The following is a 115,343-nucleotide window of genomic DNA, read 5'->3' on the forward strand; positions in this document are numbered from 1 at the left end:
GTCCCTTCGCATCCACGGCGTATTCAATCTGGCTGATCGTGCCGTCCGGAGCAACCACGGCGGTGGAGCGCAGCGTGCCGACAAAGGTCTTTTCTCCGAAGCTCTTCTCGCCGAAGGAGCCGTAGGCCTTGGCCACAAGGTTCTCCGGGTCCGAAAGCAGCGGGAAATTCAGCGACTCGTCGGTGGCGAACTTTGCGATCTCCGCCGGCTCGTCCGGGGAGATGCCCAGAACTGAGTAGCCGGCGCTCTTCAGCGAGTTGAGATTGTCGCGGAAATCGCAGGCCTCGGTGGTGCAGCCTGGGGTCGCTGCCTTGGGGTAGAAGTAGACGATGACGTTCTGGCCTGCGAAGTCGGACAGCGAAACCTCTTCGGACTGTGCATCGCGCAGGGTAAATTCTGGTGCCGGCTGACCCGCAACCAATTTAACTGCTTGTTCTGACATCATTCCTACTTTCGTATAACGATAATTAGTTTTCATTCTACGACTAGTTTGGGTAGATCTCTAGGGCTTTCGGCCCCGGTATCCTGAGGTGCTCAATGATGCTCCTGTACATAGAACTAGTACATCGTGACTGTTCCGTCCGAGAAGTTGAATGACCTCGAACATACCAAGCGCGATGGGATCGCGCCGCCGACTTTCGGCAGCTAGCGGTTGGCAGGGCTTGGCTGGGCAACTGGGTTGCCCAGGGTTCAAGAACCTTGGGTCGCCGGGCCGATGCAATCCGGTTTCCGCGCCGTGGGTTCAGCGACTTCGACCTGGATGCAGCAAACTCCCCAGCGAACTTTTGGGTCCGCTGGGGAGTTTGTCAGTTAGGAGGCCGGTGATTCGGTGCCGGCCGGCCTAAACGCGCTAGGCAACCAAGACGTAGAGCAACCAGCACAGGGCGAAGCTCATCACTCCGACGGCGGTGGCGATGACCGTCCAGGTTGACAGGGCGGTCTTCGTTGACAGACCCAGGAAGCGGCTGACCAGCCAGAATCCGGAATCGTTCACGTGGGAGAGGGTGATCGCACCGGCGACGATCGCCACCACGATGCAGGCCAGCGCCAGCGGTGATTGGTCACCGGATGCGGCGACCGCCGGGGCCATGAGTCCCGCCGCCGTGGTTCCAGCGACGGTGGCCGACCCCTGGGCAACGCGCATGATCACGGCGATCAGGAATCCAGCCAGAATCAGCGGCATGCCGACGGCTTGGAGACTGGATGCCATGGCGCCTCCAATGCCCGTCGCCGTGAGGACGCCGCCGAAGATTCCGCCGGCGCCGGTGATCAGGATGATCGAGCAGACCGGGGCGAGGGAGTCATCGACGACCTTCTCCAGCGCCGAACCGATCGGGCCTTCGTGTGGCCGGACCAACAGCAGGTACATCGCCAGCAAGGCGGAGATCAGCAGGGCAATCGGGGTGTTGCCGAGGAAGACGAGAATCTGCGCCCAGAGGGCGTCCTCCGGGACCACGCCGGTGGCTTGCAGGGTCTTGATGGCGGTATTCATGAAAATCAGCACCAGCGGCAAAAGCAGCAGGCTCAGCACCAGTGCGAAGCGTGGCAGGACCGCCTGGTCCGCTTCCTGCCTGGTCCCGAGCAGTTCGGGTACGGAGATCCGCTGCGTCCGCGCCGCGAGGAGCAAGGAGAGCCGGTAGCCTGCCACGTACCAGGTGGGCAGGCCGACCAGCAGGCCCACCATGAGCACCAGTCCGACGTCGGCGCCGACGATGCCGGCCGCCGCGACCGGTCCCGGGTGCGGTGGCACGAGTGCGTGCATGACGAGGAATGCTCCGGCCGCCGGCAACGCGTACTTCAGCAGGCCGCCGCCGACCCGCCGAGCCACCGTATAGATGATGGGCAGCATGACGATGAATCCGGCGTCCAGGAAGATCGGGAAGCCGAAGAGCAGCGATGCCACCGACAGCGCCAGGGGCGCACGCTTCTCGCCGAAGAGCCCGATCAGCTTCTCGGAGATGACCTGGGCGCCCCCGGAGGTTTCCACGATCCGTCCCAGCACGGCACCGAAACCGACCAGCATGGCAACGTTTCCCAGTGTTTTACCGAACGGCCCGACGATGGTTTCCAGCAGGTCGGCGGCACTCACGCCGGCGGCGATGGCCGTGAGCAGGCTGACGATGATCAGCGAGAAGAACGCGTGCAGGCGGACCTTCATGATCAGGAACAGCAGCACGGCGATCGCCAGGACCGCGATCAGCAGCAGGACGGGCACGGGCAGCGTGGCCTCGGGTGCCGCGGCTGCGGCCAGCACGAGCGTGGACGGTGATGTCATGGGGTCTCCAGGTGAAGTTGGCGGGCGCGCGCCTCGTCGAGCACGGCGCCGAAGTTGGCCGGGGCATGGGCGAAGCGGCCCAGGAAGAGGCCGTCGGCCTCCGGCAAGCGCGGCAGCAGGCCGGGGCCGGCGCTGCCGCCGTAGATGAGCACCACGGGGGAGCCCGGCACGGTCAGCTGCCCCCGGATGATTTCCAGCACCGAGTTGACGTGGCCGGGGGAGGCCGGCGCGGCGGCGCCGATCGCCCAGACAGGTTCGTAGGCGAGCAGCACGGCGGACGGGTCGATGCTGGATTCCGTCCCCGTGCCCAGGGCCGCGGCGATTTGCCGCAGGCACTGCGCGGCGGCGGCTTGCGCAGCACCGCGCTCCAGCTCGCCGACGCACAGCAGCGGGGTCAGCCCGGCGGCGGCTGCCGCGCGCACCTTGGCGGCCACCACACCGTCGTCTTCGCCGAAGCCGGAGCGGCGTTCGGCATGCCCGATCTCCACGATCCGCACCCCGACCTCGGCAAGCATGCCGGCGCTGACCTCGCCGGTCAGGGCGCCGTCCGCCGCTGAGCAGTTCTGCGCGGCCAGCTGGCAACCGGTGCCCTCAAGGATCCGCGCCGCGGATTCCAGCACGGGGAAGGACGGCGCCGCAAAGGGAATCACGTCCCGCCCGCCGAAATCCTGGGCGCCCGCGCTGCGGGCGAGCAGCTCGCGGCGCACCCCCTCCAGCCAGGTGAGCGACTGCCGGTAGCCGAGGTACATTTTTGTGCTCACGCCGATGTAGAGGGAGCGCGGACGATCGATGACGGCCATGGGACGCTACTTGGCGGTGACCGAGGCCAGCGGCGCCGGACCGAGTTCCTTGAGCAGCTGGCCCATCTTGACGTAGGCCTCGTTGCGGTAGGCGATGAGGCTTTCGAGCTGATCGGCCGGGACGTCCAGGAATCCCCCGCCCGACTTGGTGCCGAGCTGGCCGGCCTCGATCTTCTCGGTGAGGATCGCCGGGGTGGCGAACCGTTCGGGGAAATCGGTTTGCAAGGACGTGTAGCAGAAGTTGTAGACGTCCAGCCCGGCCATGTCGGCAATTGCGAAGGGACCGAAGAACGGCAAACGGAATCCGAAAGTGGTGCGCACCAGGGTGTCAATGGCCTCGGCGGAGGCGACGCCGTCTTCCACCAGCTGGGTGGCCTCGTGGAAGAGCGCATACTGCAAGCGGTTAAGGACGAACCCGGTAACATCCTTGACCACGGCGGTTTCCTTGCCGGTGGCTTCGACATAGCCGACGGCCGTGTCGATCGCATCCTGCGAAGTGCCTTCGTGGGGAATGATTTCCACGCCGGGAATGAACGGGGAAGGATTGGAGAAGTGCACGCCCAGGAAGCGCTCCGGATTGGCCACTGCGGTCGCCATGTCGCCAATGGAGATGGTCGAGGTGTTTGAACCGATCACCGCGGTTGCCGAGGCGGCCGCGCTGATCCGGCGCAGGGTCTCGTGCTTGATATCCAGAACTTCGGGGACGGCTTCTTCGATGAAGTCGGCACCGGCGACAGCTTCTTCCAAGGAGGCCGCGGCAGAAAGGTTCCGTTTCAGGGTCTCGGTGGCACCTTCTGGGAACAGTCCGCGGGATTCGAAATCAACTGATTCGGCCAACAGGCGTTCCAGATTCTTCTGTGCGATTTCTGCCGAGGTGTCGGCCAAGGCTACGCGTGCACCGGCCAAGGCCAGCACCTGGCCAATGCCGCCGCCCATGTAACCGGAACCGATAATTGCTACTTTGATGTCCATGATGAGTCTTTCGTAGAAGGGGATTCGCTGACCCTATGGTGGGTTCAGTTGGTTTCGGGCTCGTAGGAGCAGATCGCATCGACCTTGGCCGCTGAGCCGCTGGAGGCATCAAACTGGTGGCCGAGCCATTCGGAGGCCAGCTTCTTGGCCAGCTCCAAGCCGATGACCCGTTGCCCGAAGGTCAGCACCTGTGCATTATTGCTGAGCACTGATCGTTCTACGGAATAGGAGTCATGAGCCGTAACGGCGCGGATGCCTGGAACCTTGTTGGCGGCGATGGCCACGCCCAATCCGGTGCCGCAGATCAGCAACGCGCGGTCAGCTTCGCCAGCAGCCACCCGCCTTGCAGCCGCGACCGCGACGTGCGGGTAGGCGGTGGAATCATCGGGACCAACCCCGGCATCCACTACGGATTCCACGCGGTCATCGGCTTCCAAGAAGGCCTTCAGTGCTACCTTGTAGTCCACTCCGGCTTCGTCATTGCCGATGATGATCTTCAGTGTCTTTTCCATGTTGTCCTTTTCTGTTGTGCTCGGTTGGGCTAGGCCAAGGTGCTGTTGGCATGCTGCGCGGAGAGACCGGCAACGATCAGCGCAAAGGAATACGCTCCGGGGTCTTGATGGCCAAGCGACTTCTCCGACAGCGGACGGGCACGACCCTTCTTCGGACGCAGATTCGAGGTTGCCAGGGCCGCTTCCCGGGCGGTGCTGGCGCTGCGTTCCAAGATTTGGCCCAGGGGCTGGCCGGCTTCGATGCCTTCCCGGATGGCTGCCGTGTAGGGGTGCAGGGCATCAACCATGGTCTTATCACCCAGATCCGTTTTGCCCAAGGTGATGACCGCATCGCTAAAGGCCTCGACGGCTTGGGCCAGGTCTGCAGGGCCGTACTGTTCACGGTTGCCCAGAGACTCACCGAAAGCGGTGATTCCCGCGCCCCACAGGGCGCCGGAGGTTCCGCCGGCCTTCTCGCTCCATGCTTCACCGGCGGCCGCCAGGACCTCGCGCACGCTCTGCGCCCCGGCGGCGGCTTGGGCGGCGCCGAGTGCTGCTTCGATGCCGCGGCGCATGCCGATCCCGTGGTCGCCGTCCCCGGCGATGGCATCGAGATCTCCCAGTTCCGCTTCGTGGCGCACGATGATTTCACGCGTAGTTTCCAGCAGGCTGGCCGCTTGCTGGCCGAGCTGCGCGGAGAACTCGGTGGCTGCTTCGTGGGCGAGCTCCGCAGTGTCGGCCACCGCGAAGGTGCGTCGAGCCGCGGTAGCGACGTTGCCGCGCCGGAATGCAGGTGTATCGGCAGGGGCGCGCCATAGCCGTTCAAGCTCCTCGTCCACCCAGAAGAGGGTCAGCGAGGCACCGGACATGTCCAGGCTGGTGACCAGTTCACCGCATTCGGGCTCAACGACCTGCAATCCGGCGGCGGTCAGCAGGCGTTCTACGTGTCCGAAGAGCACAAAGAGTTCCTCGTATTTCACCGTGCCCAGGCCATTGACAATAGGTACTACCCGGGTCCCGGCAGCGGAAGGACGCTCCTCAAGCAGCTGGGAGACCAGCAATTCCGCCAGCTCTCGGGAGGTAGGCAACTGATGGTCGGAGATTCCTGGTTCACCGTGGATGCCCAGACCCAGCGACATGCTCTGTTCTGGCACGTGGAACAACGGGGCTTCGGCGCCGGGCAGGGTGCAACCATCAAAGGCTACGCCCAGGCTGCGGGTCCGCTCATTGGCTTTCTCGGCCAGTCGGACTGCTTCATCGAGGTCTGCACCTTCTTCCGAGGCAGCCCCGGCGATCTTGAAGACGGTGAGGTCTCCGGCGATTCCGCGGCGTTCATGCCGGCGCTCCACAGGGGCGCTGGCAATATCGTCGGTGACCACCACGGTGCGAGTTTGGATTCCCTCGGCGTTCAATCGGTCTTGAGCCTGGCCGAAATGCAGCACGTCGCCGGCGTAGTTGCCGTAGCTGAGCAGCACCCCGCCTCCGGTGGAGGCGGCCTTGGCTACACGGTAAATCTGACCGGCCGAAGGCGAGGCGAAGAGGTTTCCGCAGGCGGAACCGGCGGCCAGGCCAGGGCCTACCAGCCCGGCGAAGGCCGGGTAGTGTCCCGAACCGCCACCGATGACCACGGCGACCTGGTTCCGCTTCATTTCGCTGGCACGAACCACGCCGCCGTCCACCCGTTCGAGGCGGTTGCGGTGGGCTGCGACCAAACCGTCGATGGCCGCATCGGCGAATCCGGTGGGATCGTCAAAGATTTTTGTCATGTCTTCTGGAACCTGCTTGTGCTTGAAGGGAAACGAGTTAGGAGGTTTGGAGTTGCTGCCGGCCCTGGGCTACGAGCGGGGTGCCGAGCTGGTAGCCGGTGGTTTTGGGCAGGATCTGCTCGCGCAGGTAGCGCTGGTTGGTGGCGCTGACGCTCAGTCCGTCTCCGCCGTAATGCTCGGTGCAGATGATGCCTTGGAAGCCGTTTTCGAGGGCTACCTTGAAGGCTTCGCGGTAGTTGATCACGCCGGTTTCCAGCGGGGTTGGCATGGCTGAGAAATGGCCTCGGGCCAAATTTTCATCGCGCTGGTAGTTCTTTACATGCCAGTAGTTGGCATAGGGCATGGTCTTGGCGATGAGCTCATGGATGTCCTCGATGGGGCGGTGCACCCGAACCAGATTGCCCAAGTCCGGGTTGAGCCCGACGTTGGGAAGATCGATGTCCTGCAGCAGGCGCACGGCCGAGTCTCCGGTGCCGATGTAGGTATCTTCGTACATTTCCAAGGAGATCAAGAGGCCAAGTTCTGCCGCATGGGTGCCGAGTTCGCGGATTCGGGAGACCGCTTTATCCCAGGTTTCACTATCGCCCACCGGATCTTGATGTCCTTCAACGGTCCAGAACCACAGTTGTTCGCGCTGGGCGGGCGTCAGGGCCTGATGCAATCCGAAGGAGACGACTTCGCAACCCAAATGGGCGGCGGCTTCGAGGGTGCGATGGCTGTAGGCGAGGTTGCCTTCCCAGCTTTTTTCATCGATCACGCTGCGTCGGATGGCCGAAATGGCTGGTGCGCCGACGCCGGCGGCTTGCGCGGTGGCCTTGAGCTCATCGAGGCGTTGTGCACTGAGGTCTCCGGGGCGGACCCAACCATCAAAGAGATCAACGTTGGTGAATCCGGCTTCGCGAACTTCGGTGAAAACGTCCAACCACACCGATGCGTCGGCTTCTTGGACTGTGCCACCAGCGGGCAGTTCGTGGGGGAACTGCAGTAGGGCTGCGGTGATCGGCCAGTCGGCTGCTGTATAGGGCATTCTGCCTCCAATATTTGAATCCTATTTCCTATAGGATCTAGGAAAGTGTGATCCGTGTCAATAGTTCGACCTGAAAGTAGCGCCAATGAATGCCGACGAATATATGATGGTTTGATGGCCTCCGTCTTTTCCCAAACCTCGCTGCCCTCACGCCAGGTTCTGGCCGATCGCGTGTATGAGGAGCTCCTCGCTGCCCTGATTGATGGGCGGTTTGAGGCTAATGCCGCGCTGAGCATCGACGGAATTGCCCGTGATCTAGGTGTCTCGCCGACACCGGTGAGAGAAGCCTTGGCGCGGCTGGAACATACCGGGATGGTGCGCCGTGCTGCGCTCAAGGGCTATCGGGTGGCTCCTTTGATGACGGCAGAGGAACATGGCCAGCTGGTAGCCGTTCGAAAACTTATCGAAGCTGAGAATGCGGAATTGGCCTGCGCCCGGGCTGACGGGGAAATGGTGGAGCAGCTCGCCGACACCATCGAGCGGTTGCGAACCGCGCCGACCGGCGGGTCCTACAGCGAATTCCGGGATTACTGGAAAGCCGATGAGGACTTTCACCGACTCATCGCAGAATTTACCGGCAACCCCTTTTTGCTCACTGCCTTCCAGGCCCTGGGTGGACAGGTGCAGCGCTTCCGGCTCTTCGCCGGACGCGGCGTCACGGATGCTGACTGCGCCATCTCCGAACACACCAAGATCCTGCTGGCCTTCCAGGCCGGGGATCCGCAAGCCGCCCGAGCAGCCATGGAAAAGCATCTTGAAGGTGTCGGGCGGCGAGCGGTGGAAGACAGCAGCGAATAGCTATTCGCCGGCGAAGCTAGGCCCCGCTGGGTGCAGCTTCCTGGAAATGGGGTGAATCCACGGCGTTCACCTGCACCGGCGTATCCATGACTCTTCCTTCGGGCACTTCGCGTACCTCTCCAGCAATCGTGAAGGAACCGGTCAACGGCAATTCCTCGCTGCTGTTGCCAACTTCCACGGCAAAGCTGCCGGGCTCCACAATGCGTTGGTTCTCCAGCCCGGTGAACGAGGTGCGATCCGCATGCACCGTGAAGCTCACGCGCTTGGACTCGCCAGCCTTCAGCGCCACCTTCGCAAAGCCGGTCAGCCAGCGACGGGGCCGAACTACCGAGGCGACCTCATCTCGCAGGTAGAGCTGGATGACCTCCGCTCCCGAACGATCGCCGGTGTTGGTGAGCGTCACCGAGATGTCCACGGTACCGTCATTGGCGATTTCCGCATCCGAAATCTGCAGATCGCGCAGCTCGAAATCGGTATAGGACAGCCCGTGCCCGAAGGGATACAGCGGCCGTGGATCAAGGTTGGAGACACCATCGGAGTACCAACCCAACGGGGGTTGGAGATAGGTGCCCGGCTGTCCGCCAATATGATCGGGAATCTGCACCGGCAGCTTGCCCGAAGGATTGACATCTCCGGTCAGTACCGAAGCGAGAGCCGGTCCGCCTTCCTCACCTGGCATGAATGCCTGCACAATTCCGGCCGCCCGCTGCGCGAAGGCACCGAGGGAGTACGGGCGTCCGGTCACCAAGACCAAAATGGTCGGAGTGCCGGTAGCCAGAACGGCTTCCACCAGGTCAGCCTGCCGGCCCGGCAACGAAAGATCCACCACATCGCAACCCTCGCCGGAGGTGCCACGGCCAAAGAGGCCCGCGAGGTCACCCACGGTCACAATGGCCACCTGGGCCGCGCGAGCCGCCGCTACCGCGGCGGCAATGCCGCTGTCATCCATATCGGTGAAATCGACACCGCGCTTGTAGCTGATCTCGGCTCCGGCCAGCGCCGGAGCCGAGATCAGCGAATCAAGGATCGTAGGCAATTCGATGCCATGCACATCTTCGCCGAAGAAGCGCGAGAGCACATGGTTGGTGAAGGAGTAGCATCCCAGATGGGCTCGCGGTTGGGTGGCCGAAGGGCCCACCACGGCGATGGATTCCGGGGCCGATGGCCCACCAAGCGGCAGCAGCCCGGTGTTCTTAAGCAGGATGATGGATTCTTCGGCCATCTTGCCTGCATGGGCGCGGTTGGCTGCCGAGTCGAAATCAACCTGATCGCCTTCCCAATCCGCTTCCGGCGACCAATCCGCATTGAGCAGCCCGAGCTCGGCTTTTTGCACCAGCACGCGGCGCACCGCGGTGTCCAGTATTTCGGCGTTGAGCCGGCCGTCGGCCACGGCTTGGGCCAGATTGCGGAAGGCATTGGTTTCGGGAAGTTCCACGTCCATGCCGGCGGCTAGTGAAACAATGCCCGCTTCATCCTGGTCCTTGGCAATCCGGTGCATGGTCTCGAGGAAGCTGATGGCCCAATAGTCCGAGACCACGGTGCCGGTAAAGCCCCAGCGTTCACGCAGCACTTCGGTCAGCAGCCGGTGGCTAGCCGCGGGGGTTTCGCCATCGATATCGGAATAGGAGTTCATCACCGATTTCACACCGGCTTCGCGCACCGCACGCTCGAAGGGAGGAAGGATGACATCCTCGAATTCACGATGCCCAATGGTCACCGGGGCGTGGTTGCGTCCGGCACGGGAGGCGGAGTATCCGGCGAAGTGCTTCAACGTGGCGTGGACACCGGAGTTCTGGATGCCGCGCACATAGGCGGTGGACAGCTCAGAGACCAGATGCGGATCTTCGCCCAGTGTTTCTTCTACCCGGCCCCAGCGGTAATCGCGCACCACATCAAGCACCGGGGACAGCCCGAGGTGCACTCCGGCCTTCTTCATATCCGCGCCGATGCGCGTGGCCATCTCATTGACCAATTGCGGATCCCAGCTGGCACCCCACGCAATCGAGGCGGGGTAACAGGTGGCACCCAAGGTGGTGAAGCCGGTCAGGCATTCTTCATGAGCCAATGCCGGAATGCCAAAGCGGTTTGCCGCCACGACCTTGCGCTGCAGCTCGGCCAGACGTGCCCGGCCCGCGGCCGGATCACGCGGGGCTGAACCGAAAGCGCGGGTGATCTGTCCCAATCCATCGACAATCTCGGTGTCGAAACTGGCTTGGTCCTTGGAGAAGGTGTTCTCCATTGGGGCCACATTGCCTTCACCATTGCTATTGCGCTCTGCCGGTCGAATCCAGAAGGAACCGAGCTGGGAGACCTTTTCTTCGATTGTCATCTCGGCCATCAATGCCTCGACGCGGGTGGAAATAGGCTGGCCGGTGTCACGCCAGATCGAATTCTCGTAGTTCACAAGGTTCCTTTACAGAAGTTTTTTTGGGGGTTACTTGCTGAAGCCAGCAGTCAGGCCTGCCACCAGCTGGCGGCGGCCGACAATATAGGCAGCGAGGAGAGGGACGCAGGAGAGGACCACTGCGGCAAGCACCGCTGGGATGTCTACCGCGAATTCGCCCTGGTAGGTCCACAGGGACAGTGGCAACACGCGCACTTCCGAGCTCTGGGTCAGGACCAGCGGGAAGAGGAAGCCATTCCACACCTGCAATGCGTTGTAGATACCTACGGCCATGATGGCCGGCTTGGACAAGGGCAGTACCAGCAACTGGAACATCTGCCAGTGGCTGGCACCGTCCAGCGTCATTGCCTCGTAGAGCGAGGAAGGCACATCGCGCAGGAAGTTGGTCAGGATCAAGACGCTGATCGGAATGGCGAAGGCGATGCTCGGCAGGATCAATGCCAGCAACGAGTCATACAGACCCATTTTCACGATCATGTAATAGACCGGGATGATGGTCGCCTGGATGGGGATCGCAATGCCCAACAGGAACAGCCGGTGGCTGAATTTCGCGAAAGCGCCGCGGTTGCGCACAATCACGTAGCTGGCCAGCAGCGAAATGATCAGCACCACGCCCACTGACACGACGGTGACCAGCGCAGAGTTGAAGAAATACAGTGCGAAGTCGTTTTCCAGGACCCTGCCGTACGCTTCGAAGGTGAGATTCTGGGGCCACGCCAGCGGGTTGGACCCGAAGTACTCTTGGCGCGGCTTCAGGCTGGTGACCACGATGTAGTAGATCGGCACTACGGTGACCAGCAACCAGAAGGTCGCCGCGAGGCCGCCGGGAACGTTCGGCGCGTACCCGGTTTTGATTTGCGATTTCATTAGGCGCCCTCCTGCTGGCTTTCCATCTGGTCGGTGCCGCTGAATCTGTTCAGCAACAGTGAGACCGCCAAGCCCACCACCACCAGGATCACCGCGATGGCGCTGGCCGCACCCATTTGGTAGCTGCGGAAACCGGTGAGGTACATATCCAGCGGCAGGATGCGCGTGGCATTGCCCGGGCCGCCGTTGGTCATGACGAACACCAAATCGAAGTAGGTCAGGGACCCGACAATCATCAGGGTGGAGCTGGTGATGACCGTGTACTTGATCTGTGGGAGCGTGACCGAGAAGAAGGTGCGCACACGTCCGGCCCCGTCGAGCATGGCCGCCTCATTCATGGAGGTGGGAATCTGCTTAACGGCTGCTTGGTACAGCAACGAGTGGAAAGGAACGAAACACCACGAGATCACGAAAATCAGTACGTAGAAGACCAGGTCGGTGCTGCCGAGCCAGTCCTGGCTCAGCAGCGCAATGTTGAAGGCCTTGGACAACCCGAAATTCGGGTCCAGCAGTGCCTTGAAGGCGATGCCCACGGCGGCTGCAGAGAACAGCAGCGGAAGGAAGTAGAGCACCGAGTACACGGCACGGTACTTCTGCTCGCCGGCCATGAACACGCCAACCAGAATGGAGATCGGTGCCTGGGTGAGGTAGCACAGCACGGTCATGGCAAAGGTGAGCCACATGGCGTTCAGGGTGACCGGGTTGGTGAAGGTTTGCTGCCAGTTGGACAGGCCTGCGAAGGATGGGGTGCCAAGCCCATCCCAGTGCATGAACGAGAGCACGGCCACGCCCAACAGCGGAACCAGGGCAAAGATGGCAAAGAAGATGAGCGCGGGCGCCAGCAGCCATGTGCTCGGGCCGATGTTGGTGCCGAGCCGTCGGCGCGAACGCACGGGTGCGGTATGGGATTTCATCAGCATGGGGGCTACTTAATGGTTGCGTTCATTGCTTCTACAAACTGCTCCGGGGTGATGGAACCCTGGAAAATCTGCGACAGGTTGGTCAGCAGGACCTGGGCCTGGTCGGGGGCCAGAGCCTGGTCCCAGGAGAGCTGGAAATTGGGTGCGCTTTGTACCGACTGGTAGGCGTAGCCCAGGAAGCCTGCGTCCTCACTGGCGGCAATGGCCTCTTCGGCGCCGTCAACCGAAGGCACCAGGCCCAGGCCGATGAAGCTCTTAACCGATTCTTCGTTCAGCGTGTAGTCGTTGAGGTATTCGAAGGCCGCCTGCTGGGCTTCTTCGGAGGCATCGGCCGAAACCGACCAGAAGTTGGCTGGGTTGCCCACGATATTTGATGGATCGCCCTTGCCACCATCGATGGTTGGGAATGGTGCGAAGCCCAGATTCTCTTCCTCATACCACTGCGGGGCATCGGCCTTGAATCCGGCGTATAGCCAGGAACCCTGCAGCAGCATGGCGGCCTTGTCGGTGTGGACCAGGGCGGCGTCGGCGTTGGCGTCGGCGACCACCGAGCCGTAGGAGTCGCCGAAGCCGCCGGCCTCGACCAGCTCCTGGATCTTGGTCAATGCTTCGGTGACCGCCGGGTGGCTCCAGGCATTGGGTTCATTGTTTTGGATGGCCTGGAAGACCTCCGGGCCGCCGATGCGGTCGGTCAGGTAGGCGATCCACATCAGGTAGGGCCACTGGCTCTGTCCGGCGACAGCGAAGGGGATGATGCCCTCGGCCTTGAATGCCTTGACCACGTCGAGGGTTTCCTGCCAGGTGGCGGGGGCCTCGACGCCTACCTGTTCGAAGAGCTTCTTGTTGGTGTAGAGCACCACTGGCTGGGTGCTGTTATTTGGGACGGCGTACTGCACGCCGTCAACTTCACCGGTCTTCTCGATGGCCTCGATGGCACGTTCTTCCAGCGCATCGACCTTGCCGGTCAGATCCACCACATTGCCGTTGGCCACATAGTCAGCCAGGGTGCCACCGGACCAATTGAAAATCAGGGTCGGGGCGTTGCCGGCACCGACGGCGGTGCGGACCTTTTCCTTATAGGCATCGTTGGCGAAGAAATCGGCGGCGATGGGCTGTTCCTGATTCCTTTCATTCCACTGGGCGAAGGAATCCTTGAATGCGTTCTGCTGGGTGCCGGTCAGTGCCCAAGCGGAGAATTCGCCGTTGGCTTCTCCGCCCGGCTGTGCGCCCCCGCAGGCGGCCAAGGCCAGCGGGGCAATCATGGCAGCAGAAACCAGCAGCCGTCGAGGGGTGCTGAATTTCCGCGAGGAAGAGGAGGGCAAGTTCTTGGCGTTGCGCATTGCGGGATTCCTTTGCTTGGCAGGGGAGAGACAACGTTCAACCGACACGTATGAACGAAAGTTTCGGAAAGTTAGCGACGGTGGAGAAAGGTTATAGTGTGGCCTAGGTCTCGTCAAGGGGAATTGGCCGAAACGTCGGGTTCCCAAATTTTCGGCCGGGATAGGTGGGGAGGGTGCGTGGAATTCTCATTTTCGTTCATTTGTTCCGTAGACTCATGGCGAAAGTTTCGTAGATTTTCTTGACAGATTTGCGATATATTATGTCGTGCATCACAGATGATGTCAGTCGGGTGCTGAGCGTTCGGCGGAACGCATGATTAGGAGGTGGCTCTGTGGGTATTCGCCTTCAGGACGTTGCTGCAGCCGCAGGTGTGTCAATGTCTACGGCTTCAAAGGCACTTAATGATCGCGGGGACGTCAGTGAATCCGTGCGTCGAAAAATTGCGGCAATTGCCGAAGATCTGGAATATGCGCCCCGCCCTCGTTCGAAAGCGAACAATGGAAGCAAGCGAGTGGTTATCGTGTTCGATCACTTCGACAGCCCTTATGCGGCAACGGTGCTGAATGGGGCGATCCGCGCTGCGAAGCGTGCTGGGGTGGACCTGGTGAATACCTGTATCGAGGGGGAGGCTCGGGGGCACGATGTGCTGTCGATGGCTTGGCTTCGCGAGCAGGTGAAGAGCGGTGTGGCCGGGTTGATTCTTGTTACGACCTTCCTGGAGGACAGCAAGGTCCGCTGGTGCCGGAGTCATGAACTGCCGGTGATCGTCATTGACCCCTCCGCCCCCAACGCGGAGCATATGGTCTCCATCGGAGCCACCAACTGGCAAGGTGGAAAGCAGGCAACCGAGCATCTGCTTGCTCTGGGCCACCGAAGAATCGGATTCGCTAGCGGCCCTCGTCATTCCGTGCCGGCAGGCGAGCGACTGCAAGGCTTCCGCACCGCAATGCAAGAAGCCGCCGTTCCTGTTGATGAATCCCTTATTGCCGGCGGTAGCTTCAGGCCTGAATCTGGACGTGCCGCAGCGTTGAAAATGCTGCATGCAAAGAACCCTCCGACTGCGATCTTTGCGGTTTCGGATGATGTGGCACTGGGTGTGCTGCGTGCGGCGGAGGAACTGGGCGTTGGAATTCCCCAGAAGCTCAGTGTGGTTGGCTTTGACGATGTAGCTGCTGCGTTGTGGATGTCTCCGCCGTTGACCACGGTGCGCCAGCCATTGGATTCGATGGGGCAAATTGCCGTGGAGCGGCTGCTGGCGTTAGTCGATGATCCGGGCAGGTTTGCCCACCCTTTTCAGCTGGAGACCAAGCTCGTTGTTCGCGAGTCAACAACCTCTTTGAAATAGCGGCGCAAGGTATCGAGCGGGGGTTTTAATGGGTGTTGTTCGACCGCGTTGATTCAGCGAGCTCGCCGGGCAGGCCGAGGGCCTCATTCGGGCGCATTCCGCTGTTAGGTGCACACGCTACGATCAACGCCACCATGCGCAGATATTCACCGGGAATTCGGAAAAATTTAATGATTGGCAAAAATCAATCGCAAGGATGATATTCACTGTCGGTAGCACGGGTTAGACTGACAATCGCGCTCGAAACACCCTGCCTTTAATCCGAAGGTGCAGGATGTTTTCGGTGCAGATGGAGTAAGGACAATACCTCATGCTTCTGAAGATCATCCTCAGACACAGCAAACCCTACGCCGGTTGGATAACCGCCGTAGTCATCTTGCAGCTGGCCACCACGATAGCCACGCTGTACCTACCAAGCCTGAACGCCAAGATCATCGACACCGGTGTGGTCAACGCCGACGTCGACTACATCTGGCGAACCGGTGGAATCATGCTCGTAGTCGCCTTCATACAGGTTGCCACGGCGATCGGCGCCGTGTACTTCGGGGCCAAGACCTCGATGAGCGTTGGCCGGGACATCCGTCAGTCGGTCTTTGAGAAGGTCTCCACCTTCTCCGCTCAAGACGTGAACAAATTCGGTGCCGCCACGCTGATCACGCGCGGCACCAACGACGTGCAGCAAGTCCAGATGCTCACCTTGATGGCGTTGAACTTCATGATCACCGCACCGATCATGTCCATCGGTGGCGTGGTCATGGCCATCCGCGAGGATCCGGGGTTGTCCTGGCTCGTCTGGGTTGCAGTTCCCCTGGTGCTAGTTGTTGTAGGCATCCTGGTGATCAAGCTGATGCCGCTGTTCCGCGATATGCAGAAGCGCATCGACGGGATCAACGGCGTGCTGCGCGAGCAGATCACCGGCATCCGCGTGGTGCGTGCCTTCGTGCGCGAGCAGCACGAAACCGAACGCTATGCCGATGCCAACCAGAAGCTGACCATCCTCGGGGTTAAGGTCGGCAATCTCTTTGTGTTGATGTTCCCCGCCATTTCGATGATCCTGCACCTGTCCACCGCGGCCGTGCTGTGGTTCGGAGGGCATCGCGTGGACAACGGCCAGGTCGAGGTCGGTGCGCTGACCGCATTCCTGCAGTACCTGCTGCAGATCCTGATGGCGGTCATGATGGGTACCTTCATGGCCATGATGGTCCCGCGTGCAATGGTTTCGGCCGATCGCATCGGCGAGGTGCTCGACAGCGATCCGAGCATGGTCGACGCGGCGAACAATGGCGTCGCACTGCCCACCCCGGGCACCGTTGAATTCCGCAACGTCAGTTTCGGCTACCCCGGTGCGGACGCCCCGGTGCTCTCCGACGTATCATTTCTCGCCAAGCCCGGTGAGACTACCGCGATCATCGGGTCCACCGGCTCGGGCAAGACCACCTTGCTGAACCTGATCCCGCGGCTCTACGACGCCACCGAGGGAGAGGTGCTCATCGGCGGCATTCCGGTGCGCGACCTTGGCCGCGAGCTGCTCTCGGAGAATATTTCGGCAGTTCCGCAGCGCCCCTACCTGTTCTCCGGAACCGTGGCAAGCAACCTGCGCTTCGGCGCGCAGCAAGCCACCGAGGAAGAACTCTGGGAAGCGCTGCGCATCGCCCAGGCAGATGATTTTGTCGCCGCCCGCGATGAGAAGCTCGACTCGAGGATCTCCCAGGGCGGCACCAACGTCTCCGGCGGCCAGCGCCAGCGCTTGTGCATCGCCCGCGCGTTGGCCGCGAAACCCAATACCTACCTCTTCGACGATTCGTTCTCCGCCTTGGATGTGAGCACCGACGCCAAGCTGCGTGCGGCGCTGGACGAACCGACCAAGGACGCCGCGGTAATCATCGTTGCCCAGCGCGTGTCAACCATTACCGGGGCAGACCAGATCCTGGTGCTGGAGCATGGGGCGATCGTTGCCCGAGGCACTCACGAAGAACTTCTTCAGTCCTCGGAAACCTACCAAGAAATTGTTTCATCCCAGCTCAGTGCGGAGGAGGTGGCCTAAATGGCAGCGAAGAAAAAAGGCGGCGAGAAGCTCGCCGAAGTCGATGCGGACCTCGCCGAGGTAGACGAGTTCGAGGTGGCCGCGGCCTCCGGAGGCTGGGAGGAAACCCCGGTGCGCAAGGCCGAGCACTTCTGGCCTTCGGCCAAGCGGCTCATCGGCCTGATGGGCCCCTACAAGGTGGGCATGAGCGTGGTCTTCGCGCTGATCACCGTGTATGTGGTGCTCTCGGTGATTGCACCGCGGATCCTGGGCCGCGCCATGGACGTGATCTTCGCCGGGCTGATCGGCAAGGACATGCAACTGCCCGCGGGAACCACCGCCGAGCAGGTCATTCAGGGGATGCGCGATGCCGGGCAGGACTCCCAGGCGGACATGCTCTCCCGGGTGGAATTTGTCCCCGGGCAGGGCATCGATTTCGCCCAGCTCTCGCAGTACATCCTGATCGTGCTGGCCATGTACTTCGTGGCCTCGATCTTCTCCTGGGTCTCGGGCTGGCTGTTGAACAAGCTAGTCATGAAGGTGGTCTACAACCTGCGCAAGGATGTGGAAGACAAGATCAACAGGCTTCCGCTGAACTACTTCGACAGCCGGCAGCGCGGGGACATCCTCTCCCGCGTGACCAACGACGTGGACAACATCCAGAATGCCTTGCAGCAGGCGCTGAGCCAGCTGGTCCAGGCGCTGATGACCGTCATCGGCATCGTGATCATGATGTTCGTGGTCTCCTGGCAGCTGGCGCTCATTGCCCTGGTGGCGCTGCCGCTGTCCGGCGTGGGCGCAGGCATTATCGGCTCCAAGGCGCAGAAGCTGTTCACCGCGCAGTGGAAGAACACCGGTGCGCTCAACGGGCAGATCGAAGAGTCCTTCTCCGGCCATGAGCTGATGAAGGTCTTCGGCCGCGAGGACGACATGGTGGAGCGCTTCACCACGCGCAACGAAGAGTTGTACAAGGCGAGCTTCGGCGCGCAGTTCGTCTCCGGCATGATCATGCCGGTGATGAACTTCGTGTCCTACCTGTCCTACGTGGGCATCGCGGTAGTCGGCGGGTTGCGCGTGGCTTCCGGGTCGATGTCCCTGGGCGATGCCACCGCATTCATCCAGTACTCGCGAGAGTTCACCCAGCCGCTGGGCCAGATTGCCGGCGTCGCGAATATGCTGCAGTCCGGCGTCGCCTCGGCCGAGCGCACCTTCGAACTGCTGGACGCCGACGAGCAGGATCCAGAAGATGCCCAGCGCCAGCTTCCGGAACGCACCGACGGGCACGTCTCCTTCGAAAATGTGAGCTTCTCCTACAATCGGGAGCAGCCGCTGATCGAGGACCTGTCCTTCGAGGCGGACCCGGGGCACACCGTGGCCATCGTCGGTCCTACCGGCGCGGGCAAGACCACGCTGGTGAACCTGGTGATGCGGTTCTACGAGCTGAACTCGGGCCGGATCATGCTGGACAACGTCAACGTCACCCAGCTGTCCCGCGCGGATCTTCGCTCGAAGGTTGGCATGGTGCTGCAGGATGCGTGGCTGTTCGGCGGATCCATTATGGAAAACATCCGCTATGGCCGGCTGGACGCCACGGATGAGGAAGTCATCGAGGCCGCGAAGGCGACCTTCGTGGACCGCTTCGTGCGTGCCCTGCCGGACGGTTATGACACGCTCATCGACGAAGAGGGCACCAACGTGTCCGCCGGTGAGAAGCAGCTGATCACTATCGCCCGCGCGTTCGTGGCGAACCCTTCGCTGCTGATCCTGGACGAGGCTACTTCGTCGGTGGATACGCGTACGGAGGTGCTGGTGCAGCGGGCCATGGCGGCGCTGCGCAGCGACCGAACCAGCTTCGTGATTGCCCACCGCCTGTCCACCATCCGTGACGCGGACACCATCTTGGTGATGGAAGCGGGCAAGATTGTGGAGCAGGGCAACCATGAGGAACTGCTGGCTACCCAGGGTGCTTACTACAACCTGTACCAGTCGCAGTTTGCCGGGCCGGCCGAGGATGTGGATGCGAATCCGGATACCGCCGCGGTTCCGGTCACCGGTGGCGTACCTGTTGCGGGCGCCGTGACGCCGGAAGCTACCGGCAAGGACGAGAAAAACTAGGTCGTCGCACGGAGCAGGTGGCCCATTTCCTCGAAGGAATTCTTCGGAGAAATGGGCCACTTTTCTTATGGGAAAATCCGCTAACAGGGCCTGATGGTCGGGGCTTGCGTGTGGGTCTGGCGTCCCATCGTTGGGTGTGCCGCGCGTTGGGCCGTCTCACAACGCAGCGCGCCCCCGGCCTGCAGCGGCTCGCCGCTGGTACTGATGCCCCAGCCGCAGCCCAGCGCCGTGAGCAGGGTTGCGACTGAGTCATCGGCAAAGGAGCTTACCTGCTATCGCTTACTGCTTCGCCGGTATCCAGGCAGCGCCGGTTGCCAGCTCGAAACCCATATCCGTTCAGGCTGCTCGCCATCCCTTTCCGCACCGAAGCAAGCCGAACTGCTCAGTGGCCAAGCCGAACGCTTGTGTGCCGAATCGATTCGGGAATTAGGACCAAAGCTGGCCAACGATAAAACTCTGGATGCGGTGATCGTGGCAGCCCAAGGCAATAAGCGCCAGTGGGTTTCCCCGCCCGGCGACGAGTTCGCGGATCAAAAGACCGAAGGGTTTACCGCCCTCTGGAGTTCATGGACCGACAAGGGCAAGATAGTTGCGGTTTTGCAGGAAGTTCCTCGACTTGGCAACAAGAATGTGCCCACATGCGTGGCCGCGAATCCCAATGACCCGCAGTCTTGCTCCGTTGCTCGCGTCCAGGGGGGCTATCCATTCGGCACAACCTGAAGAAGGCATTGGACAGCGAAACCGTTCCGGAAGGTATCGTTCATGCTGACCTGACGAACGGTATCTGCACCGCGGAGCGTTGCTTTGCGGTCATTGGCTCTTTGCTTACCTACTTCGACCAGTCGAATCTGACTCAAGATTTTGCTCGTTCGCTCGCTCCCGAGCTCGGCAAAGAACTAGCCAAGGATCCGCTCATCGCCGCAGCCAAGTAGGTTCTCGTTCATTTGGCTAGGCCAGTAAAGGAAGAATCAACGAGTTGAAAACGCTTCTCGCGTAAATTCCGAAAGCTAGCGGACTTGCTGCGGTGCTCAGCGATTACCGAGACGCAGCTGCACAGGTCATTGGCTAAACCGCCGGAATTCTAGGCGTGGCAGGATTCAGCAGACAACACCGGGCTGAGACCGGCGGATTCATGTCAGCTTGGTTGGTTCCTCACCGGTAAAGACCGAAAGCTGCGTATCTGCTCCGCGAATTCGGATTTCTGTCCGAGCTTTGCTTCGAGTGAAAGCTCGCGCTGCGGCCCTTCGACTTCCCGGCGTGCTCCAGGGCTTTGGAGAGAATGAGTTCATTAAGTGGCGTTTGGGTTTGTAGCTTTGCCATCCAGCCACAATGTATTACTGGCATCTGCGTGTACTCCGCCGCTAGCAACATGCTTGTCGCTGATTTGTGTACCTTTGGTGATCACATGAACCATGGCCATGGCATGGCCGCGCCCCAATCCATGTTCTTCCTTGAGCCACTGGATAATCGGAGTCGCTTTGGTGGCGGAACCGAATCCACGATCTGTTGCCTGTGCTAACAGCTGCCGTGGGGTGAGCCCTGTCTTGGTTTCAATCGTATCGAGGTAGGCCTGAAATGACATGTGGTTGCCTTCGCAGTGAAGAGGAACGTGGGTTATCAACCTATACCGAGGAAATATGGACGACAAGGGCTAAGCCAACAGTTCGCAGTCGTTCCTCAGAACATTGTGCGCGCTTTTTGATCGGTTCATAGCATTTCCTCTTGGCATCGTCCTCCGCAACTGTTGCGCCCAGGCCAAGGGGCCGCGCCACCGTATCAACGAATTCTGCTGGTGCACCAGAACGATTCGTAGATTTTTTGCCAATTGTTTCTATAATTTGTGCAGACCAACGCATAGACTGTGGCTATCTGGCGGCAATTCCTCCTAGAAAGAGACAAACATGTCACAGTCATCATCACCCACCATGGGCTCGCGGTTGACCGCAGAGTTCCTGGGCACTTTCGTTCTGGTCTTCGGCGGATGCGGTTCGGCGATCTTCGCCGCCCAGGTCCTCGACGGCGACACCATCAATATGGGGATCGGTTTCCTCGGTGTAGCCCTTGCCTTTGGTCTGACCGTGCTGGTCATGGTCTACGCCGTAGGCCATATCTCCGGTGGGCACTTCAACCCAGCGGTCACCCTGGGCGCTGCACTGGCCAAGCGGGTGGAGTGGAAGGCGGTTCCTGCATACATGATCACCCAGGTCATCGCCGCTTCGGTGGCCGGCGCCGTGCTCTTGGCCATTGCCTCCGGAAAAGACGGATTCAACGCCGCCGAGTCGGGGTTTGCCTCAAACGGCTATGCCGACCGCTCGCCGGACGGCTACTCGCTGGTCTCCGCGCTGGTTGCCGAGATCGTGTTGACCGCGATCTTCCTGTACGTGATTCTCGGATCAACCGACCGGCGTGCGCCGGCAGGTTTCGCCGGGGTTTCCATCGGCCTGTCGCTGACCCTGATTCACCTGATCTCCATCCCGATCACCAATACCTCGGTCAACCCGGCTCGGTCCTTGGGTGTTGCCTGGTTTGCCGGGCCGGAAGCACTCGGCCAGGTTTGGCTGTTCATCGTGGCCCCGCTGATCGGCGCGGCCATTGCCGGGGTGAGCTACTCGAAGATCTTCTCCGATCTGGTGACCGCCGAGGCAGCGAAGTAACTCCTCGAATTACACCGGCCGGCCACACCAAAGTTTGGTGTGGCCGGCCGGTGGCGTTTGCGGGTAGATTGAGTCGCTTTTCATAGGAATCAACGGCGAACCCAGGCCGTGAATGCAAGGGGCGGTGCGCTCACTGGATAGGCTAGGAACATGCAGCAGCCCCCGCCCTACCCACAGCAGTATTTCCTGCCACGCCGCAAGCAACGGGTATTCGACCCCGGAGCGATGACCCGCGGTGACTGGTGGACGGTGGGTTCCTACATCGTGTTCTTCGTCTTCGGCGGAGCGGCACTCATTGGGCTGATCCCGGGCTACTTCACGGCCTTCGAAACCGAAGAGCAAGCCCTCTTCGGAATCAATCTGATTCTCTACACCAGCTTCTTCATCCTGGCGATGGTCCAGTGCGGAGCGCACTTCTTCGACTCCTTTAAAACCATGAAGTACTACCCGTGGGCCAAATGGCTGATGCTTCCCGGTGGTTGGCTGCTGACGATCATCTTCTCCGCCATCGTGACAACGATCTTTGGCGGACCGCAGATCAGCGAAAATCAGGAAGCCTTGCAGGGCATGACCACCGCCGTCCCGCTCCCGGTGATGTTCGTAGTCACCGCGGTTTTCGGGCCCTTTGTCGAAGAGTACCTCTTCCGCCACCTGCTGATCGGCAAGCTTTCGCGCAAGCTCAATATCTGGGTGTGCGCGCTCATTTCCACCCTGGTTTTCGCCGGAATCCACTTCCTCAATGGAGGCGGAATCTCCTCGATCGTCCAGGTTCTGCCCTACCTGATGCTCGGCATTCTGATGTCCCTGGCCTACATCCTTTCGGGCAAGTCGCTGGCCTACGCTTACCTGCTGCATTTCATCAACAACGCCATGGCCCTGCTCATGCTGTACTTGGTCTACCCGCTGCTTCCGACCGGCGTCTAGGTTGAGTTTTACCGGGCACGAACCGCATTCGGTTCCCTACCGCGGCATGCTGCTGGCCCTGTTCGCCAGCGGCGTTGCCACCTTCTCCCAGCTCTACTCGGTGCAGGGCCTGCTGCCGAGCATCGCCGGTGAGCTGAACATCAGTTCATCCCAGGCGGCCTTGACCGTCTCCGCGGCCACCCTTGGCCTGGCGCTCGCCGTCACTCCGTGGGCCATCATCTCGGACCGTATTGGCAGGAGGCGGGTCATCGCGATTGCGTTGCTCGCCTCGGTGGTCCTCGGCCTAACCAGCTCCATGATGAGCGGTTTCGAACCGCTGCTCGTGGTCCGCTTCCTCGAAGGCATTGCGCTGGCCGGTGTTCCGGGCAGCGCCCTGGCCTACCTTGCCGACGAGCTGACCCCACGCGCGGTTGCCCTGGCCAGCGGTACCTACATTTCCGGCACCACCCTTGGCGGGTTGGCCGGACGCTTGGTGGCCAGCTGGGTGGGGGAACCAGCCGGATGGCGTTGGGGCGTCGCAGCGGTCAGCCTTATGGCGGCCGTGGGCACGCTGTTCTTTCTGCTCAAGGCCCCTGCAGCGCTCGGATTCATCCCGACCGAGCAACGCGGGCTGCGACCGATCCTCGGCAAATTCAAGCGGGCGCTCGGCGGAGGCATGCCGCTGCTCTACCTGCAGGGCTTCTTGCTGATGGGCGGATTTGTCGCCGTCTACAATTTCCTGGCCTTCCGGTTGGAGGCACCTCCATTCATGGTGCCGGTGTCGCTGGCCTCCCTGGTCTTCATCGCCTACCTGTCCGGGACCTGGTCTGCGGTGGCCAGTGGCCGACTGGTCACCAAAATAGGCCGGCGCGGGGCGCTGCTGCTGAGCATTGTGCTGAGCATGGCTGGACTGCTGCTGACCCTGCCCGGAAACCTGGTGGTGATCATCGTGGGGATGGTGATCTTCACCGCTGGTTTCTTTGCCGCGCATGCGGTGGCCAGCGGTTGGGTGCCGTTGCTTGCACCCGCCACCCGGGCCCAAGCCGCGAGCCTCTACAACCTCTTCTACTATGTGGGTTCTTCGCTGCTCGGCTGGCTGATCGGGGTTCCCTTCATGCACTACGGCTGGACCACGTTAGTGCTGTGCGTGGTGCTGTTGCAGATTCTGGCCGTCATCTTCGCCTTGGCGCTGAAACACAAGAAGTAATCCGGAGTATCAAACCTCCGTTTATCGCGTTTAATCTACCGTTCACCGCTTGGGGTTACCATGATTTTGTGAGCTGTGGAATGCGCGCCTGTGATGGGCCGGACAATGGCTAACGATCCTTACTTCGTTCCATCAACACGGAAGTGCAACATGAGCAGAAATACCGCCGACTCATCGGCATCGCCAACCACCCTGGCGAAGACCTTAGGCAACTGGGACGCGCTGGCCCTGGGCTTTGGCGCCATGATTGGTTTCGGCTGGGTAGTGCTCACCGGAGGCTGGCTTGATAACGCCGGCACCATGGGCGCCATCTGCGCGATGCTCGCCGGTGGCGCCATCATGGCCATCGTGGGCCTGACCTACGCCGAACTCACCGCGGCTATGCCCAAGGCCGGTGGAGAGCACAACTTCATCCTCCGCGCCTTAGGCGCGCGCACCTCGTTCATTGGCTCGTGGGGGATCATCGGCGGTTACGTGACCATCGTGGCCTTCGAAGCGGTCGCCTTCCCGCGGACCGTGGAATACATTTTCCCCGGCATGAGCCAGATCCCGCTGTGGACCGTGGCGGGGTTCGAAGTGAACCTCACCTGGGCGCTGGTAGGTGTGGCCGCCGGCGTGCTCGTCACCTGGATCAATATCCGTGGCGTGAAGCAGGCCGGCATTGTGCAGACCTTCATCGTGCTCTTCCTGCTAGCCATCGGCGTGCTGATGATCTTCGGTTCGGCCACCAACGGTTCGGCGGAGAATATGGAGCCGTTCTTCACCCCGGGCATGAGCGGCTTCTTCGCGGTGCTGGTGGCCGTGCCGTTCCTGTTCATCGGCTTCGACGTGATCCCGCAGTCGGCCGAAGAGGTGAAGATCCCGGCCAAGCAGATCGGCAAGCTGGTGGTGATCTCCGTGGTGCTGGCGACCCTGTGGTACGTGATGGTCGTGTTGACCACCGCCTCGGCCATGCCTGCGGACCAGCTGGCCGGCGCAGACATTGCCACCGCAGATGCCTTCGGCGCGCTATTCAATTCGGAGATCATGGCCAAGGTGCTGATCGCTGGTGGCCTTGCCGGAATCCTGACCTCGTGGAACTCATTGCTCCTGGGCGCCTCGCGGCTGGTCTACTCGATGGCGCGCGGCGGCATGCTTCCGGCCTGGTTCGGCGAGCTGCACCCGAAGTACCAGACCCCGGCCAATGCGCTGATGTTCATCGGCGGGATCTCCTTGCTCGCTCCGTTCTTCGGAGCCGAGATGCTCGGCTGGCTGGTGGATTCCGGCGCCCCGAGCATCATCATCGCTTACTTCCTGGTCTCGGTGACCTTCTTGATCCTGCGCCGCCGCGAGCCGAAAATGGATCGCCCGCTGCGCGTGGCGGGCAAGGGGCGCGGAGGAGAAATCATCGGCTACGCCTCGGTGCTGTTGACCGCGGCCTTGTTCATGCTCTACATGCCGGGCATGCCCGCCTCGCTGAGCTGGGAACCGTGGGTGATCTTCGGTGCCTGGTGGGTGCTGGGCGCGGTGTTCTTCGTCAAGGTTCCGGGCGGCATCAAGCCGGGCCCGCAGGCCGAAGAGGAAATCCTGGCACGAGTTGCGGCGCGCAGGCGCTAGAAATCACCACAATGCCAATGGCCCAGGGCGCACCCAGCGGGGTGCGCCCTGGGCCATTTCTCTGCAGCCTCCGGCTTTGCCCGCAAAGTCTGGGGTCTCGGACAGTTGGTGAGCTGCGGGTCACATTTTCGAAGCTGAATCGGGTGTTATTGATACTTGACCCGAGGCAGCCGCGTGCTTCCCTCCAGCCAACGAGAAACAGGTCTGCCATGGCATCCGAATCAGTGACTACGCAACCCGCGCGGTTCTCCCACGTCACCAAGTTCATCGTCTTCAGCCTCATCGGCATCGCCATGTTTTTTGTGCCGATTACGCTCAACGGCACAAGCACGATTCCCCTTGACCATCTGGTGACCTTCATCCGCAATTCGCTGGGGCCCGCGGTGCCGTTCTACATCCTGGCGCTGCTGCTGGCGGGAACCATCCTGCCGTTCAGCAACGGCGGGTGGAAGGCCTCGAAGCTGCGCATGGTTTTCGCCTTCGCCAACGTGGTGGGGCTCGCGGTGGGCGCGGTGCTGATCTTCGGCGGGGGACCGGGGTGGCTGACCGAGGAGAGCATGGGCCCGTTCCTGCTCAATAAGCTGGTCATCCCCGTGGGGCTTATCGTTCCCATCGGCGCGATCTTCTTGGCGCTGCTGGTGGGCTACGGGCTGATGGAATTCCTAGGGATCTTCTGCCAGCCGGTGATGCGCCCGCTGTGGCGCACCCCGGGACGCTCCGCGGTGGACGCGGTCGCCTCCTTCGTGGGCAGCTACTCGCTGGGATTGCTGATTACCGACCGGATGTACCGTGGCGGACGCTATACCGGGCGCGAGGCGGCCATTATCGCCACCGGCTTCTCCACGGTCTCCGCCAGCTTCATGATCATCGTGGCCAAGGCGCTGGACCTGATGGAGCATTGGAGCCTGTACTTCTGGCTCGCGCTGGCGGTCACCTTCACCGTCACCGCGATCACCGTGCGCATTCCGCCGCTGAGCAGAATCAAGGATGAGACCTATCTGGGCGTCGAGCACCTTGCGGAGCAGAAGATCTCCGGGCGGCGCGCGGCCACCGCGTGGAAGGAAGCGCTCGCCGCGGTGGGCCGCGCCCCGAACTTCGGCAAGAATATGCGGGACAACATCTGGGACGGGCTGAAGATGGCCATGGCCATCCTGCCTTCGATTCTCTCCGTCGGGCTCGCCGGGCTGCTGCTGGCCCGCTACACCCCGATTTTCGACTGGCTGGGCTACCTGTTCGTGCCGTTCGCCTGGGTGGTCGGCCTGGAGGATCCGCTGCTGGTCGGCAAAGCCTCGGCGACGGGCATCGCGGAGATGTTCCTGCCCGCCACGCTGGCCGCCGGGCATGAGTCCATCGAGCTGCGCATGGTGGTCGCGATCGTCTGCGTCTCGGCGATCATCTTCTTCTCCGCGCTGGTTCCCTGCCTGCTGGCCACCAGCATTCCACTGCGCCTGCGCGACATGGTCATCATCTGGTTCATCCGCGTCGCACTGACCATCCTGATCGCGACCCCGCTGGTGCGTCTGCTGCTGTAGCTCAGCCAACCAGTTGTGATTCCGTGACGAGTTGGACGGCTATCAGCCCGGTGAATCTCCATCTGCTAGCCCCATCTTTTCAGCGTTGGCCATGGGTGGCTAGTCAATCTGTCTTTTCTGCTCGGACTGAGAGGTCAGTTTGCAATCCGAGGCGGCAGAGGGAGCACGGTTGCGGGACCGCGGACGCTCAGCATGAAGACCTGAGCATCTGGTGACTTAGGCAGGAACTCGGCTCGGTGTTTCCTACCGGTCGCAACCGGTTTTCGCTAGCTCGCCTGTTCCCGTATCGATATCGAAGAACATGTACGGGTCGGCATTGCGGTAGGCGAAGCTTTTGAATGGTGTAAGGAACGGACCCCACACGTCCGGAATGTATGCATAGTTTCTCGGACAGCGTGCCGTCGTCTGCGTTTTGGAATGCGCGAGTTTGAACGAATCGGGTAGCTCTCGCGCGGTTATTGGACTGTTTGGGAGCCCAGGCGGTGGGAGTCGCGTGGAGGGGGTGCCTCATTGATCTTGACATTCAAAAGGCAGCTGCAGCGTCTGGTGGATCGATCAGGTCTTGTTGATAACTGCGGAAATACGTCCGACTGAAGAAGGCACTGGCGGTCCGATTTGCTTTTGCCTACGCGTTCCAAAAGCTAACCTGACTGTCCACTCAAACGCACATGGCTTCTGTGGAAAAAGAAATAAATCTACGGATCGGGATTATGGAGATTCGGGGTACTGTCATGCAAACTATGGTGCATCCAGGCAATGACCCTTCAGTCGTCAATGGAAAATACACTAGTCAATCCCCCTTTAGTGTGCTGTATCAGCCAAAAGGAGTACAGTCATGAAATTTTATAGAAATACTTAGCTTATTCTCAGAAACCCCTTGTTTTGGCATGAACCACCGAGTTGAATGTATGAGGGGGCCTTGGGGGTGTAATGCAGTATCGCCAATATACAAGGAGGGCTTTCCATGCGACGTACAGTTCGCAAGAGGAACGTACCTGCAGGAAACGCGGCGTGGTGGCGTAGACCGTTAGCCTTAGGGGTTGCTTCAACCCTTGTGGTGTCGAGTTACGGATTACCGGCCATGGCAGATGTCAACACACAACCGGACGAACTAACCGAATCCGCTGCGAGTATCGTCGACCTGAGTCTCTTGGGTACCGAACTCGCGGGTGGAGGGCAAACCCGGGCACTGTATCCAAGTGGCCCAGGAACCGATGAAGGCGGACTTGACGTCTCCCTGCTGCAGAATGAACTTCTGGATCTCGGGCAATTCCCGATCCCAGTAGATCAGTTCATTAACTTTGGCGAACTAGGTGCGCTGGTATCTAGCGCAACCGCTACAGATGCCAAGAACGGTGAAGCGATCTCCGGCGTAGCGGGAGCTGACGGAGCGATCACCCTCGACGGGGCTCAAGGAGATTTTGGCGTAGCCCGAATCAACTTGCTTGCACTCTTTGAGGAAGCTGGGATCGATGGATTGACCAGCCTCGCCTTGAGCAAGGCAGAACTCACTGCAGGCGCCGGTGGCGCCTGGGTCGAGGCAGTCGACGGAGTATTCCAAGACCCAGATGGATTCGGCGGCAAGGGCCAGTATCGGGTGGCGGAAGCCAACCTGGAACTGCAGTCGCCAGCGGTCGAAGAGATGGCCTCTCAGTTGTACGATGCCATCGGCACGGTCGATACCACGCTGGAAGACACCATCAATGGGTTGTCGCAAATCACCGACCTGCTTGACGTGCTTAGTGCACTCCCAGTGGGAGCGACTTTTGATCTCACGGTCGATTCCAACATTCAGGACGAAGTGTTCAATGAGCTGCTAGCGCAGCCAATCACCTCGAAAAACGAGGTGCTGAGCATCGATCTGAGCACCGGAACCGTTTACGTGGATCTGGATAAGGCCTATTCGGGCGAACGCCCAGTGGGTATGGACCTGCCTGATGGCATTAACAACCAGGCTCCGAACACGGAACTGATCACCACTGACCTCTACCCGATCATCGCGGAAACCATCCACGACTTGATCGAAGAGGTCGTTGCGGTAGCAACCAACGCGATCGAAGGCGCGATCTCCAGTATCACGCTGACCGTTGATGCTTCGCTTGACACACCATTGGGTGGCGCCGAGGCGTCCTGGACCGTTAACCTCGGTGGCGAAGAAGTTGCTCCGGTAACTTGTACCCCATCGGGTGCTGGCGGAGCGGTTGCTTGTGCCACCCTGGAAGCGGCGATGAACACGGCAGTGATCCCGGCGGTCAACACCGCGATCATTCCGATTCGCGACTTCTTGGTGGGCGATGGCGGGCATGCGATCTATGATCTGTTGATCACGGATATCAAAACCAATGCGATGACCGTGCCAATCCGTACGGTATTGGAACCAGTGTTCACCTTGGCGCAGCAAGCAGTTTCGCTGCAGCTGAATCGACAGGTAGAAACTACCTGTGAAGCGCCAGACGGCACGTTAGTCGACAGTCTCGAAGTTTCGGCTTTGAGCTTGGGCGTTGTGCAGGCAGTTGACGCAGGTCGGTTGAACTTGGGCTCGGCCGGTGTGCGTATGGGCGCTTGCGCCGCGGACATCAACCCGGCGATTACCGTCAACCCGGGAGAGGTTCCAGCAGGAACCTCGACCAACGTTGAAGGAACCGGCTTCACTCCTAGCGGCGATGTCGAGCTTCAGCTGGTTGATGCTGAGGGCAACCCAGTGGGCGACCCGATCATCGTTCCTGCAGATGCCAATGGCGATTTCCCGTCCACCGAGCTACCGGTTGACGCCACTGTTCCTCCCGGAACTTACGATGTGCGTGCCACCGATGTCATCACCGGCACTCCGATCACTCAGCCACTTGTGGTTATTGAACCGGATGCGCAGGCGTTGAACCTCGGTCTGGATCCGCCAACCGTTCCAGCAGGTGACCCAACCAACGCAACCGGTTCCGGATACACCCCCGAGGGTCCGGTAACCGTTCAGCTGATCGATCCGGCCGGTAACCCGGTTGGCGATCCGATCATCACCACCGCAGACGTCGACGGAAACTTCACCGTTCCCGTCCCGACCCAGGCTGACGCTCAGCCAGGCGACTACACCGTTCGCGGTACCGACGACACCACCACCAACTCTGCTGATGCAACGTTGACCGTGGTTGAAGCGGGCACTCCGATCCTCACCGCGGATCCGGTCTCTGTTGAGTCGGGTCAGGCGACCGATGTGACCGGTACCGATTTTGCACCGAATGACACCGTGACTGTTCAGTTGGAAGATGCTGCTGGTGCACCTGTTGGTGACCCGGTAGAGGTTCCTACTGATGAGAATGGTGCATTCACCACTCCGTTGACCGTTCCTGAAGGAACGACTCCGGGTGACTACACCGTCAAGGGCACTGATACTCAGGGCGGCGAGGCTACGACTCCGCTGGCCGTGACTGAGCCTACTGGTGGTAATGAACCATCGATCACCGCGGATCCGGTCTCTGTTGAGTCGGGTCAGGCGACCGATGTGACCGGTGCTGATTTTGCACCGAATGACACCGTGACTGTTCAGTTGGAAGATGCTGCTGGTGCACCTGTTGGTGACCCGGTAGAGGTTCCTACTGATGAGAATGGTGCATTCACCACTCCGTTGACCGTTCCTGAAGGAACGACTCCGGGTGACTACACCGTCAAGGGCACCGACGCAGATGGTGGCGAAGCCACTACTCCGCTGACCGTGACCGATGGCAGCACCGGTGGCAGCGACGGTTCGATCTCGGGTCGTACCTGGGTTGACACCAACGAAGATGGTTTGCAGGATGCAGGCGAGTCCGCCTTAGGTGGCATCACCGTCAACCTGCTGGATGCCGAGGGCAACCCGGTCAATGGTGCAGATGGCAACGCCACTAGCACCCTGACCGATGACAACGGCAACTACACCTTTACCGACCTGTCGTACGGCGAGTACATCGTCGAGGTCATCAAGCCCGATGGCACCGGGTTCTCCCCGGTCAACGTGGGCGACGATGCAACTCTCGACTCCAATGTGAACCCGGATAACGGCCGCACCGTTGCACTGGCATTGACCTCGGAGGCTCCGGCCGCTGAGAACATCGATGCCGGCATCACCGGTGTTGTGTTCACCACCCCGACCGTGACCGTGGATCCGTCCGAGGTTGCGCCAGGTGAGGACACTCAGGTCACCGGTGACGGCTTCAAGCCGAACTCACCGGTTGAGGTTCAGCTGCAAGACGCCGATGGCAACCCTGTGGGCGAGCCGATCATCGTCGAAACCGACGAGAATGGCCACTTCACCACGCCGCTGACCGTCCCCGAGGGCACCACTCCAGGTGAGCTCGAGGTAGTGGCAACCGATGAAGATGGCGGCAGCGACACCGCTCCGCTGAATGTCATCGCCGGTAACGGTGGCGACAACAACGGTGTGTTGGGCGACCGTGTCTGGCGCGATCTGAATGCCGACGGCATCCAGGATGATGGCGAGGCCGGCCTGGCCGGTGTCACTGTGAACCTGCTGGACGCCGAGGGCAACGCGATCGAGGGTGCAGACGGCAATGCCGTGAGCACCGTAACCGATGAGAATGGCAACTACCTCTTCGAGGCCCTGGCCCACGGCGACTATGTCGTCGGGTTCGTGGCTCCGGAAGGTGCCTCCTTCTCGCCAGCCTTGGTTGGGGATGACCGTGCGGTTGATTCGGACGCCCAGGAAGATGGCCGCACCGCGGTTGTCACCCTGACCGCCGAGGCTGCTGCGGATCTGACCATCGACGCCGGTGTGGTTGACGCTCCGGCAGTGACCGAACCGACCGTGACCGTGGATCCGTCCGAGGTTGCGCCAGGTGAGGAAACTCAGGTCACCGGTGACGGATTCGATCCGAACACCGAAGTTGAGGTCACCATCGTTGATGAGAACGGCGATGTTATCGCCGGTCCGATCACCGTTGAGACCGACGAGAATGGCCACTTCACCACCCCGATCACCGTTCCGGAAGGCACCACCCCGGGCGAGTACGAGGTAGTGGCCGAGGACGAGAACGGCAACACGGATTCCACTCCGCTGACCGTCATCGATGGCAACATCGGTGGTGGCGACGGTTCGATCTCCGGCCGCACTTGGGTCGATGCGAACAAGGATGGTTTGCAGGATGAAGGCGAGTCCGCCCTGGGCGGCATCACCATCAACCTGCTGGACGCCGAGGGCAACCCGGTCAATGACGCAGATGGCAACGCCATCAGCACCGTAACCGATTCCAACGGCATCTACGCCTTCTCGGATCTGGTCGATGGCGAGTACATCGTCGAGGTCATCAAGCCCGATGGCACCGGGTTCTCCCCGGTCAACGTGGGAGACGATGCAACTCGCGACTCCGACGTGAATCCGGATAACGGCCGCACCGTTGCACTGGCAGTGACCTCGGAGGCTCCGGCCGCTGAGAACATCGATGCCGGTATCACCGATGTTGAGTTCACTTCCCCGACCGTGACCGTGGATCCGTCCGAGGTTGCGCCAGGTGAGGACACTCAGGTCACCGGTGACGGGTTCGATCCGAACACCGAAGTCGAGGTGACTCTGGTCGACGAGAACGGTGACGTGATTGCCGGCCCGATCACCGTTGAGACGGATGAGAATGGCCACTTCACCACTCCGCTGACCGTTCCCGAGGGTATCGAACTTGGTGAATACGAGGTAGTGGCCGAGGACGAGAACGGCAACACGGATTCCACTCCGCTGACCGTCATCGATGGCAACATCGGCGGGGGAAACAACGGAAAGATCGGTGACTTCGTCTTCAACGACGCCAACGGCAACGGACTGCAGGACGAAGGCGAAGCCGGCGTTTCCGGCATCACCGTCAACCTGCTGGACGCCGAGGGCAACCCGGCCAATGATGCAGATGGCAACGCCATCAGCACCAAGACCGCAGAAGACGGCAGCTACTGGCTGCAGATGCTGCCGCATGGTGAGTACATCGTTGAGTTCGTGGCTCCGGAAGGTGCCTCGTTCTCCCCAGCATTGGTCGGCGATGACCGTGGTATTGACTCGGATGCTCAGGAGAATGGCCGCACCGCGGTTATTGCACTGACCGCCGAAGCTTCCACGATCAACACCGTAGATGCCGGTCTGACCGGTTTGGGTGGCGATGGACAGCATGATCCAAACATCACCGTTGATCCGAAGGACGTCGCCCCGGGTGACGAACTGGACGTTCACGGCGAGGGATTCCCTCCGAACACCGATATCATCGTCGAGATCCGCGACAAGGACGGCAACGTCATTGAAACCGTGGAAACCGAAACCGATGATCAGGGCGAGTTCGATGTGAAGATCACCGTGCCGGAAGGAATCGAGAACGGCGAATATGACGTTCACGCCTACGACCAGGACGGCAACGAGGACAGCGAGCGCATCAACGTCCAGCAGAAGCCGGTCGACACCTGCGAAGCCGAACAGTCCCTGACCGTTCAGCCTAACAAGGTCAAGGGCGGCGAGTCGATCAAGGTCATCGGCAAGGGCTTCACCAAGGGTGAAACCCTGACCCTGATGATCAACTCAATCGACGGCAAGGTCGAGGTAGCGGCGAAGGATTCAATCCCCGGCGCCCTGACCATCACCGTGGATGAGAACTGCTCCTTCGAAATTGACATCACCATCCCGGAGAACACTCCGGAAGGTGATTACGAGGTCATCGTGAATGACGAAGACGGGAAGAAGCAGGATTCTGCTCCATTCACCGTCATCGGCGACAACGACGGCAGCGGCAATGGAGATGGCAACGGCAACGGAGACGGCAACGGAAACAACAACGGGGACAACGATAACGACGGACTGGCTAACACCGGTGCACAGGTTATCGCCTACTCGCTGCTGGGTCTGCTGCTGCTCGGTGCAGGTGTCTTGCTGACCCTGAACCGCCGCCGCGCACACAAGAGCTAGCAACTGGTAGCGGAACACGCCTGGTCATCTAGGGGTGTTCCGCCCACCGGCTAGTAACATCACATAGATGGGGGATCTCTTTATAGAGGTTCCCCATTTATGTGTCTGAACTACAAGGACCAAGGATTTCATGCGACGCAGCGTATCGGCCCGAATCGTATCACTTGCGGCTGCGGCCGTCCTATTGGCTTCGTGCACCGCCGCTGGCGGGACGAGTGATTCAGGCGACCCGGCCACGGCTTCTCAGGTGGCCGGTAACTCATGCGCCGCAGCGTCGGAGCAGCCACTGAGCCAGGAAATGACCAGCGGAGCCACCTGGAATATGTGCTGGTCCGTAGATCCCGCCCTGGGCATGATTCTCTCGGATATCAGCTTCACCCCGCCCGGTGCGGATCCGATTCCGGTTGTCACCCAGATGTCGCTGGCACAGCTTGAAGTGCCTTACGATGATGGGCAGCGCAACACCTCGGATATCACGACCGCTGGGTTCGGCGGGCCAAATATGCATTCGCTGACCGAAACCGAATGCGTGGGGCAGCTACATAGCGCAGCAATTCCCAACATCGGCGACGGCAGCAAGTACGGGACGTCGCCCGAACGGCCGGTGCTCTGCAGCGACGTGGTGGATGCCGGCCTGTCCTACCGTTCGGCGGAGGCCGGCGATCTTCTCGCTAAACGCAAGAATGACTGGCAGCTATCCACGGTCTCCAAGGTCGGCTGGTACGAATACATCAATCAGGTGACCTTCGGCGCCGACGGTTCGATTCGTCCTTCGCTGGGCGCCACCGGGGACCTGTCTCCGGCGAACTATTCCGATGAACAGCATGGCTCCGCCGTGGGCGAAGGCGATAGCGACCATGCCTCCAGCCATTCGCATAATGCGGTGTGGAAAATCGATTGGGCCCTGGGCGGTGAAGCTGGGCAAGTTGCCCAGCAGTTTGACGCTAAAGATACAGGTAAGAAAGGCCCGCAGTCGCCCATCATTGAAGGCACATATACCGACATCACGGCGCCGGCAACGGCTCGGTGGACCGATCGACGCTGGTGGAAGGTTATGGCTCCGGGCACGCTGAATGCGGACGGACACCCAATTTCTTATCAAATCGAGCTGGGTAAGACCGACAGCTTTACCTTCGGCGATGACGAGGACCATCACGAGGGAGACATCGGCTACGACGTTGCGTTCACGAACGTCGATGAATGTCAGATCTTCGCGACTTACAACAGCGGGGACTGTGGGCGAGGCGTGGTGGACTTTGTCGCCAAGCAAGAAAGCCAGCAGCTTGATGACGTGGTCTCCTGGGTGGCGGTTGGCTATCATCATGTGCCGCGCGATGAGGAGCAGTCGCCAATGGAAGTGCATTGGCAGGGATTCACCTTGCTGCCGCGGGATCTGACGGCCACTCGTATTGATCCCCCTGAAGAACGTAAGGATCTTAATGGCCGACCCGAAAATTGGGGCGGGGAGCCAGTTCCCGAATCGCCATAGCCGGTCCTTTACCAGGGCGGACCGCTGCGTCCAGAGAAGCCCGGTAGGATTTTACCCCGGTTGGCCAGATAAATCCGGAGAACACCGCGGATCTTGGGAAACGGGGCTTGCCCGTTCCTGCCTGGCTGGCGACGGCCGGCTCCTTGAAATGCCACGGGCTCGCCGGAAACAAGACTCCGCTGAGCAGCCACAGTAGGTTGAACTCTTCCTGCCGCCTGCCGCCTGCCGCCTGGCGCCAATCCGGCCAGATACATTGCGAGCAATGGAGGCGCCGAGCGTGAGAAATCAGGGCCCTTGGTTTTCACGTTCTTCCGCCGGCAGCTACTTGTAGTTCAGGTCATCGAATCGTTGCTGCCGCTGGCCCAGGCCGCGTAGCGTGCGGCCGAGAACGCCACGATCTCCCCGGCCCGCGCGGGCACGACGCTGGCGAAGTTGTTGTAGAGCCGCTCGAATTCCAAGGCGGCCAGCTGGGTGGCGATGCGGAGCACCACCGGACCGGAGAGCGGGATCCGATTGGGGTAGCTGCGCAGGAAGGTGACATTCCCATCCGCCACCGGGAAGACCCCGTCCCCGGCCAGCAGCACCCCCTGGCCTGCGGCGCCCGCTGCCCAGAGGGCCACGGTGCTCCCGGGGAAGTGCCCGCCGATCTGCTCGAGCCGGATCCCGGGAATCGGTTCGAAGGGTTCGGACCAGATCTTCACGTTCGGGCTCGCGCGTTGGACCCAGTTCTGGTCGGGGGCCGCGATATAGATGGGCGCGTTCTCGAAAGCGCTGCTGTAAGCGGTCTGCACGCCATACATGTGCGGGTGGCTGGCCACGATTCCCTGTACGCCGCCGCGCTCGCCGATCGCTTCGAAGGTCCGCTGGTCGAGCAACCCCGGCACCTCGAAGAGCAGGTTTCCGTTCCTGGTTTGCACGAGCAGGGCGCTTTGCCCGATGCCGATATCCGGGGAAGTAAACGAGGTCAGCCCGGGTTCCAGCTCATTGATTTGGACCTGGTGCCCGGTCTCCAGAAGCTCGGCGCGGTGCGTCCAGCGTTGCATGCCGTCCGGTACATACTGGCGTTCGTCGACGCAGATGGGGCAGAATTCCGGCGGCTCGGCCGCCGGCTCGAATTCAACGGCGCAGGCGGCGCACTGCCAATCGATCAGTTGCATAGTTCTACTTCCGGTCCAGGGCGTAGGAATGTCTCAGCCTAACCCGGTTATCCGCTGCTGCACAGGGTCAGAATAAAACCCAACCGATCACGGCGCTAAAAATCACGAGCATCCACGGCGGGGTTTTCCACCAGTGCAGCGCCACGAATCCGGCCGTCGCGAGGACCAGCGTGGGCACAGTGGAAGCACCTTGCAGGAACACCGGGGAGTAGAGCGCCGCGGCCAGAAGCCCCACCACCGCGGCGTTGATCCCGGACAAGGCCCGCCGGGCCGTGCTCGACCGGCGCAGGCGCTGCCAGAACGGGAGCGCGGCCGCGACCAGCAGGGCCGAGGGCAGGAAGATCGCAAGCAATGCGATACCCGCTCCGAGTACCCCGCTCGGTCCTGTTTGGAAGACCGTACCCAGATACGCGGCGAAGGTGAAAAGCGGTCCCGGCACGGCTTGGGCTGCTGCGTAGCCGGCGAGGAATGCATCATGCTCCACCAGCCCGGCGCCCACCGTTTGAGTTTCGAGCATGGGCAGCACCACGTGGCCACCGCCGAAGACCAGCGCGCCGGTGCTGTAGAAGATCTCGATCAGGCGCAGCACCCCGTGATCGAAAATCGCGGCGGCCACCGGCAAGCCGATCAACAGCAGGGCAAAGACGGCTAGGCAGATCACCGCGCTGCGCCGCGAGTGCCGGGCGAAGCTAAAATCGCTCTGCTCCGAATCGTCGGCCCCTTGGCGCAGCCAGAGCAGGCCGATCAACCCCGCGGCGAGGATCACCGCGACCTGGATGAAAGGGGAAGGGAACAGCAGCACTACGCCCATCGCCGCCACCGCCAGCGTTGCGCGCGGCGCATCCGGAGCCAGCGTCTTTGCCATCCCCAACACGGCGTGCGCCACCACCGCAACGGTCGCCGCCTTGAGCCCGGTGATCCACCCGTCCCCGATCAGCGAATCCAGGCTATTGGCCGCCAGCGCGAAGAGCACCAGCAAGATCGCCGAGGGCAGGGTAAAGGCGGCCCACGCGGCGAGCAGTCCCCAGGTGCCCGAGCGTTGCAAGCCCAGAGCCATGCCGACCTGGCTCGAGGCAGGCCCAGGCAAAAACTGGCAGAGCGCCACAACATCCGCGTAGGCGCTTTCGCTCAACCATTTTCTTTTGACCACAAACTCTTCACGAAAGAAGCCCAGATGCGCGGTGGGGCCGCCGAAGGAGGTGAGCCCCAGCTTGAGGAAGGCGGCGAAGACCTCGCCGACCGGCGCCGCCGGGGGCGGGCCGGCGGGAGTCGCACCGGAGGAAGAAGTCATAGCAGAAGTATTTCATCTCGGGAATACGACTGCTTAGTTGCGCCGCAAAGCGCAGGTAAACGAGGGGTGAACCCTTTGGGCGCCGGCGGAGGAATCGCCGTTAGTGCCGCTCAGTTCGTAGAGTAGGACTCGTGAACGCAGAAAAGCCTCGGACAACTTCCCCCACCCTAGCCAAGCAGATCCTCGTGCTGGCCATTCCCGCCTTGGGGGCGTTGATCGCCGAGCCACTTTTCCTGATGGCGGATTCGGCCATCGTGGGGCACCTCGGTGTTTCGGAACTGGCTGGCGCGGCCCTGGGGACCACCGTGCTGCATACCGCGGTCGGCCTGATGATCTTCCTCGCCTACGCCACCACCCCGGCGGTGGCTCGCGCTCTCGGCGCAGGGCAGCAGGCGCGCGCCATGGCGGCCGGACGCGACGGCATGTGGTTTGCGGTGGTTTTGGGCATCGTGTTGTCGGTGGCAGGCTTCATCTTTGCCGAGCCGCTGGTGCGGCTGATGGGTGGTGAAGGACAGACCCTCGAATTTGCGGTGGACTACATCCTGTATTCAATGCCCGGTCTCACCGCCATGCTGCTGGTCCTCGCGGCAACCGGCGTGCTGCGCGGAATGCAGGACACCAAAACACCGCTGGTGGTAGCCACCGCGGGTTTCGGGCTGAATATCGTGCTGAACTTTGGTTTGGTCTACGGGCTGCAGATGTCCGTGGCCGGTGCCGCCTTGGGGACCTCGATCGCGCAGTGGCTGATGGCGCTGGTGTATTTGTGGATGCTCGTGCCGCGCATCCGGGCCGCTGAAATCCATCTGCGTCCTAGCTGGGCGGGATTCATTTCCACCGGCCAGGTTGGTTCATGGCTGATGCTGCGAAATCTGACCATGCGTGTGGCATTGCTGTTGACGGTGGTGGTGGCAACCAACGCAGGAGAGCTGACGCTGGCGGCCCACCAGCTGGTCTTCACCATCTTTTCCTTCCTTGCCTTTGCGCTGGATGCCTTGGCCATTGCGGCCCAAGCGCTCATTGGCAAAGAACTCGGAGCAGGAGACGCATCCCAGGTTCGCCAGCTCACCGGGATCATGAGCCGGTGGGGGATCTATTTCGGAATATTCACCGGGCTATTGCTGCTCGCCACCTCGTGGGTGTTCCCGATGATGTTCACCCCGGACACCGAGGTCCACCGGCTGACCACCCTGGGATTGTGGATCTTGGCGCTCTCCCAGCCGCTCTGCGGATTGGTCTTTGTCCTTGATGGCGTGTTGATCGGTGCCGGGGATGCGAAGTATCTGGGCATTGCTGGAACCATCAACCTGCTCGCCTATCTGCCCATGTTGTGGGCGGTGCAGCACTTTGCGATTGACCCGCAGTCGGCGATCCTGTGGATCTGGGTGGTCTTCGCCATCGGCTACATGCTGGCGCGTGCCATCACCCTGGGGCTGCGCGCCCGAGGTGACGCGTGGATGCGCCTAGGGCAGTGAGAGCCGGACTAGCCGGCTAGTCCCATAGCGAGTCTGGGTCTTGACGTTGTCCGAGCATGGCCCGGTGAATGGACTGCAGATGCGTGCGCATCGCGTTCTCCGCAGCTTCAGTATCCGCTGCGCTAATGGCCGCCAAAATGGCTCGATGCTCGGCGAGCTCAGCGGACTGGGACATATAGGGCTGCATGGCCGGCAAGACGTAGTGTGCCCTGGCGGTCTCGGCGAAACACTTGGTCAGCGTGGCGGTGATCCGCGAATTGCGATTGGCCGCCGCGAGGTCCTCGTGGAAGCGGCGGGCGGCGAGCATTGAGGCAATGGGGTCTGCCTCGGCCTGGCGCTCCTGCTCGGCGAGGTGCCCGCGCAGCACGGCGAGCGTTTGCGCCGAATGGAAGCGGGCGACATTCCGCGCCGCCCGCGGTTCGAGCAAGATGCGCAGTTCCAGGACTTCATGGATATCCTCCATGCCGATCGCCCGCACCAGGTAGCCCTTTTTCGGCAAAAGCTGCAGCAGGCCTTCGCTGGTCAGCTGGCGCAGAGATTCACGGACGGGAGTTTTGGACACCTGGAACTCCTCGGCCAACGCCGGTTCGATCACCATGGTGCCCGGGGCGAGCAGCCCGGTAGCGATCCGTTCGCGCAGCTCCAGCGTGAGCCGCTCCGACAGTGAACTAGCCATGGATCCTCATTTCTCTGCTTAGCCCTGTGGAAGCGCGCGTAACTTTTGGCGCGAGACTTTCCCGGAATCAAGGAACAGTCTAGTCTTGGCTGAAATATATTTCAGGTATCTTACGTTGGTTAACCGCGAACCAACAAGGATTTTTCGCTTCCAGGCGGAGGAGAACGAACCGATGGAAAAGACAATAACAGTAGGTTCCGACCCGCTGCGCGTGCAGCGCCGCCGGGCCATTTCGGCCTCCCTGATCGGAACCGCCATCGAGTGGTACGACTATGCGCTCTATGGGGCGGCGGCCAGCGTGGTGATCGGCCCGCTGTTCTTCTCCGGAGCCGGAAGCTCGGCGGCCTCCATCGCCGCCTTCGCGACCTTCGCCGTGGGATTCGTCGCCCGCCCGGTGGGCGGGGCGGTCATTGGGCATCTCGGGGATAGATTCGGGCGCCGTCCGGCAATGCTGCTCTCGGTCGTACTGATGGGCACCGCCACGGTCGGCATCGGTTTGCTGCCCACCGCGCAGACCTGGGGCGCCTGGTCCATCGGCTTGCTTGTGCTCTTCCGCCTGATTCAGGGCTTCGGCGCCGGTGCGGAACTCACCGGAGCGATGACACTCGTGGCCGAATATGTCGAGCCGAAAAAACGCGGCATGTACACCTCGCTGATTCTCTCCACCCCGCCGCTGGGCATTGCATTGGCGACCATCTGCTTCTTTTCGGTTTCCCTGCTCGGGGACGAAGCGCTGCTTAGCTGGGCTTGGCGCATCCCGTTCCTCGTTTCTGCCTTGCTCTTCCTGGTGGCCCTCTACATCCGCAACAAGTTGGAAGAAACTCCCGAGTACACGCAGGCCATGGGCAAAGCCCAGCAGATGGCAAAAAAGCTGCCGCTGCGCGAGGTCTTCGAATCCCACTGGCGCCGGGTATTGCTGGGATTCTTCGCAATTACCGGGCATAACGCCACGAACTACATCTTGGCGGTCTTCTCCATCAGCCTGATGGTTGGCTCCGGCATGGCGCGCAGCCAGGCGCTGCTTGCGGTGACGCTCGGCTCGCTAGTCTCGGTAGTGCTCACGCCGGTGGGCGGCTGGCTGGCCGACAGGTTCGGCTCGGCGCGCATCCTCGCGGCCGGAAACATCGCCGGACTGCTGCTGGCCTTCCCGATCTTCTGGATGCTGGCCACCGACCAATTCATCTTCGGCTTCTTGGCCATCGCCTTGGGCTACGGACTGGTCATTCCCTGCACCTCCGGTGCACAGGGAGCCTTCCTGACCGAACTATTCCCGGTATCGGTGCGCTTCAGCGGCATCGCGATTGCCCGCGAAATGAATGGCGCCATCGTGGCGGGACTCTCGCCGCTGATCGCCGCCGCGCTTTTGGAGCTCGGCAACGGCTCGGTTGGCCTGCCGGCAGGATTCCTCGCATTGTGCTGCCTGAGCTCGGCTATTGCCATCTACCTCGGTGCCCACGCGAAGCACCGAATCCGCTACTAAAAACCGCTATTCAATTGACACGAAAGCAAAGGACAACTCTTGGGTAATCTCAAGCGTCAATTCCCAGACGTCGGCGAACTAGTCAACCTGATGAAGTTCAAATTGCCATCCACCGATCGCCGTGCCGCGCGTCTGGCCCAGGCTGCAGATCTATGGGACCTGCGCCGCATTGCCAAACGGCGCACCCCCACCGCAGCCTTCGACTACGTGGACGGCGCCGCCGGAAATGAAATTACCGCAACCCGCGCCCGCGAGGTCTTCGACTCGGTCGAACTGCTGCCGCGCATCCTGCACGGAACCGCAGAAGCGGACCTGTCCACGCAGATCGCAGGTGCTCCATCCGCGCTTCCCTTCGGTATCGCGCCCACCGGGTTCACTCGGTTCATGCAGTCCGAAGGAGAAATCGGCGGCTCCCGCGCCGCCGCACGGGCGGGCATCCCCTTCAGCCTCTCCACCATGGGCACCCGCTCCATCGAGGAGGTCGCCCAAGCTGCACCCGAGGGGCGCAGGTGGTTCCAGCTGTACTTGTGGAAGGACCGCGAAAAGTCCGCGGCCCTGGTTAGCCGGGCCCAGGCGGCGGGTTTTGACACCCTTCTGGTCACCGTGGACACTCCCGTGGCGGGCCAACGCCACCGTGATACCCGCAACGGCATGAAGATTCCGCCGGAGCTGACCTTGAAGACGGTCCTCGACGCGTCTTACCGTCCGGAGTGGTGGTTCAACTTCCTGACCACCGATTCGCTGAAATTCGCTTCCCTCTCGGAATCGTCCGCGGACCTGCCCAGCATCATCAACTCCATGTTCGACCCTTCGCTGGACTTCGAAGATCTCAAATGGATCCGCGAATTGTGGAAGGGGAAACTCTTCGTCAAGGGCGTGCTCACCGCGGAAGATGCGGCGAAGGCCAAGGACGCAGGCGCCGACGGGTTGGTGGTTTCAAATCACGGGGGACGTCAGCTGGACCGGGCGCCGATCGCCTTCGAAGCGTTGAGCGAAGTCCGTGCCGAGGTTGGGGAGGAACTGGAGATCATCATGGACTCGGGCATCATGTCCGGTTCGGATATCGTCGCGGCGCTATGCGCCGGGGCGGACTTCGTATTGATAGGCCGCGCGTATCTCTACGGGCTGATGGCCGGCGGGGAGGAAGGCGTGAGCCGTGCCATCGAATTGCTGGCCCAGGAAGTAGAAGTCGCCATGCAGTTGATGGGCGCGGCAACGATTGGCGAGCTCAACGAGAGCCTGATTCGCCGTCGTGGCTAGCTCGCGGGCGCACCGGTAAATGTGACTTAGCTTGGACTCGGCTGATTCTTTGTTCTATCGCCGGTAGAATGGGGTTGTGCCTGCACCAAAAACCACCCCAGCCCAAGCCCAAGACGTCTTCCGCCCGGTATTCCTGCGCGGACTCGGCGCCCTGGTCTATTCGCTCATCTCGATATTCTGGATCAACGCGGATCAGACCGTGCTGTCTTACGCGACCGGTGCGCTGCTGGTGGTGACAGGTGTCTTCATGTGGCAGTACGTCACCGTGCCGAGCGCTCCGGAGAAGTCCCGGGGGGCCTACGCGCTAGGTGCCGGACTCATGCTGCTGGCAGGCATTGCCAGCCTGTTCGCCACCACCCCCATGTGGGTCGCATATCTCGCAGCCTTCGCGTTCTTCGTCACCGGTGTGGTTGAGCTCTACGTCTTTGTGAAAATGCGCGCGCAGTTCCCGCCATTCCGTAACCAGCTGATCACCGCCGCGGTATCGATGATCCTGGCCATTGCCCTGCTCTTCGGCACGTCGCTGGATGCTCACGGCATGTTCGGCCTGATCGGCGGCGGCACCATAATTTTCGCGGTCTTTGAACTGATCGCCGCGTTCGGCCATCGCCATGACGCCAAGGCGGCGGCATCGACCGAAATCGAAAACAACTAATACTTTTAGGTCAACAGGAAAAGTAGAAACGGAGTTCCTGGTGGGAAACAACTCGCAGAAGAAGCAACCGTGGAGCCATTCAATTAAAGGCCCGCTGAGCTTCTCGCTGTTGCTGGCTGTCGTTGCTGGTGTGGTCGGCATGATCTCCTCGACCGGAGGCTCGCAGAACCCGATTCGTTTTGATATCGGACTGGTCTGCTTTGGGGTGGCCTTTGTCGCCAGTTTGCTGATCATCTCGGTGCTCACCATGGCAGGCAAGGAAAACGATTCCGAGCTGGGCAAGGGCACGGGTGTGAACCGTTCCTCGGCCGACCCGAACAAAAAGTTCGAAGACTAAAACATCGCGTCGACAACGCGCTGGGCCCGCCGTCAAGGCGGACCCAGCGCGTTGTCGTTAGCTTTGCGGTCAGCGCACCGCACCGAACAAGAACGCCATTTTCAAGGATTGACACGTGAACAACACGAAGCAGACGTCGAGAAGTAGCCGCACCCCACTGGGCGAGCAGCTGATTCGACGTAAATCAATCCACTCTATGACCACCGAGGCCGCAACTAACGCCGGTCTCGGACAGCTCAAGCGCAGCTTCGGGGTGCTGCAGCTGACCATGATTTCCGTCGGAGCCACGCTGGGAACCGGCATCTTGGTGATCCTTGGCGATTCGGTGCCCGTTGCCGGTCCGGCCATCTGGATCGCGTTCGTGCTCGCCGGCGTGACAGCGCTGCTTTCGGCGGTGTCCTACGCTGAAATGGCCGGCATGGTCCCGGTGTCCGGTTCCAGCTATTCCTATTCCTACGCCACTATGGGCGAAGGGGTGGCATGGATCTGCGGTTGGTGCCTGATCCTTGAGTACGCGGTATCCGCGGCCGCCGTGGCCGTAGGAGCTGGTTCCTATGTGAACCAAACGCTTGAAATCTTCGGCATGCAGCTGCCCGCGTCGCTGGCCAGCGGTCCGGTAGACGGCGGCGTCATCAACCTGCCTGCACTGATCACGGTGATCCTAGCGACCCTGCTCTTGGCACGGGGTGCCCGTGAATCGGCCCTGGCCAACACCGCCATGGTGATAGTCAAGATCGCGATCCTGGTGTTCTTCTCCATCGTCGCGTTCACCGCCTTCGACGCGGGGAACTTCGCTCCGCTGCTACCTATGGGGGCAGCCGGTGTGAGCGCTGCCGCCTCGATGGTGTTCTTCTCCTACATCGGCTTTGACGCCGCATCCACCGCCGGTGAAGAAGCGAAGAACCCGCAACGCGATATGCCACGCTCAATCATCATCTCCATGATTCTGGTGACCACCGTGTACGTATTGGTGGCGGTGGCCGCGGTAGGTGCACGCAACTGGCGGTGGTTTGAAGGCGCCCAAGCGGCACTGGTGATGATCGTATCCGAGGTGACCGGGCAGCGCTGGCTGGTGCTGCTCTTCGCTCTGGCCTCGGTGGTCGCGATCATCTCGGTGGTGCTAACCACCCTGTACGGGCAGACCCGCATCCTGCTGACCATGGGGCGCGACGGACTGGTGCCGAAGGCCTTTGCCAAGGTTTCCCCTAGGACCCACACCCCGGTGATCGGTACGCTCATCGTCGGCAGCGCGGTGGCACTTACCGCCTCGCTGATCCCGTTGGGTGAACTGGCCGAAGCCACCAGCATCGGAACCCTCTTCGCGTTCGCGCTGGTGGGAGTCGCGGTCATCTTCCTGCGGCGGACCCAACCGGACGCGCCACGAACCTTCAAGGTGCCGTTCTACCCGGTGACCCCCATCCTCGGAATCGCCGCGTGCTTGTTCCTGATGTTCAACCTCGGCACGAACACCTGGGCGGTCTTTGGTATTTGGATGATTGTCGGTTTTATCGTGTACCTCAGCTACGGCCGCAAGCATTCGCGCTTGGGGGCGCTGCACACCGATTCATATCGCGAGACACTAAAGTCGAAATAATTCTGCGGCGAGTTAGGCTGTGAGTTGAACCAGACTCTAGCCCTCACCGACCAGGAGCAACCATGCAGCAAGAAGCGATCAGCACCGCGGATCTCTACGACGAATTCGAAGAGCAGATCCAGTCGATTTCACTGCAGTTCCAGTCGTTCGGCGCCCGCGAAAGCTTCTCGGGCCCTGCAAAAACGATCAAATGCTTTGAAGACAATGTGCTGATCAAATCCACGTTGAATACCCCTGGTGAAGGCCAGGTGCTGGTAGTAGACGGCGGCGGGTCGCTGCGCTTCGCACTTATGGGAGACATGATCGCCCAAGCGGCGGTGGATAACGGCTGGGCCGGGGTTATCATCAACGGTGCGGTGCGGGACCGCGTTGAACTGGCAAAGATGGACCTTGGCATCAAGGCGTTGGGGAGCAACCCGCGCAAAACCGTGAAACGCGGTGGCGGTTTCAGCGATCTGAGCCTTGAAATTGACGCGGTCACCATCCGCCCCGGCGCCATGGTGTACGCCGACGCGGATGGTGTGCTGGTCGAGCGCTAGGCACCCACCCTATTCCGAGAGGTGTTTTCCGCCTCCAGTATTTCCTTGGCCCCACTCTTCAACGAACTCAGCGGTGCTCAACTCCTCTAGATCCTTGCGAATCTGAACGATCAAGCGTTCGGCTTCTTCAAGGTTGGAGGTTTGCATGCGCAGCAGAATTGCATCGTTTTTCAAGGAATGAACGACTACCTCGGCTCCGCGTGCTTCAAATTCTGCGTCGCCGAGCGTTGCGGAGGCGATAGCTGCGGCCCACCGGCCGGCTGCCTTCAGCGGGGAATCCGCGCTGGCTTCAAGGCGTGCCTCATATTCTTCGGATGCGTGTGCTTCACCGGTCATGATCTGGCCTTTCGACTGCGAGGACAGGATGCTCCTGTTATCCAATCATCTTAGGGTCGAAGCGATGGATAACGCGACTTATTTAGGCGTCAGTCTTTCGCTTTTCGTGCCCGGTAGGCGCGAACATGCTCGCGGTTGGCACAGTTGCCGGTGTCGCAATACAATTTCGAGCGGTTACGCGACAGGTCAAGCAGGGCCGCGCCGCAGTCGGTGGAGGCGCAGATGCGCAAACGTTTGCGCCCGCCGGAGCGGATCACCTCGGCCAAGGCCATGGCTGCATCCACCGCCATGCGGTCGTAGAGCGGGGCTCTGGTGGTGGTCGCGTGCAGGTGGTAACCCCATTTTTCGTTCTTGATTAGCTGCGGCTGGGCGTTGACGTTGCGCAGTATTTGATTAACTTTGAACACCGCGTCATCCTCATCGGTGGTCCAGATGCCTTTGAGCTGGGCACGCAGCTGGCGGATGGAACGCAGCTCGGACTGGTCTTGGGCATGGGGGCCGCTGAAGTTCTCGGTGCGCAGGAACTGATCCAAATCCGGCACCGTGGAAAGCAAGTCGACGAACGAAACCTCGGTGTTCAACAAGTTCACGATAGTGTGCAGCGACGCTTCAATATCTGGCGCAAAGGTCATAAATCATTCCCGGGATGTTCGTGGATTGACGCGAGTTCAAGCGGATCCGTATTGTCATGATCATATAATCTTTTGCTCCTGAATCACCTGCGTGTTCCTGTACCGCATGTCGCTTGGGAGCATTCGTAGCAAAGGCCTACCAGCTCATGTCACAGCCCCAAAAGTCACCAAATTCTCCGCCGTCAACGCTGAGCTCAGTCCGCACTCACGGACAGCTGGCGGGAATTTGGATTGCGTTGGCTTCTTCGGCCGCTTTCGGCCTGTCCGGCTCATTCGCCAAGGGGCTGTTCGAGGCCGGTTGGACCCCGGCAGCCGCGGTGGCGGTGCGCATGGCCGGCGCCGCTTTGGTGCTCGCAATTCCTGCGCTTCTGGCGATGCGCGGACGCTGGACCTTGCTGCGCACCAACTGGGTTTCGATCCTGCTGTTCGGGTTCTTCGGGGTCGGCGCCTGCCAGCTGTGCTATTTCCTGGCGGTTGAACGCCTCGATGTGGGTGTGGCACTGCTCCTTGAATACTTGGCGCCGGTGCTGATTGTGCTGGTGCTCTGGATGCGTCATAAGAAGCGCCCTTCGGTCGCGACGATCGGCGGCACCTTGCTCGCTCTCGCCGGTTTGGTTGCGGTGCTGGACCTGAACGGAGCCTCTGCCTTGGACCCGATTGGAATTTTGTGGGGGCTCGGGGCTGCGGTCGGCTTGACCGTGTATTTCTTTGTCAGCGCCCGCGTTGACGGTGCGTTGCCGCCGATTATCCTGTCGGCCGGGGGCATGCTCGTCGGTGCGCTCTCGCTGGCACTGGTGGGCTTGTTCGGGATCCTGCCGATGCGTGCCGAATTTGGCAGTGGTTCCTTCGCCGGGATGCAGGTTCCGTGGTGGGTTGCCCTGCTGGGATTGATCTTGATAGCCACCGTGTTCTCGTACACCACCGGAGTGATGGCCGCCCGTGCTCTGGGCTCCAAGGTAGCCTCCTTCATTTCCTTGACCGAGGTGCTCTTCGCGGTGCTCTGGGCCTGGCTCTTGCTCTCCGAGCTGCCCGGATCGATCCAGCTTTTCGGCGGACTGCTGATCGTGCTGGGAGTGGTGCTGGTGCGTATCGACGAGTTGCGCTCCGCGCGAATCCGCCGCTAAGCTCCAGCGGCGCAGCGCGGAATCACGGCAAAATTTCTTTCTCGCAAACCTCTTGAGTCGCCTGTGGCCACTCCGTACAGTATGAGATGTGAATCACGTTCGTTTAAATGTGAGTCTCTAACTTTCGGCTTATCGGTTTGGGAGAAGCATGTCTGCACCACGGCGTACCACCTTGTTCGTGAACGGCACCATCTGGCGGGGTGAAGGCACCGAACCTGCCACCTCGCTGCTCGTCGAGGACGGGGTGATCGCCGCCGTTGGAAATGACCTCGGCGGCCCTGACACGGGCACGGTCGTTGACCTGCAAGGTGGCTTCTTGATGCCGGGCTTCGGCGAAGGCCATGCTCATCCGATCTTTGGCGGTCTGGAAGACGCCGGCCCGGCAATTACCGGTGAGCACTCCATTGAAGCAATAGTTCGTCGAGTCCGCGACTACGCCGCGGCTCATCCTCAGAAGCAATGGATCCTCGGCGCCTCCTACGATGGCTCGCTCGCCGAAGGCGGACTCTTCCGCGCCGAATGGCTGGATGAAGCTGTCGCGGATCGACCGGTAGTTCTCCGCGCTTGGGACTATCACACCGTCTGGTGCAATTCGAAGGCCCTGGAACTTGCCGGCGTCGACGCGTCCACCGCCGAACCTGAGCTCGGTGAAATCCCGCGAAACCCCGACGGGACGCCGGTCGGAATCCTGCGTGAGTGGGGCGCGGTAGACCTGCTCATGAGCGTCAACCCCGGTTATGACTTCGAAGACCGTGTCGAGGCCTTGGGCCGAGCCAGCGAAAAGTACGCCAGGCTCGGCGTGACCTGGGTGCAGGACGCCTGGGTGGAACCTGCGGATGTCGAGGTCTACTTCGAAGCAGCCCGCCGCGGACTGCTGCGCAACAGATACAATTTGGCGCTGCTCGCCGACCCGCGCGATTTCCCCGACTCGCTGCCGGCGCTGCTGCAAGCCCGGGAGTCGGTCGCAGCGTTCAACCACCGGCTGCTGAGCGCGCAGAGCATCAAATTCTTCGCCGACGGGGTGGTGGAAAACGAAACCGGCGCACTGCTGGAACCCTACTGCGGCTCGCTGCACAATCACGGGCTCTCGGTTTGGGAACCGGAACCGCTGGCCGAGGCCGTAGCCGCTGTGGTGGAGCAGGGCTTCCAGCCACACATCCACGCGATCGGTGACGCCGCGGTGCGCATGGCCCTGGACGCTATCGAAGGTGCGGTGAAGCTGACCGATCGCCAGCACGTCCGCCCGGCCATAGCGCATGTGCAGTTGGCCAAGGAGAGCGACCTGGAACGCTTCGCCCAGCTGGGCGTCATCGCGGTCATGCAGCCTTTGTGGGCGCAACTGGACCCGCTGATGAATGTGCTCACGGTGCCACGGCTAGGCGCAGAGCGCAGCGGCAACCAATACCGGATGCGCACGCTGCATGATTCCGGAGCAAAACTCGCTTTCGGCTCGGATTGGCCATGTTCTTCGGCCAACCCCCTGGAGGGGATTTCCATCGCGATCAGCCGGATGACCGAAGAACAGCATCCGGTCGGTGGCTGGATGCCAGAGGAAATCTTGGATATTGAAGCGGCGCTTGGCGCCTATACCGCGGGGGTGGCCTATCAGGCGGCTGCCGACCGGCTGGAAATGCCATGGGGTGTTCTCGAGGTGGGATGCAGCGCGGATATGGTCTGGCTGGAACGCGATCCACGCCTGCTGGACGCCGTCGAGCTGCGCGGGTTGCCGGTGCTTGGCACCTGGCTTGCGGGGGAAGAAATGTATCGTCAATGCAGCGCCGCCAGCGGGCGGGTGTAGCCTCATGCGCTCCACTTCTTCGCAAGTCGGCAACGAAGCAGGGCAGGGCCCCGGGGAGCTGAAACGAGTCCTGCGGCTGCCGCAGCTGGTGCTTTTCGGTCTGGTCTACATGGTTCCGCTGACCGTATTCACCACCTACGGCATCGTCACCCAAATTACCGGCGGCCGGTTGCCGCTGGCATATCTAATCACGCTGGCCGCCATGCTGTTCACCGCGCGCTCCTATGGCTTGATGTCCCGCGCCTTCCCGGTGGCCGGTTCGGCCTATACCTACACGCAGCGTACCTTTGGCGCGGGAGTTGGATTCGTCAGCGGATGGGCGCTGCTTCTGGATTACCTGTTTTTGCCGATGATCAATTATCTGGTGATCGGCATCTACCTGCATGAGGCGATCCCGGGGATACCCGCAACGGTTTTTGTCGTGGCCGCCATTGCGTTGGTTACGGTCCTCAACGTGATCGGAGTGGTCTCCATTGCACGGACCAACATAGTGATTATCGCCGTGCAAGCAATCTTTATCGTGGTGTTCCTAGCTCTTGGGTTTTCCGTGGCGTTCGGCGCCGGCGAAGTGGACATGCTGGCGCCATTCGCCGGCGACGGTTCGGCCCCCGGTTTCGCTCCGGTCATGGCGGGCGCCGCAATCCTCTGCCTGTCCTTCCTCGGCTTTGATGCCATCTCAACCTTCGCGGAGGAGACCCGCAATCCGCGCAAGACGCTGCCGACGGCCATCATGATCACCACCTTGCTATGCGGTGCGCTGTTCATAGTTGTTTCTTTCACCGGCCATGTGGCGATGCCAAGCAACGATTTCGGCAACGTCGATTCGGCGGCCGTGGATGTCATGCTGCATGTGGGAGGCAGTGTGCTCGCGGTGTTCTTCACCGCTGCCTATGTGGCTGGCGCAACCGGTTCGGCGCTGGTATCCCAAGGTTCGGTGGCGCGCATCCTCTATGCGATGGGTCGGGACGGGGTCCTTCCACGCAAGTTCTTCGGGAAGCTCAGCGCCAGATTCAGTACCCCGGTGCCGGCGATCATGCTGGTTTCCGTCATTTCGCTGTCTTCCGCGTTGATCTCGTTGGAAGTACTAGCCGAAATGGTGAGCTTCGGGGCGCTGGTCGCCTTCTCCATGGTGAACCTCGCGGTCATTGGACATTACTTCGTTGGGGAAGGACAACGTCGGGGCATCGAATTCTTCCACCACCTGCTGGTCCCGGCCTTGGGGTTTGCGCTGACCATCTGGTTGTGGACGAGCCTGACCGGCCGCACCTTGTTGATCGGGGTGCTCTGGCTCCTGATCGGGTTGGTTTATCTGGCGGTGCTCACCCGTGGATTTACCCGTCCGGTGCCGAAACTAGATCTCACCGAATGACTCCAAGGCTCAGGCTCAGGCTTCGCACGCAAAGACAAGGTCGTTGCACGCGATGACAAGAACCTGGCAGGACCGCGACGCAGACTGGAAGAAAGTAGCGCTCGCGAGTGATCCTGATCACCGAAAATCGGTGCTACGTCTCAATTAGGAGAGCTCATGAACAGTAAATCCGTCATCGTGGTTGGAGCAGGTTCTGCAGGATCCGTAGTCGCTCGTCGGTTGGTGGACGCCGGCGCCAAGGTGACGCTGTTTGAAGCCGGGGGAGAAGACACCAACCCTGCGATTCATGACCTGTCCCGCTTGGGCGAACTGTGGCACAGCCCAGACGACTGGGATTACCACACGGCTCCCATGCAAGGCGCAGCAAATAAACCAATGCACCTACCGCGCGGGAAGGTGCTGGGCGGATCCCACGCACTCAACGCGACCATCTGGGTGCGCTGCGCGCCGCAGGACTTTGACGGTTGGGCCGAAGAATCCGGGGAACGGTGGTCTTGGCGCAATGTCCTGCCCATCTATAAGTCCATTGAAAACTACTCCGAAGGCCCCAGTGAATTTCACGGCACAGACGGCTTGCTCCCGGTAGTCAACGACTACGAATTGGACCCGATCCAGCAGTCGATTGTCGACGCTGCCGTGCAGTCGGGGGTTAAATTCAATCCCGACTACAACGGGGAAAGCCTCGAAGGTGTCTCCAAAGAGCAGGTCAATATCGTAGACGGGGAACGGATCAATACCTGGAAGGCGTACCTGAAACCGGTGCGCGAGCAGCTGGAGATCATCACCAACGCCGAGGTGCACTCGGTAATAGTCCGGGACGGTGCTGCCGTTGGCCTTCGATACCAGCAAGATGGCGAGCTCAAAGAACTTCTGGCAGATGAGGTGGTACTGAGTGCAGGGGCTCTCGGTTCTCCGCAGATCCTGCTGCGTTCGGGTATCGGCCCGGGTGAAGAGCTTGAAGCGGTAGGAGTGAGACCGGTGCTGGAATCGCCGCAGGTGGGAAAGAACCTGCACGATCATCTGCTTGCACCGGTCATTGCCCAAACCACTACCCGAGATATTGACCCGCCACGGACCGGGGTCTCGGTGTCGCAGAGTCATCTGTTCGCCAAGTCGCGCGCGGAACTCGAAGTGCCGGACACCCAGCCGATTTTCTTCTCGGTTCCCATGTACTCCCCGGGGATGGACATGATCGAAGGAACCGCGTTTACCCTGCATTCGGGGATCGTCACGCCTGCAAGCCGAGGCGCGGTGACGCTGAGCGGGCCGAATCTCGATGACCCGGTAACCATAGACTTAAATGCCCTAGACGATCCGCAGGATATGAAGTCCTTCTTGTTCTCCATCAAGCAGTGCCGGGATATTGTGAAGCAGCGGGCACTCGCCGAGGACTGGGGCGCAGTGGAGGTTTACCCAGGTCCCACGGTGCAAAGTGATGCGGAGCTTGAAACTTACATTCGCAATAACGTGGTCACCTACCATCATCAGGTGGGTACTTGCCGGATGGGCAGCGATGACCAGGCCGTGGTTGACCCCCGGCTCAAGCTCAACGGGCTGAGCGGATTGCGGGTGATCGATGCGTCGATCATGCCGAAAATTACTACCGGCAACACCAATGCGCCGGCGATTCTGATCGGCGAGCTCGGTGCGCAGTTCCTCATCGAGGATCTGGAGCTCTAAGTACCTTAAACCGCCTTGCGGGGCTGTTGCAGGGCGGACCGAGGGTAGGCGCCGCACACCAAGTGGGGTGCGGCGCCGATCTCAGTTAATCTATGGACACGGCTTGTTTCTCGGATTCGCCGACCGCTTCGGTCGCAGCCGGGCCGTGGATGCGGAAGGCCCCGGCATCTTCCTTCTCCACCGCGACCTTTGCCACATGCGCGGCACGAAGTGCAACGTGCCCCGGCTTGCTGCGCACCACGCGGTATCCGATAGCCAGACCGATGAACCACAGCGGGGTGATTAGCAGTGCCGACAGCGTATCGCTCTGCGTGGTCAACGCCCAGAGGATGAATCCGAAGAAGGCCAGCACCACATAGGGCATGAAGGTGCCACCGGGCATCTTGAACTTGCTCTGCGCATGCAGGTGCGGACGGCGCTTGCGGTACACGAGGTAACTGACCAAGATGATCGACCAAACAAACATGAAGCAAAGGGCCGCTACGGTGGTGACCAAGGTGAAAGCTACCATCACCGAATCGCCGCTGTAGAGCAGCACCACTCCGGCCAGCAGGAACATGCAGGAGAACATCAGCGCGTTGCGCGGCACCTTGTTTTCGGACAATTGGGCGAAGGCCTTCGGCGCATCGCCCTCAAGGGCCAAGCCGCGGATCATGCGGGAGGTCGAGTAGATGCCCGAGTTCGCGCTGGACGTCGCGCTGGTGAGCACCACGAAATTGATAATGCCCGCCGCACCGGCCAGCCCGGCCAAGGCGAACATGCCCACGAAGGGGGATTCTCCGGCGGAGAACAAGCGCCATGGCTGAACCGCCATGAGGATGATGAGCGCACCCACATAGAAGATCAGAATGCGGATAGGAATGGAGCTGATGGCCTTGGGGAGGGTCTTCTCGGGGTCCTTTGTTTCGGCAGCGGTGGTGCCTACCAACTCAATTCCCACGAATGCGAATACTGCAATCTGGAAACCTGCAACAAAGCCCATGAAGCCGGTCGGGAACATTCCGCCGTCGGTCCAGAGATTGTTGAAGGACGCGGTAGCACCGTTGTGCCCGAAGCTGGTGATGACCATGACCAGGCCAACAACAATCAGCGCGCAGATGGCCACGATCTTGATCATGGAGAACCAGAACTCGGTTTCGCCGAAGGCCTTCACCGTGGCCAGATTCAGTACCAGCAACAACGCGATACATGCGAGTGCCGGGATCCAGAGCGGAAGGTTCCCCCACCAGAAAGCGACGTAGTGCGCGATGGCCACCACATCTGCGATGCCGGTGACTACCCAACAGAACCAGTAGGTCCAGCCGGTAAAGAACGCGGCCCACGGGCCGAGCAGGTCACCTGCGAAGTCCGCGAAAGTCTTGTAGTTCAGGTTCGAAAGCAGCAGTTCGCCCATGGCACGCATGACGAAGAACAGCATGAAGCCGATAACCATGTAAACGAAGATGACAGATGGCCCGGCAACCGAAATGGTTTTACCCGAGCCCATGAACAATCCGGTGCCAATGGCACCGCCGATTGCGATGAGTTGGATATGACGATTTGAGAGCCCGCGTTCGAGTTTGGGCGAAGAGCTGGTATCGCTCATGCTGCTGCCTTCCAGGAGTGGTGAGGTGCTTCGATGAGGTGCCATGGCGAATCACTAATGGTTTCGTCACGTTGTGGCAGATCTACGTTCGCACTCGAACCGTCAGACTCCGGGACAAATTTCTCTGCGCCGCAACGTAGCGGGCGAGGTCCAGCCAGGGACCGCCCGAAGCGAACGCGGAGATAGTTTGCCAAAGGGAGGACTTTCGAATCGGGTGCGTACGGTGCGGCACGGTTCTTAGTTCCTCCCCAATCTGTTTGAAGACCTGAGAGTTTTCGCCTCGACCCGGTGAGGGGTCAGAGAGTTGCTCCGTCGGTGAGTATGGACTAGTCCATACTGCTTTCCAGATTCGCCTCGTCGTGGCGGTACGGGTGCCTGAGAGTTTCCCGGGGAGGAATTGCTCCTACGGCGCCCGCCCTTGGCTTGGGCGGGACTCTCCCGCCACGCGTCAACGGCGTACTGCTTGTGATTGCAGTCACAGTATGCCCGGCTCTTTTCTGCTTGCGCAAACCGGCATGGAGTTTATTGCGTGAGCAATCTATGGCTTGCTCAGGCCTGAGCCCGGCATTGGGCGGTTTTGGGGGAGGGGCTCGTTTTAAATATGAAGCGTTTTGTTGCCAAGTACGCACGGTGCCGCCGGATAATAATTTGCACATACTTTGAACAGAGTGAAATTTACTGGTCAGAAAGAGGGGAGCATATTCGCGGATCAGCTTTAGGACGAAATAAGTATGAAAATTTTGCAGCGGCTTCCTGAAAAATTGTTCTGGATGTTGGCTGCGTACGCCGAAGGTGTTTCGTTTTCTCCCGATGCTGCGCGCAACGCGGCGGCCTCGGTGTAGTTCTACCTGTCGCAAGTGCCGGGCATCGTACCTAGATTGGAATCGCCGGCCCGAACTATCCGCCGGTAATTAAAAACTAGAGCCCAGCCAATGGGCTGGGCTCTGGTTCATCACTCGCACCTTTGAGGAAGGTAGTTACCACTCTAGGGGCGGCAACTGTTTGGCTACTGTGTGCGCGGTGCTTATTCGCTTTGCACGCTGAGCGGATGCGCTAGGGCGGCGCCTCCTCGACGAAATTAGTTGGTGAAGGGAACGCGCTCCCAGCTGAGAATTTCTGCACCCTGTGCTGAGTTGGGCGCGACGCTCACGCGCAGCCACTCTCTTGATGTTGCGGCGCCCTCGACGGTGACCCGCTGCAAGTTCGGAACCGGGTCAACGCCGTAGACCTCTAGCCACGGTGAACCGGCGGCCAGCGGCGCATCTTCGTTGAACACGTGGCTGTCGCCATTGACCAGATACACCGGTCCGCCGAAGGCTGCTGATTCGTTGGCCAGGGCCTCGACGAACGACTTGAAGCCTGAAACGGATTCGGGGTTTGCCAGGGAATCATCCTCGAACCCGGGGGTGAACATATCTGCCTGGGTCATCACCACTACGGCGCGCGCCTGGGATCGTTTCGCATTGGCGAATGTTTCGGCCAGTTGGTCGAGGTTGGCTTCGGTGCGCAGCGCGACTTCTTCCAGCTGTTCGGAGGTTGGTTCGGTCAGTCCGAGCCCAGTCCACGGAGCCAAGGAGTTATTGGAACCTTGGACGTTCACCACGGAGAAGGCGATACGGTTCTTCGTGAATTGAACGTTTTCCGGTAAACCGATGTCAGCCTGGGAATCTACCCGCATGGTGCCGCCCAAGGTCTTGTTTTCGACCGGGAAGAACATCTCACGCAGGGTATCCAATCGCTCCAACGGGTTGTAGGCACCGTTATTGGCACGGTGGCAGTCAACCCATTCGTTGTCGCCCGGGGTGAATACCAGCGGAGTTTGAAGTCTGTCCAGTTCCTTCCTGACTAGGCCCAGGCGTTCGTCGGTGCACCGCTCGGAACCTGCCTTGATATCTCCAACGTGGGCAATGAAGCGAAGCTCGTCTTGCTCGTTGAGTTCACTGACCATGCTGGGGAATTCGGCCAGCTGGGCTGCGCCGTAAGGGATGTCTCCAATGACACCAAAAGTGTAAGCAGACTCTGCGGAGCCCGCGGAATTCGCAATTGCTGGGGCCGCCGGGGCGACGAGAATTGCGCAGGCTAGAGCGGCGAGACCGGGTAGGAATCGATTACGCATGGTTCACTCCTAATTTTCGATGCGAGGCGAAGCTGAAAAGACCTCTGCCACGCTACGCGGCAGGGGTTAAGCGCCGGCAACAGGAGCATGGCACGAGGGCGAAAACGAGCCTGCTCGAGCCATCTTCTCGGAGGCCTGAAACAACAACGGCTACCGGAGCCTATGAAACATAGGTAGCGGTAGCCGTGTGACGGTTGAAGAAGGGGTTGCGCTGGATCTACTTCTTTTCCTGCGGGTCGGTTGCCAACACCGCTTCGGTGTAGCGGCGTTCAAATTCCTCGGCGGAAACCAGCTCGCGCTCCACGCGGAAGGACGATTCCGGGATGCCGAGAACTGCCGAGATGAGGGTGCGGGTGTATCCGGCAATCTTGCGGGACTTCCGAGTGGAGGTGACATGGTCCAGTTCCGGGACCCAGATGTTCCACCAACCTGCTTGTTTGCCCACCACCGCGTGGAATACTCGTTGTTCGTTCATCTGTTGTCCTACTTTCATGGATGCACCAACCGTGAGTCCAGCTAGAGGTAATTGCTTAGAACAGGCAGTCAATTGCTCACTGCCTGTTCTAATGTTCTATCATCGGTGGCATCTGCGCCAAGACAACTTGCGCCACCTAGCAGCAATTGGCCTGTGGCTACTTCGCCAAAGGCGCGCCGTCCTGGCCGACCGGGAAGGTCACCACATCGTCGTATACGCGTCGTTCGGTGTGTTCAAGCTGGTATTCCGAATCCAACTTCGGGAAGACGTATACCGGGGTCAAAGTGAGCTCTGCTCCTTTGGCCTTCTTCGCGATGTCGATTTGCAGGTGTCCGTAGTGCAGACCGCCGGATACGAGCTGTGCTACGCCGTTTTCATCCTCTTTCCAGGTCTCTGGCTGATCTGCCGGGGCTGACCACTGTGAATGCGAGTTGAAGCGGAGCGGTTCGTACTCGCCCTGAGCATTCTGCACCAACTTTTCGCCACGCAGGCCGTCGGCGGCCACCCCCACATCATAGGAGTGGAAGCCTCGTCCGTCGCCGTCCGCATCTACCCAAGAGCGCTCGAACATTTCATCATGGCCGGAGATGACTGCGGCGACACCATGATCCTCGAACATTGGCGAGTAGGCACGCATTGCGGTGCCGGACTGGTTATCGGGGTGCTCATGGTTCGGTGGGGTGCCGTGCACACCGTTGGAATAAGCCGAATGGTGGAATTGGACGAGCACAATCTGGCCGTCGGCGCGGGCTTCGGCCAATTGCTTCTCGGTCCAGTCCCATTGGGCGGACTGCGCATCCATATTCGGCAGGTCAACCTCTTGCTCGGTTGAGCCGGGGAAAAGATCCTTGAAGCCCTGAACGTAGGATTCAAAGGTGAATTGCCCCTGGGTGTCGGTGGACTGGTTCTCGGCGGTCAGGTTGGTGTCGTCCCCGGAGAATTTTTCGCCGGACAAGGTGCCGGTGTCGGTGTTCTCATCGGGTCGGCCATTGGTGGAGTCCAAGGTCAGGACGGTGACCGGCCCATGATCCACCCGGTAGTAGGAGCCCTTGTGTTCGGGGTGCTCCGGGTCCTGCGGCAAGGAGAAATAATCCAGGAAGCGGTTGCGTGAAATTACCGCGGGGGTGCGGTCTGCGTCCGAACCGTAGCCACCGTTCAGGGCCGCATAGGTTTCCCAGTTGCCCAATGCCGGAAGCAACGGAACATTGGAGGCTAGATCGGAGTGTTCCCCGGCGACATGTCCGAAGAACTCATCCCATGCCGGTTGGTATCCCGAGCCCTGTGTCAGGTCCCCGGCCATCATGACCAGATCCGGGTTGGCAGCCTGAACATGCTTGAGGTTTTCGTTGAAAGCGGTGGACTGGTCCAGCGGATAGCGCAAGGTCGGCTGGCCATACCGGGTGGTCATTCCAAAAGTCTCGGCCCATTGCGATCCGTCGCCTGGGCGCTGCAAGGACTCGGAGGTATATCCGTTGACCGGGGAAAGCTCCCATTCACGGTGCTCGGTGCGTCCGCGCGGTTCGGTCTCCGAGTCGGAGAAGGCGACAATGCGGATGTTCTTCCAGGATTTTCCATCTGGCGCTGTTTCGAAAGCGGCAGTATGCGTCTGTCCTGATTGGGTCACGGTGTAGTTGTATTTCTTACCTGGTTTGAGGCCCTCAAGGGTCACCGAATGCTTGTAATTGGAGTTCGACTTCAGCCAGGAGCCCTGTTCAAGTCCGGGGATGTGCTGCTCCAGTTCTGCCTGGGTGTACTCCATCAAGTCCAGGTATTCAGGCTCGCTGCGTTGGACGCTGCTATTTCCTTTGCCAGGCTGATTGCCGAGACCCGGCCCCTGGACTGAGAGGGTTCCTGGGTGGTCGGTTTCGCTGATCCAGTTGATGGTCATCGAGGTCGAGCCTGGTGCCTGCAGGTAGGGCAGAACACGAAATCCGGGTTCTGGAGATTTGGCGGTGGACGCCGGGAAGGACATGGGGGCGCTGGCTGGCAGGGCTGCCGCCGGTGTAGCAGGCGCGATGGCCAGCGGGAGCAGAACGGCGGCCGCGAGCGCGACGGCGGTGGGCTTGTGCATGAGCAATTCTCCTGTGCGAGTGTGATCGCCCGGGTTGGCGGGCAATACCTCGAGGATGCACAGCGCGAATGGACGAAAAGTGCACGGAAGGAGTCGAAGAGGTGAACCTGCCCGGTGATCCTAATCTCCGTTTCGTGGGAAATTCTGGTTTGCCAGGTGCGGGATCGGGTTTTCGCGGTCCATGACGTTGGTCGCGCGTGCTTCCAGCCTTCCCGAATGTTGACTGCGTCACGTTTGAGATATACCTTTAATCACATTTTGATATATGAGGTTCGATATCGAACGTGCGGTGTCGAGCGAACCTTCTGAGAGGGAATCTACATGTCAGATAAGGTCGTTACCCGAGCGCATTTAGCAACGGTTGAAAAAGGCAGCTTCTTCCGGGTCTTGACCTACGCGGGGGCAATAATGGCGTTTTTGATCGGCTCAGGTTTTGCTACAGGCCAAGAGATTTTGCAGTACTTCACCTCGTACGGCTACTGGGGAGTCTTTGGCACCGGGCTGCTGGTTCTCGTGCTCATGACGTATGTAGCAGTGGAGTTCTTCGTTGTCGGGCAGGCAAAGAAATATGATCGCCCGTCGCACATCTTCCGCTATTACTGCGGAAAGCACTTGGGGTACTTCTTCGACTTTTTCTCAATACTGTTCGTCTTCTTGAGCTTCACGGTAATGGTAGCCGGCGCGGGCGCCGTATTCGAGGAGCACTACGGATTGTCGAAGTTTATTGGCGGCATCGGTTTGGCTGTTGCGGTCGGCATCAGCGTCTGGTTTGGCCTGAAGAGTCTGGTTGACGTCATCGGCAAGATCGGACCGCTGGTTGTTGTGGTGGCTATTGGGCTTGGACTGTTGGCGATTCTGCGTAATCCAGCCGGGATCTCTGAAGGACACCAGTTGCTTCCGGGGCTGGACCTTACCCAGGCATCCAAAAACTGGTTCATGGCTGGACTTTCCTACGTGGGTTTCTGCATGCTGTGGCTGGCGGCCTTCCTTACCGCGTTAGGTAAGACGGCGAGAAGCCGCAAGGAGGCGGTTGCCGGTGGAATTACCGGTGCGGTGGTGTTCTCGCTGGCCTGCGTTATCGTCGGGCTGGGGCTGCTGGCCAATATCACCCGGGTGGGTGGAACCGAGATTCCCATGCTGGTCCTGGCGAAGGATATTAGTCCCGTACTCGCCGCAGGAATTTCGGTCATGATTCTCGCTGGAATCTATACCACCGCGGTCCCGCTGCTGTGGACCGTGTCTTCGCGATTCTTTGTCGACAAGACTCTCCGATTTAAGTACCTGACCATCACCTTGGCAGTACTAGGAACGGTTATCGGGCTGATGCTGCCATTCTCGCAAATGGTCAACGTTGTCTATGCCATCAACGGGTATGTAGGTGTTCTTCTGCTGGCGTTGATGGTGGTGAAGACGATCTCACGGGCTGCCCGGCGCCACCCCGTGTCACGTTAAGCCTGGTTGCCTCGGTGAGATGCGTGATTGCCGGTGAACGGTGACCAGGGCTAGCAAGCCGCCAGAGGGATGGTTGTGTTCCCGGCGGAGTGGGAATCGTATCGAGGGTCTGTAGAACGCTCGTCCCGCATCCACACCTGCGCGGTGGGTTTCTAGTTGCCGGCGGATTCGAGGGTGTACCCGGCTTCTTCGATCGCGTTGCGTATGATTTCCTGCTCAACAGCGCCGCTGGTGCTGAGGATTGCCGTGGAGATCCCCTTCGCGTCCAAGATGATCTCGACGTTCTGAACCTCGGGGATTTCGTTGAGTTCTTCAGTTACCGAAGAGACGCAATGACCGCAGGTCATTCCCGAGATCTTCAGTTCGGTCTGGCTGATGATGGGGGTAGCCTCCGGACGCGGAATGATCTGCAGTCCTTGGCTGGTGGACTTCGAGTTATCGGAACATCCGCAGTTGCAGGCATGGCTCATGTTTGGATCTCTTTCGTAGGAAAGGTTGGAAGGTCTTCTCGAGGATCAGCGCAGCAACCGGGAGATGGCTGCGGTGGCTTCCGTGATTTTGTCTTGGACGATGCTTGCATCCCCGGATTGGATTGATTCCTCGGCGGCACCCACCACGCAGTGGCCGATATGGTCTTCGACTAGTTGGAGGCTGACCTTGTGCAAGGCTGCGTTGATGGCTGAGATCTGGGTGAGAATATCAATGCAATACTTGTCCTCATCAACCATGCGGGCAACTCCGCGCACCTGACCTTCGATACGGTTCAAGCGCTTTCGCAGCGCCTCCTTTTCAGGAGTGTATCCGTGGGGTGCCGTGGGTTGCGCCTGCTTAGTTTGAGAGTCCATACATCAATTATACCCCCGAGGGGTATGAATTGCACGTGGCCTCAATGGTGACTTTCGGTAAGAAAATTATTTGCAGGACTTGGTCTCCGCATGGGCTTCTCTGGCTCGTTGCAGGCCCTTGGAAATCAAGGGCCAAGGCGCGTCCTGCGAGTTCTGTCCGCCACGGCTCACGTCTGCAACTGGTTTCCGGCAAGTGCGCGTGTCCAATTGCTCACAGCCTGGCACCGCGCACCAGTTGGTCTCTGCCCGTGATACTGCGAGTGTTCTTGGGCGCGAGGGGCGCTGGCGGTATGTCTCAACCCGGGGGCGGTGCGCAAACCGCGATAGGCTTCTACGTGTGAGCCACAATGAACTTCGCGTGCGTCCGATATCCAGCACCGAGCACTCCGCGTTCCTTGCAACTGCGCAAGATGTCAGCTTCCTTCAGCGTCCCGAATGGGCACAGGTCAAGGGGGGATGGCGGGGCGAATCGCTCGGTTGGTTCGAAAGTGACACCCTCGTTGGAGTCGCCCTGGTCCTGCACCGCCATGCGCCGGTGATCAAAAAGACCCTCGCCTACATTCCCGACGGCCCGGTCATTGATTTCACAACCTATGACCCGCAGGGTGTGCTTTCTATTCTCGCTAGCTATCTGAAAAACCGCGGCGCCTTCCAGCTGCGCCTCGGCCCAGGGCTGGCGATGCGCACCTGGGGTGCGGCGGCTGTGCGAAAAGCATTTGGCAAGGAAGAGCTTGCTTCATTAGCTGACCTGGAAACCGTGTCGGTCAATGAAGAAGCCCATAAGCTCAACGAGGCGCTCGGCGACTTGGGATTCACCAAGCAGGACGTCGGATTGGACTTCGCCGCGGGGCAACCGGAGTACGTGGCCCGGGTTGCGCTACAAGATGCCGAGGGAAACCAGCTGGATACCGAGCAGGTCATGGCTTCCTACTCCTCATCCACTCGCAACGAAACGCGTAAGTCGCTCAAGAGCGAGCTCAAGGTTGAAATCGGCGATACCCAGGACATGGCACGCTTCCATGCACTGTATAACCACACGGCCGAACGCCAAGAGTTCACCGGTCGCCCGCTGAGCTATTTCGAAAAGATGCACACGGTACTTAATGCTGCGGTACCCGGCTCCTGCACCCTCTACATCGCTAGCCACGAGGGCGTCGACCTGGCTTCGGCTATTGTGCTGCGCTCAAGCAACCTTGCGTGGTATCTCTACGGCGCCTCGTCTTCCGAACAGCGCAAGCTCTTCGCGCCCAAGGCTCTGATGCATCACATGATTTCGGATTCCACCGAGGCTGGATGCAGGTACCTGGACCAGGGCGGGGTGAGCGCCACCTTGGATAGCGCACACCATCTGGCAGGGCTGACCAAGTTCAAGACCAACACCGGCTGCGATATCGTGCAAACCAATGGCGAATGGGATCTGGCGCTCAACAAACCACTTGCCTGGGCATTTGAGAAGTACATGAACTGGCGACAGAAGTAGGAACCAAAAACCTTATGGCAATCGAGAATTCTCAGCCTTTCGTTCCCGTTATTCTTGGCGGAGATATCGGCACCTACACCCTCGCCCGCGAATTCTATGAGGCATACCAGGTGCGCTCGGTCGTTGTGCCTGCCTCAGGCAACGGGGTAATCGAGCACTCGGTGGCCATCGAACTGCATCCCATCGGGTCCATGGTTGACCAGGGGCGGGTAGTTGAAGAACTCATCTCCCTGGCCCAAGAGCTTAACGCCGAGGTAGATCGACCGCTGATGCTCTTCGGTTCCCTCGATTTCCATATCATGCTGATCGCCGAGCACCGTGCGGTGTTGAGTGAATATTTTGTCATCCCTTACCCGGAACTGGGAACCATCGAAGGCGCCGCGCTGAAGGAGAACTTCTACGCGCTCGCCGACCGGCTGGGAATTGCGCACCCGCGCACCGCCGTTTACCGGGCCGGAGAAGACCTGCAGGAATTGGCGCAGTCGCTGACCTTCCCGCTGATCGGCAAGCCCTCGAGCTCGGGGGACTGGATCGCCGCCAAGTTCGAAGGCAAGCAGAAAATCCACACCCTGCGGAGTTTAGCCGAACTTGAGGACCTGCTCACTCGTATCGACGCGAGCGGCTACACCTCGGGGTATATCCTGCAGGAATACATTCCCGGTTCGGATGACGCGATGCGTCTGTGCACTTATTTCGCCACTCAGGACAAGAAGGTCATCTTCGCCGGATACGGCGAGGTGGTGGTCGAAGAGCACGCGCCGCTGGTGCTCGGTAATTCCGCAGCCATCGTCACCGGGCAGCATGACCAGATGTCCCAAGATGGTGCGCGCCTGCTCGAAGAACTCGGCTGGCAGGGGATCGCGATGATCGATGCCAAATACGACCACCGCGATGGATCCATCAAATTCTTTGAAATCAATCCTCGTCTGGGACGCAATCATTATTACCTGACCGCGGCCGGAGTTAATCCTGCGCGTTTTTACGTCACCGAGTTCCTTGGCGTCGAGTTTGATCGCTCAGACCCGCACACCGATGCGGTCCTCGATACCGGGATCGGAATCTTGCAGCTAAGCCGCCAGCATCTGTTCACCGTGCTCCCGCACCATTTGCTGCGCCGCTTCTTGGATAGCGAAACCGGGCAGAAGGCTGCCGCATTGCTGAAGTCCGGGAAGGTTTCCAACCCGCTGAAATTCAAGGCAGAGAAGCATCCTCGCCGGAAGTTCTACCTGGTGCTCAATGCGGTCAACCACTACCGCAAGTACAAGAAATTCCCGCCGCGTAGCCTGTAGGCATCTGCATCCGGCAGTTTTCAGCCTAGGCCTCAGCCTAGGCTGAGCTCTTTAACGCCTTCTCGCGTTTGCGTGCATAAGCACGAGCGGCGCGGACTCGGTCCCCGCAGCGGGTCGAGCACCACTGCCGCCGCCCATGGGTTCTCAGCAAGAACCGCTGGCAGGGCTCGGCCTCGCATTGTGCCAGTAACGCTGACTCTTCCGAAGCTAGAAGCGTCGCGGCATCTTCGGTGATCACCGACATCGCATATTCCACCAGGCGCGTGACCGGGTGCTCGGTCGAGCGGTAGAACCCGTTGTCGGGGGAGTAGCGCAGCAGCGGAATATGCGGGGCCGCGGTTAGCGCCTTGTTTAACCGCTCCAGTATCTGCGGATCGAAAGGCTGTTGCGCTGCGCGCATGGAGAAGGCTTCACGCAGGTCTGCGCGCAATCCGCTGAGCCTGTTCTGGCAGTAGGACTGCAATGCGGCATCTTCGTCAACCAGCTCGCGCCTCTTGAGCCAGGCGGTCGTTTCCTCGGGGGAATCCAGCTCGTCGACAATCTTCCCGCCGGGTAGGTGGAGCACGCTGTTGACCAGGTCGAGGCTCAGGTGCTTTTGTGTGCCGGGGGCTGGGGGTAGCAATGCTTCGGACATGTATCTCATGGTATCAGTAGATATTTATCGTGAGGTCGTGTTATCTTGATATCACGTTATAAATAGCTTTTATCCGTGATAAAGAGGTTTTACTTGTACCCCGCACCAATGTTCGGATCCGCACCCTTTGCGCTCAACGCCCATACCGGTGGCAGCGTGGGAGTGGGACGCACCGCCCAAGAAGGCTTTAGTGCGCTGATCAAGCTCGCACGAAAAGCAGACGAACTGGGATACCACCGCTTCTGGATGTCTGAGCACCACGCGATGCCGGGACTGGCGGTGTCCTCACCTCCGCTGGTGCTTTCGCGCCTGACCGCAGAAACCGAGCGAATCCGGCTAGGCGCCGGCGGCGTGATGCTCCCGAACCACGCGCCGCTGGTCATCGCTGAGCAATTCGGAACGCTGGACGCGCTGGCCCCCGGGCGCATCGATCTCGGGCTCGGCAGGGCGCCGGGCACCGATCATGCAACGGCCGCCGCGCTGCGCCGGGGCGAAGGAGCGAATGACAACTTCGCCCAGCAGGTTGCCGAGCTGGTGGGATTCATGAATGACGATTTCCCCGAGGGGCATCCCTACAGCACCGTCCATGCGGTCCCCGGCCCGTGGCAGGCCAAGGAAAACCGGGTCCAGCACCCGCAGCTAGCTACCGAGCTTTGGATGCTCGGCTCCTCGCCGTACTCCGCTCAACTGGCGGCAAAGCTCGGCCGCCCCTATGCCTTCGCCCTGCAATTCGGGGATGCCGACATCGACACCGCGCTGCGCATCTACCGGGACAATTTCGAACCCTCCGCGGTGCTCGACGCTCCTTACTCCATGGTCAGCGTCACCGCGGTTGCCGACGAAGACCCGAACGAGGCCAAGCGCCAGGCCTCCAGCATGGCCATGGCGATGCTGCGCATGTTCAAGCGCGAATCCTTCACGCTGTTCTCCCCCGAAGAGGTCGCGGCCTTCGACGGAACGCTCAACGAACGGTCCATCATCGAGATGTACACCGACCGTGCATTCACCGGCACCGCAGCCACCGTGGCAGGTCGCCTCGAACGACTCCAAGAACAAACCGGAGTTGACGAGATCATGCTGGTCATTGGGGCCTACTCGGCAACGGCGGAGATCAACACCCTGGAGCTGCTGGCCAAGCACTACGGGGCGTAGCCCGCCTGCATCCGACTCATTCGCTATACCCGACAGAAAATAGGAGAAAATATGAACACCCCACGCCGTGCCTTAGTTGTCATCGACGTCCAGCAGGAATACTTCGAAGGCCTGCTGCAGATCCAGTACCCGCCACGCGAACAGTCCCTGGCTCGCACCGTCGAGGCGATCGACGCCGCGCAGAGCGCCGGAATTCCGGTATATATCGTGCAGCACCAGCTTCCGTCCGAAGCGCCGGTGTTCGCAGATGGTTCGGCAACCTTCAAATTGAACCCTGAAATCGAACGGCGTGCAGACAAGGCCGCGAAGGTCTTCACCAAGGCCTACGCCAGTGTTTTTGCCGGCACCGAGCTCGAAAGCTGGCTGCGCGAAAATGAGATAGACACGATCGCGGTGACCGGATACATGACGAACAACTGCGTCATCGGTTCCGTGGCCGCCGCCGAACCTCTGGGATTCAAGGTCGAAGTGCTCTCGGACGCAACCGGCGCCATCAACATCGGCAACGAGGCGGGTTCCGCCAGCGCGCAACAGGTGCATGGAACCTTGATGGCATTGCTGCACTCCAACTGGGCTGCGGTGGCAACCACCGAGGCCTGGATCGGCGCGCTCGACGCGGGCGCGGCGCTGGAAGCGAGCAATCTGGTCGTCTCGGCGATGGAAGGCCAGAAGCAGCACCGGCAGTAGCTTGGCCAAAGGGCGGGCGTGAACTTGAGAGTTCACGCCCGCCGTTGCGTAAGAGGTAATCAAGGGCCTGTTACCCGATGTTCGCTGGCTAGGATGAAGCCATGGACTCCAAACACCCAGTGCTGCCCAAGGGCTTCGGCGCGCTGCTGATCATCGCCTTGGTATTCGCGGCGTTGAACCTGCGCCCGGCGGTAACCTCACTTGGTTCGCTACTGGACCCGGTCATTGACGGTCTGGCCATGAACGGCTTCGTCGCGGGGCTCATCACCGGCGTGCCGTCCCTTTGTTTCGCGGCGCTCGGGCCGCTTGCACCCAAGCTGGCCGGAAAACGTGGCCCAGAAGTGGTCGTAATCGCCGCAATGCTGGCAATTCTTCTTGGCCTGGCCCTGCGCTCTGTGGCCCCCAATACCTGGGTGTTCTTCATCTTTACCGCGGTGGCGCTGGCCGGAATCGCGGTCGGCAATATCCTGATGCCGGTGCTCGTCAAACGCTGGTTCCCCGCAAAAATAGGAATAGTCACCGGCGCCTACACCACCGCGGTCGCCCTCGGCGCCTCGGTCGTCGCAACCGTCGCGGTGCCCGTAAACGAGGCAGTGGGCGGCGCCTGGCGACGAGGACTAGGGATTTGGGCGATACTTGCGCTGATTGCGGTATTCATCTGGGTCGTAGTCTTTTTCGGGTTGCGCAATCAGATCGCGCAGCGCCAGCTGCCTTCCTCGAACCTATCCGTCGCCGCCCTGGAGATCGGGCCGATGAGCCGCAACGCCACCGCGTGGTGGGTGGCACTCTTTTTTGGCGCCCAGTCAACCGTCGCCTATATCCTCATGGGGTGGGCGCCGAAGATCTTCACCGACTTCGGCGTGAACCCAGCGTATTCCGGGGCATTGCTCGGGGTGATCCTCGGCGTCGGGGTGCCGCTGTCCTTCATCATGCCGGCACTCGCTGCACGGTTTTCGCACCAGGGGCCTCTGGTGATTATCAATGGCATAGCCGGGATACTGGCGGTGATCGGCATATTCATCGCGCCGGTGCAGGGAGCCTTTATTTGGGCGGCGCTTTTAGGCATCTGCGGTTCGAGCTTCCCACTAGCGCTGACCATGATCGGGCTCAAGGCGCATACCGCGGCCGGGGTGAGCAAGCTTTCCACCTTCGGGCAATCGGTGGGCTACCTGATCGCAATTCCCGGGCCCTTCCTCGTCGGAGCCCTCCACGAGGTGACCAATTCCTGGACCACGCCGCTATTGCTGATCGCTGCGGTGATCATTTTCCAGACCTTCACCGGCATCATGGCGGGCCGGCCTCGTTTTGTCGAAGACAACGGCGCCCCAATTCGCATCGACGCCTAGCCCGCGAAGAGCATTCCGGATCGGATGACCTGCAATCAGCTACTCGGATCCCGAGGTTTGGGCGGGAGAGACATAGACTGAAGCAGTGGAAGAAAACGGCAGCCTGCGCATCAATAAGAGTCTCTGGGCAGCGGCCATATTTCTGGCCGTCATGCTTCTCTGCCTCGTCGGCGATCCCGCAAGGTGGGGAGAATCCCTTGGCCCTGCACTCGTAGTCGCTGCCGGAATTCTTGCCGTCGGGTTCGCCGTCCTTTCCGTACTGCAAGACCGTTTTCCGCGTGCGATCATGCTCATCGCAGCTCTGGGGATCTGTGCCTGGCTAACGCTTGAACTGCCGCATATTGCACTAGTTATCCCCCTGCTTTATTTTCTCGCGGGGGCAACTCGTGCCGGACACCGCACCTTCGCGTTGCTTAGCGCGGCGGGCATCCTGCTCTTCGGCATGGCGCTACAGTTGATCCAGCGACAAGCACCGGCAGAAATCTTCGATTATGAGCTGCTGGCCTTCGCCGCGCTGGCGCTGCTGGCCGTTGCCTTCGGAGAACTGCGGGCAAACCGCAAGATCCTGCGCGAGCATATGGAACAGCTTGAGCACGTGGCCCGCCGGGCGTCGAACGCGGAAACAGCACAGCAGCAGTTGACCAAACGCGCACGGGTGACCTATCAGCTTCATGACGAGATTGCCCACAACCTTGCGGTGGCTTCGTTGCATACTAATGCTGCCCTCGACTCCGAGCTGACCGATACCAGCACGGCTCTGCGCCTGATTCATGTGCGCCAAGCGGTGACCGGGGCGTTAACGGCCCTGCGCCGTACCTTCGATGCCTTGGGGCATCAAGAACCTCCCGAGGAATTATCTGCCACTCTCGAAGATGTCGAACGGATTGCCGCCTCGCTGCGCGATGCCGGAATTGAGGTGAACATCCATAGTTCGGGGCTTGGGCAAACCGAGAATTTCCCGCAGCTAGCCATGCGGATTATCCGTGAGGCCGCCACAAACGCGGTTAAGCATGCGGATCCGAGCGAAATAGTCATTTGGATCCGCGAGAACGTTGACGAAAACGGGACTCCGCACTGGACCGTGTCGGTGCGCAACAACGGTGTTCCTAGGCCTAATCCGCAGGCCCGTCCCGGGCAGGGCCTGACCCGGTTGCGTACGGCAACCGAAGAGGACGGCGGAACCATAGAGTGGGGACGGCTGGGCTCGAACTACCTGCTGTCGGCAACCGTGCGCAAAGAAAATGACAAGAAATCATAGCTTCGCAGGCCCTGATTCGTAAGCCTGATGTGCAGTAGGGCCCCGTAACCCGCCTTGTGCTTAGAGCACCTGGATCTTCCCTAGTGAGGCCCTAAGCAAAGTAGCTATAGCCGGGTTCGAAAACCGGGCGTAGAGTGAAGGCACCAAACGATGCGGCACTTGCGACAGCGCGGGGCTCGCACACACTATGGGAGGTCGAGATGGGCGATTTTCGGGCATACACCATGGAGGAACGGGCCACGTATTTGGCACCGTCTTGCGAGCGCTGCGGACAGCACCGGCATGTGGTGTGGGAAAAGGTCGAGGAAACCGAAACATATCTTCCACGCGATGCCGGATGCTCTAACGAGGCCTGCACCGCGTAGCGGATGATCATCCGAGGCGATTCGGTGCTTTTCCGCAGTGCCATTTCTTGTCGCACCGGCGCCGGGGCATCTCGTTGCGGTGCCAGGCCGGAGTATTTTCCGGCCCCGGGCATCTAGCGCAATCATCCCCGGACCACCGGTGCGGGGGCCTTCGGGCGGCTCGGTCCGCTACCCCGCCAGCGCCGCTCGGCACGTGCGCCCCACCAGGTTGCAAAGAGCAGCACCGCGGCACCAGCGTATCCGAGGGTGCCGATGCGCTCCCCCGCGAGAAGCACCCCGACGAGCAGCGCCCATCCGGGTTCCGTGCCGAGCAGCATGCCCGCCCGTGATGCCGAGGTGTGCTTCGTCGCCCACAGCTGCCCGAGAAACGCGAAGATGGTGCAGCCGAGGCAGAGATAGCCAATGGTGAGCCAATTCGCGGCACCGAAGTCGGGAATGTGATCCAGCAGCGAACTTCCGCCCCACGCGGCAAAGATGGCCGCGCCAAATACGATCTCCATCGTGGTCAAGCCCAGCACGTCGGCGTTCTTGCCGACGGTGAACCGCGCCTCGGCCACACCGAGCAGGGCCCGCGTTGCCGCCGCGGCGAGCATCAGCCCATCGCCGATGTTGAGCTCGGAAAAACTTTGCCCGCCCACGAGCAGCATGATCCCGATCAGGGCGAGCAGGATGCTTGCGACCAGCGAGGGGGAGAGCCGTCTTTTGGTGAGTGCGGATTCGAGGATCGGGGTGAGCAGGATGGACAGAGCGATGATGAGTCCCGCGTTTGTGGCGCTGGTGAGCGTGACCCCGATCGTCTCCAGAGCGATGGTCGCCGCGCGCAGCGTGCCCAGCGCCATGCCGGGAAGGGCCGAATCCCGGAGCCTGAATTGGGGACGGGACAGATGCACGCACAACAGGATCGCGGCCGAGGGGAGGAACCGGGCGCACATCACCGCAGCTGCCGAGGAGGCCGCCGCCAGGTCTTGGGTTGCCAGATAGCTTCCGCCCCACATGATTGCGACGATCAGGAGTACCAGGTCGGGAAGGGCGCGGCGAAGGCGGGGAAAAGCGGAGGTCATGCTTTTACAGTAGAGAGGCATTCCATGCAGAACAACGGGCAGTATCTTCACTATCGCGTAAGCTGAGCTTCATGGAAGTGCATCATCTTCGAACTCTTCGGGAACTCAGGGACCGGGGGTCGGTCACCGCCGTGGCGCAGGCGCTGCATCTGTCCCCGTCCGCCGTATCCCAACAGCTCGCTTCGCTGCAGCGGGGCGTTCAACTGCCGCTGACCGAGCAACGCGGCCGCGTGCTGGTGCTCACTCCCGCGGACGAGCGGTTGGCGGATGCCGGCGGCGAGGTGCTCGAATCCCTGGCTCGCGCGGAGAACTCGGTGGCGGAGTATCTCTTGGCGCGCCGCGAGCCGGTTTCAGTCACCGCCTTCCACAGCGCCGGCCTGGCCTGGTTTCCGTCGCTGATCGCCAGCAGCCTGGCCGACCCCGATGGGCCGGCGGTGCGCTGCCGTGACGAGGATGTGTCGATCAACGGTTTCATCGATTTGGTCGGCGACCACGATGTGGTGATCGCCCACCGCCCGCTGGCCTCGGACCCCTGGCCGGGCCAGCGGGTGCATGTCACTCCCGTGCTGCAGGAGCCGATCGACGTGGCGATCCACCGGGAGCATCCGCTGGCGAAACAGCAGACGGTGAGCCTGGCCGATCTGGTGGGGGAGACCTGGGTCGCGGCCCATGAGGGCTTCGCGCTGGAGCCGCTCCTGGTCCAGGCGATGTTTGCCAGCGCTGGCACGCCGATCCAGATCACGCACCGGGTGAATGAGTTCAATCTGGTGGCGGCCATTATCGCCGAGACGCGCATGGTGGGACTGCTGCCTCGGTACACCGGCTTGATCCCATACTTCCGCGAGCACGTGGTGCTGCGCCCGATCCAGTCACTCGCCCTGGGCCGGCATATCGACGTGCTGACGAGGCCCGAAGCGCAATCCCGGGTGAGCACACGCAGCGTGATCGAGCGCATTGTCAAAATTGCAGAGGAGACCCGCCGCCATGCCGAGGGCAGCTAGAGAACTACGCCGACCCCGTGCGGAGCCGGGAAAACACGCTCAACGCACCGCGGAATTCAGCCGCGCAGTTTAGCGCTGGGTGCCGCGTCGCATAGAGTTAAAGCTGCGGTTAACGAAGGGACGCACCATGGCCAAGAAACGCTCAATTTGGGCCCGTATTTTCGGGATCGGCAAAGCCAACGCCAATGCGGCACTCGACGCGCTCGAAGATCCACAGAAGATGCTGGACCAGCAGGTCCGCGACTACACCAACAACATTGCCCAAGCCGAATCGGCGGTAGCCCAGACCATCGGCAATCTGCGCATGGCCGAGGACGACCAGGCCAAGGCGATGGAAGAGGTCAAGTCCTGGGGCAAGAAGGCGCTCGCGGCGTCGAATAAGGCCGAGGAGTTCTCCACTGCCGGGGACTCCACCAATGCGCAGAAGTTCAATCAGCTAGCCACCGTCGCGATTCAGCGCCAGATGGCGGCGGAGAAGAAGGTCAAGGACCTCGCTCCGCGCATCGCCTCCCAGCGCGAGGTGGTGGCCAAGCTCAAGGACGGGCTGAACACCATGGGCGCCAAGCGCGTCGAACTTGTCGCCAAGCGTGATGAGCTCGTCGCTCGTGCCCGCAATGCGAAGACCCAGGGCCAGATGATGGAGACCCTGAAGGCCTTGGACCTGAATGATCCAACCTCGGAGATCAGCCGCTTCGAAGATAAGATCCGCCAGGACGAAGCCAAGGTCCGCGGAGCTTCCGAACTTGCGGCCTCCTCGCTCGACTCGCAGTTCGCCGCACTAGAAGATTTAGGTGAAGAAACCGAGATCGAGGCCCGCCTTGCGGCGATGAAGGGCGAGCAGAACGTGCTCGACGAATCCCCAGCGCCACAAGCCATCGATTCTGAAGCTCCACAGATGTCTGAAATCGAGGCTCGGCTGGAAGCCATGAAGAAGAACCAAGCATAGTAGTGCCAGAGAAATAAAGAGCGAGTCGGAGAACAAATTTGTTCTCCGACTCGCTCTATTTCTACCGCGGATGATTATCGAATTAGTGATCCCCAAGCCGAGTAATACGGGGTGAAGTCAGTCTCTTCGCTACCGCGGTGATCAACGAATGTGTTTGAGTCTCCATGCGAACGGCCGATATAGAAGTGGTAGAAACCGCCATTGATTTGTCGGTCACGTACTATTTCCTTCATCTCTTCACTAGTTAAGATAAAGAAGAGAGCGTTACCCGTTTCGTCTTCTGCCGAGAGTACGAAGGACTCGTAGCGCTCACTATCAACGTCTTCAGGGCGTGGAGTGTGCCACGCAGAAAAATTATCTGAGCTATCGAAGTAATTGCGGCTCGCAGCTAAATAAAAGGCGTGTTCTGTTCCATCTTTTTCAACGATCCGCAATTTGTTGCTTCCCCGATTGCCATGGCCCTTTATTGAGACTTCGAGTCCTGCTTGCTTTAACTTAGCAGCCAAGCTAGTGATCGCAACGGTACGTGTAGTTGGTACCTTTTCGGTTTCGTTGGTATCTTCAACAGAAATCTGGGTAGGAGCACCCGCAAGGTTTTCAAGAGCAACAATACGCTCGGTCAACTTTTGGATGAGATCGTCCTTTTCAGCGTCACGCTTCTGAAGCGTCTCGATGTTAAGTTCTGCCTTTATTGTCCGACCATATGTTTCAGTCAATGTGGTGAGAACTGCTTCGTTTAGATCCATTATGCTTTCCTATCATCAAGATGCGGGACCATGTGAGCCGCTATCTGGTTACTATCTTGGCAGATAGAATCCTATCATTCAACCTCTATTAAGGGATTGAGGTTCTATCATTTAGTCAAATTGACCTTAAAGTCCTAGTCGGATCAATATTTGAGTAACGGTAAATCTTTTTATGCTGAGATAGGATTCCATCCGAGGCTGATGGAGCAATTTCTGACTAATAGAACGATCAGATTCAAAGTTCTATCTAGATTTCTTGATTGAGTTTTCAGGCCTGCTTTGCACTTCAGGGGGAGAGTATTTACTGTATGACGTTGTCAATTTGGAGCTTCCGCGCGGAATCTAAACGAGTATAGAAGTGCGACAACTGACAACGAGAAGGTCTAACGTATTGGCAGATTGCCATCAAAGAGTGTTGATCTGTGGTTGTTCATTCAACGATATGGCTGTTATTGGCGTCGGGTGCTTCTGAAATCGAGGCTCGGCTGGAAGCCATGAAGAAGAACCAAGCATAGTCTTAAAATGAAAGCTGGCCTCGGGCCGACGCGGAGATCCGCTTCGGCCCGAGGCCAGCTTCGTCTTACCGGAAGATTGCGCCTATTTCGTTGGCGTTGTCGCTTCCGCCCCGGGGCGCAAGACCACGTTCCCGGCCGAGACCTCAACCTGAACCTGGTGCTCCGAGGCGGAGTTGACGCTCAGGCCGTTCTCCACGCCGCCTGCCGAAACATCCTGGAGCACGTTGTATTCGGTATCCGGCAGGGTCAGCTGCAGCATCCCCGCGCTGACTTCTGCCTGGACGCTGCGCGGCGCGCTGCCGGTGAAGGTGCTGTCGATGCGGCCGGCGGAAACATCGAAGTTCGCGCTCTGCACGTCAGCCAAGTCGATATCGGTTTTCCCGGCTCCCAGTTCCACACTCAAGCCCTTGGCCGAGCCGGAAGCATCCAGGGTGCCGCCGCTCATCTCCATGACCAGATCGTTGAAGTTGCCATCGACCGAAAATTCTCCGGCGGACATCTTCAGATCCGCATCGAGCGTGCCTTCGTTGAGCGAACTAGGCAGCGTCAGCGTGACCTCGTTTTCATCCCAGTCGCAACCGGTGAAGCACCAGTCGCCCCAGTCGTTGGGCGAACTGACCAGCAAGGTGCCGGCGTCGCGGCGGAGTTTCCATTCGCCGCTGCGTGCGCTGCGCACCTCCAGCGTTGCCTCGGGAACATTGGCGAAGAGCACGGTGAACCTTCCGGCATCCGCGTCTACCTCCAGTGCGGTGACGCCCCCGGCGCCGACGCTCTGCGAGCTGCTGGAGTTGGCGAGGCTGTGTGAAGCACGCCAAGCCGAGGTGGCGATCACCCCGAGGATGACCAGTGCGCCGATGAGGCCCAGCACCAGGGTCAAGGTTTTCTTCGAACCGGCCGGTTGCGGATTCTGCGGTGCAACCGGCGCGTTGATGGTTGGGGAGTTCATGGGTTTGTCCTGTCGCTGCGAGTGGTGCCCAGAGTTTGAATATGAGCCAGGGCGGCGAGCACACGCCGGTTTCCTGTCCCATCTGCCTCGAGTCCAAGCTTCTGGAAGATCGAGGTAATGTACTTTTCAACGCTTGCCTCCGAAAGGAACAGCAAGGCGGCAATGGCCTGATTCGATTTGCCTTCGGCCAGCGCCGTCAGCACGCTGCGTTCCCTGTCGGTCAACCGTTGCATCCGGTCATCGTGATTGCGTCTGGTCAACAGCTGTGCCACCACCTCTTGGTCGAGTACCGTGCCGCCACCGGCGATCTGCTCCAGCGAAGCAATGAACTCGGTGACATCCGCAACGCGGTCCTTGAGCAGGTAGCCCAGACTTCCGGATTGCATGGAGATCAGCTCCGAAGCGTAGCGTTCCTCCACATACTGGGAGAGCACCAGCAACGGAAGTTGCGGGTAGTTCTTGCGTACCTCCAGCGCGGCGCGGATTCCCTCGTCGGTGTAGGTCGGAGGCAGCCGCACATCCAGGATGCAGATCTGCGGGAATGCTGATTCCTCGGCCTGGGCCAGGAAATCCATAAGTCCGCCGGTATCAGGCAGGTCCGCGACCACCTGATGCCCGGAGTGGTCCAGCAGCCTGACCAGGCCCTCGCGCAGGAGCACCGAGTCTTCGCAGATTAGGACGCGCATGGCACGTTCACCTCCACCGCGGTCGGACCGCCTTGCGGGCTGTCAAGGCGCAGCGTGCCGCCGGCAGCCAGGACGCGGTTATTGATCCCATCCAGTCCGCCGCCGGGCAGGATCTGCGCCCCGCCCACCCCGTTGTCTTCGATGCGCGCGAAGAGCCAGCGCCTGCCGGCCTCCTCGCGTTCGCGCACCGTCACTCGGCAGGTCGCCGCCCGGGAATGCTTGGTCGAGTTGGTCAGCGCCTCGGCAATCGCGAAGTACACCGCCGATTCGCTGTCCCTCGGGTAGCGTCCGGAAAGCTGCACATCGAGTTGCACCGGGATATGGCTGCGTCCGGCTACCGCGGACAGGGCCGCATCCAATCCGCGGTCATCGAGCACCGAGGCGTAGATCCCGCGGGTGAGCTGGCGCAGCTCGGTAATCGCCGACTTGGTCGAGGCATGCGCCTCGGCGATCAGCTCCTTGGCCTGCGCCGGGTCCTTGTCGATCTGCTGATGGGCCAGGCCCAAGGTCATGCCCACCGAAACCAGCCGGGGCTGGACCCCGTCGTGCAGGTCGCGTTCGATGCGGGTGCGTTCCACCTCAGCGGCACGCACCGCGCCTTCACGCTGGACCGAACTGGTTCGCACCCGCTCGGTCATTGCGGATTCCCGGGCAATCGCGCCGATGATGGCGCAGGTGACCGCGCGGTGCAAGAAGGCCAGGCCGACTATCACCGCGGCACCCAAGAGGGTGAAGAGGAACAGCCAGGGGGCCTGGGAAGCCGGAACCAGCAGTCCGAAGGGACCAGTTACGGTGTCGGTGGCGCTCAGCGGAGCGAAGCCGACGATTGCGGTATGCACTGTCCACTGCAGCGCGCCGATCATCAGCGAGCCGAAGATGCAGGAGAGCACGAAGCTGCCAAAGGAGGCCCACATGCGTCCGCTGGCGAGGTTCCGGCCCAGGGAGCGAATGTACTCGCCGAACCCTTCGCGGCGTCGTGGACGCCAGGATAAGGTGGCGACGTTCAGGTCATAGAGCCCGGAGACGCGCTGTATTTCGAGCCAAGAGAGCCCGAAGAGCGCGTAGAGCAAGCCGATGAGCACGATGATGCCGAATCCCAGGAGGAATATCAGCGCGGCACCTGCTGCGAGCCAGCCGAGCAAGAGCCAAGAGATGGCGGTGCCGACGCTGCCCAGAACTGCCAGGTGAAGAATCGTCAGTCCGATTCTCAACGGTGGCCGGACGGTGTTCTCGTCCGGGAGAAGCTTTGGTGATGAAGTCATAGCTCAACAGTATGCTGACGTGGCCGCCAGCAACATCGAGAGATCCGGAGAAGAAGGGTAGGGAAAACCCGAATGATTTTCTTGGGCTATCGCCAAAGCACTCGGGGGTGCAGGATGGATGCATGGAAGCAAATGCGCAGAGTCCAGCAGCAGACAAGGCCAACTGGGAAGTGCTGCCGCTGACCGCGGATCGTTTTGCGGATTTCGCCTCGGTGGTCAATCCCGGCGGACGCGAGAAGCATTGCTGGTGCCTTTCGCATCGCCTGGGAGCCAAGGAAATTAAGCTGCTCGGTGCCGGGGATCGGGCAGCGGCAATGCGCGCTCTGAGCGCCGAGCCCATCGCGCCGGGAGTGGTGGCTTACCGGGATTCGGTACCGGTGGGCTGGTGCAGTATTTCCCCGCGGTCGCAGATCCCGCTGCTGGAGCGTTCGAAGCTCATTCGCCCGGTGGATGACCTGAAGGTGTGGAGCATTATCTGCGTTGTGGTCCGCAGCGGCTACCGCCGGCAAGGGGTAAGTACCGAAATGCTAACCGGCGCCCTTCGGTACGCCCAGGCGCTCGGCGCGCCCGCGGTGGAAGCCTACCCGGTGGATCCCGAGGGGCGCATGGACCTCACCATGGCATTTGTGGGGACGCGGAAAATGTTTGAGCGCGTGGGATTCGAGCTGATCGGGAGCACGGATGCGGTGGCCAGCCGGATGCCGCGGCTGATCATGCGAAAAGACCTCACCGCGCATTGAGCCACCTGCTAGGCGGGGTTGACCAGCGCCTGCAGGCCGCGCAGGCCATCTTCATCCAGGCTGTGCTTGAAGTAGGAGGAGATGGCCGTCTTGGCCGCGTTCCCCGCGGTGGCGGGCTCGCCGGCGGCGATGGCGTCGAAGATGGCGCGGTCCAGGGCCACGACCTTCTTCATTTCACGCCGCTCGTTCTCCGAATGGCTCATTTGCTCATTCATGACGTTGAGGATGGCTCCCGATACCGCCTCGCCGCAGATCCGCAGCAACGCGTTGCCACTGGCCTCCCAGACGGCTGCGTGGAAATCCAGGTCGGCGCGGTTGAAGGAATCCGATCCGGTTCCCGCTTCCACCTCCATCCGTTCGATGGCGTCGCGCATCGCAGCCAGCTGTTCGGCGTTGTGCATGACCGCCGCCAATTGGCAGGCCGAGCTTTCCAGCACGATGCGGAACTGGACTAATTCGGAAAGCGACAAGGAGGCAATCCGCGCCATATTGGCAAAGGAGCGTCCGAGATTATCCGGCGAAACCGGCAGAACTATCGGGCCGCTGCGGCTGCCGGGCCGAGAAGCGATAAGCCCCTGGCTTTGCAATACGCGCAGTGCTTCGCGCACCGTTGGCCGGCTCACGGAGAATTGCACCATCAGCTCGCGTTCGCTGGGAAGGTGCTGCCCGGGCTCGATTTCCTTGGAAAGAATCGCCTCTTCGATTTGCTGCACAACTCGCTCGTAGGTCAATGTCGGCACGGCCGGCGTGAAAGTCAGCTTGCTCATGTGGAGCCTTCCTTTGATTGCGAGGATGAGTGCGTTATGGACAAAGCTAGCGCAGCTGCCCCGGCCGCGCGGTCTCCACCAAATATGTCGTTTACTGGTAAGACCAGAAAACTTAGTAGAAATATCAGCATATATGGTGTTGTATGGATCACATCACTCAGTTGTCACTTTGACCCGATGGAGATCTCATGAGCGCGAAAAAGAATTACTGCCGATTGGCAGCGGCCGCAGTGGTTGGTTCCCTCGTCCTGACCGCCTGCTCGGCGGGATCCGGCGGAAATTCTTCGGAAGGCTCGGCGGAAAACACCTCGGTCACGGTGGCGCTGACCGGTGAACCGGTCAACCTCGACTTCACCACTACCGCAGGCGCCGCCATCCCGCAGGCCCTGATGTCCAACGTGTATGAAGGCCTGGTCGAGATCGACCAGGCAGGCAAGATCCAGCCGCTGCTCGCCGAGTCCTGGGAGCTGAGCAACGGCAACAAGACCTACACCTTCAAGCTTCGCGAGGGCGCAACCTTCTCCAACGGCGAGGCCTTCACCGCCGAGGACGTCAAGTTCAGCATCGAACGCGTCCAGTCCGACGCCTGGGTCTCCAGCCTGAAGAAGAAGATGGATATCGTCGACTCGGTGGAGGTCAACAGCGACACCGAGGTCGCCATCACCCTCAAGCAGCCAAGCAATGCCTGGCTGTTCGATATGGGAACCCTGGTCGGCGCCATTTTCGATCCGAGCGGAGTCGATGACCTGGCGGGGACCGCCATCGGCACCGGCCCCTACGAGATCGACGCATGGAATCGCGGCCAGTCCATCGAGTTCGCGACCCGCGAGGACTACTGGGGCGAAGCTCCCACAGTGGAGAACGTCTCGCTGCGCTACTTCGCCGATGCGGTGGCCACTACCAACGCGCTGCAGTCCGGAGACGTGGATGTCGTCTACAACATGCAGTCCCCGGAGCTGCTCTCCAGCTTCGAGTCCGATGGCAAGTACCAGGTCCTCGACGGCACCTCAAACGGTGAAATCGTGCTGTCGATGAACAACAACATGGCCCCCTTCGACGACTTGCGGGTGCGCCAGGCGGTGATGCATGCCATCGACCGGCAGGCCGTGGTGGACACCGCCTGGAACGGATACGGCACGGTGGTCGGCGGCCCGGTCCCGACCACCGACCCGTACTACGAAGATCTCAACGACGTCTACCCCTACGATCCGGCCAAGGCCGAGTCCCTGCTGGCGGAAGCCGGCGCCCAGGACCTGGATATCACCTTCACCGTCCCGACCCGCCCCTATGCCACGGCGGTCTCCGAAATTGTCGTCTCCCAGCTGGCGGACGTGGGAATCAACGCGAAAATCGAATCGGCGGAATTCCCTGCCGTCTGGCTGGACGAGGTCTTCACCAAGCAGGACTACCAGATGTCCGTGGTGCTGGCCGTGGAAAGCCGGGACGTGCTGGCCATGTTCAACAACCCGGACTACTACCTCGGCTATGACAACTCGAAGATCAAGGACCTCGCCGCCGAGGCCGACGCCGCCGATGAAGCCGGCTACGTGGACGGGATGAAGCAGGTGGTGCGCACCATCGTCGATGACGCGGCGGCAAACACCCTGTTCATCTTCCCGAACATCGTCGTTGCCAAGGCGGAGGTCACCGGAATCCCGGCGAACTCCGTGACCGAGGCGCTGGATCTGACCAACCTCGGCTGGAAGTAATCCGCAGCAGCGCTTCGGCAGAGAGGAACGCACTTGGGTATCCGATTACTGACTAACCTCGTGAGATTTGCTGTCACCTACGTGATTGCGACTGTCGCGGTGTTCTTCTTCATGCGCGCAATTCCCGGGGACCCGGCGCAGATCGCCTTGGGCGTGAACGCCAGCCCGGAACTGCTGGCCAAGACGCGAGCCGAGTTCGGCACCGACCGTCCGCTGATTGTGCAGTACTTCGACTGGGCGCTCGGGTTGCCGGCGGGGAACTTCGGCACCTCCTACGTCACCCGGCAGGATATCAGCCCGCTGATCATCGACCGGGTCCAGGTGAGCCTGATCCTCGTGGTGCTGGCGATGCTTGTCGCGCTGCTGATCGCCGTGCCTTTCGGCACCTATGCAGCGGTCAAGCACCGCAACCCCAGCGGCATCATCATCAGCGGGGTCAGCCAGCTTGGCGTCGCGATTCCCAACTTCCTTGCGGGCATCTTGCTGGTGGTCGTCTTCGCCGTCGGGCTCGGCTGGCTGCCGGCCAACGGCTGGACGCCGCCGGGCGAGGACTTCGGCGATTTCCTGGCCCGCGTGCTCTTGCCCGTGCTCGCCCTGGCCTCGGTGCAGGGCGCGATCCTGACCCGCTACGTCCGCTCGGCGGTGATGGAGGTGATGAGCGAAGACTACCTGCGCACCGCACGGTCCAAGGGGCTGGGCAAGCTTGAATCACTGGTCAAGCATGGCTTGCGCAATGCCTCCATCCCGGTGCTGACGGTGACCAGCGTGCAGCTGGCGGCGCTGATCATCGGCGCCGTGGTGATCGAACGGGTCTTTGTCATCCCCGGTTTGGGATCGATGCTGCTGGACGCGGTAGGCAACCGCGACCTGCTCACGGTCCAGTCGGTGGTGATGGTGCTGGTGGCCATCACGCTGATCATCAACCTGGTGGTGGACGTGCTCTACACGATCCTGGATCCCCGCATTCGAAAGGGAGCGTAATGGCTGCCGAACAAGTACTAGTCGAGAAAACCCGCCGCAAGCTTTCGCTCACGCTCATCGTGGGCGGATCATTGGTGGCAGTTGTGGTGCTCGCCGCCCTCGTCTCATTCTTTTGGACCCCTTACAACCCGGTCCAGGCATTTCCCGCGGACCGCTTGCAAGGTTCCAGCGCCGCGCACCTGATGGGCACCGACCGCTACGGCCGGGACGTGTTCTCCGGGGTGCTCTACGGGGCGCGCATCACCTTGCTGGTCGGGCTGGTGGCCGTTGGCATCGCGCTGGTCATCGGCACGCCCTTGGGAATCCTCGCCGGAATGCGCGGCGGGATCACCGAAGAGGTCACCATGCGCGGCGCGGATATCCTGCTGGCCTTCCCCGCCCTGCTGGTGGCCATCATGTTCGGTGCGGTCTTCGGCGCCAGCACGCTCACCGCGATGCTCGCCATCGGCATCGGCTCGATCCCCGGGTTCGCCCGCGTGGCCCGCAGCGGAACCCTGCAGGTGATGAGCACCGAATACATCATGGCCGCCAAGGCCTCCAGCCAGAGCGGCTGGAGAATTGCCCGGCGCCACGTGATGCCCAATATCGTGGGCATGGTGGTGGTGCAGTGCTCGGTTTCCTTCGCCATCGCGGTGCTTGCCGAGGCGGCCCTGTCATTCCTTGGCTTGGGCACCCCGCCACCGGTTCCCTCCTGGGGGCGCATGCTGCAAGAATCCCAGCAGTTCCTTGGCACCTTCCCGATGCTGGCCGTCTGGCCAGGTGCCGCGATCGCCGTCGCGGTGCTCGGATTCACCCTGCTCGGCGACGGGCTACGCGACCGCTTTGACCCGAAACTGAACGGAGAGCGCTGATCATGGCGAAGCATGCAGAGGCCGCCACATTGCTGGAGGTCAAAAACCTGTCCATCGGCACCAAGACGCGCACCCTGGTCAGCGACTTCAACCTGAGCATGGCGCCCGGAGACCGGGTGGGCCTGATCGGGGAGTCCGGCTCGGGCAAGTCCATAACCACCTCGGCGCTGATGGGATTGCTCCCCGAAGGGGTCACCGCGCAAGGCTCAATTCAGCTCGCGGGCTATGGAGGAAACCTCGTCGAGGCCAGCGATCGGGAATTGCAGAAGATCCGCGGCAAGGACATGGCCATGGTCTTCCAGGAGCCGTTGACCGCGTTGAATCCGCTGATGAAGGTCGGCCCGCAGGTCGCCGAGATCATGAGCAGCCACAAGACCGTGCCCTCAAAGGCCGCGGCCCGCGCGCGGGCGGTGCAGATGCTGGAATCGGTGAAGCTCCCGGACCCGGAACGTGCGGCACGCTCCTACCCGCATCAGCTCTCCGGCGGCCAGCGGCAACGCGCCATGCTGGCGATGGCGCTGGCCAACAACCCGGGCCTGCTGCTCTGCGACGAACCGACCACCGCCCTGGACGTCACCGTGCAACGCCAGGTGCTCGACCTGATCCTGGAATCGGTGACCGAGCGCGGCACCGGGCTGCTGTTCATAACCCACGACCTGTCGGTGGTGGCCAACGTCTGCGACCGGGTCCTGGTCATGAACAACGGACGGGTGGTGGAGGAAGGAAGCACCGAAGAGGTCTTCAGCAATCCGCAGCACCCGTACACCCGGGGACTTCTTGCCGCCTCCGATCTGGACGCCACCGACGCCCAGGGGCGCCTGTTCACCGTGGCCTCGGCCGCGGCATATGTGCCACCGAGCGTGCGGGAGGAGCCGGCCCCGGCGGAACGGGTCCCAGAAGAGCCGGTGGCGGCCCCTCCGGAGCCGGCCACCGTCGGCGAGGCGGAGCCAGCCGCGCAGGGGGAGCCTTCCGAAAACCCGGTGATCAGTGTCGCGGACCTGCATCGGATCTACCCGGTGAGCCGTTCCACCCTCTTCGGCAAGCCCTCCGAGGTACACGCCCTGCGCGGGGTGTCCTTCGAGGTGGCCGCCGGACAGCGCTTCGGGGTGGTGGGCGAATCGGGTTCGGGCAAGTCGACGCTGCTTCGCATTCTGGCGGGCCTTGACCAGCCTTCCTCCGGCAGCGTGCAGGTCGCGGGAAACCAGGTCTCCGGAGCGAAGGAACGCGATCTGCTGCAATTGCGCCAGCAGCTGCAGATCGTCTTCCAAGACCCCATGGGATCCCTGGACCCGCGGATGCGGGTCCGCGACATCATCGCCGAGCCGCTGCTCGCCCCGGGGCAAAAGGTGGACAGCGCCAAGCTGCGCAAACAGGTGGCCGAAATGCTCGGAGCCGTGGGGCTGCCGGCCGACGCGGCCGAACGCTTCCCGCACCAATTCTCCGGCGGGCAGCGCCAGCGCATTTCGATTGCCCGCGCGCTGATCTGCGAACCGCGGGTGCTCGTGGCCGACGAACCGGTGAGCGCCCTTGACGTCTCGGTTCGGGCGCAGGTGCTGAACCTGCTCTCCGACCTGGTGGATGACTACCAGCTCACCTTGGTCTTCGTCTCCCACGATTTGGGGGTGGTGCGTTATATCTGCGACAACGTGGTGGTGATGAACGAGGGGCAGATTGTCGAAAGCGGCACCACCGAACAAATCTATGAGAACCCGCAGCACGAGTACACCCGGACACTGGTGAACTCCTCGATGTCCCTCCAAAACGAACTGGCACTGCGCTAGAAGCACTTGCGCATTTTGAAAGGTCCAGATGTCTCAGCTATCCAAACGCACCACAGCGCTGCACCAGCTCTCCGCCCGCGAGCTCGGCCAGAGGTATGCGGCCAAAGAGCTCTCCCCGGTCGACGTCGCCGAGGCGGTGATCACCCGGATCCAGGAACGCGAACCGGTGCTGAACGCCATGTATCAGTTCGATCCGGAAGACATTCGCCGCCAAGCCCGGATGAGTGAAAAACGCTGGGCAACCGGGCAGCAACGCGGTGCCCTGGATGGGGTGCCGGCCACGGTGAAGGAAAACGTGGCCCGCGCGGGAATTCCCATGCCCTCGGGGACCGCGCTGGCCAATCCGAAGGTTCCCAGCGCCAACGCACCGATCACCGACCGGATTCTCGAAGCCGGATCGGTGATCCTCGGATCCACCACGATGCCGGACTGGGGCATGCTCTCCTCGGGCGTCTCGAGCCTGCACGGCATTTCGCGCAGCGCCTGGAATCCGGCGTGGACCACCGGCGGCTCCAGCGCCGGGGCCGGGTCGGCGGCCGCGGCAGGGTACGGTCCGCTCCATGTGGGAACGGACATTGGCGGTTCGATTCGGCTGCCCGGCGGCTGGCAGGGGCTGGCCACGCTCAAGCCGAGCGCCGGGCTGATTCCGCTGGATGCCCCGTATATCGGACGCGCCGCGGGACCTATGGGGCGCACGGTGGATGACATCGCGGCGTTCATGTCCATTCTCGGCCGGCCAGACATCCGCGATTATTCCGCGCGCCCCTATGCGCCCATGGACTTCGAAAACCCGCGGGGCAACGTGCGGGGTTTGAAGGTCGGGCTGCATACCGTGGCCAATGCCGGAGCCGAGGTCGACCCCGAGGTGCTTGCCGCCGTGCAAGCGGTCGCGGAGACCTTCGCGGAAGCCGGGGCCAACGTGCAGCGGCTGGATCCGTTTATCGATCAAGGCATGCTGGACCGGCTCGACAAGTTCTGGCGCACCCGTTCCTGGGCCGACTACCGGGAGCTTTCCGAAGCAGACCAGGCGAAAGTCCTGGACTACATCGTGCGTTGGTGCGCCGGCGGCGCCGGATTTGATGGTGCGGACACCATCCGGAACTTCGGCGCGATCGACCAGATGCAACGGGCCACGATCGCCGCGACCGCAGGCTTCGATCTGGTGATCTCCCCGGTCTCGCCGATGGCCGCCTTCCCCGCCGAGCAGCCGATGCCGGTGGTGGACCCGGATGCGACCATGAGCCACATCGCCTTCACCGTTCCGTACAACATGTCGGGCCAACCTGCAGCCACGGTCAATTGCGGGTTCACCGCCAACGGGCGGCCCATTGGGGTGCAGCTCTCCGGCCGGGTCGGCGCCGATGCCGACCTGCTGCGCGCGGCACGCTGGTATGAGGCGCATCGCCCGGCGCAGGCAACACCGAATTGGCTGGCCCTGGACTAGGCCCACCGGGCACGGTCGAGCCTGCCCTTTGGGGGATCAGGGCTCGGCCGGGCTGCCGAAGGAGGCCAAGGCGGCCAATGCTTCGCGCTCCTCGGCGCCCAGCAGATGCCCGTAGTATTCGAATAGGCTGCTGCGCGCCAGATGCTCCGCCAGATGTGCATCCTTTTGCTCGATGGCCGCAAACACCTCGGCGTGATGATCGATGGTGCGCAGCATCAGTGCATGGTCATCCGAGCTTTGCTCGATGCGCGAGGCGATGAGCTGTTCAATTGATTGGCGCACGGCTTCGCCGGAGATCTGCAACAAGGCATGGCCACTGGCCTTGGCGACCACATCATGGAAATCGAGGTCAGCTTCGCTGAAGGCCATTTGGCCCTGCAGGCGCGCGGCCCGCATGCGCGCCATCGCCTTTTCCAGCTGCAAGAGATCGGCATCCGTGCGCCTCGTCGCGGCGAGCGAGTTCGCCGAGGACTCCAGGGTCATGCGGTAGATGAGCAGATCGGCAAGGCTGGAGGCGGAAGTATGGGTGAGCCGGGTGATCATTTTGCGCAGCGGCGTGGCCGTAGGGGAAAGCACCACCGCTCCGCGCGGATCACCCGGGCGGGAGGCGATCATGCCGCTGCTTTCAAGCACCCGCATCGCTTCGCGCACCGAGGACCGGCTGACCTGGAAACGGGTCACCAGTTCGCGCTCGCCGGGCAGGTGGTCGCCGATTTTCAGCTCCCCGGCGAGCACCTGATTCTCGATATGGCTGACAATCGCCTCGAAGGCGCGGGTCTTCGCCGCGGCCGGAGTTTCGGGTGTCTGCGGCAACTTAAAATCCTTTCCCTCAGGGTTCTCGCTGCACCCCGCAGCTGGTGTGCAGGCTAATTTGGCGGGGTGAAGCGTCCGTCGATTGCGGTCCAGCCGCCGTCGACCGTCAGCACCGAGCCGGTGACAAAACTTGAGGCCGCCGAGGCCAGGTATACGATGGCCCCGGCCATTTCTTCGGGTTTGGCCCAGCGTCCCAGTGCGCTCTTCTCGGAATAGGCGTTGTACCACTGTTCGTTCGCCTTGATCTGGCTGGTCAGCGGGGTCTCCACAACGCCGGGGGCAATGACGTTAACGCGGACTGACTGGCCGCCGAACTCGGCCGCGGCGGTGCGCACCAGCTGGACCAGCGCCGCCTTGGTGGCCGCGTAGACGCTCTGCCCGGGCTCGACGACCGTGGCGCGGATGGAGGCGATGCCGATAATCGACCCGCCGCCGTTGGCCGCCATCCGCGGGGCGAAGGCCTGGAGCAGTGCGAAGGAGGCGCGCAGGTTCAGATTCACCACGCGATCGAATTCTTCCATGGAGTAGTCCACGATGCGCTTGCGAACGTTGGTGGCCGCGGTGAAAACCAGCGCGCTGATGTCGCTGTATTCGGCGGCTGCCGCCCGTACTGCCTGGAAATCCAGGACATCGAGTTCCAGCACGGAGGCGTTCGCGCCGAGTTCGCCGGCGGTGACCTGGACCGCTGCCAGGTCGCGATCGGCGCAGATGACCGCGGCGCCATGGGCGCCGAGGGCCAGCGCGGCCTCGCGGCCAATGCCGCTGCCTGCGCCAATCACCAGGACGCGGCGGCCGGAAAACTGAAACAACTGCGTGTAATCCATCGATGAATCTTTCTCTGAGGACTGCTAGTTACGGCCTGATCATGGCCATGCGGGTCACGGTGAATTCTTCGATGGCGAAGCGCGGTCCCTCGCGGCCTATGCCTGAATCCTTGACCCCGCCATAGGGCATGATGTCGGAACGGAAGCCCGGAATTTCGTTGACTACCACCCCGCCGACTTCCAGCTCATCGATGGCCCGGAACGCGGTTTTCAGGCAGGTGCTGTAGATCGCCGCCTGCAGGCCATAGCGCGAATCATTGACCAGTTCGAAGGCGGTGTCCAGATCCGGGACACTGCGCAGGCAGATCACCGGCCCGAAAATTTCCTCGCACCACAGCTGCGCATCGGTGGGCACGCCGCTCATCACCGTGGGCCGGATGGCCCCGTCGCGCACCTCGCCGCCGCTCAGCACCTGCGCGCCGCGTTCGACGGCGGCGGTGATCCAAGCCATGATGCGCTGGGTGGAGGCTTCGTTGATCACCGGCGCTACGCGGGTGTCGGCCGAGCGGGGGTCGCCCACGATGACCTCGGAGATGCGGGCGAGCAGCTGCCGTTCAAATTCCTTGGCGATTTTCTGATCGAGGAGCACCCGCTGCACCGAGATGCAGGCCTGCCCATTGGCATAGAACCCACCGCGAAGCACCGCGTCCACCGCGTCCGGGATCACCGCGTCGGCGGCCACGATGAAGCCGGTGTTGGATCCCAGCTCGAGCACCGCCTTGCGTGGTGCCGCGTTTTTCGCGATCTGGTGGCCTACCGCGGCGGAGCCGGTGAAGGAGACGACGGCCGAGCGCGGGTCTCCGACGAGTAGCTCCCCGACCTCGATCCCGCCGGTGACCAGCTGCACCGCCGCGGCACTGACCCGATGCTCGGCAAGCGCCTCGCGGATCAGGTGGACCGCCCACAGGGTGGCCAATGGGGTGTTGGGGGCGGGCTTGAGAACGATGGGGCAGCCGGCGGCGAGGGCCGGAGCCAGCTTGTGGCTTGCCAGCAGCAGCGGGTAGTTGAATCCGGCGATGCCAATGACAATTCCTGCCGGCTTGCGGGTCCAGTAGCCGATCATTCCCGCACCGGATGGCTGAAGGTCCAGCGGGACAGTTTCGCCATGGGCGTGGGCGACCTCTTCGGCCGCCGCGGCCCAGGTAGTCAGGGTTCTTGCGACCTCAACGCGGCAGTCGACCAGCGGCTTGCCGGTTTCCAGCACCAGCAGGTTTTCCAGCTCTTCGCGATGGGCGGCGAGTTTCTCGTGGACCGCAAGCAGAATTGCCCGTCGGGTTCCGGTGCTCAGCCGCGCGATTTCCTTGGCGACTGCCTGCGCCGCATCGAGCGCTTGGCTCGCATGCTCGGTGGTGCCGACGGGAGCCTGGGCAACGATCGATGAATCGTAGGGGAAGACGACTGGTGCGGAGCTTTCGCACGGAACCCACGCGTCACCAATGGGCAAGCCATCCGGGAAGGCCTTTGAATAAGTGGACACCGTTCCTGCTTTCGCGTCGTCGACTATCAGAAGCTCTACTGGTCTGACCAGTAGATGACCAAAGCTAATCAGTAATCTAGCTCGCAGTCAATGGATTTTGCCTAAATGGCAGCAACTATTGCAAAAACTCCTAAATTCATTGACATGTGGTGATGCACCGGGAACAGTGATTCTCACCAAATAACTTCTGGATACCAACAATCGCGGGCAACCGCCGGAGCACGAGGCGGTGACGATGACTTCCGAATGGCGGAGCAATGTCTCCCTGGCCCGGGAAACCGCGGGAGTAATCAGCGAACGCGTATTCTCCGGGCGCTACCATCCCGGACAGGTTCTTGCGCAGAGCAAGCTGTCCCAAGAGCTGGGCTTGAGCCGCACCCCATTGCGGGAAGCATTGAGCCTGCTTGAGCGCGAGGGAATCATCTGCATCGACGCGGCTGGCCGCGCGACGGTCCGGAGCATGGCCGGAAGCCAACTCCGCGAGGCGCTGGTCTTTCGCGAAGTGCTCGAATCCGCGGCGTGCAAAATGGTGTGCGGCCAACTGCCCGAAACGGTGCTGGATGATCTTCAGCGGTTGATCCAGCAGGCCCGCACCGGTGATCAACGCCCGATGTCCAGATTCCACCTGGCGCTTCTCGACGCTTCGGACAACAGCCACCTGCAATGTTTTTCAGGCTTGGTGCGGATGACCGAAGAAGTCATCCTTCCCGGCCTCGGACGGCACGGGCAGGCATTTGAAAATTCGCTAACCGACTTAGCGAAGCTTGTCCTCGCCCTACGCGAAGGTGCTAGCGGCAGGGCTCTGCAGCACCTCTCCGAGTACTTCCAAAAGCAACTAGCTCTCCTGGACAATCCTGAAAGGCATTCCCCGTGAAAACTTATAACATTGCAGCAATTCCCGGAGACGGCATCGGCCCCGAGGTCATGGACGGGTCGCTGAAAGTACTGGCCGCGGCCCAGCAGGCGTTTGGGTTTGCGCTTCAGCTGACCAAATATGAGGCGGGGGCACAGCATTACCTGCAGACCGGAGAATTATGGGGCACCGAACTTGCCGAACAACTTCGCGGTCACGAGGCAATCCTTTTCGGCGCCATGGGCGACCCCGCGGTGGAACCCGGAATCCTCGAGCGCGGCTTCATCTTGGCGATGCGCCAGGAATTCGAGCAAGCCGTGAACCTGCGTCCGGTAAAGCTCTATCCGGGTGTGGCAACGCCCATCGCCGGGCTGACTCCCGAACGCTGCGATCTGGTGATCGTCCGGGAAAACACCGAGGGCGCCTATGTGGGCCAGGGGTCCACCATTCACGCAAACACCGAGCACACCGTGGCGGTGCAAGAATCGGTTAATACCCGTGCGGGCATCACACGAGTGGTCGAATACTCATTCAAATTAGCCGCTAGCCGGCGCGGAAAACTCACCCTGTGCCATAAGAAAAATATCCTGATCGAAGCCGGCAAGCTATGGCAGGAAGTGGTCACGCAGGTCGGGGCACGCTACCCGCAGGTCGAAGTGGACTATGTCCATGTAGACGCCATGTGCTTCCACCTGCCGGTAGCCCCGGAACGATTCGACGTGGTGGTCACCGATAACCTGTTCGGCGATATCATCACCGACTTGGGTGCGGTGATCCAGGGCGGACTCGGTGTGGCAGCCAGCGCGAACCTGAACCTCGACGGATCGGCCCCGAGCATGTTCGAAGCCATCCACGGTTCGGCCCCAGACATCGCTGGCAAGGGGTGGGCTAATCCCGTCGGCGCCATTTTGTCCGCGGCCATGCTGCTGGCGCATCTGGGCGAAACTCAAGCGGCACTGGCCATCGAATCCGCCGCGGTGCACGTGCTGGGCGAACTCCCGGTGCTCGCCGGCCCGGATATGGGAATGGATACCGCAGGGATCGCCGAGGCGATTGCGCTTCAGGTTTCGCAGGACTTCGAGAAGGTGGGCGGCCAGTCGGTGATGAACAGCCTGACCGAGGTGCGCTGAGCGAGAATTGCGGACTCTCGCTGATCGTCAACCCGGGGCAGGCCTGCTTGGCGGCTCGCGCGCACCAAGGTGAGCCCGAACGACATGTGGCGGTAAGGCTTCGTTTGCCGCTAGGTCATTGGCTGGTCAATTGCCGACGGTAGCGTAGCCAGTCATGAGTCGGCTATTTGTAGCAATCGGGGATTCGTTCACCGAGGGTGTGGGGGATTGGGAACCTCGCCTGCCCAATGGGGTGCGTGGCTGGGCGGATCGAGTGGCTAAGCAACTCTCCAAAGAAGATCCCGGGTGGCGCTACGCCAACCTTGCTATCCGCAGCCGCCGGCTGGATCGAATCATCGAAGAGCAGATCGAACCGGCCCTAGCCATGAACCCGGATGTCATCAGCTTTTATGCCGGCGGAAATGACATTCTGGAGTTTCGCAAGGATCTGGATGTGGTGCTGGCAAATTACACTGCCGCGGTAGAGCGGCTGGCAACCTCCGGGGCCCAAATTTTGCTGTTTACCGGCTTCGACATCCCGGTGCACCCGATGCTTGCTCCGTTTAAGCGGCGCAACTGGAAATTCAACGATCGTGTCCGGGAGCTAGCACTTCAGCACGGTGACACGGTCACGTTGGTGGACTACTGGGAATGGGAGGTCTACAGGGATCGGCGCATGTGGGACGTCGACAAGCTGCATATGAATCGGGCCGGGCATCGCTACATGGCCATCAGGGTTTTAGAGATCCTGGGGGCCAACCATCAACTTGCATTCGAAGACTTCGGCGACATCGAGCGGGTATCTCCGGTGCAGGCGGTGCGTCGCGACGTGGAGTGGCTGCGCCAGTGGGTCCTGCCGATGTTCGGACGCAGAATTCGCGGGGTGACCTTGGGAGATGAGCTCGAACCGAGATGGCAGCAGCCGATCCGTCCGGCGGACGGCATGAAGAAGCTATACCGCAAGGGGCTGCAGAAAAAGGCCAGGCGGCACGCCAAAACGCCGGATTAGCGAGATAAGCAAGCAGGGGTCCCGCCGCCGCCCCAACGGACCAGCGGCAGAACCCCTGCTTGCTGATTGTTGAACTAGCCGCCAGGATTCTCCATGGCTTCTGGGCTCATCCATGCGATTTCCCAGACGTGGCCGTCGGGATCTTTCACGGCCGCTTGGTACATTCCCGGGAACGGCTCGTCTGCCGCGCGGTAGATGCTCCCGCCGCCGGTCTGGGCATTGACTACGAACTCGTCCACGCCCTCCCGGGTGTCAGCCGAGATGGCGTTGAGCGTCTCGCGGTGCGGTGCGCCCAGTGCGGGCACATCTCCATCGACCAGGAAGCTGGCAAAGAATTCCTGGACCAGCACCATCACGGTGATGTTGTCGCTGATCATCCAGGAGGAAGCGTTCTCGTCAGAGAAGACCGGGTTCTTCTCGAACCCCAACGAAGCGTAGAAAGTGTCCGCCTTGGCTAGGTCAGCGGTGGGTAAATTGACGAAGATCATCCGGCTCATACTCAATACCTCGTTCGGTTGGGGGAAAGGCGCTTAATGCGTCCGGCACTTACTTTGCCCTACCAAGTCACGCGGAACAAGAGGTAATGTATGCAAATTTTCGGGACGCAAATTGAGCCTTGATGCGAAACGGCCCCGATCCTCGTCACGAGGATCGGGGCCGTTTCCACACCGCCAACCGGGTAATGGCTGAAGGCATCCGCCGGAAGTTAGATAAGAGCCTTGGTGATTTCCAGGGGAATACGGTCACGGGTGTAGGTGATGTGGTCATAGCCGTGTGGTTCTGGCTTGCCGTCTTCGCCGATGTTCACGAACACAATCTTCTCGATGGTCAGGATGGATTCCTGGGTGAAGATGTTGCGTACCTCGGCACGCAGCGTGACCGAGGTGCGACCGAAGTCGATGGCGGTCAGGCCCATCTCAATGAGGTCGCCTTCCTTGGCGGAAGCGATGAAGTTGATTTCGGACATGAATTTGGTGACCACGTGCTTGTTGCCAAGCTGGATGATCGAGTAGATGGCCGCCTCTTCGTCGATCCAACGCAGCAAGCTTCCGCCGAACAGCGTGCCATTTGCGTTGAGGTCTTCGGGGCGAACCCATTTGCGCGTATGAAAAGTAATACCCTTAGCCATACTGAAAATGCTAGGTCAGAATGGGAGTTAACGCTGTAAGGCCGTGCACATTGTCACCGAAAACACACTTTGCTCCACGGTAGGAGCCGCAGCAGCCCCACCGCGGAATCGATCAGCTGGCATCGTTGAAGCTGCGCGGCCAGTCGCACTCCGAATTGAAAGATGCCAGCTGAGGTCGCTGTTGGTAGTCTCAAAACAGGTAGTAGGAAACTAATGGCGCCATAGGCAAAGGCAGGTGAAGATGAACTATCCTTCGGAGGGGAATAACGAAACTATTCCTACCGACTTTGACGACGTCGAACAGCAGGTATCCACTGGTGCCCTAGAGCATCAACGCATCGACGAGCTTCTCAAAGAGGCCCATGAACGCTATGCCGATGCGGATGACGGTCTGCTGGCCCACTACATCCCAATCCTCGGCCAAGCTGATCCGAACCTGTTTGGCATTGCCATGTCCCACGTTCGCGGATCCGTGCATGAAGTTGGCGACTGCCGGCATCTCTTTTCCATCCAGTCAATCTCCAAGATGTTCGTCTACGCTTTGGTCGTGCAGGAGCATGGGCGCGAACTCGTGCGCGAGCGCATCGGGGTGAACAACACCGGGATGTCCTTCAACTCGGTGATGGCCGTTGAGCTGAATAATGGGCACCCGATGAATCCGATGGTGAACGCCGGAGCGATTGCCACCACCGAAATGATTCCCGGCAAGACCGCAGCGAAGAAGTGGGAGAACGTCAGGGAAGGGCTCTCGGCATTCGCCGGCCGCGCGCTGTCCCTGGATGACGAGGTCTACCACTCCGAGTCGCTGGCCAACGAACGAAACAAGGCTTTGGGCCGTTTGCTCAAGAGCTACGGGCGTCTCGAGGGGGACCCTTTGGACGCCGTTGATACCTATACCAAGCAGTGCTCATTGAATGTCACCGCCTACGACCTTGCCGTCATGGGCGCGACGCTGGCCGACGGCGGGGTTAACCCGGTGACCGGAAAACAGGTAGTTGATGCGGATGTCTGCCGTGACACCTTGGCCGCTGTGGCGTCGAACGGCCTCTACGAGCGTTCGGGCGAATGGCTCTTTGAAATCGGCATACCAGCCAAATCCGGAGTTTCCGGAGGCATCGTCGCGATCGCTCCGGGCAAAGGCGCCATTGGCGCCTTTTCGCCACCCTTGGATATGGCTGGCAACTCGGTTCGGGCGCAGCTGGCCATTGGGCAGCTTTCGCGCGCCATGGGGTTGAACCTGTTTGCGTCGGCTCCGAATCTAGAACGCTGACTTTAATTATTCGATGCGATGGCAACTCGATAAGGAGTTGTCTACTCGGCCAATAATTTGTAGCCGGTCGGGTATTGGGTAACAGGCTAGCGGTGGCACATGGAGTTAGGCGATATAATTTAGTATCTAGATATCCTCTAAAGTCACTACTCAGCACGGATTAGCTTGGAAACATCTGATTGTGCTTCAGGTGGCGGGAGAAAACCCCGCGAGAATTCCCAAAGCCCGGACGAAGTGCAGAAGTCTTCGAGCTAAAAGCAAGTTGAATTTGCTCCTAAATACGCTTTACTGAAGATATGTGCCATCGAAGGCACTCTTATTTTGAGGATGCGGAGCATATGAAGAAAGTAACCAAGGCGACGATAGCGGCCGTTGCCGCGGGTGCCCTATTGCTCGGTGGCGCCGGTACGGTGGCACGCTGGCAATCACAGCAGACGGTAGACGCAGGCGTGGTTGAGACCGGCCACCTGAACCTGACTCTGGGCGCCGACGGCGTTTGGCAAGATGTCAGCAACGCGGCAGCGCCGGAGCCCTTCAACCCTGCAACACAGCAGCTTGTGCCTGGCGATACGGTAACCTACAGCCAGACCGTCGCAATTGACGCCGAGGGCAAGAATATTGCCGGTGTCTTGAGCATTGCCGAAGCCGAGACCGTGCTGGGCGCGCTGGAAGGCTTTGTGACCGTGGGGCTTGAAGTTGACGCCTCGGCTACGGGCATTACGGAAGAACCTGACGGCACGCTGAGTTTTGCCGAGCCTGGTACCTACAACGTTCCGGTGTTGATTACCGTTGCCTTTGCCGAAGGAGCCGTAGGCGACACACCGCCGTCCACCTATGACCAGCCACTTGACTTGGGCGACCTGACATTGACCTTGGATCAAGTCCGCTCTTAGGCAACGAACGCTGGATAGCCCCTATATGCCCAAGCCTCTGAAGTTTGCGTTGATAGCGGCCGTGCTTTTGGCGCTCGGACTCGGCGCCCAAGGCACGGTCGCTTCGTGGCGCGCAGAAAGCAGTGTAGATCCGGGAACGCTGCAGACCGGATCCTTGATGTTGCTTGCCGGCGATGACGGGAACGGTACGCAGCATCACCAGTTCACCAGGCTCAGCAGCGAGAATCTTGTTCCGGGGCAATTCACGCAGGCGCCACTGGTTATCAGTAATGGCGGCACCAGCGATTTGGGCTATCAGTTGGATGGAGCGGTAAACGCGGCAACTTCGCCAACTGCCGCTGATATTGCCTTGTCCGAAGCAAGCCAGGTGCGCATTCATGCCGGTATGACTGCCTCCGATTGCGAAGCGCGGCAGCCGCTCGCTGGCGAGCAACTCTATGCAGGTTCGCTAGGTGACGCCGCGGAGTTTGCAGCGCCCAGACCGTTGCCGGCCGAAGGCGCTGGGAGCGAAGAAACCCTATGCGTGCGCGTCTCGCTTCCTGCGGGCGCATCCCAAGCAGCATCCGGCGGAAAGCTGGAACTCAGGCTGGGCTTTGTCGGGCAGCAGCGATGAGGGTACAAACTCGAGCGGAGCTCAGAAAAGAACGTGAAAAGACTGGCCTGTTTTGGTGGAGCGGACAACTTGCCTCTTGGTTTGCCCTCTTCGTTGCGCTGGCTTTGATCGCCGTCATGATCGTAATCCCGAAACTCGGCGGTGCCACAGCCTATACCGTGCTGACAGGTTCCATGCGGCCAGAGTTCCCTCCTGGGTCGTTAATCGTAGTGCGGCCTGCAGATACGGAAGAGATCCGGATTGGCGATGTGGTGACCTACCAGCTGAAGTCCGGAGAGCCTGAGGTGGTGACCCACCGGGTCGCCGCCGTTAGCTCGTCCTTGTCGGGGGAAACCCAGTTCACCCTGCGCGGGGATGCAAACAACACCGATGACGATCCGGTAAGGCCAGAGCAGATCAGGGGCAAGCTCTGGTATTCGATGCCATTGCTCGGTTTCATCAATTCGGCCATTTCCGGCCAGCAGCGCACTTGGCTGACCTGGGCTGCCGCAGGGGGCCTGCTGGCCTACTCGATGATCATGTTCGCCGGAGCGTGGCGCGAAAAACAACGAAAGGAACGGACATGACTATTCGTCTTCACCCGGTCCTTTTGAAAGCCTCGACGGCAGCCCTCATCGCATGTCTGAGTGCCGCCCCCGTCCATGCCCGGGGCGATCAAGACATTACCGGTGGCTTGAGCTATAGCAGTGATGGCAGGAATTTTTCACAGGCCCCACCGCCGCTGTTCGGCGGGGAGCCCGTCCTGGTGCCGGGCGATGAAGTCATTGGCGCACTGTGGATTCGAAACGACCGCGGCCTGGAGATAGAAGTTAGCGTGCAACCCAAGGATCCAGCAGCTCACACGCAAATCTATTTCGAGACAATCGGCTTGTCACGCTTCCGGCTGGAACCGGCGGAAGCGGTCAAAGTGGGACTGCGCATGGGGATGCCGGGGACCGCGACGAACGGGTCGCAAGATCAGGAAGAGCGTTCTCTGCAGGTGCAGATCAACGCGGTCGAAACCGGCAAAGGCAAGACGCCGGAGCCCGAACCGTCGCAACCACCACGAGAAACCGACGCGCCCCCAGAAGCTTCTCCCGAAAAGAATACGCCGGATCAGCGGGATCAGCTTGGCGATACGGGGTTCAGCGGAGGGTTAGCAGTATTGGGAATCGGTGCATTGGCCGCAGGCTGTGCGGCCGTCATGCTCTCGTGGAGACAGAAACGAACTGAAGCAACAAGGGATGATGGCAAACGATGAGCACCCGATCTATGCGTATCAAGGCGATCCTGTCCATGGGAATTCTCGTGGGATTTGGCGCGGTCTCCACGTTGGCTGCGTGGACCGGCACCGCCACCGCGACCTCCAATATCAGTTCCGCTACTGTCGCCCTTGGAGTCGGCGCAACGGCAGGTGCAGCGAACGCAACTACCTATCAGATGCCTATTACCGGCAGTAATTTGTATCCGGGCACCAGCGCGGCATCCACGGTGGTTGTGAAAAATACGGGAACCATATCGGCTCCGTATACGGTTCAGGGAAAGATCACCGAATCAGGTGCTTCCACCCTGGGCGCGGGGCTGAACATCTCCGTCAAGATTGGCGCAACCATCAGCGGCAGCGGCACCAACGTCACGTGTTCAGGTGGAACGACCATAGTCTCCAAGAGCGCCGGTGCGCAGTTCACCGGCTCATCGACTCCACGTACCTTGGAATCTGGTGCCTCAGAGTCGCTTTGCATCCAATATGCATTGCCGACAACAGCTGCCAACTCCCTGCAGGGCGCAACGACAAGCATTGGCCTGGCCTTCACCTCAACGGTTGGTTCCTAGCATGGGGAATCATAAGTCCAAAAGAAATCGGGGCACGGGCCTCTCAGCATTCCAGCGGATCGTATTGAACGTAGGGGCGGCACTGGGTTCCCTATGCCTGATCATGACGGTCGCAACCATGATTTTTGGTCTAAAGCCCTTGATTTTTGCCTCCGGCTCCATGGAGCCGTCGATTCCGACGGGTTCCTTAGGGATCGCAGTGCCCACTGCTATCCACGAGATCAACCAGGACGAAATTGTCTCGGTGATAAATAGCGAAAATCAACGCATAACACATCGGGTCGTCGAGAACTCAGATGCCGGTCTGGTGCTCAAGGGAGATTCCAACCCCATCCCAGATCTCGAAATGTACCACGCGAGCACCGTCGATAAGCTTCTTCTCAGCATTCCTGTATTGGGCTATGCCGTTTCTTGGCTCAGCCAGCCTTGGGCATTTTTTCTCGGGGGACTGCTCTGTGCCTATCTGCTCTACATAGCCTTCGTTAGAAGCACCAACGATCGTGGAAGTGATCCTGGCAATACGAGTGAAGCAAGAAAGAACGCGTCCGAGATGCAAGCCTCGGTCGAAGACGCAACCGGGTCGGCTCACAGATGGTCGAAACGCAAATCGATACGTGGGATCGCGGGCCTTGGTGCTCTTCTGCTCGTCAGCACGCTGATTGTCGGCACACCGAAGATCGAAATGACTCAGGCCGCCTTCGCGGGCAATGCGACGTCTACGTCATCGCCCGTTGCCGCCAGCCTGCCAGCAATCCCCGGCGCCCTGACCTGCACGACGGTTGGCGGCGTGCTGGGCGCCGCTACCAGTGCTGACGTGTCCTGGCCCGCGCCGGCTATGCCTGGTGGTGCTAAATATGCGGTTCGGGTGCAGTTCAATTCCGGTGATGTTCGTTTTCTAAACGTCAACGCTGGCACTACTTCGGTGAGGTTTAGCGCCGGGCTGAGTCTGCTCGGAGCAATCCTCGGTGCTGCCCAGACATTTGAAGCCAAGGTGCTCGTCGTGACAACAACTGATGGAGCTGCGGTCACCGAAATGGGCAGCAACATCGGATGGTCCTCGCCGGTGGCTACGGCGCCGAAAACGACAATTCGATACCGGCCGGGAATTTTGCTGATCAACGATTTCTCGTGCGCGTAGTCCGCCCAAACGCCACCCATGGGAAATCGGAGAACTACAAGAACTTTCGCTCAAACCCGGATAGCACGATTTTCAATCCGGCAGAGAAGGCCGTCGCCGGCCTGCCTTCTACATTCAAGCCGGCGTCCAAGGCGTCGCTAAATGCGGTAGATGCTTCGCTGCTCACTAGCCAGACTTCCTTGGGCGCGGCGGCATCCAACGCGGAGCCCAGGACAAACGAATCAATGATGGTGATCGCTTGCAGGCGTTCCTTGGGTGCAAATCCAGCCATGGCAAACGCTTCAGCCAGCGCTTCATAGACTCGCAGCGTCGTTTGGTCGCGGACCGTGTGGCTTGTGAAGAGCGGAATCAATTTTGGGTGCTTGGCGTAGGAGGCCCAATACTCCGTGGCGATCTGCCGAACTGCCTCCTGCCAATCAACCCGGTCCAGATCGGGTAGTTGAATTTCGGACATCGCGCGCCCGCGCATCAGTTCAATGATCTCGGCCTTGCCATCTACGTGGTTGTAGAGCGAAGATGCAGTCACCGAGAGTGCTTTGGCCAGTTGCGGCAGGGTGAACTCGCCATGTGCGTCGACAAGTTTGAGCGCGGCGTCGGCAATCGCAGTTGCGCTGAGCTTTGGTTTCGACGGCCTAGCCATGCGGGCTTCCTTTGCTTCGAGACTCTTTGACTAGAGCATACACAGATTAAACGAAAATCATTCGTTAAACTCCTTGATTTTGGATATGACTTAGGTCTAACCTGAAAACGAATAGCATTCGTTAAACATCCTGAGGTGACCTAAAATGCAAGAAGTCCTCGCCCTGAATCCACCGGTCTCTCCGGCGCGTGCCGGAGAAAAAGTACGTGGTGACATCACCGTCGCCCTAGTGCAGCATCGCTGGCATGAAGATCGCCAAGCCCTGGAAGCGGAGCTTGAAGATGGGATCCGGCGAGCGGCGAACCATGGCGCACAAATCGTATTCCTGCCGGAACTGACGCTGAGCAAATACCCGGCATTCGAAGTCCCGGATACGGCTGCCGCCGATGCGTCTGCAGAAGAGCTGCTGACCGGTCCAACTTTTACCTTCGCCGCGCAGATGGCCGCCAAGCACCAGATCAACGTGCATATCTCCTTGTATCGCAAGGCGCCTTCGCACGATGGCCTGGGGCTGAACACCGCGATTGTCGTGTCGCCGGAGGGCGAACTGGTGGCGACCACGAATAAGCTGCATATTCCGCGTACCGCCGGATACTACGAGGATAAATACTTCCGCGAAGGCCCCAACGAGGAGCCCTATCCGGTGCACCGCATCCCGGGCCTGGAAGATCTGGCCATGGGACTGCCCACTTGCTGGGATGAGTGGTTCAGCGAACCACCGCGCATCTACTCGTTGGCCGGGGCCGACCTGCTGGCCTATCCTACGGCCATCGGGTCTGAACCGGATCACCCGGATTTTGATACCGAACCGCTGTGGCGCCAAACCATTCTCGGCAATGGCATTGCCAACGGTCTTTTCATGGTCGTCCCTAACCGCTGGGGCGACGAAGGAGCGCTGACCTTCTACGGTTCCTCCTTCATCTCCGACCCGTATGGCCGGATTCTGGTCCGCGCCCCGCGCGATGAATCAGCGGTGCTGGTCGCGAGCCTGGACCTGGATGCCCGCCGGGACTGGCTGACGCTCTTCCCATTCCTGCGCACACGCCGCCCGGAAACCTACGCAGCCCTGACCGAAGCGCGCGTTGAGAGCGGACTCGGGGAAGAAGAGCAGACTCGTGCCTAACTACTTCATGCCCGCCGAAACTGCAGCCCATGAGCGGATCTTCATGGCTTTTCCAAGCGGAGGATACACCTTGGGGCAGAGCGAGGCGGAGGCGGAAGCCGCTCGTACGGCATGGTCCAACGTGGCCCGCGCGGTTGCCCGGTTTACCCCGGTGACGATGATCGTTGATCCAGGCGCACTTGCCGATGCCGGCCGCCATCTCGGGGAATCCGTGGACTTCGCGGTACGCGCGTTGGATGATGCCTGGATGCGCGACATCGGTCCAACCTTCGTACGTGATGCCGCGGGTGAACTCTTTGCGGTGAACTGGAATTTCAACGGTTGGGGCGCCCAGGCATGGGCAAACTGGGGAAAGGACAGCAAGATCGCGAGCGAAATTGCTGCCTTGACCGAAACCAAGGTGCTGCGAGCGCTGATCACCAATGAAGGCGGCGGCATTCACGTGGATGGGGAGGGCACCGTTTTGGCTACCCGCAGCGTCCAGTTGGACCCGGGACGCAATCCGGGGGCAACGGAAGCCGATATTGAAGTGGAATTTTCCCGGCTACTCGGTGCCACGCAGACCATCTGGCTAGAGCGCGGGTTGACCCGTGACAACGAAGAATTCGGAACCCGTGGACACGTGGATATCGTGGCATGTTTCGCCGCGCCCGGAGTGGTGCTTTTCCACGACCAGCAGAACCGCGAGCACCCAGATTTTGCGGTCTCCCAGCAGGTGCGCCAGCAGCTTGAGTCTGCAGTTGACGCCAAGGGGCGCAAGCTCACGCTCATTGCGGTGCCGGCCCCGACGGTGCTCACGGATACCGAGGGATGGGTTGATTACTCCTACATCAACCATCTAGTCACCAACGCCGGAGTCATCGCCTGCACCTTTGGCGATCCGATGGATGCCCAGGCCCTGCAGGTATTGGCGGAGGCCTATCCTGGGCGGGAAGTGGTGGGAGTCGATGCCCGGGAGCTCTTTGCGCGCGGTGGCGGAATCCACTGCATCACTCAACAGCTGCCGGGGGCTAAACGCAAGGGTTAGTCCAGTCCGACCTGATGGCGCCGCTCCAGAAATACGGGGCGCGTGATTTTGCGGTTTGCGGCGAAAGTCGGCTCGGTGCTGCAGGCTCCGGTGGCCAGATCGGCCAGATGCTCGCCGATGGCGGGCACAAACTTAAACCCATGTCCGCTAAATCCGGCGCCCACGGTGATCGGTCCGAAGCGATCCAAAATGAAGTCCTCGTCCTCGGTATTGGAGTAGGTGCAGGAGACCGTCTCAAAACGTTCGGGGTCCACACCAGGTAGCCAGCGTGCGGCATATGCCTGCAACGCCCGAATTTGTTCGTCCACGAGTTCATGCGGACGGGCATCCGGGTCAACTATGCGGCCCGCGCCGTGCCAGCCGACCTTGATTCCCTCGCCGGGGGTGTGCATTCCATAAATCGGACCGTAGACCGGGGAGCCGGTATCGCGGGCGGGGTCCAGCGAGTGGTTGAACCCGGGCCACCGTACCGGAAGCGGGGTTTGCGTGAAATGAACCGGGTGCTCTTCGGTGACATGGATCCGTGGAAGGCTGATTGCTTCCCCAAGGAGCGACCGGGTCCATGCCCCGGCGGTCACGATGACATGGCGTGCGCGCAGGGTTGAGCTCCCCGCAGGGTCCTCCAGCTGGATGCTGACAAGTTCCTCGGAGATCACTTGCAGGGACGACACACGCCGAGTGTGGTGAATCGTGGCCCCGGAGTTCAACGCCAGACGTTGCAGTGTCGAAACGGCAAGATCGGCATTAATCTGACCACCTGCGGGAATATACAGAGCTTCGGTCTCAAATTTCATCCCGGCAAAACGTTCTTCGGCTTCGGCAATGCTCAGCGTCACGCAGTCGAATCCGGCCGCGCCAAGACTGCGCTGGATCTGGCGTTGCCCGGCTGGATCGCCGTGGTTCACCAACCCGGTGCGGTTTAGCAGCTCGGTGCCACCGGCCTGGGCAATCTCGTCCCACAGGTGGTTCGCGCGTTGCAGCAACTGCACGTAGGGAGTTTCGGCGTAGGCCGGATTGAAGTTGCGGGTCGCCCCATGCGAGGCACCGTGCAGATGGCCCGGCGCGTACTGCTCGAGCAAGAGCACTTCGCGGCCGCGTGCAGCTAATGAGTGGGCGGCGGCCGAGCCCATCGCTCCGCCGCCAATGATCAGGTAGTCAACGTCGATACTCACTAGACAAGCGTAGAACGAGGCAGCGCGGAATTCGTATTCTGCGGTCGTGCTCGGGTGCACTAACGTAAAGCAATAGGGCGCGACTGCGTTCGGCGCAGGAACTGGAAGGCAACAACTATTGGATACGCTACAACTCGGCGCATTGCTCGGATTGTCCGCGGCCGTTTTTGTGGGGGCTTCTACACAACGAATCTCCGGCATGGGATTCGCGCTGGTTGCTTCACCATTTCTGGTGATGGTTCTCGGGCCGCACCACGGGGTCATGGTGGTCAACTTCCTCGGAGCCTGCAGCAGCTTGTTGATTCTGCTTCAGGTATTCAGGGATGTTGAGTATAAGAAGATCTTGCTGATGCTCGTTCCTGCGGTCGTCATGACTCTTCCCGGCGCCTGGGTTGCCTCGCGTTTAGGCGGCCCATGGCTCACCGTTGGGATTGCCCTGATGGTCATCCTTGCCCTGGGTTCGAGCTTCCTGGTGCGCAACCTTCGTACCGCGCAAAGCAAGGGGTTGGCAATCGGGGCCGGCGCCGTTTCCGGATTCATGTCTGTTACCGCCGGAGTATCAGGTCCGGCCATTGCGGGGTACGCGGTGGCCAGCCGATGGCCGCAGGCGAAATTCGCCATTTCGGTGCAACTGTATTTCTTTGTGCTGGCCGTCGCTTCGTTGCTGGCCAAGGGCGGAGCTCCTGAACTTCATTGGACGCAGTGGGTGAGCTGTCTCGTGGCGATGGTTGGGGGAATACTGCTGGGCAACTTCCTCGCTCCTAAAATTCCGGAGAGGTTTAGCCGCTTGTTCGTTATTCTCGTCGCGTTTGCCGGGGCCGTGACGCTGATGGTCAACGGGCTAACCCAGGCACTGGCGTAGGCAGAAACTGACTAAAAAGTCTATCAGTGAGATAATTGGTACCGTGCGGACCGATGAGAGCATTCAGAACCATGGCAAACCGGCCACAGAACTAGACATTGAACGGCAGGCATTGTGGGCAGGCTTTATCTGTTCAATCCTAGGATTAATAGTTGGACTCATCCTGTTCGCAGGTAATCGTCCGGCCCTCGCCGGTGGGCTATCGGTAGGTGCCGTCGCAGCTTCAACCGGAGCGGTCGCAGCAGCCCTGGCAAGTGCGGTGGCCTTTCGGCGGTTGCTGCTATCGCGCGAGCCGTGGCTCGCACGGATCCCCAGGTGGCGTCAGGCAGTCACCCTGATTGGGCTGGTATTGGTTCATGCAGCAAGCTCGGTGATGATCTTGATGGTGGCTTTCCACCTGATGCAGCAGGCGTTTTTCGGACTGCGTGTGGATATGCTTGCCGGGTCCTTGCTTGTCAGTGGCGCGACAGGGGTAAGTGCCTATCTGTGCTTGGTTGCCACGGCTCGGACAAATGCCGAAACTCTGTCGGTGGTTCTGGGTATCTTCATGGCCTCGGGTGTCGTCATCAGCATGCTGCTCGCCGAGGACCGAGGCTGGTGGCAGTCGATGTTCTCTTCCCTCGGCACCTATGACGCGGGGATCGGTTCCTTCTGGACATTCAATACCACGTTGGTGGTCTCCGGGCTCGTGCTGATGGCCTTTACCGAATTTATGACCAGAGATCTTGCAAAGCTCGCACGGACCTATAGGTGTCGCCCGAGCTTGGAGAAATACCGGATTGCAAAGTATCTGCGTCCGCGTCCCGGCGTTGTCCGCTGGTGCCTGTTGGCGGTGGCCGTTGGCGTTATTTTGATCGGGATAGTTCCGGTGAATGTTGCACCCGAGGTACACGCTACTTTTGTCCGTTTGGCGGCGGCCGGGATGATGCTGCTCCTGATGGGGACTACCGTGCTTCTTCCGGGGTATCCGGTGGTTTTCCATTTGATGTCGCTGACGGCACTAGGAGCCCTATGGCTGTCCTTCTTGCTATGGCAGGAATGGAACTACTACAACCTCACCGGATTTGAACTTGCCGTGGTCGCAATTCTCTTCACCTGGATCTCGGTGTTCATCCGAACAACTTCGGCACTGATCCACGACAAGAAACAGCAACTTCGCAAGGAAAAACGTGCGCGCAGACGTGCGCAGCGTGAACAGTTGGCCGGTGCGCAAGATCCGGCAGCCTCAAATATTGATCCGCATTTCAACCACGGCGAAATCCGTCGTAATGGTGAGGACGCAGGTTTCCAGAGTCGATAGCCTTGAAATATGTTGATCTCCGAGAAGCTGTATTTGCTACTGACCAAGGATGACGGCCGCCCAGAGACGGTGATGAGCTCTTATGGGTACGGGATGAACGCGGCGGTCATTGCCGACCTGATCCTGGGCGGACGAGTGGGCTTGACCGAAGACACGAATCCGCGCATCACAATCATCGGGGCGGGGCCAATCGGGGACCCGGTATTGGCGCATTCCCTGGACAGGCTCGAAGGCAAAGACGGCACAACCCTGGATTCGGCCGTTGCGATCAACCGGCTGTGCAATATTCGCTTGGTAACAGATTCTTTAGCCAAGCAAGGACTCGTGGAACACGGAGAACGCAGCTTCTTTGGTCTGGGCAAGGGGAATGTGAAGGTACTGAACGGGCAGCTGGAACGCCAATTCCGTTTCGGGCTGCGGTCGGTGCTCCAGGGGCAACGGGAGGCCGAAACCCACGAGGCAACGCTGCTATCCATCTTGCAAGGCATGGGCGTGGTGCCCGATGTCCTAGCCGAGGAGATCGAACCGCTGAACACTGCAGAGGCCAAGCAACGGATCAAGGAAGTCGCCACGGACTCCCGTGCTGGGGACGCGGTACGCAAAGCGGTGGCAACGATGAACAGCGCGGTCGCCACGACCACCATCCTTCCGGGCTCTCGCTGAGAAGCCGGTAGCCATGCGGGCTGCTCGACCAAACCGGCTTGCATCACGACGTCCACGGTGGCTTGGAAGTGCTTGCGCAGCAGCGCGCCGAGCTGCTGCGCATCGCGAGCCAGGGCCTCATCGAGAATATCTGCGTGCTCATGCTCAACATCGCGCGCCACCGCCGCTTGTGACGGTGCGGCCCACAGGCGATAGAGCTCCGTGAAATTCGCCAAGTCGGTGGAGGGTTTCAGCCTCGGTTGGCACTCGCAGGGAGCCAAAAGCTGATGATGAAATTCGCGGTGCGCAACCGACCAGAGCGGGTTCACGCGATCCGGTTCTTCGGGTAGACGGCGTGGGGTTCGCGAAAGTTTATGGTGCGCGGCGATGAGCCCGGATTCCCAACCTACGGTTCCACGCTCCACGGCCAGCCGTGCCGCGAGCGCCTCGGTGGCACAGCGGAGCTCGGTAATATCTGCCAATTCTCCAAGGTTCAGATCTGGAACGAAAAATCCGCGATTGGTGCGGATGGCAACAAGGTATTCACCGGCTAAACGAGTCAAGGACTCGCGAATGACGGTGGTGCTGGTGCTGAATTGCTCGGCTAACGTGGTGGGCTGCAAGCGATCTCCAGGAGACCAGAATCCGTCCAGAATCGTACGGCGAATTCCTTCGAGCGAATGCATAGATGCCTTTGCCCCGCTGGCCTCTTTCTTATTGGCGAAACCTTGAGCGCAAAATCCAAGATAATCAGATTATGTCTGGCTACTCAGAGTATTGAGCGATTTCGCTTCTTCGTGTTCCCCCTGTGTTTCGCTGCACCCTTTACGTAGCGTGGCGGTGGGCCTAGGCTCGGCTCATGCCAGTGATGCTGCGTACTATCCAGACCGCCGTACCAGAAACGCTCCTTCGCCAGGACGAAGTTCGTGATGTCTTTGCGCTGCAACCTGGGTTGTCCCGTTTGGGTCAGCGGCTGATCGCTACCTCCTTCGATTCCTCGGCAATCAACACCCGCTACAGCTGCGTCAAAGACTTCGATGCCAAGCACCCTCCGGCGAACCCGTTGTTCTACGACGCAAGCACACAACTGCTGCATTCCCCGAGCACCGCCACCCGCAACCGCGAGTATGTGGCCCATGCCCCGGCCCTCTTTATCGGAGCCGCGCAGAAAGCCCTGGATGACTGCCCGGATCTGACGCCCGCGGACATCACCCACGTCATTACCGTCTCCTGCACCGGTTTTTACAACCCAGGACCGGATTACCAGATTGTGCGCGCGCTGGGCCTGAAGCCCAATACGGTGCGGCACCATCTGGGGTTCATGGGCTGTTATGCGGCTTTCCCTGCACTGCGTGCGGCTAAGGACTTTTGCCTCGCGGATCCGCAGGCGACGGTGCTGGTGGCCTGCGCGGAGCTGTGCACCCTGCATGTGCACAGCTCGAACGACCCGGACACCATCATGGGTTCTGCGCTCTTTGCCGACGGAGCCGCGGCGGCAATCGTCACCGCACGCGGCGACAGCGGGTTGAGCATGGACGCCTTTGAAACGGTGCTCACCCCGGTCGGCGAAGAGGCCATGGCGTGGAATATCGGGGATGAAGGATTTGAGATGGTGCTCGGGACCTATGTTCCGCACATCATTGATGAGCATATCAGCGGCGCCTTGGAACCGCTCTTCGCGAAGGCTTCCATCCCGGAGACAAGCTTTGCCCAGATCAAGCATTGGGGGATTCATCCCGGCGGACGAGCGATCCTGGACCGCGTCCAGAATCGCCTCGAACTCAGCGATACCCAATTAGCACCTGCCCGCAAGGTCTTGGCCGAATACGGAAATATGTCCAGTGCGACGGTCCTATTCGTGCTCAAGGAAATCATGGATGATCGGCAAGCCAACTCGGGCGAACGAGTCTGCGCCATGGCCTTCGGTCCCGGACTGACCGTGGAAACCGGGCTGTTCACCCTGCACGGGGAGCCTGAATGACGAGCCTGCGGCGCAGCATTGGAGTCGCAGAGGAAATGGATCGACCGGACTGCGACCCTAAGTTGCTACGCCGGACCTACGCGCAGTTTCCGCTGGTAAATCGGGTTGTCGCCGGATGGCGCGGAAACTATGTGCGGTTCATCCGCCCGTTGCTGCGCCGCCGGCCCGAAACAAGAATTCTGGATGTGGGCTGCGGAGGCGGTGACCTCGCAAAGAATCTGGCCCGCTGGGCGCTCGCCGATGGGCTTTCAACTCAGATCCTCGGCATAGATCCGGATCCGCGCGCCATCGACTATGCCCGGCAGGCTATGCGCCGGGCGGCGCTACCGGAGGGCGTGGTGCAATTCCGTGAGACTACCAGTGCGCTGCTCGCCGCTGCCGGGGAGCAGTTCGACGTGGTGCTCTCGAATCACCTGCTGCATCACCTGGAAGCGCGCGAATTGCAGCAGCTGCAGGTGGACACCGAATCGCTGTGCACCGGGATCGGCCTGCATAGCGATATTCGCCGCGCCCGAGCGGCGTTGCTGTTGTTCGGCACGGCTACGCTGCCGTTGGCCGGTACCTCGCTGATCCGCCGCGACGGGCTGGTCTCCATCCGGCGCAGCTACACGCCAGCGGAACTGGCTGCTTTGGCCAGGTCTGGCTGGGAGGTGCAAGCACAACGGACTTACCGCAATGTGCTGCTCTGGAAGTCAACCGGCAGTGGATGAGGTAGCGATCATCGGAGCCGGGCCGGTGGGATTGACCCTGGCGATCCTGTTGGCCCAACGAGGACGGAAAGCCACGGTATACGAGAAGCGCACCGAACTAGCCGGGCATTCACGGGCGATCGGCCTGCACCCACCGGCCCAGCGGATCCTTGAACTGGCGGGGCTCGGCCCGCGGGCGCAGGAAAGCGGAGTGCCGATCCGCCGCGGCATCGGAATGTCCGCGGGCCGCATCATCGGCACCATGGATTTCGCGGTGATCGGCGGGGACTACCCCTTCGTCTTGTCATTGCCCCAGCAGGTCACCGAGTCGCTGCTGCGCGAACGCCTGGCAGAGCTTGCCCCGGGGGCACTGGTCTCCGGGGCCGAGTTCTCCGGCCTTCTGGCGCAGTCGCCGGACGGGGTGGAATTCACCGCCGGCGGCACCGCGCACCGTGCCCGATGGCTGGTCGCGGCCGATGGAGTGAACTCTTCGGTGCGCAGGAGCCTAGGAGTTCCTTTTGCCGGGAAAGATCTGTCCGACACCTACCTGATGGGAGATTTTCCGGATACCACGCAGCTGCCCCATACCGCCGCCTTGTTTTTGCACCCGGCGGGGATTGTGGAATCTTTCCCCTTGCCGGGTTCTTTGCGGCGCTGGGTAGTGCGTGTGGACGGCCAGGACCGCGGCGGCTCGGCCGCCGAGGTGGTTGATGCGCTCTGCCATCGGGTGGGTTTTGTGCTCGACGCCGCGAGCTGCACCATGCACAGCCGCTTCACTACCGCCAACCGGCAGGTTGCCTCGATGGTCCATGGGCGGGTGGTCATGCTCGGGGATGCCGCGCACCAGATCAGTCCCATTGGGGGACAGGGGCTCAGCTTGGGATTTGCCGACGCGCTGGAGCTGGCAGCTCGGTTGGCTTCCCACGCATCCCTGGCCGGTTTCTCCGAAACCCGATTGCAGGCCGCGCGCAAGGCGGGATCGCGTGCGCAGCTGAATATGATGCTGGGCCGGCCCTTGCCGCGATGGCTGGCCCCGGCACGCGATGTCCTGATTTCACGCCTGGCATCGAGCCAACGAATCCATGACGGTGCCGCCCGCAGCTTTACGATGACCGCACGTGGAGTTCCGCGAAGTAGCTGATGCGCGGGAGGGTGCCGCTGATTCTCTCCTTGGGGAGGGCTCCGGAGCAGCAAGCACCATGCGTGCCCAAACTCACCGCCAACTTCCAGTGGATACGTGAAACAATAGGTAGTAATGACTTCCAGCGACTCCACCACACTTTCCGCCGTTGAACGCAAGGCCCTGCGCACCGAGCAGGCCGCTGCCCAGCGCGCCCAGCAGCTGCGCATCTCCAAGTCCCGAGCCGAGGCCGAGGGCCGCGCCCAGGTCGTGCCAACGGCCGAAGGATGGAAACAGGAGATGGGCGCCGATGGCCGTCCAGAACTGCAGTTCGCCACCAAGCGCCGCGTCGCCCAGCCGCCAACGCACCTGGCGGACCAGAGCCTTGCCGAACGCCAAGCGAAGCTGAAGGAACTAGGCCTTCCCGCCTTCCGCGCCAAGCAGCTTTCGACGCACTACTTCACGCACTACACCACCGACCCGGAGAAGATGAGCGATCTTCCCAAGGAGCGCCGTGCGGAACTGGCCGAGGCCATGTTCCCGAAGCTGCTCACCGAGGTCAAGCGACTGACCACCGATGACGGCAAGACCATCAAGTTCCTCTGGCGCCTGTTCGACGGTTCGCTGGTCGAGTCCGTGCTCATGCGCTACCCGGGCCGCATCACCCTATGCATCTCTTCGCAGTGCGGCTGCGGCATGAACTGCCCATTCTGCGCCACCGGACAGGCGGGGCTGACCCGCAACATGTCCACCGCGGAAATCCTGGACCAGATTGTCCAGGCGAACCGGGTGATCGCCGAAGGCGGCCTCGGTGGCCAGAAGCATCCGGACGAACGCGTGGGCAACATCGTGTTCATGGGCATGGGCGAGCCGCTGGCGAACTACAAGCGCGTGATGAACGCGGTGCACCGCATGGTTGCCGACGCCCCCGAAGGCCTGGGCATGAGCGCCCGCGGCATCACCATTTCCACCGTGGGTCTGGTGCCTGCCATCCGCAAGCTGACCGAAGAGAATGTGCCGGTCACCTTCGCGCTGTCGCTGCATGCCCCGGACGATGAGCTTCGCGATGAGCTGATCCCGGTGAACTCACGCTGGAAGGTCGACGAGGCGCTGGACGCCGCGTTTGACTACTATGTGAAGACCGGACGCCGCGTCTCCATCGAGTACGCGCTGATCAAGGACATGAACGACCATGAGTGGCGTGCCGAGCTGCTGGCGAAGAAGCTCAACGCCCGCGGTCGCGGCTGGGTCCATGTGAATCCGATTCCATTAAATCCGGTACCGGGCTCCATCTGGACCCGCAGCGAGAAGGACATCACCAGCAAGTTCGTGCGCCGCCTGGACAGCCTCGGCGTACCCACCACGCTGCGCGATACGCGCGGCAAAGAAATCGACGGCGCCTGCGGGCAGCTCGCAGCCGACGAAGACTAAACATCTGTGACTAGGGCCTTTGCTTCACGTGAAACACGTGGAGCAAGGGCCCTTTTCGCGTTTAGGGGTGCCGGCAATCTGGCGCGCGGCCTGTCCGGAGACGCTATTTCTGGGTTCGCCGGTCGGGGCGGGCTCCGCGAACACCGGCAGCCGCCAAGACACAGGCGCCGACTCAGCAAGAGCAACCGCGGCCAAACCGGTAGGGTTCAGATATGGCCGTTTCAGACCCACTCTTTTTAGACAAGACCAATCCCGAGTTGTGGAACTCCATGGGGAAGTTCTCCAACCAGCTTGCCAAGACCTACCGGGCAGCCGGCATCAGCGACCGGACAGCCGAACTGATCAACCTTCGGGTCTCGCAGATCAACGGCTGCGCCTACTGCCTCGACATGCACACGCGCAAGGCGCTGGAAGCCGGAGAGCGCATGCAGCGCATCGTCTTGCTCAGCACATGGGATGAATGCGGCGGACAGTTTGACGAGCTCGAATGCGCGGCCCTTGCCATCGCCGAGGCTGCCACGGATCTGCCCTGCCCGGAGGAACGCATCGCCGCCGTAGCTTCGGCACGACTGCTGCTCACCGATGAACAGGTTGCCGCGATCCAGTGGATCGCGATTTCGATGAACGCTTTTAATAGAATTTCCATCCTGTCCCGCCACCCGGTCAAGGAACGGGCGCTTGGAGCGGAGAACGCCCAGTGAAGGTATCTGCTCGCGGACAGGTGCCGCCCTTTGAAGTAATGCAGATTGTTGATTCGGTGGCCACCATGCGCACCGCCGGACATGATGTGATCTCGCTCTGCGTCGGCGAACCCGGTGGCGGGGCACCGGCCGCGGTTAATGAATTGGCTTCGAAGCTCCACGCCGAACATGCGGATTTCGGGTACACCTCAACCACTGGCTTAGCCGCAACAAGGCAGGCGCTAGCCGAGCACTACCGCCTGACCTACGGGATAGAGATTCCCGCGAGGAACTTCGTCATGACTGCAGGTTCCTCGGGCGCATTCCAGCTCGCGTTCTTGGCGGCCTTTGATCAGGGAGATATCGTCGCATTGGCGCGCCCTGGGTACCCGGCCTACGCAAATATTCTGCAAGCCCTTGGGCTGCAAGTTGTTGACCTGCCCACCGGACCCGAGCAGCGTTTCCAGCCGACGGTGGAACTTCTCGAGGCGGCGAAGGCGCAACACGGACGCCTCGACGGGCTGGTGATAGCTTCGCCGAATAACCCCACCGGCACCATGTTCAGCGCCGCGGAGCTTGAACGCCTTGCCTGCTGGTGCGAGGCCAATGGGGTGCGGCTGATCAGTGACGAGATCTATCACGGAATCGAGTTTGTTCCCGAACGCAGGGGCCATACCTCTTGGGAATACTCCCAGACCAGCATCGTCGTCTCGTCTTTTTCCAAATACTGGGGAATGACCGGCTGGCGTTTGGGCTGGATGATCGTCCCCGACGATATGCTCGCCGTGGTGGATGGCCTAGCTTCCAACCTTGCCCTTTGTGCGCCGGCGCCCGCGCAACGCGCCGTCCTGGCGGCCTTCGAACCAGCGAGTCTGGACGAAGCCGAGAGCCGGGTAGCCGAATTTGCGCGCACCCGTGAGTTGGTGCTCCGCAGCATGGAAAAGCTTGGCATCTCCCAGGCGGCCCCTGCCGATGGCGCGTTCTATCTCTACGGAAAACTGCGCCCGGCGGTGCTCGAAAAGTTTGGTTCGGCCTCTGGGTTCTGTGCCGCGGTCTTGGAAGAAACCCATGTGGCGCTCACCCCCGGCGGGGACTTTGACCCATTTGCGGGGCATCTCTATATTCGGCTTTCTTTCGCTGCGGGCTACCATCGTGTCGCCGAAGCGCTGGATCGAATCGATGCATTCCTGAAAAGGAATATTTAGCAAAGGGAGTTTATACACAGTTCGCCGTTGCGGGGCAACGCGTTGAACAAGCAGGCCCGAAGCTGGGATGAATCAATGTCCGCCGCCCAGCTTGGAGTCCACCATGCGCGATCTTCCGCTACCCGTTGAACACGAATGCCTTGCCTGCTACCTCTATCGGGTAGCCGAGGACGTCCCCTGCGAAGGTTCGCTTCGCATGCTCAAATATTACCGAGACCATGCGGCACCCCGAGCCACCGCGCTGGAACGCAAGATCAAGCTGCTGGGCGGATACTGCGATTGCGAGGTTCTCATGAACGCACTGCGGCCGGCTACCACCGAGGCGGTCAGAGCCATGGACCACGGGGCCGATTTGGTCTGCAAAGGGGTACGCCGCGGCTGTATTCAACCCTGCGAGCAGTGGTTGATACGCCGCGGCGTGCAATGGGCTGGCGGACAATTCCGCAGCCGGGGTGCTAAAAGCTCTTAGTCGTCGATTGCGTCAGACCGATTCGCTGCCTTCTTCTTGGACGCCATACGGGCCTTGAGAAGTTCCACGAAGATCGGGATGACCGAAATCAGCACGATCAAGATGAAGATGATGTCTACGTTCTCTTCGATCCAGCTAATCTGGCCCAACCAGTAACCCAGCAGGGTTACGCCGACACCCCAGAGCAGCGCGCCGACAAGATTGTAGAAAACGAAGGTCTTGTGGTTCATTTTGGCGACGCCGGCAATCACCGGCACGAAGGTACGAACCACCGGGACGAAGCGTGCAAGGATGACCGCGCGTCCACCGAATCTCTCGAAGAATTCGTGCGCACGTTCCACGTTCGCCTGGGAAAAGAAACGAGAATCGGGCTTTTTGAAGATCGCGGGGCCAGATTTCTTACCTATGATGTAGCCCGTTTGGTCTCCGGCGAAGGCGCAAACGAAGATCGCGAGGGCAAAAAGCCACAGCGAGATATCCAGAGTTCCCGAAGCAATCAACAGCCCCACGGTGAAGAGCATTGAATCCCCTGGCAGGAAGAACCCGACAAGCAATCCGGTCTCGGCAAAGACGATGCCGCACACCAGCAGCATGACCCATGGGCCTAAGGCTGGGTCGCGGAGGAAGACGTTGGGGTTCAACCAGTCGGGGAGAAACGCGGCTCCCATGGTTGGTGTCCCGAACTCGGTCATAAGCGAGAGGAAAGGAGAAAGATCTAGCACGGTAAAAGACTACGGGAAATCACTGGGAGTTTCCCTGCACGTTAATGCAGATCACAGACCGAAAGTGCGTGGAGAAACGCCGAAATTACATCCTGACAGGTGCTTACCGAACCTTTGCGCTAGCTGGCGCACAGGTGGAGTGTGGCGGCACAGCGCCAGAGCTTATCGGCAAGATCACAGCCAGCTCGTCCCTATGCTGGCACCGGGCGGGGCAATGTCTACCGAGGCGCCACCTCATTCGTCCGAGGTCAGGCGGGCGAGCATGACCCATGACAACCGTCATGGGCGGGACGTGACTTTCTACTCTGTGCACAGCACCGGAAATTTAGAAAAATAGTGAGTATGAAAACGCTGAACCGAACCGACGCTGTCACGCTGACGGGGCTTCACAAGACTTTCACGACACCCCGTACCAAGGTCGAAGCCGTTAAAGGCATCGATCTAACCATTCACACCGGACAAATCGTCGCCCTGCTGGGGCCGAACGGTGCAGGGAAGACCACCACCGTGGACATGATCCTCGGGCTGACCGCGCCAACCGCAGGAACTGCCCAGGTACTTGGCCTGGACCCGCACAAGGCGGTGTCCAGCGGCCGGGTCTCCGCAGTTTTGCAAACCGGCGGACTGCTTCGAGATATGACCGTCTACGAAACGATCAAGGTCATCGCGTCCATGCACCAAGTTCATGGACGAATCGACGAAGTCATGGAACGAACCGGACTAACCCCGATCGCCAAGCGCCGCGTCGGCAAATGCTCCGGTGGTGAACAGCAACGAATCAAATTCGCTCTCGCGCTCCTGCCCAACCCAGATGTGTTGATCCTGGATGAGCCCACTGCGGGGATGGATGTGATGGCTCGCCGCGAATTTTGGAACACCATGCGCAACGAAGCCATCGACGGGCGAACCATCATCTTCGCAACCCACTACCTCGAAGAGGCACAAAACTTCGCCGAACGCACCGTGCTGATCAGCCGCGGCACGGTGGTCGCAGACGGCGCAACAGAGCAATTACGGCAGATGATCTCCGGACGCAAGGTAGTCGCGACCATGCCGGACGCGCGAAGCATCGACCAGCTCATGAGCGAAGAAGCCAAGCCCGAGATCGAAGAGCGGTCAGGGATGCGGGTGACCTTTCGCTGCCAGGACTCGGACGGGCTGGCACGTGAACTTCTGACTCGGTATGGCGCCTATGATCTGGAGATCTCCGCGCCAAGCCTCGAAGACGCTTTTGTTCAGTTGACGGAGGACGCATCATGAATCCCACATATGTCGGTGTCGAGTTCACCCGACACATTCGAGATGGCTACAACCTGTTCTTCTCCCTGCTGATGCCTTCGGCAATGTACCTGCTCTTCGGCAATATCCCCAGCTACGGCGAGGAGGTCCTCGGACTGGGAAACGTGAAGTTCTACATCATGGCGTCCATGGCAGCCTACGGGGCCGCGATCTCGACGGTTGCCATCGCCGGCACCGTTGCTACCGAATCCATGCAGGGCTGGGGGCGGCAGATCGCCTTGACAAGAATGTCGCCGGCAACCTTCGTCTCCTCGAAGATGTTCGTGGCGACCACCATCGCGGCAATCTCCGCAGCCCTGGTCTACGCACTGGGTGCCGCAACGGGCGCCACCACCACCGAATGGTGGCTGTGGATCGCCGCCTTCGGCATCACGATGGTCGGTTCGCTGATGTTCGCTTGCTACGGCATCGGCGTTGGCATGCTCTTCAAATCCGAATCCGCGCTGGGCCTGGCCTCGGGGCTGATGGTGTTCTTCGCCTTCTTCGGCAACGTGTTCATGCCGCTGAGCGGCATGATGCTGGATATCGCCCGTTTTACCCCGATGTACGGGTATGTCGCGCTGGTACGTTTCCTGCAACTGCAAGATGTTCCAGCAGAAACCGGGTTCGCTCCCGATGCATTGTGGATCCCAGTGACTAATGTGGTGCTATGGGCAGCGTTTTTCGCAATCTTCGCCCTGATCGCAACGCGAAAGGCACGGGCACGACAGTGACCGAACGTAGTCAGGCACAGGCCGATGTAGACCGGTTCTGGAGCAGATTTGGCTGGTGGGTTTCGGGAGTGTGGATTATTTTCCTCATCTACCCGACGCTCACCCTGCTCCAGGAGGACTTCCCGGTGGCACTGCGGGTCATTGGACTGAGCCTGATTCTCGTGTACGCGGCCGCTTACCTTCGCGGCTACGGACGGTTCTCCTGGACGGTGGGCCACGGCGGCAGCAGCTCTTTCGAGGCCTATGCCTATTTCGGCACCATGGCAGCGATCATGTTTGCAAGTATTCCGATC

The 115,343-nt window shown here is 60.8% G+C and carries 103 protein-coding genes, 1 pseudogene and 1 riboswitch (2 of these 105 running past the window's edge); of the genes and pseudogenes, 65 read left to right on the plus strand and 39 right to left on the minus strand.

Translation table 11 applies throughout. The features are described 5' to 3' along the window. The 7 genes from bcp to CQ017_RS04285 form a co-directional block, all read right to left on the minus strand. A protein-coding gene (bcp, locus tag CQ017_RS04255) for a thioredoxin-dependent thiol peroxidase (protein WP_374954788.1) crosses the window boundary here: on the minus strand, nt 1-445 show its 5' portion. The gene continues 35 nt to the left of window position 1, outside the view; the window shows 445 of its 480 coding nt (coding positions 1-445); its start codon is at nt 443-445; the stop codon falls past the left edge of the window. A gap of 405 nt (nt 446-850) precedes the next feature. Continuing rightward, on the minus strand, nt 851-2,275 hold the full coding sequence (locus CQ017_RS04260) for a GntP family permease (protein ID WP_105552665.1): 1,425 nt from the start codon (nt 2,273-2,275) through the stop codon (nt 851-853). Beyond that, nucleotides 2,272-3,075: a triose-phosphate isomerase family protein gene (locus CQ017_RS04265; protein ID WP_105552666.1), complete on the minus strand. Its 804-nt coding sequence runs from the start codon at nt 3,073-3,075 to the stop codon at nt 2,272-2,274. The genes CQ017_RS04260 and CQ017_RS04265 overlap by 4 nt, the downstream gene beginning before the upstream one ends. Before the next feature lie 6 nt (nt 3,076-3,081). Continuing rightward, nucleotides 3,082-4,047, minus strand: coding sequence for a 3-hydroxyacyl-CoA dehydrogenase family protein (locus tag CQ017_RS04270; protein WP_105552667.1), 966 nt, complete (start codon nt 4,045-4,047; stop codon nt 3,082-3,084). Between the two features lie 44 nt (nt 4,048-4,091). Then, nucleotides 4,092-4,559 (minus strand): ribose-5-phosphate isomerase, encoded by a 468-nt coding sequence (locus CQ017_RS04275; RefSeq protein ID WP_105552668.1) that lies wholly within the window; start codon nt 4,557-4,559, stop codon nt 4,092-4,094. Between the two features lie 29 nt (nt 4,560-4,588). Then, nucleotides 4,589-6,304: a dihydroxyacetone kinase subunit DhaL gene (dhaL, locus tag CQ017_RS04280; RefSeq protein WP_105552669.1), complete on the minus strand. Its 1,716-nt coding sequence runs from the start codon at nt 6,302-6,304 to the stop codon at nt 4,589-4,591. Between the two features lie 37 nt (nt 6,305-6,341). Beyond that, nucleotides 6,342-7,331: a sugar phosphate isomerase/epimerase gene (locus CQ017_RS04285; RefSeq protein ID WP_105552670.1), complete on the minus strand. Its 990-nt coding sequence runs from the start codon at nt 7,329-7,331 to the stop codon at nt 6,342-6,344. 114 nt (nt 7,332-7,445) lie between these two features. Here CQ017_RS04285 and CQ017_RS04290 point away from each other — a divergent pair, with 114 nt between their 5' ends. Continuing rightward, complete coding sequence (locus tag CQ017_RS04290) at nt 7,446-8,129, plus strand: GntR family transcriptional regulator (protein WP_105552671.1); 684 nt, start codon at nt 7,446-7,448, stop codon at nt 8,127-8,129. Between the two features lie 16 nt (nt 8,130-8,145). Here CQ017_RS04290 and CQ017_RS04295 read toward each other — a convergent pair whose 3' ends face one another. From CQ017_RS04295 to CQ017_RS04310, 4 genes are read right to left on the minus strand one after another with little or no spacing between them, the layout of a single operon-like run. After that, nucleotides 8,146-10,533 carry a glycoside hydrolase family 3 N-terminal domain-containing protein gene (locus tag CQ017_RS04295; RefSeq protein ID WP_308729553.1) on the minus strand — a complete coding sequence of 796 codons (2,388 nt, stop codon included), beginning with the start codon at nt 10,531-10,533 and terminating at the stop codon, nt 8,146-8,148. Between the two features lie 30 nt (nt 10,534-10,563). Beyond that, the gene (locus CQ017_RS04300; RefSeq protein WP_105552672.1) at nt 10,564-11,400 is read right to left on the minus strand and encodes a carbohydrate ABC transporter permease; all 837 of its coding nucleotides are present in this window, start codon (nt 11,398-11,400) and stop codon (nt 10,564-10,566) included. Beyond that, the gene (locus CQ017_RS04305; protein WP_219843913.1) at nt 11,400-12,320 is read right to left on the minus strand and encodes a carbohydrate ABC transporter permease; all 921 of its coding nucleotides are present in this window, start codon (nt 12,318-12,320) and stop codon (nt 11,400-11,402) included. The genes CQ017_RS04300 and CQ017_RS04305 overlap by 1 nt, the downstream gene beginning before the upstream one ends. A 5-nt stretch (nt 12,321-12,325) precedes the next feature. Next, nucleotides 12,326-13,660 carry an ABC transporter substrate-binding protein gene (locus tag CQ017_RS04310; protein WP_105552673.1) on the minus strand — a complete coding sequence of 445 codons (1,335 nt, stop codon included), beginning with the start codon at nt 13,658-13,660 and terminating at the stop codon, nt 12,326-12,328. A 332-nt stretch (nt 13,661-13,992) separates the two neighbouring features. Between CQ017_RS04310 and CQ017_RS04315 the strand changes: the two genes are divergently transcribed. From CQ017_RS04315 to CQ017_RS04335, 5 genes are all read left to right on the plus strand, one after another. Then, a complete protein-coding gene (locus CQ017_RS04315; RefSeq protein ID WP_258133486.1) occupies nt 13,993-15,006 on the plus strand; it encodes a LacI family DNA-binding transcriptional regulator in 1,014 nt (337 codons plus the stop codon). A gap of 310 nt (nt 15,007-15,316) precedes the next feature. After that, on the plus strand, nt 15,317-17,050 hold the full coding sequence (locus tag CQ017_RS04320; RefSeq protein WP_105552675.1) for an ABC transporter ATP-binding protein: 1,734 nt from the start codon (nt 15,317-15,319) through the stop codon (nt 17,048-17,050). Beyond that, on the plus strand, nt 17,051-19,144 hold the full coding sequence (locus CQ017_RS04325; protein WP_105552676.1) for an ABC transporter ATP-binding protein: 2,094 nt from the start codon (nt 17,051-17,053) through the stop codon (nt 19,142-19,144). Nucleotides 19,145-19,348: 204 nt separating this feature from the next. Further along, a complete protein-coding gene (locus CQ017_RS04330; protein WP_146113349.1) occupies nt 19,349-19,864 on the plus strand; it encodes a hypothetical protein in 516 nt (171 codons plus the stop codon). A gap of 8 nt (nt 19,865-19,872) precedes the next feature. After that, nucleotides 19,873-20,076, plus strand: coding sequence for a hypothetical protein (locus CQ017_RS04335; RefSeq protein WP_105552678.1), 204 nt, complete (start codon nt 19,873-19,875; stop codon nt 20,074-20,076). A gap of 356 nt (nt 20,077-20,432) precedes the next feature. Here CQ017_RS04335 and CQ017_RS04340 read toward each other — a convergent pair whose 3' ends face one another. Next, entirely contained in the window at nt 20,433-20,726 is a 294-nt protein-coding gene (locus CQ017_RS04340; protein WP_105552679.1) for a DUF4287 domain-containing protein, read from the minus strand. Between the two features lie 319 nt (nt 20,727-21,045). Here CQ017_RS04340 and aqpZ point away from each other — a divergent pair, with 319 nt between their 5' ends. From aqpZ to CQ017_RS04375, 7 genes are all read left to right on the plus strand, one after another. Then, a complete protein-coding gene (gene aqpZ, locus CQ017_RS04345; RefSeq protein ID WP_105552680.1) occupies nt 21,046-21,798 on the plus strand; it encodes an aquaporin Z in 753 nt (250 codons plus the stop codon). A 150-nt stretch (nt 21,799-21,948) separates the two neighbouring features. Then, complete coding sequence (locus CQ017_RS04350; protein ID WP_096286147.1) at nt 21,949-22,722, plus strand: CPBP family intramembrane glutamic endopeptidase; 774 nt, start codon at nt 21,949-21,951, stop codon at nt 22,720-22,722. A 1-nt stretch (nt 22,723) separates the two neighbouring features. Continuing rightward, nucleotides 22,724-23,908: an MFS transporter gene (locus tag CQ017_RS04355; RefSeq protein ID WP_105552681.1), complete on the plus strand. Its 1,185-nt coding sequence runs from the start codon at nt 22,724-22,726 to the stop codon at nt 23,906-23,908. A 150-nt stretch (nt 23,909-24,058) separates the two neighbouring features. Beyond that, a complete protein-coding gene (locus CQ017_RS04360; RefSeq protein WP_105552682.1) occupies nt 24,059-25,504 on the plus strand; it encodes an APC family permease in 1,446 nt (481 codons plus the stop codon). 209 nt (nt 25,505-25,713) lie between these two features. Then, nucleotides 25,714-27,036: a YjiH family protein gene (locus CQ017_RS04365; protein WP_105552683.1), complete on the plus strand. Its 1,323-nt coding sequence runs from the start codon at nt 25,714-25,716 to the stop codon at nt 27,034-27,036. Between the two features lie 1,081 nt (nt 27,037-28,117). Further along, nucleotides 28,118-33,955: an SdrD B-like domain-containing protein gene (locus tag CQ017_RS04370; RefSeq protein ID WP_181150496.1), complete on the plus strand. Its 5,838-nt coding sequence runs from the start codon at nt 28,118-28,120 to the stop codon at nt 33,953-33,955. 247 nt (nt 33,956-34,202) lie between these two features. After that, on the plus strand, nt 34,203-35,444 hold the full coding sequence (locus CQ017_RS04375; RefSeq protein WP_258133487.1) for a copper amine oxidase: 1,242 nt from the start codon (nt 34,203-34,205) through the stop codon (nt 35,442-35,444). A 332-nt stretch (nt 35,445-35,776) separates the two neighbouring features. Here CQ017_RS04375 and CQ017_RS04380 read toward each other — a convergent pair whose 3' ends face one another. Together CQ017_RS04380 and chrA are read right to left on the minus strand one after the other, a co-directional pair. Beyond that, a complete protein-coding gene (locus tag CQ017_RS04380; protein WP_105552686.1) occupies nt 35,777-36,601 on the minus strand; it encodes a hydrolase in 825 nt (274 codons plus the stop codon). Between the two features lie 67 nt (nt 36,602-36,668). Then, nucleotides 36,669-37,892 (minus strand): chromate efflux transporter, encoded by a 1,224-nt coding sequence (gene chrA / locus CQ017_RS04385; RefSeq protein ID WP_105552687.1) that lies wholly within the window; start codon nt 37,890-37,892, stop codon nt 36,669-36,671. Between the two features lie 131 nt (nt 37,893-38,023). Between chrA and CQ017_RS04390 the strand changes: the two genes are divergently transcribed. Continuing rightward, nucleotides 38,024-39,364: an MATE family efflux transporter gene (locus CQ017_RS04390; RefSeq protein WP_105552688.1), complete on the plus strand. Its 1,341-nt coding sequence runs from the start codon at nt 38,024-38,026 to the stop codon at nt 39,362-39,364. Between the two features lie 16 nt (nt 39,365-39,380). On the opposite strand, the gene CQ017_RS04395 is transcribed toward CQ017_RS04390, so the two are convergent. Next, complete coding sequence (locus CQ017_RS04395) at nt 39,381-40,040, minus strand: GntR family transcriptional regulator (RefSeq protein WP_105552689.1); 660 nt, start codon at nt 40,038-40,040, stop codon at nt 39,381-39,383. 172 nt (nt 40,041-40,212) lie between these two features. On the opposite strand from CQ017_RS04395, the gene CQ017_RS04400 reads away from it, so the two are divergent. The 6 genes from CQ017_RS04400 (at nt 40,213) to rraA (ending at nt 45,905) form a co-directional block, all read left to right on the plus strand. Then, the gene (locus tag CQ017_RS04400) at nt 40,213-41,520 is read left to right on the plus strand and encodes an MFS transporter (RefSeq protein ID WP_105552690.1); all 1,308 of its coding nucleotides are present in this window, start codon (nt 40,213-40,215) and stop codon (nt 41,518-41,520) included. 39 nt (nt 41,521-41,559) lie between these two features. Beyond that, nucleotides 41,560-42,780: an alpha-hydroxy acid oxidase gene (locus CQ017_RS04405; protein ID WP_105552691.1), complete on the plus strand. Its 1,221-nt coding sequence runs from the start codon at nt 41,560-41,562 to the stop codon at nt 42,778-42,780. A gap of 76 nt (nt 42,781-42,856) precedes the next feature. Continuing rightward, on the plus strand, nt 42,857-43,435 hold the full coding sequence (locus tag CQ017_RS04410; RefSeq protein WP_105552692.1) for a DUF308 domain-containing protein: 579 nt from the start codon (nt 42,857-42,859) through the stop codon (nt 43,433-43,435). A 40-nt stretch (nt 43,436-43,475) separates the two neighbouring features. Beyond that, the gene (locus tag CQ017_RS04415) at nt 43,476-43,772 is read left to right on the plus strand and encodes a hypothetical protein (protein ID WP_258133488.1); all 297 of its coding nucleotides are present in this window, start codon (nt 43,476-43,478) and stop codon (nt 43,770-43,772) included. 196 nt (nt 43,773-43,968) lie between these two features. Further along, the gene (locus tag CQ017_RS04420) at nt 43,969-45,366 is read left to right on the plus strand and encodes an amino acid permease (protein ID WP_105552693.1); all 1,398 of its coding nucleotides are present in this window, start codon (nt 43,969-43,971) and stop codon (nt 45,364-45,366) included. Between the two features lie 62 nt (nt 45,367-45,428). Beyond that, the gene (gene rraA / locus CQ017_RS04425; protein WP_105552694.1) at nt 45,429-45,905 is read left to right on the plus strand and encodes a ribonuclease E activity regulator RraA; all 477 of its coding nucleotides are present in this window, start codon (nt 45,429-45,431) and stop codon (nt 45,903-45,905) included. Nucleotides 45,906-45,914: 9 nt separating this feature from the next. Here rraA and CQ017_RS04430 read toward each other — a convergent pair whose 3' ends face one another. Together CQ017_RS04430 and CQ017_RS04435 are read right to left on the minus strand one after the other, a co-directional pair. After that, nucleotides 45,915-46,241: a hypothetical protein gene (locus CQ017_RS04430; RefSeq protein WP_105552695.1), complete on the minus strand. Its 327-nt coding sequence runs from the start codon at nt 46,239-46,241 to the stop codon at nt 45,915-45,917. A gap of 89 nt (nt 46,242-46,330) precedes the next feature. Beyond that, nucleotides 46,331-46,873 carry a CGNR zinc finger domain-containing protein gene (locus CQ017_RS04435; RefSeq protein WP_105552696.1) on the minus strand — a complete coding sequence of 181 codons (543 nt, stop codon included), beginning with the start codon at nt 46,871-46,873 and terminating at the stop codon, nt 46,331-46,333. 146 nt (nt 46,874-47,019) lie between these two features. Here CQ017_RS04435 and CQ017_RS04440 point away from each other — a divergent pair, with 146 nt between their 5' ends. The 4 genes from CQ017_RS04440 to CQ017_RS04455 all read left to right on the plus strand — a co-directional run bounded on the left by CQ017_RS04440 (nt 47,020) and on the right by CQ017_RS04455 (nt 52,844). Continuing rightward, a complete protein-coding gene (locus tag CQ017_RS04440; protein ID WP_105552974.1) occupies nt 47,020-47,997 on the plus strand; it encodes a DMT family transporter in 978 nt (325 codons plus the stop codon). A gap of 148 nt (nt 47,998-48,145) precedes the next feature. After that, nucleotides 48,146-49,795 carry an amidohydrolase gene (locus tag CQ017_RS04445; protein WP_105552697.1) on the plus strand — a complete coding sequence of 550 codons (1,650 nt, stop codon included), beginning with the start codon at nt 48,146-48,148 and terminating at the stop codon, nt 49,793-49,795. A gap of 4 nt (nt 49,796-49,799) precedes the next feature. Then, nucleotides 49,800-51,164: an APC family permease gene (locus CQ017_RS04450; protein ID WP_105552698.1), complete on the plus strand. Its 1,365-nt coding sequence runs from the start codon at nt 49,800-49,802 to the stop codon at nt 51,162-51,164. Between the two features lie 156 nt (nt 51,165-51,320). Beyond that, a complete protein-coding gene (locus CQ017_RS04455) occupies nt 51,321-52,844 on the plus strand; it encodes a GMC family oxidoreductase (protein ID WP_105552699.1) in 1,524 nt (507 codons plus the stop codon). Between the two features lie 85 nt (nt 52,845-52,929). On the opposite strand, the gene cycA is transcribed toward CQ017_RS04455, so the two are convergent. The 4 genes from cycA to CQ017_RS04475 all read right to left on the minus strand — a co-directional run bounded on the left by cycA (nt 52,930) and on the right by CQ017_RS04475 (nt 59,091). Beyond that, nucleotides 52,930-54,429 (minus strand): D-serine/D-alanine/glycine transporter, encoded by a 1,500-nt coding sequence (gene cycA, locus CQ017_RS04460; protein WP_105552700.1) that lies wholly within the window; start codon nt 54,427-54,429, stop codon nt 52,930-52,932. Between the two features lie 353 nt (nt 54,430-54,782). Continuing rightward, nucleotides 54,783-54,880: riboswitch (glycine riboswitch) on the minus strand. 627 nt (nt 54,881-55,507) lie between these two features. Beyond that, the gene (locus CQ017_RS04465) at nt 55,508-56,545 is read right to left on the minus strand and encodes a metallophosphoesterase (protein ID WP_105552701.1); all 1,038 of its coding nucleotides are present in this window, start codon (nt 56,543-56,545) and stop codon (nt 55,508-55,510) included. A gap of 217 nt (nt 56,546-56,762) precedes the next feature. Next, nucleotides 56,763-57,020, minus strand: coding sequence for a hypothetical protein (locus tag CQ017_RS04470; RefSeq protein ID WP_105552702.1), 258 nt, complete (start codon nt 57,018-57,020; stop codon nt 56,763-56,765). A gap of 157 nt (nt 57,021-57,177) precedes the next feature. After that, complete coding sequence (locus CQ017_RS04475; RefSeq protein WP_105552703.1) at nt 57,178-59,091, minus strand: metallophosphoesterase; 1,914 nt, start codon at nt 59,089-59,091, stop codon at nt 57,178-57,180. Between the two features lie 321 nt (nt 59,092-59,412). On the opposite strand from CQ017_RS04475, the gene CQ017_RS04480 reads away from it, so the two are divergent. Beyond that, nucleotides 59,413-60,543: a hypothetical protein gene (locus CQ017_RS04480; RefSeq protein ID WP_105552704.1), complete on the plus strand. Its 1,131-nt coding sequence runs from the start codon at nt 59,413-59,415 to the stop codon at nt 60,541-60,543. 152 nt (nt 60,544-60,695) lie between these two features. On the opposite strand, the gene CQ017_RS04485 is transcribed toward CQ017_RS04480, so the two are convergent. Then, nucleotides 60,696-61,013 (minus strand): heavy-metal-associated domain-containing protein, encoded by a 318-nt coding sequence (locus tag CQ017_RS04485; RefSeq protein WP_105552705.1) that lies wholly within the window; start codon nt 61,011-61,013, stop codon nt 60,696-60,698. Nucleotides 61,014-61,058: 45 nt separating this feature from the next. Further along, on the minus strand, nt 61,059-61,388 hold the full coding sequence (locus CQ017_RS04490; RefSeq protein ID WP_105552706.1) for a metal-sensitive transcriptional regulator: 330 nt from the start codon (nt 61,386-61,388) through the stop codon (nt 61,059-61,061). 337 nt (nt 61,389-61,725) lie between these two features. On the opposite strand from CQ017_RS04490, the gene CQ017_RS04495 reads away from it, so the two are divergent. Together CQ017_RS04495 and CQ017_RS04500 are read left to right on the plus strand one after the other, a co-directional pair. Continuing rightward, nucleotides 61,726-62,868: a peptidoglycan bridge formation glycyltransferase FemA/FemB family protein gene (locus CQ017_RS04495; RefSeq protein WP_105552707.1), complete on the plus strand. Its 1,143-nt coding sequence runs from the start codon at nt 61,726-61,728 to the stop codon at nt 62,866-62,868. A gap of 14 nt (nt 62,869-62,882) precedes the next feature. Then, nucleotides 62,883-64,157, plus strand: a complete 1,275-nt coding sequence (locus CQ017_RS04500; protein WP_105552708.1) for a carbamoyl-phosphate synthase — start codon at nt 62,883-62,885, stop codon at nt 64,155-64,157. Between the two features lie 37 nt (nt 64,158-64,194). Here CQ017_RS04500 and CQ017_RS04505 read toward each other — a convergent pair whose 3' ends face one another. Then, nucleotides 64,195-64,791, minus strand: a complete 597-nt coding sequence (locus tag CQ017_RS04505) for an ABATE domain-containing protein (RefSeq protein ID WP_105552709.1) — start codon at nt 64,789-64,791, stop codon at nt 64,195-64,197. Between the two features lie 93 nt (nt 64,792-64,884). Here CQ017_RS04505 and CQ017_RS04510 point away from each other — a divergent pair, with 93 nt between their 5' ends. From CQ017_RS04510 to CQ017_RS04525, 4 genes are all read left to right on the plus strand, one after another. Continuing rightward, nucleotides 64,885-65,943 carry an LLM class flavin-dependent oxidoreductase gene (locus tag CQ017_RS04510; protein WP_258133489.1) on the plus strand — a complete coding sequence of 353 codons (1,059 nt, stop codon included), beginning with the start codon at nt 64,885-64,887 and terminating at the stop codon, nt 65,941-65,943. A gap of 51 nt (nt 65,944-65,994) precedes the next feature. Then, nucleotides 65,995-66,630, plus strand: coding sequence for an isochorismatase family protein (locus CQ017_RS04515; protein WP_105552711.1), 636 nt, complete (start codon nt 65,995-65,997; stop codon nt 66,628-66,630). Between the two features lie 101 nt (nt 66,631-66,731). Beyond that, nucleotides 66,732-67,976 (plus strand): MFS transporter, encoded by a 1,245-nt coding sequence (locus CQ017_RS04520; protein ID WP_105552712.1) that lies wholly within the window; start codon nt 66,732-66,734, stop codon nt 67,974-67,976. Nucleotides 67,977-68,061: 85 nt separating this feature from the next. After that, a complete protein-coding gene (locus tag CQ017_RS04525) occupies nt 68,062-69,234 on the plus strand; it encodes a histidine kinase (protein ID WP_105552713.1) in 1,173 nt (390 codons plus the stop codon). A gap of 487 nt (nt 69,235-69,721) precedes the next feature. Here the strand turns inward: CQ017_RS04525 and CQ017_RS04530 are convergent, their stop codons facing one another. Next, a complete protein-coding gene (locus CQ017_RS04530) occupies nt 69,722-70,660 on the minus strand; it encodes a DMT family transporter (RefSeq protein ID WP_181148356.1) in 939 nt (312 codons plus the stop codon). Nucleotides 70,661-70,731: 71 nt separating this feature from the next. Between CQ017_RS04530 and CQ017_RS04535 the strand changes: the two genes are divergently transcribed. Then, a complete protein-coding gene (locus CQ017_RS04535) occupies nt 70,732-71,661 on the plus strand; it encodes a LysR family transcriptional regulator (protein WP_105552715.1) in 930 nt (309 codons plus the stop codon). 127 nt (nt 71,662-71,788) lie between these two features. Beyond that, nucleotides 71,789-72,607, plus strand: coding sequence for a PspA/IM30 family protein (locus CQ017_RS04540; protein WP_105552716.1), 819 nt, complete (start codon nt 71,789-71,791; stop codon nt 72,605-72,607). A gap of 74 nt (nt 72,608-72,681) precedes the next feature. Here the strand turns inward: CQ017_RS04540 and CQ017_RS04545 are convergent, their stop codons facing one another. From CQ017_RS04545 to CQ017_RS04560, 4 genes are all read right to left on the minus strand, one after another. Beyond that, entirely contained in the window at nt 72,682-73,353 is a 672-nt protein-coding gene (locus CQ017_RS04545) for a hypothetical protein (RefSeq protein WP_105552717.1), read from the minus strand. A 597-nt stretch (nt 73,354-73,950) separates the two neighbouring features. Further along, complete coding sequence (locus CQ017_RS04550) at nt 73,951-74,814, minus strand: hypothetical protein (protein ID WP_105552718.1); 864 nt, start codon at nt 74,812-74,814, stop codon at nt 73,951-73,953. Continuing rightward, complete coding sequence (locus CQ017_RS04555; protein ID WP_105552719.1) at nt 74,811-75,500, minus strand: response regulator transcription factor; 690 nt, start codon at nt 75,498-75,500, stop codon at nt 74,811-74,813. The genes CQ017_RS04550 and CQ017_RS04555 overlap by 4 nt, the downstream gene beginning before the upstream one ends. Continuing rightward, nucleotides 75,488-76,762 (minus strand): sensor histidine kinase, encoded by a 1,275-nt coding sequence (locus CQ017_RS04560; protein ID WP_105552720.1) that lies wholly within the window; start codon nt 76,760-76,762, stop codon nt 75,488-75,490. The genes CQ017_RS04555 and CQ017_RS04560 overlap by 13 nt, the downstream gene beginning before the upstream one ends. A 122-nt stretch (nt 76,763-76,884) precedes the next feature. On the opposite strand from CQ017_RS04560, the gene CQ017_RS04565 reads away from it, so the two are divergent. Beyond that, on the plus strand, nt 76,885-77,502 hold the full coding sequence (locus CQ017_RS04565) for a GNAT family N-acetyltransferase (protein ID WP_105552721.1): 618 nt from the start codon (nt 76,885-76,887) through the stop codon (nt 77,500-77,502). An 8-nt stretch (nt 77,503-77,510) separates the two neighbouring features. Here the strand turns inward: CQ017_RS04565 and CQ017_RS04570 are convergent, their stop codons facing one another. Next, complete coding sequence (locus CQ017_RS04570; protein WP_105552722.1) at nt 77,511-78,269, minus strand: FadR/GntR family transcriptional regulator; 759 nt, start codon at nt 78,267-78,269, stop codon at nt 77,511-77,513. Nucleotides 78,270-78,457: 188 nt separating this feature from the next. Here CQ017_RS04570 and CQ017_RS04575 point away from each other — a divergent pair, with 188 nt between their 5' ends. Genes CQ017_RS04575 through CQ017_RS04595 form a run of 5 tightly spaced genes read left to right on the plus strand, consistent with a single transcriptional unit; the run spans nt 78,458 to nt 85,035 of the window. Beyond that, nucleotides 78,458-79,978, plus strand: a complete 1,521-nt coding sequence (locus tag CQ017_RS04575) for an ABC transporter substrate-binding protein (protein WP_105552723.1) — start codon at nt 78,458-78,460, stop codon at nt 79,976-79,978. 33 nt (nt 79,979-80,011) lie between these two features. Beyond that, nucleotides 80,012-80,959, plus strand: a complete 948-nt coding sequence (locus tag CQ017_RS04580) for an ABC transporter permease (protein ID WP_096286227.1) — start codon at nt 80,012-80,014, stop codon at nt 80,957-80,959. Beyond that, on the plus strand, nt 80,959-81,810 hold the full coding sequence (locus CQ017_RS04585; protein ID WP_105552724.1) for an ABC transporter permease: 852 nt from the start codon (nt 80,959-80,961) through the stop codon (nt 81,808-81,810). Before CQ017_RS04580 ends, CQ017_RS04585 begins: the two co-directional genes overlap by 1 nt. 2 nt (nt 81,811-81,812) lie before the next feature. Continuing rightward, nucleotides 81,813-83,591, plus strand: a complete 1,779-nt coding sequence (locus CQ017_RS04590; RefSeq protein WP_105552725.1) for an ABC transporter ATP-binding protein — start codon at nt 81,813-81,815, stop codon at nt 83,589-83,591. Nucleotides 83,592-83,619: 28 nt separating this feature from the next. Further along, nucleotides 83,620-85,035, plus strand: coding sequence for an amidase (locus tag CQ017_RS04595; protein WP_105552726.1), 1,416 nt, complete (start codon nt 83,620-83,622; stop codon nt 85,033-85,035). A 36-nt stretch (nt 85,036-85,071) separates the two neighbouring features. Here CQ017_RS04595 and CQ017_RS04600 read toward each other — a convergent pair whose 3' ends face one another. From CQ017_RS04600 to CQ017_RS04610, 3 genes are read right to left on the minus strand one after another with little or no spacing between them, the layout of a single operon-like run. Further along, on the minus strand, nt 85,072-85,848 hold the full coding sequence (locus CQ017_RS04600; protein ID WP_105552727.1) for a FadR/GntR family transcriptional regulator: 777 nt from the start codon (nt 85,846-85,848) through the stop codon (nt 85,072-85,074). 53 nt (nt 85,849-85,901) lie between these two features. Further along, nucleotides 85,902-86,672, minus strand: coding sequence for an SDR family NAD(P)-dependent oxidoreductase (locus CQ017_RS04605; RefSeq protein ID WP_105552728.1), 771 nt, complete (start codon nt 86,670-86,672; stop codon nt 85,902-85,904). Between the two features lie 28 nt (nt 86,673-86,700). Then, entirely contained in the window at nt 86,701-88,149 is a 1,449-nt protein-coding gene (locus tag CQ017_RS04610) for an aldehyde dehydrogenase family protein (protein WP_105552729.1), read from the minus strand. Between the two features lie 235 nt (nt 88,150-88,384). On the opposite strand from CQ017_RS04610, the gene CQ017_RS04615 reads away from it, so the two are divergent. The 3 genes from CQ017_RS04615 to CQ017_RS04625 all read left to right on the plus strand — a co-directional run bounded on the left by CQ017_RS04615 (nt 88,385) and on the right by CQ017_RS04625 (nt 91,120). Then, nucleotides 88,385-89,023 carry a GntR family transcriptional regulator gene (locus CQ017_RS04615; protein WP_105552730.1) on the plus strand — a complete coding sequence of 213 codons (639 nt, stop codon included), beginning with the start codon at nt 88,385-88,387 and terminating at the stop codon, nt 89,021-89,023. Continuing rightward, nucleotides 89,020-90,132 (plus strand): 3-isopropylmalate dehydrogenase, encoded by a 1,113-nt coding sequence (locus CQ017_RS04620; protein WP_105552731.1) that lies wholly within the window; start codon nt 89,020-89,022, stop codon nt 90,130-90,132. Before CQ017_RS04615 ends, CQ017_RS04620 begins: the two co-directional genes overlap by 4 nt. Before the next feature lie 154 nt (nt 90,133-90,286). Then, entirely contained in the window at nt 90,287-91,120 is an 834-nt protein-coding gene (locus tag CQ017_RS04625) for an SGNH/GDSL hydrolase family protein (protein ID WP_105552732.1), read from the plus strand. A gap of 74 nt (nt 91,121-91,194) precedes the next feature. Here CQ017_RS04625 and CQ017_RS04630 read toward each other — a convergent pair whose 3' ends face one another. Together CQ017_RS04630 and CQ017_RS04635 are read right to left on the minus strand one after the other, a co-directional pair. Next, nucleotides 91,195-91,617 carry a VOC family protein gene (locus tag CQ017_RS04630; RefSeq protein ID WP_105552733.1) on the minus strand — a complete coding sequence of 141 codons (423 nt, stop codon included), beginning with the start codon at nt 91,615-91,617 and terminating at the stop codon, nt 91,195-91,197. Nucleotides 91,618-91,826: 209 nt separating this feature from the next. Beyond that, nucleotides 91,827-92,249, minus strand: coding sequence for an acyl-CoA thioesterase (locus CQ017_RS04635; protein WP_105552734.1), 423 nt, complete (start codon nt 92,247-92,249; stop codon nt 91,827-91,829). A gap of 241 nt (nt 92,250-92,490) precedes the next feature. Between CQ017_RS04635 and glsA the strand changes: the two genes are divergently transcribed. The 7 genes from glsA to CQ017_RS04670 all read left to right on the plus strand — a co-directional run bounded on the left by glsA (nt 92,491) and on the right by CQ017_RS04670 (nt 97,975). Beyond that, nucleotides 92,491-93,519: a glutaminase A gene (gene glsA / locus CQ017_RS04640; RefSeq protein WP_105552735.1), complete on the plus strand. Its 1,029-nt coding sequence runs from the start codon at nt 92,491-92,493 to the stop codon at nt 93,517-93,519. A gap of 338 nt (nt 93,520-93,857) precedes the next feature. Continuing rightward, nucleotides 93,858-94,412 carry an alternate-type signal peptide domain-containing protein gene (locus CQ017_RS04645; protein WP_181150497.1) on the plus strand — a complete coding sequence of 185 codons (555 nt, stop codon included), beginning with the start codon at nt 93,858-93,860 and terminating at the stop codon, nt 94,410-94,412. A 25-nt stretch (nt 94,413-94,437) separates the two neighbouring features. Beyond that, entirely contained in the window at nt 94,438-95,025 is a 588-nt protein-coding gene (locus CQ017_RS04650) for a SipW-dependent-type signal peptide-containing protein (protein WP_105552737.1), read from the plus strand. Next, on the plus strand, nt 95,022-95,591 hold the full coding sequence (locus tag CQ017_RS04655) for a signal peptidase I (protein WP_258133490.1): 570 nt from the start codon (nt 95,022-95,024) through the stop codon (nt 95,589-95,591). Before CQ017_RS04650 ends, CQ017_RS04655 begins: the two co-directional genes overlap by 4 nt. Beyond that, entirely contained in the window at nt 95,588-96,265 is a 678-nt protein-coding gene (locus CQ017_RS04660) for a hypothetical protein (protein ID WP_105552739.1), read from the plus strand. Before CQ017_RS04655 ends, CQ017_RS04660 begins: the two co-directional genes overlap by 4 nt. Beyond that, nucleotides 96,262-96,837 (plus strand): hypothetical protein, encoded by a 576-nt coding sequence (locus tag CQ017_RS04665; protein WP_146112427.1) that lies wholly within the window; start codon nt 96,262-96,264, stop codon nt 96,835-96,837. Before CQ017_RS04660 ends, CQ017_RS04665 begins: the two co-directional genes overlap by 4 nt. 1 nt (nt 96,838) lies before the next feature. Continuing rightward, entirely contained in the window at nt 96,839-97,975 is a 1,137-nt protein-coding gene (locus CQ017_RS04670) for a signal peptidase I (protein ID WP_181150499.1), read from the plus strand. 34 nt (nt 97,976-98,009) lie between these two features. Here the strand turns inward: CQ017_RS04670 and CQ017_RS04675 are convergent, their stop codons facing one another. Beyond that, nucleotides 98,010-98,615: a TetR/AcrR family transcriptional regulator gene (locus tag CQ017_RS04675; protein WP_105552742.1), complete on the minus strand. Its 606-nt coding sequence runs from the start codon at nt 98,613-98,615 to the stop codon at nt 98,010-98,012. 145 nt (nt 98,616-98,760) lie between these two features. Between CQ017_RS04675 and CQ017_RS04680 the strand changes: the two genes are divergently transcribed. Both CQ017_RS04680 and CQ017_RS04685 read left to right on the plus strand, forming a co-directional pair. Further along, complete coding sequence (locus CQ017_RS04680) at nt 98,761-99,738, plus strand: nitrilase-related carbon-nitrogen hydrolase (protein WP_105552743.1); 978 nt, start codon at nt 98,761-98,763, stop codon at nt 99,736-99,738. A gap of 7 nt (nt 99,739-99,745) precedes the next feature. Then, nucleotides 99,746-100,765 (plus strand): agmatine deiminase family protein, encoded by a 1,020-nt coding sequence (locus tag CQ017_RS04685; RefSeq protein WP_181150502.1) that lies wholly within the window; start codon nt 99,746-99,748, stop codon nt 100,763-100,765. Here the strand turns inward: CQ017_RS04685 and CQ017_RS04690 are convergent. Continuing rightward, nucleotides 100,762-101,937 (minus strand): FAD-dependent oxidoreductase, encoded by a 1,176-nt coding sequence (locus CQ017_RS04690; RefSeq protein WP_105552745.1) that lies wholly within the window; start codon nt 101,935-101,937, stop codon nt 100,762-100,764. The two genes, CQ017_RS04685 and CQ017_RS04690, sit on opposite strands and share 4 nt — an antisense overlap. 118 nt (nt 101,938-102,055) lie before the next feature. Between CQ017_RS04690 and CQ017_RS04695 the strand changes: the two genes are divergently transcribed. The 4 genes from CQ017_RS04695 to CQ017_RS18335 are packed head-to-tail and all read left to right on the plus strand — an operon-like array spanning nt 102,056 to nt 104,935. Further along, nucleotides 102,056-102,799: a sulfite exporter TauE/SafE family protein gene (locus CQ017_RS04695; protein ID WP_146112429.1), complete on the plus strand. Its 744-nt coding sequence runs from the start codon at nt 102,056-102,058 to the stop codon at nt 102,797-102,799. 43 nt (nt 102,800-102,842) lie between these two features. Further along, the gene (locus CQ017_RS04700) at nt 102,843-104,099 is read left to right on the plus strand and encodes a hypothetical protein (RefSeq protein WP_105552747.1); all 1,257 of its coding nucleotides are present in this window, start codon (nt 102,843-102,845) and stop codon (nt 104,097-104,099) included. Between the two features lie 9 nt (nt 104,100-104,108). After that, nucleotides 104,109-104,762: a GPP34 family phosphoprotein gene (locus CQ017_RS04705; protein ID WP_105552748.1), complete on the plus strand. Its 654-nt coding sequence runs from the start codon at nt 104,109-104,111 to the stop codon at nt 104,760-104,762. Nucleotides 104,763-104,800: 38 nt separating this feature from the next. After that, nucleotides 104,801-104,935: a hypothetical protein gene (locus CQ017_RS18335; protein ID WP_258133491.1), complete on the plus strand. Its 135-nt coding sequence runs from the start codon at nt 104,801-104,803 to the stop codon at nt 104,933-104,935. Here the strand turns inward: CQ017_RS18335 and CQ017_RS18540 are convergent. Then, nucleotides 104,885-105,427 (minus strand): annotated as a pseudogene (locus tag CQ017_RS18540) (GntR family transcriptional regulator); the annotation flags it as partial. The gene CQ017_RS18335 and the pseudogene CQ017_RS18540 overlap by 51 nt on opposite strands. A gap of 173 nt (nt 105,428-105,600) precedes the next feature. Between CQ017_RS18540 and CQ017_RS04720 the strand changes: the two are divergent. From CQ017_RS04720 to CQ017_RS04750, 7 genes are all read left to right on the plus strand, one after another. Further along, nucleotides 105,601-106,722 (plus strand): type III polyketide synthase, encoded by a 1,122-nt coding sequence (locus CQ017_RS04720; RefSeq protein ID WP_105552750.1) that lies wholly within the window; start codon nt 105,601-105,603, stop codon nt 106,720-106,722. Beyond that, on the plus strand, nt 106,719-107,432 hold the full coding sequence (locus tag CQ017_RS04725) for a methyltransferase domain-containing protein (RefSeq protein ID WP_105552751.1): 714 nt from the start codon (nt 106,719-106,721) through the stop codon (nt 107,430-107,432). The genes CQ017_RS04720 and CQ017_RS04725 overlap by 4 nt, the downstream gene beginning before the upstream one ends. Further along, a complete protein-coding gene (locus CQ017_RS04730; RefSeq protein ID WP_181150500.1) occupies nt 107,425-108,552 on the plus strand; it encodes an NAD(P)/FAD-dependent oxidoreductase in 1,128 nt (375 codons plus the stop codon). The genes CQ017_RS04725 and CQ017_RS04730 overlap by 8 nt, the downstream gene beginning before the upstream one ends. A 114-nt stretch (nt 108,553-108,666) precedes the next feature. Beyond that, nucleotides 108,667-109,962, plus strand: coding sequence for a 23S rRNA (adenine(2503)-C(2))-methyltransferase RlmN (gene rlmN / locus CQ017_RS04735; RefSeq protein ID WP_258133492.1), 1,296 nt, complete (start codon nt 108,667-108,669; stop codon nt 109,960-109,962). 212 nt (nt 109,963-110,174) lie between these two features. Beyond that, nucleotides 110,175-110,663 (plus strand): carboxymuconolactone decarboxylase family protein, encoded by a 489-nt coding sequence (locus tag CQ017_RS04740; protein ID WP_096286289.1) that lies wholly within the window; start codon nt 110,175-110,177, stop codon nt 110,661-110,663. Beyond that, complete coding sequence (locus CQ017_RS04745; RefSeq protein WP_105552753.1) at nt 110,660-111,847, plus strand: pyridoxal phosphate-dependent aminotransferase; 1,188 nt, start codon at nt 110,660-110,662, stop codon at nt 111,845-111,847. The genes CQ017_RS04740 and CQ017_RS04745 overlap by 4 nt, the downstream gene beginning before the upstream one ends. A gap of 103 nt (nt 111,848-111,950) precedes the next feature. Further along, nucleotides 111,951-112,316, plus strand: a complete 366-nt coding sequence (locus tag CQ017_RS04750) for a DUF2695 domain-containing protein (RefSeq protein ID WP_181148362.1) — start codon at nt 111,951-111,953, stop codon at nt 112,314-112,316. Here CQ017_RS04750 and CQ017_RS04755 read toward each other — a convergent pair. Next, nucleotides 112,313-113,008 carry a DedA family protein gene (locus CQ017_RS04755; protein ID WP_181148410.1) on the minus strand — a complete coding sequence of 232 codons (696 nt, stop codon included), beginning with the start codon at nt 113,006-113,008 and terminating at the stop codon, nt 112,313-112,315. The genes CQ017_RS04750 and CQ017_RS04755 overlap by 4 nt on opposite strands. A 372-nt stretch (nt 113,009-113,380) precedes the next feature. On the opposite strand from CQ017_RS04755, the gene CQ017_RS04760 reads away from it, so the two are divergent. The 3 genes in view from CQ017_RS04760 to CQ017_RS04770 are tightly spaced (each overlapping or abutting the next) and all read left to right on the plus strand, a layout consistent with a single transcriptional unit that may run on beyond the window. After that, the gene (locus tag CQ017_RS04760) at nt 113,381-114,298 is read left to right on the plus strand and encodes an ABC transporter ATP-binding protein (protein ID WP_105552755.1); all 918 of its coding nucleotides are present in this window, start codon (nt 113,381-113,383) and stop codon (nt 114,296-114,298) included. Beyond that, nucleotides 114,295-115,050: an ABC transporter permease gene (locus CQ017_RS04765; protein ID WP_105552756.1), complete on the plus strand. Its 756-nt coding sequence runs from the start codon at nt 114,295-114,297 to the stop codon at nt 115,048-115,050. Before CQ017_RS04760 ends, CQ017_RS04765 begins: the two co-directional genes overlap by 4 nt. Continuing rightward, nucleotides 115,047-115,343: the 5' end (the start) of a sensor histidine kinase gene (locus tag CQ017_RS04770; protein WP_181148380.1), read on the plus strand. It continues 828 nt past the right edge of the window; only the first 297 of its 1,125 coding nucleotides appear in the window; its start codon is at nt 115,047-115,049; the stop codon falls past the right edge of the window. Before CQ017_RS04765 ends, CQ017_RS04770 begins: the two co-directional genes overlap by 4 nt.

The sequence above is a fragment of the Arthrobacter sp. MYb224 genome (genome assembly GCF_002975455.1).
GTDB lineage: Bacteria > Actinomycetota > Actinomycetes > Actinomycetales > Micrococcaceae > Glutamicibacter.

Coding starts and splice junctions, on each gene's coding strand:
- CQ017_RS04645 (WP_181150497.1), top strand. CDS start 93,858: ATGAAGAAAGTAACCAAGGCGACGATAGCGGCCGTTGCCGCGGGTGCC.
- CQ017_RS04615 (WP_105552730.1), top strand. CDS start 88,385: ATGACTTCCGAATGGCGGAGCAATGTCTCCCTGGCCCGGGAAACCGCG.
- CQ017_RS04740 (WP_096286289.1), top strand. CDS start 110,175: ATGGCCGTTTCAGACCCACTCTTTTTAGACAAGACCAATCCCGAGTTG.
- CQ017_RS04485 (WP_105552705.1), bottom strand. CDS start 61,013: ATGAGCCATGCCTGCAACTGCGGATGTTCCGATAACTCGAAGTCCACC.
- CQ017_RS04450 (WP_105552698.1), top strand. CDS start 49,800: ATGCGCTCCACTTCTTCGCAAGTCGGCAACGAAGCAGGGCAGGGCCCC.
- CQ017_RS04465 (WP_105552701.1), bottom strand. CDS start 56,545: ATGCGTAATCGATTCCTACCCGGTCTCGCCGCTCTAGCCTGCGCAATT.
- cycA (WP_105552700.1), bottom strand. CDS start 54,429: ATGAGCGATACCAGCTCTTCGCCCAAACTCGAACGCGGGCTCTCAAAT.
- CQ017_RS04590 (WP_105552725.1), top strand. CDS start 81,813: ATGGCGAAGCATGCAGAGGCCGCCACATTGCTGGAGGTCAAAAACCTG.
- CQ017_RS04380 (WP_105552686.1), bottom strand. CDS start 36,601: ATGCAACTGATCGATTGGCAGTGCGCCGCCTGCGCCGTTGAATTCGAG.
- CQ017_RS04650 (WP_105552737.1), top strand. CDS start 94,438: ATGCCCAAGCCTCTGAAGTTTGCGTTGATAGCGGCCGTGCTTTTGGCG.
- CQ017_RS04430 (WP_105552695.1), bottom strand. CDS start 46,241: ATGACCGGTGAAGCACACGCATCCGAAGAATATGAGGCACGCCTTGAA.
- CQ017_RS04330 (WP_146113349.1), top strand. CDS start 19,349: ATGCCCCAGCCGCAGCCCAGCGCCGTGAGCAGGGTTGCGACTGAGTCA.
- CQ017_RS04260 (WP_105552665.1), bottom strand. CDS start 2,275: ATGACATCACCGTCCACGCTCGTGCTGGCCGCAGCCGCGGCACCCGAG.
- CQ017_RS04300 (WP_105552672.1), bottom strand. CDS start 11,400: ATGAAATCGCAAATCAAAACCGGGTACGCGCCGAACGTTCCCGGCGGC.
- glsA (WP_105552735.1), top strand. CDS start 92,491: ATGAACTATCCTTCGGAGGGGAATAACGAAACTATTCCTACCGACTTT.
- CQ017_RS04420 (WP_105552693.1), top strand. CDS start 43,969: ATGACCACCGAGGCCGCAACTAACGCCGGTCTCGGACAGCTCAAGCGC.
- CQ017_RS04570 (WP_105552722.1), bottom strand. CDS start 78,269: ATGAGCAAGCTGACTTTCACGCCGGCCGTGCCGACATTGACCTACGAG.
- CQ017_RS04635 (WP_105552734.1), bottom strand. CDS start 92,249: ATGGCTAAGGGTATTACTTTTCATACGCGCAAATGGGTTCGCCCCGAA.
- CQ017_RS04575 (WP_105552723.1), top strand. CDS start 78,458: ATGAGCGCGAAAAAGAATTACTGCCGATTGGCAGCGGCCGCAGTGGTT.
- CQ017_RS04370 (WP_181150496.1), top strand. CDS start 28,118: ATGGCAGATGTCAACACACAACCGGACGAACTAACCGAATCCGCTGCG.
- CQ017_RS04400 (WP_105552690.1), top strand. CDS start 40,213: ATGGAAAAGACAATAACAGTAGGTTCCGACCCGCTGCGCGTGCAGCGC.
- CQ017_RS04630 (WP_105552733.1), bottom strand. CDS start 91,617: ATGAGCCGGATGATCTTCGTCAATTTACCCACCGCTGACCTAGCCAAG.
- CQ017_RS04435 (WP_105552696.1), bottom strand. CDS start 46,873: ATGACCTTTGCGCCAGATATTGAAGCGTCGCTGCACACTATCGTGAAC.
- CQ017_RS04540 (WP_105552716.1), top strand. CDS start 71,789: ATGGCCAAGAAACGCTCAATTTGGGCCCGTATTTTCGGGATCGGCAAA.
- CQ017_RS04530 (WP_181148356.1), bottom strand. CDS start 70,660: ATGACCTCCGCTTTTCCCCGCCTTCGCCGCGCCCTTCCCGACCTGGTA.
- CQ017_RS04550 (WP_105552718.1), bottom strand. CDS start 74,814: ATGAACTCCCCAACCATCAACGCGCCGGTTGCACCGCAGAATCCGCAA.
- CQ017_RS04665 (WP_146112427.1), top strand. CDS start 96,262: ATGAGCACCCGATCTATGCGTATCAAGGCGATCCTGTCCATGGGAATT.
- CQ017_RS04750 (WP_181148362.1), top strand. CDS start 111,951: ATGCGCGATCTTCCGCTACCCGTTGAACACGAATGCCTTGCCTGCTAC.
- CQ017_RS04685 (WP_181150502.1), top strand. CDS start 99,746: ATGCCCGCCGAAACTGCAGCCCATGAGCGGATCTTCATGGCTTTTCCA.
- CQ017_RS04275 (WP_105552668.1), bottom strand. CDS start 4,559: ATGGAAAAGACACTGAAGATCATCATCGGCAATGACGAAGCCGGAGTG.
- CQ017_RS04445 (WP_105552697.1), top strand. CDS start 48,146: ATGTCTGCACCACGGCGTACCACCTTGTTCGTGAACGGCACCATCTGG.
- CQ017_RS04290 (WP_105552671.1), top strand. CDS start 7,446: ATGGCCTCCGTCTTTTCCCAAACCTCGCTGCCCTCACGCCAGGTTCTG.
- CQ017_RS04515 (WP_105552711.1), top strand. CDS start 65,995: ATGAACACCCCACGCCGTGCCTTAGTTGTCATCGACGTCCAGCAGGAA.
- CQ017_RS04675 (WP_105552742.1), bottom strand. CDS start 98,615: ATGGCTAGGCCGTCGAAACCAAAGCTCAGCGCAACTGCGATTGCCGAC.
- CQ017_RS04705 (WP_105552748.1), top strand. CDS start 104,109: ATGTTGATCTCCGAGAAGCTGTATTTGCTACTGACCAAGGATGACGGC.
- CQ017_RS04350 (WP_096286147.1), top strand. CDS start 21,949: ATGCAGCAGCCCCCGCCCTACCCACAGCAGTATTTCCTGCCACGCCGC.
- CQ017_RS04310 (WP_105552673.1), bottom strand. CDS start 13,660: ATGCGCAACGCCAAGAACTTGCCCTCCTCTTCCTCGCGGAAATTCAGC.
- CQ017_RS04765 (WP_105552756.1), top strand. CDS start 114,295: ATGAATCCCACATATGTCGGTGTCGAGTTCACCCGACACATTCGAGAT.
- CQ017_RS04520 (WP_105552712.1), top strand. CDS start 66,732: ATGGACTCCAAACACCCAGTGCTGCCCAAGGGCTTCGGCGCGCTGCTG.
- CQ017_RS04320 (WP_105552675.1), top strand. CDS start 15,317: ATGCTTCTGAAGATCATCCTCAGACACAGCAAACCCTACGCCGGTTGG.
- CQ017_RS04585 (WP_105552724.1), top strand. CDS start 80,959: ATGGCTGCCGAACAAGTACTAGTCGAGAAAACCCGCCGCAAGCTTTCG.
- CQ017_RS04655 (WP_258133490.1), top strand. CDS start 95,022: ATGAGGGTACAAACTCGAGCGGAGCTCAGAAAAGAACGTGAAAAGACT.
- CQ017_RS04680 (WP_105552743.1), top strand. CDS start 98,761: ATGCAAGAAGTCCTCGCCCTGAATCCACCGGTCTCTCCGGCGCGTGCC.
- CQ017_RS04270 (WP_105552667.1), bottom strand. CDS start 4,047: ATGGACATCAAAGTAGCAATTATCGGTTCCGGTTACATGGGCGGCGGC.
- CQ017_RS04560 (WP_105552720.1), bottom strand. CDS start 76,762: ATGACTTCATCACCAAAGCTTCTCCCGGACGAGAACACCGTCCGGCCA.
- CQ017_RS04505 (WP_105552709.1), bottom strand. CDS start 64,791: ATGTCCGAAGCATTGCTACCCCCAGCCCCCGGCACACAAAAGCACCTG.
- CQ017_RS04535 (WP_105552715.1), top strand. CDS start 70,732: ATGGAAGTGCATCATCTTCGAACTCTTCGGGAACTCAGGGACCGGGGG.
- CQ017_RS04360 (WP_105552682.1), top strand. CDS start 24,059: ATGAGCAGAAATACCGCCGACTCATCGGCATCGCCAACCACCCTGGCG.
- CQ017_RS04365 (WP_105552683.1), top strand. CDS start 25,714: ATGGCATCCGAATCAGTGACTACGCAACCCGCGCGGTTCTCCCACGTC.
- CQ017_RS04475 (WP_105552703.1), bottom strand. CDS start 59,091: ATGCACAAGCCCACCGCCGTCGCGCTCGCGGCCGCCGTTCTGCTCCCG.
- CQ017_RS04480 (WP_105552704.1), top strand. CDS start 59,413: ATGTCAGATAAGGTCGTTACCCGAGCGCATTTAGCAACGGTTGAAAAA.
- CQ017_RS04265 (WP_105552666.1), bottom strand. CDS start 3,075: ATGGCCGTCATCGATCGTCCGCGCTCCCTCTACATCGGCGTGAGCACA.
- rlmN (WP_258133492.1), top strand. CDS start 108,667: ATGACTTCCAGCGACTCCACCACACTTTCCGCCGTTGAACGCAAGGCC.
- CQ017_RS04565 (WP_105552721.1), top strand. CDS start 76,885: ATGGAAGCAAATGCGCAGAGTCCAGCAGCAGACAAGGCCAACTGGGAA.
- CQ017_RS04440 (WP_105552974.1), top strand. CDS start 47,020: ATGTCACAGCCCCAAAAGTCACCAAATTCTCCGCCGTCAACGCTGAGC.
- CQ017_RS04325 (WP_105552676.1), top strand. CDS start 17,051: ATGGCAGCGAAGAAAAAAGGCGGCGAGAAGCTCGCCGAAGTCGATGCG.
- CQ017_RS04605 (WP_105552728.1), bottom strand. CDS start 86,672: ATGGATTACACGCAGTTGTTTCAGTTTTCCGGCCGCCGCGTCCTGGTG.
- CQ017_RS04500 (WP_105552708.1), top strand. CDS start 62,883: ATGGCAATCGAGAATTCTCAGCCTTTCGTTCCCGTTATTCTTGGCGGA.
- CQ017_RS04545 (WP_105552717.1), bottom strand. CDS start 73,353: ATGGATCTAAACGAAGCAGTTCTCACCACATTGACTGAAACATATGGT.
- CQ017_RS04285 (WP_105552670.1), bottom strand. CDS start 7,331: ATGCCCTATACAGCAGCCGACTGGCCGATCACCGCAGCCCTACTGCAG.
- CQ017_RS04340 (WP_105552679.1), bottom strand. CDS start 20,726: ATGTCATTTCAGGCCTACCTCGATACGATTGAAACCAAGACAGGGCTC.
- aqpZ (WP_105552680.1), top strand. CDS start 21,046: ATGTCACAGTCATCATCACCCACCATGGGCTCGCGGTTGACCGCAGAG.
- CQ017_RS04395 (WP_105552689.1), bottom strand. CDS start 40,040: ATGGCTAGTTCACTGTCGGAGCGGCTCACGCTGGAGCTGCGCGAACGG.
- CQ017_RS04725 (WP_105552751.1), top strand. CDS start 106,719: ATGACGAGCCTGCGGCGCAGCATTGGAGTCGCAGAGGAAATGGATCGA.
- CQ017_RS04625 (WP_105552732.1), top strand. CDS start 90,287: ATGAGTCGGCTATTTGTAGCAATCGGGGATTCGTTCACCGAGGGTGTG.
- CQ017_RS04720 (WP_105552750.1), top strand. CDS start 105,601: ATGCCAGTGATGCTGCGTACTATCCAGACCGCCGTACCAGAAACGCTC.
- CQ017_RS04555 (WP_105552719.1), bottom strand. CDS start 75,500: ATGCGCGTCCTAATCTGCGAAGACTCGGTGCTCCTGCGCGAGGGCCTG.
- CQ017_RS04490 (WP_105552706.1), bottom strand. CDS start 61,388: ATGGACTCTCAAACTAAGCAGGCGCAACCCACGGCACCCCACGGATAC.
- CQ017_RS04670 (WP_181150499.1), top strand. CDS start 96,839: ATGGGGAATCATAAGTCCAAAAGAAATCGGGGCACGGGCCTCTCAGCA.
- dhaL (WP_105552669.1), bottom strand. CDS start 6,304: ATGACAAAAATCTTTGACGATCCCACCGGATTCGCCGATGCGGCCATC.
- CQ017_RS04470 (WP_105552702.1), bottom strand. CDS start 57,020: ATGAACGAACAACGAGTATTCCACGCGGTGGTGGGCAAACAAGCAGGT.
- CQ017_RS04760 (WP_105552755.1), top strand. CDS start 113,381: ATGAAAACGCTGAACCGAACCGACGCTGTCACGCTGACGGGGCTTCAC.
- CQ017_RS04595 (WP_105552726.1), top strand. CDS start 83,620: ATGTCTCAGCTATCCAAACGCACCACAGCGCTGCACCAGCTCTCCGCC.
- chrA (WP_105552687.1), bottom strand. CDS start 37,892: ATGACTTCTTCCTCCGGTGCGACTCCCGCCGGCCCGCCCCCGGCGGCG.
- rraA (WP_105552694.1), top strand. CDS start 45,429: ATGCAGCAAGAAGCGATCAGCACCGCGGATCTCTACGACGAATTCGAA.
- CQ017_RS04660 (WP_105552739.1), top strand. CDS start 95,588: ATGACTATTCGTCTTCACCCGGTCCTTTTGAAAGCCTCGACGGCAGCC.
- CQ017_RS04455 (WP_105552699.1), top strand. CDS start 51,321: ATGAACAGTAAATCCGTCATCGTGGTTGGAGCAGGTTCTGCAGGATCC.
- CQ017_RS04305 (WP_219843913.1), bottom strand. CDS start 12,320: ATGCTGATGAAATCCCATACCGCACCCGTGCGTTCGCGCCGACGGCTC.
- CQ017_RS04755 (WP_181148410.1), bottom strand. CDS start 113,008: ATGACCGAGTTCGGGACACCAACCATGGGAGCCGCGTTTCTCCCCGAC.